We start from the raw sequence: 115,343 nt of genomic DNA, 5'->3' as shown, positions 1-115,343 counted from the left end.
ATACGGCTAAGAACCAAAGGGCAGCCCATGAGCCCAGGGCAACTCGGTTGTTTTGCGAGTCATTACAAATTATGGGCGAACTGTGTCGCTGAGAACAAGAATTACATAGTGCTTGAGGATGATGCGCTGTTTGATAAAGAAAATTTTCTTGCATTTATTAGGGACCTTCCGTTATTGCCTTTACATTTTGAGTGCCTGAGGCTTTTTGAAAATAAAACTCGAAATCATCAAGAGTATGTAATCGCCAAGGTAGGAGCATTCGAGGTTATTAGATACACCAAGGGCCCAATGAGTACTATGGGGTATTATTTAACGCCTAGTGCAGCGAAAAAATTTCTTATGTCCACGGATCCAATATTTCTTCCTGTGGATATATTTATGGACCGGTATTGGGTCAATGATGTCGTTTGCTTAGGGATCAATCCTGCTTTTGTATTCATTGATTCCGAATTCGAGTCCACTATTGGTTATGGGAAAAAATCCGGACGTCGCCCCTTGTTTGTACGTTTTAATAGAGAGTTATTTACATTGACTGAAAGGGTGCGCCGCTTTTTTTACAACCTTTGTTTGAAGAGGAAGTACAAAACAGAAGGATTTTCGAATGATGGTTGATTTGATCCATGCTATTTGGCTCGGTGACAGGATGCCGCCGCTGTCGCATGCGTGCTTGGATGACTGGAGTAAAATGGGATTTGAGTTTCAACTCTGGACGGACTCCGATGATCAGATTCAAGGTTGGATCAATTCTTGTGAGTTTGCCAAAAAGTGCTATAAACGAGGCCTTTACGCGTTCGTTTCCGACTATTTGAGGTTAAAAATTCTGCAGGAAGTGGGTGGGCTTTACCTGGATACTGACGTCACTATTCGTCGGAACCCATTCCCCCTCTTTACGAATTCGAAGTTCGTTATCGGCCATGAGACAGACGAGTACTTAGGTACGGCAGCTATATACGCAGAATCCGACTCGAAAATCTTGTCCGAATTGATCAATTTTTACGAGAATGACATATGGGGCTCCCCTCTTTATATCGGACCTCAGATTGCAACGCATGTGATAAAAGCGCGAGGGCTTTATGAATCTGAACCCTGCAAGATTTTGCCTGCTGTATATTTTTATCCGTATCAACAGGAGCCATTAAGGTTTGAATGTCCAAAAGATAGCTATTTAGTGCATTGGTTCCAGCACAGTTGGAAGCGGTCTCCGGGCATGGCTTTCTTGAAGGCGAAGCATCTTGGTTTGATGGGTAGAATTTACGTTTGGCAAAAGTATTTTTTTCGTGGATACTCCTGAAGTTGAACATTATTCGCAGGTATTGGAGCGAATTTAAAGCTGTATATGATCCCAAAGAAGACTGAAAATATAAATATACCGTCTGCTGAATAGAAGTAGGACTCGAAGAAATTTACTACCAGCCAGAAAACGATGACGATGACCGAGAATGCTGACCAGGTCTTTCCGGCGGGAAATGAGGAAAGCATGGTTGTATATAAAGGGGGCCAGATAATTAAAAAATAGATGAGAAGAGCTCCTAATAAGCCAAAGCTAACGAACGTCTCCAAGTGAGAATTGTGCAAATGAGTAAAGCTTGCCCGTACGTTTGGTGGTAGTGTTTCCGACTCGCTGATAACTAACTCTCTCGCCTCTTCCCCGCTACCAAGTATTGGTCGCTTTTTGATCCACTCCCATGCTTCGGACCAGAGGTGAATTCTCAATCCAATGCTTCCGGATTTGGAAACCGATTCCAGATCCAGGTTCACGATCTGCATTAACGTGGATTCTTCTGCTTTTACCCTTTTTTTAACAATGTCGAGGTTGGCGGCAGCGCCAATAACAAGTGCAAGCACCAAATAGGTAAGAATTATAGCGCGCGCTGGTATGCGTGAGGAAAACATCAGTTTGTGTGCCAGAGGGGCTATCAAGATACACGCAAGCAGTGCGAGCCAAACCTGCCTCGATTGGGTTATTAGAGTAACGAGTATAAAGAATACAAGAAGTGCCAGCGCTCCCAGTTTTTTGGGGACTTCAAATTTAAAAGGTAGATCGAGTTTGGCAATATAAAGAAATGCCGCAGAAATCAGTCCAAATCCTGCAAAAAGCGATGTGTACTGGGCGTTCACAATGTTGAAGTCGACGCGAGAGCCTTGTAGACCACGGGAAAAATCACTGATGAAATCAGTCGAGTGGGTCAAATAAATACCGATAACGCCAAGGCAGTATGCAGCAAGAATTGCCGCGATTCGTTTGGTTTTCCCCTGAGTCCAATATGAAATAAACCAGAAGAAAAAAAAGTCGTAAAATAAAAAAGGGGAGGGTAAGTCTTTTGCGAGCTCGGGGATCTGTATTTTGCTATTGGCCCAGCTTATTACTGGTATAATTATTGATATAAAAAATGCTATAAAGATGGGATCTTTTCGAATCGACCTGAAATTGTAGTAAACAGAAAAAAGGGTCCCGAGAACAACTAAAAAGATAAAAACGTCACCAAGGTCCCGGTAAAAACGTTTAAAAAATACGAACCCCACAACACAGACAATCATTGCTAGCGAGAAGGTTCTTCCATTTATGGTTGCTTCGATTCTGCTTGTCAAGAAAATATCCTAAATGCTGGTTATTAAAATATTATAATCGGACACTGTAATCAGATGGCCGAAAAAATCTTATTCTAGTTGCGGCTATCATCCGCAGTAGTGCGATCAAGCGTCCATAACCCGGCGTATTTGTTAAAAGTTACCTGGGCATAGGTTACTGCTGTTAAATATCCCACAGCACCGTCCAGAAAACCAAACCGGATAAAATAAACCTGCACAAACGTCATCAGCCCACGCAGCGTCGGGTAGATCATTGTTCTGGTTTTTTTACCCTTCCGGTGCTTCTCCATAGCGCCTAGCCATGCGTATTTGGCACTCTTCTCAAGGGAGTGCCCAAAATCCCGGTGGGTATAATGGGTCAGGCGGCCGCGAAGTGTTCTGATTTTGCGGCCTTCTGGAATAATTATTCGTTCGTGCACCAGGGCATCGGAAAATCTGACACCCTCTCTGCGGAACAGCCTGAGTGGCGCCCGCCCGCTACGTCCGAAGTCCAGCCGCTTGCCGTAGATTGTCACTGCCCATGGCAGCTTGTAAGCATCTGCATCCGGAGCTGCAAGATGATGATTGATTTCCCGCGCCAGCTCCGGCGTAATCCGCTCGTCGGCATCCAGGGAAAGCACCCATTCGCCAGTCGCTTTCTCCAGGGCTCTCTGTTTCTGAATCCCGAATCCAGGCCAGTCTGTTACTTCAACCACGTCCGCATACTCTTTGGCGATTTCAGCAGTCCTGTCACTGCTGCCACTATCAAGAACGATGACTTCATCCGCCACGAGTCGGGCAGACTTGAGACAATCCGCAATATGGTGCTCCTCGTTTTTAGCGATAATCGTGGCAGAGACTTTCACCTTGCGCTGCCGAAAATAGGAGGAACTGAGCTCGGCAAATAGCGCTGAAGCCGGGCCTGCAATTGCCAGCAGGTAAAATGTAAGAAAGAGGCTCCGATTAAACGTGGCCTCGGTGAGCCCGAAGACCAGGTAACCGGCGCTTACCATCGTGCCCGCCACGGCAATGTGAGCACTGGGTTGATGACTGTTGAAAATGTTTTTGGCGAATATGACCATGGGTACGAAGATCAGAAATCCCCAGCTTAGAATGCCGGGAATGCCACTGGTTGCTGCATTGTTGAGAAGATCGTTGTGAGCGTGGCCGGTACAGCAATTCCTCAGGTCAGCGTGTTCGGGTTGCGAATCTGCCAAATCTTCAATGGACGAGCTGTAACCGCCAAGGCCGACACCAGTCCATGGGTGCTCCATAAAAATGTTGGCGGTTTCCTGCCAGAGCTCAAGACGTATCTCGATTCCCGGTCCAAGCCCCTTCCCCTCGAGAGCGTCCTCAATGGGCTGGGGCATGCGATCACTGCTGAACAGGAGGGCCAATAAGATAACTGTGACAGCTGCTAGACCTGGTAGGCGCAGTTTTGGGCCGACCAGTGGCAGTAAAAGAATTAGGAGAACAGGAAGAGCAATGAGGTTACTTCTGGTCCCCGAAAGTATGGAAATAACAATCGCTGTCGCTCCGAGACCGAAAACAGCAATCGCTACAGGGGCTTTCCCAGCTCTGGCAAAATAGGAGCCACCAACAAGAGCAAGGACACCGCCGAGCAGGGCAAGATTGCCAAAAATGATCAGGTTTCCAGCACCGAATCGGGTGTTAAGAAGCTGTCCGATGTTTTCATATTCAGCCGCATGTGCAATCAGCAGTGCCGCCAGCGAGGATAGGGCCACGAGTGCCGTGGCCAGGAACAAGTGGCGAGCGCGAAAGCCCGCGACGGTCAGGGCAATCACGAGTGGCCAGAACAGGATAAGCCGAGCGTGCGTGCCGAAGGTCTTTCCACCTTCATAATCAAAGCCTTCCAGGGCCCACGACAAGGCGCTAACGAGCACAAAGAACCAGAACGCAAAATGCAGTAATCGAAGCTCTTTGGGCGTTTCCCAGCCTGTTTTCAGCAAGGTTTTGTTGTAGATGAATGCCAGTCCGGAAATTGCCAAAAACAGGGTGGCAATTGCCAGGACGCTGGAAGACAACAATGCGCCCCCGAGGCCTACCATGATCAGGATAATGGGAAACATGCGAATTGGCTGGTTCATGTTGATTCGGTTCATTTAAACCACACCTGCGAACAAGCTCAAAGTGGTGCAAGTTGTTGGTCGGTCGAGGTTCAACATACCTTTCCTGGCTTGTAGGGGTTGAGTTCGCCGGGAGGCCTGTGGCGCATGCGCTTATACTCCCACTGGTATTGCTCCGGGGCTTCCCTGACACAGTTTTCAACTGACCGGTTCAGAGCGCTCGTTGCGACGACAGGATCATCATCATCTATGCCGGCTTCACATTCACGAATCACCAGCCGGAAGCCTTGGCCGTCTTTCAGTCGCTCGGAATAGGTCATCAGCGGCTTTGCACCGGATTTTTGCAGCAGTTTCGAGACCAGGGTCATGGTGCGCACGTCCATCCCGAAGAATGGCGCGTACGCATTGCCTTTTCCTCGCGGGCTTTGATCCGGCAGGATGCCGGCAACCTCGCCTTCCCGTAGCAGAGAAATCAGTCGGGCCAGCCCACGGCGGTCGCCACGAACCAGCTCCGAGCCCATGCGACCACGGACCTTAACCATGTAGTCTTCAAATTCCTTGATGTGCGGCGGGCTGTACAGGGCGGCCATGCGGTAACGGGAGGAAAAATACAAGCCTGTGAGTTCCCAGTTCCCCAAGTGCGGCGCCAGTAGCAGCAGGCCGCGGCCGTCTTTCTTGGCCTCGGCCAGAAGCTCCTCACCCTCAATTTCCCGGATTAAATCCAGGCAACGCTCTACTGGCCATTCCCATATTAGGGGGATTTCCATCATGGTCTGGCCGGTGTGGCGAAGGCTGGAGCGTGCCATGCGTTCGCGTTGTTCGTCGGCAAGCTCTGGGAAACAGATTTTCAGATTGATTTCAGTGATCTTGCGAAGCTGTGATTTGGACACCCAACTGACCATGCCCAGGAAGCGGCCAAGGAGTTGGGCGCCTCTTAGGGGGAGTTTGCCGGCAAGCCGGAGGGCAGTGATCAGGAACGTTGCTTTGGAAAGGGCCATAATCCGGAGGACAATCAACAGGAAACAGGATGAGCGGAAGCTACCACCATCCGGCTTGTGCGGCAAGGCCGGTGGGTACAATCGGCGTTGGTCACAGCTTCTGCGACACTTCCCAGCTTTGGTTCTTGGCGCCGGATTCCCAATCGATCCGGAGGTAAAACCGCCTTATCCGGCGGGTGATGTAGCGCTTGCGCCAAGCAGGGATAGCAGCCAGCCTGTCAGGTATCGCGGGTGCGCCAAGACCGTCCACCAGGAACAGCTCCGGCTGCCCGTTCCTGATGGCAATCACCAGGTTATGGGGCAACAGGTTGCGGGTCAGGATGCCGGTTTCAATAAGCCATTGGCAGAACCGATCCACGGCACCCTGCATGGGCTGGTCAAATCCCAGGCGCTGCAAATAATGTTCGAGTGTTTCGGCCGGCAAGCCATCGCTTCCGCTAATGAATTCGCTGACGTTCGCGGGGCCCAGGGAGGTGGCAGCGTTGCCGTGGAATCGGGGCAGGTGAGTCCAGACCAACGAGCTTTGATCCTCAGCGAGCAGCTTCCTGATGGCCTGCTGCTGGTGAGCCCTGAGCTCCTGTCGGTTGTCATCGATTCGGGCCTTGCCGAGGACCTTTTTGGGCCAGGCCTGGCGTTGATAACGGGCCTCAATGTTTTCAGGGCGGAGGACTTTGAGACACAATGTGGGGTCATCCGGGTGCTGATAGCAATGCCGGTTGTAGCCAGAGGCGAAGGGTTCGAGGCCTGACAGGTCAATCATTGATGGGGCGCCACAGATTATGAACGGTTGTATTGCCTACGGTGATTGCAATACCGAAGGGGTAAAAGGTTACCACGAACAGGTCTGGCCAGAGATGGTAGCAGAACATCTGGGCCTGGCCCTCACCAACTGTGGCCACACCATGAGCACAACCCGTGAGCTGCTGCACTACGCGGAAGCCTTTCCGCCCCGGGGCTATCAACTGGCCTTCATCCAGTATGGGCTGGTGGACTCCTGGCTCACCTTCCGCGGCGCACCCTATGTTCTGTATTACCCGGACAACCCTCGCAGGAAGCTTGCCAGGAAACTGGTGAAGAAGCTCAAGAAATGGGCCCGCCACTTTCAACTTCAGGAACGCTGGGGGGCGGTGGAGCAGGTGCCGCTGGACGAATACCTGGGCAATATTGAAAAGGTGGTACGTTCTGCGCCTGACACGCTTTTTGTGCTGGTGGCCACGCCGCCCAATCTTGATGAGCCAAGAAACCCGCGTATCGAACGTTACAATCAAGGTTTGCATCAATTGGCCGGGCAAGAGCCCAATGCGTTACTGGCGGATGCCTATGAGCGGCTATGGCAGCAAAAGGCGAATACCCTGATGGATGACGGCACACACCTTACTGTTGAAGGGCATCGGGTTGTGGCGGGCGCGGTAATCAGCGCCTTGCCGGCAGGCTGGCAAGCAGGTCCCGATAAAAAGCCTCAGTCTTTGACACCATTGTCTCAAGGCTGAGTTGCTCACGGGCCTGTTCGAAGCATTTGCTCTGGATTTCCGTCAGCAGGCCAGGCTCAGCCAGGTTGGTGCTGATCAGTGTGGTGATATCCTCAAGGCTATCCGAGGCCGCGATGCAGCTTTGGGGCAGGAAGTCCCCGACCCCACTGACCGGTGTGGACAGAACCGGACAGCCAGCCATCAGCGCCTCCACCATGATATAGGGAAAACCTTCCCGGCTGGAGCTGATGATGCAGGCCGTGGCCGCCTGCAACCATTGCTGAATCCGGGGTTCATGACCCGGAAGCAGGATGTTGTCTTCGGCGCCGAGTTCCCGGATTAATGTGTTGAGGCGCGCCCGCTGGCTGCCATCGCCCAGAATCACCAGCTTGCCGTCACAGTTGGCCTGAGCCCACGCCCGGATCAACGTGTTGAACTGTTTGACCGGTTCCAGCCGACCTGCCGCCAGCAGCAGCGGGCGCTTACCGGGAATGGGTATCTCCGGCCCATAACGGTCATCAGGATCGGTGTTCTCCATCGGCCGCAGGCCGTTGAAAATCAGCCGGGCATGGGAATGTGCGACGGAACGCGTTATTTCACGGCTGACGCCGATCACGCCATCCAGCTTTTCGAACGCTTTGTGGGAGCTTTTGGTGCCGTGCAGCGTACCGACAGTCACCTGCCCATCATGACGAATGCTACTGACGAGGCTGGCAGCCTTGTTGCCCTGAGCGTGGACAATGTCCGGCTGGATGGAGCGAAGTGTTCGTTGCAGGCGGTGTCGTAGCCAAAGATTGCGTCGGCCGAGCTGGAATGGCAGCGGGTGGAAAAGGACAGGCTTGGGAAAGCGTTCGCTATAGGCGGAATGGGCCAACACGAGAATGGCATGGCCCCGTGCTGCAAGTGCCTCCGCCAGGTCTGCTGTGTGTTTTTCCATCCCGCCCCATCCGGTGCCGGGTGTGGCAATCACCAATGCAATGGTTAGCGGGCCCCGGGTATTCATTGTTGCGCCTGTTTCCTGGCCAGCAGGGTTTCATAGACCTTAAGGGTTGATTCGGTCTGTGCCTCCAGCCGGAACCGCCAGGGGATTTCAATCTCAGGTCTGGTTTTGTCGATCAGGGACAGGGCTGTTTTTGCAAATGCCTTGATGTCATCTGGCTTTACCAATCCCTCGGGGAAGCAGGCGCGCAGGGTCTCGGCGGCACCACCGCGGTCGAAGGCGGCGACAGGTGTGCCTGATGCCAGCGCTTCGGTAACGGTACGCCCGAAAGGCTCTGGTTTGGTGGACATGTGGCATACCACATTCGCCAGCAGGTACAGGGTGGTCATGTCATTGCGCTGGCCGAGAAAGCTCACCTTGTCGGTAAGGTTCAGACGGGTGCGTTCCTTTTCCAGTTCTTCCAGGAATTGCTCCTTGCCGGGTTCGGCGCCGCCGACGATGATGCCGTGACAATCCGGCCGTTCTTGAACCAGCTGCGCCATCATGGCCAGGAAATCCAGCTGGCCTTTCCAGCGTGAAATGCGCCCGGGCATCATAATGATTTTCTGGTTGGCCAGCTGCGGGTACTGGCGGAACCAGCGGTCCAGCCATTGTGAGCTGAGCTCCCGCTGACGGAAGGCATCCACATCCACACCACGCTGGATGACCGTCAGTTTTTCTTCCGGTACCGGGTAGTTGGTGAGCACGTAATCCCTGACACACCCGGATACGGCGATTATATGATCAGCCCTGGTCATGATGGCGCTGTAGGGAGTGACGGAATACATGCCATGAAAAGTGGAGACAATAGCCGGCCGCTGATTTGCCGGAATGCTTTTCAGGGCCAGGAAAATGATCCAGGCGGGCATGCGGGAGCGGACATGCACGATATCCGGTTTCAGCTCCAGCAGCAGTTTCCGCATTGGCAGGATCTGCCCGAAAGACGCCGGAGTCTTCCGGTGTATGGGCATGAATATGTGTTCCGAGCCTTGCCCACGCAGTTGCTCGGCCATGGGCCCGCCTTTTGATACCACAAAGGATTCGTGACCGCGCTTGACCAGGTCGGCGGCGAATTCCACGGTGCCCCGTTCAACACCGCCGCTGTATAGCGCGGGTAACGCCTGGAGAATCCTCAATGCTCGCCTTCCTTCAGAAAATGGTTGATCAGCCACCGTGCGGCCCGGTCAGCCTCCCACAGGCTGGGTGATCCTGGCAGTTTGCCTGTCATCACCGAGGCATGGTCACTCCAGCGCGCAACGTATCCTTTTTCCACCAGGCTGGCCATGCCTCGGGCGACTCGGCTGTGGTGTCTGGGAGCCATTTCAAACAGGCCGGTTGGAACGCCGGAGGTAGCAGCTTCGCAGACCATGGACGTGCTGTCCGGTGTTACCCAGACCGCCCGTGAGGCGGACAGTTGATGGGGGAGCCAGCCTGCGTGGGTTCGCTCATGATCCACAACCGTGACCTTGGGGCCTGCCAGTTCCTGCAGCTTTTGCAGCAGGGGTTCCGGTGTACGACGGGAGCCACTGATGGTCCAGCGCCATTCGGGGTAGCGCCCCATAAGCTGTGACACTTGCCCCAGCACCACATCGTCGTCCCAGTCGAAATGGGGAGATGGGCCACCGATGAGGATCAGGCCTTCGGGTTTGTCAGTAATGCGTGCCAGCGGCGTGATGGCGTTGATCACGCCTTCGGTGATCAGGATGTGTCTGGCCGGGTCAATGTCGTCATGCTCGGGAATAATGGCCGCATCGACCCAGCCAATGGGAAACCCCGGTTTCATCAGGACCACGGTTTTTGCTTTTCGGCGCCGCCGGAGTGACAGCAGCAGACGGTGGGTGCCGCTGCCGGCTGCGATAATCAGGTCTGGCGCGCGCAGGGTTTCATTCATAGCGGGAGCCATGCCCAGCAGAGCACGCCACAGGGGAACCGGAACTTCCGTAGCGTCAATCTCGGCCACACTGGCGCCGGACAGCACTCGTAAACGGTTGCCGAGCCCTTTCAACTGGTTTCGGTGGCCAGGTTTGTTGTCGGTGAGTAGCCAGACAACGGGTGCTGATAATCCCATTCAGTTCGCTTCCTTGCGGTAAAGGTCCGGGTCCTTCCGGGACGGGCGGGTCTTGAACCGCCGGTGCATCCAAAGGTATTGATCCGGATGTTTGCGGATCTCGTTTTCAATGGTTTTGTTTACCAGGGTTGCATCCGCCATGTCGTCTCCGGAGGGGAAATTGTCCAGCGGAGGGTGGAAGTAAACGTCGTACCCTGGCTCGTGCTCGCGGCGGAAATGGCTGAACGGTACCACCGCACACCCGCTGCGATCCGCAATTCGCGAGGTGGCGGTGATGGATCCCGCCGGCACCCCGAAGAACGGCGCAAATACGATGCCCTTGCGCCCGTAATCCTGATCCGTCGCGTACCAGACGATGCGGTTGCTTTTAAGCTGTTTGAGCAGGCCTCTCAGGTTCCTGCTGTCAAGCACCATGCCATAGCGGCGCTCTCTGGCGCGGGTCATCACTGCGTTCATCAGCGGGTTGTTGTGGTCACGCTGCATAACGTCGGCTTCAATGAATTCTGTCACCAGGCTGCCCCCCAGATCCAGGGTGCTGTAGTGGCCTCCCAGTAGCAGAATGCCTTTGCCCTGGGCCAGGGCGCTATCAACGTGCTCGAGCCCGTGCACTCTGGTGATGGGAATAAACGAGGTGGGGTTGCGAAACCACGCCAGCCCGATTTCCATCACCCCGATACCATTGGCCTGGAAGGATTTTTTAACCAGGGCCTGTTGTTCCCGCCCGGACAGCTCGGGAAAGCACAGACGAATATTCACTTCAGTAATATGACGCCGACGAGCTGCAAGATGATAGACCAGATCACCAATGCGCCTGCCCAGCCACCACTGGATTTTCAGGGGCAGCCGGGCTGCCAGCCACATCAAACCGATGCCCATCCAGGTGGGCCACCAGCGAGGGTGAAGGTAACTGGAGTAGCGAGTATCGCGGGTTGTCTGTTTGCCTTTCTTCACTCGTTTCACAGCCTGATCTGATGGGGTTCCGGTATCAAGAACCGGAGTTTAGCAGGACGGCTCTCATCTGCTAAAGCAGCAATGTCCGCAACTTGTGGAAAAGGATGATTTCTGTGCCGAAGACTCCGGCATCGGCTTTATGTAGAATGACCGCCGCACCGACCCGGCCCGGAGTTAGTATGCTTCACTTTTTTTACTCCCTGTTCTTTCGCATCGCGCTGCCATTTGTGTTGCTGCGCCTGTGGTGGATCGGGCGTACCAACCCGGATGCGTTTGTGCGCTGGCAGGAGCGCCTGGGTTACGTGGAGGCGTCTGATGAGCCGGTGATCTGGGTTCATGCGGTGTCCGTGGGTGAAACGATTGCTGCTGCGCCTCTTGTAAAGGCCCTGTTGCGTCGCAATCCGGACGTTCCGGTGTTGATGACCGCTATGACGCCTACTGGCTCCGCCCGGGCAAAGGCGTTGTTTGGTGATCAGGTACGCTATGCCTTTTCACCCTATGATACGCCTGGGGCGGTGCGTCGCTTTGTGGATCGGGTCCGCCCCCGTGCGTTAGTGATCATGGAAACGGAACTCTGGCCCAACATGATTGCTTTGAGCGAACAGCGCGATGTTCCCATTTTTCTGATCAATGCACGGCTTTCAGCCCGGTCCGCCCGGGGTTATGAGCGGGTAGCTTCGCTGGTGAGGCCATTGCTTCGCAACATCACCTGGATAGCCGCGCAGGCGGATGAGGATGCTGGGCGCTTCCTACGCATTGGTGCGCGGCCGGAATCTGTCTCCGTTACCGGTAGCATCAAGTTCGACGTGGAGATATCGGATGAGATCCGCTCCGCATCATCCGGGTTGCGCCAGCAACTCGGAGCAGGCCGCCCCGTCTGGATCGCGGCCAGTACCCACGAAGGCGAAGACCGCCAGATTCTGGAAGCCCACCAGCAAATAATGCTTAAGCATCCCGGCGCGTTACTGGTGATTGTGCCCCGGCATCCGGAGCGGTTCGATGATGTGGCAGAAATGGCCCGCTCAATGGGGCTGGTTGTGCAGCGTCGTTCAGTCGCCGGTGAGAACAACGAAAGCCGTTGTCAGGTGTACCTCGGAGACACCATGGGTGAACTGCTGATGCTTTACGGGGCATGCGACATTGCGTTCGTTGGCGGTTCATTGATCGAGCGGGGTGGACACAACCCGCTGGAACCCGCGGCCTGGGGAATGCCGGTGCTCTCCGGCCCTCATATCTTCAACTTTGAAACCATCTATAGCCGGCTTGATGCGGGGGAGGGGCTTTACATAACCTCGTCCTCCGAAGCATTGGCCGCGTGCGTGACGCAGCTGATTGCGGACAAGGGTGCGGCCGAGAAGGCCGGGCGCAATGCGTTGGCTGTGGTAAACGCTAACCGGGGTGCGCTGGAGAAGGTGGTCGACGGGATTGTTGAGCGGGTCTAGGGCGGGCCCGGGAGCCCGCCCATCTTGCCTGTCACTTATTGCATGGGGTCTTCAATGGTTTCATCCTCTTCCGCCAGGGCTTCGATGCCAGGTGCCGAGGCGCTGAGCCAGTTGTTCAGGGCTACCAGGTCCTGAGGGCTCAGGGTTCCGGCCGCCTGCTTCAGGCTCAGGGTGTTGATCACATAATCGTAGCGGGCATTGGCGAAGTCGCGCAGCGCTACGTAATAGTTACGTTCCGCATCCAGCACTTCCACGATATTACGGGTGCCAACCTCATACCCTGCGCGCGTTGCATCCAGTGCGCTGCGGCGGGAGATAATGGTCTGCTCCAGGGCAGAGGCGGATTCGATGTTGGTGTTTACCGTGCGGAACAGGCTGCGGGTATTCACCCTCACGTCGCGGCGAACGGTTTCCAGTGATTGCTCCGCTACCTCCACCAGTGACCGTCGTTGGCGAACGCCAGCCTGGGTGCCACCACCCATGTAGAGCGGAACATTCAATCTGAGCCCAATCCGGCCTTCTGTCGTCGTGCCGTCGCGCTGGCTCTGCGCAAACGTGGGATCTTCCAAGCCTTCGATATTAGTCTTGCCATAGGAGGCGTTCAAGTCCAGTGTCGGCAGGTGCCCGGATTTGGCGCTTTTCAGATTGGCTTCACTGGTATTCAGATCGTACATCGCAGACTGAATCTGCCAGTTCTGGTCCAGGGCGGTGTTCTCCCAGGCCGACGGATCCAAAGGTTCCGGACGGCCGAGAGGGAAGTTTCTGCGCAGGTTGTCAAGCTCTTCCGTGTATTCACCAGTCAGGCGCGCCAGCTGCTCACGGGCTATGTCCAGCTCGCTTTCTGCCGCAATCCGCTGGCTCTTGCTGTCGTCGTAACTGGCGCGAGCCTCGTAGACTTCCGTGATGGCAATCAGGCCCACATCGAAGCGCTCCTGGGCCTGTTCATACTGCCGCTGGATAGCCGCCTCGGTTGCCCTGGCAGTGGTGAGGGAGTCTGCGGCACGCAAAACATTGAAGTACGCCGTGGCCACATCAAGAATCAGCTGCTGCTGGGCCAGGTTGTATTCGGCCCGGGCGGATTCTGTCTGAAACTTGCTGGCGTCGTAGTTGAACCAGGCGTCAGCCCGGAACAGCGGTTGGGTCAGCTCTACACCGAAGGCGTAGGTTTCATACGCCCCATCCTGGTTGGGGCCATCAACATCGGTATGGCTGACATCACCAAACGCGCCAACCTGAGGCAGCAGGTTGCTGCGGCTGACGTCACTGGCGGCCTGTTGTGCCTCAAAGCTGGCGCGGGCGGAAGCAATGCCGGAATCATAGGAGATTGCTTTCTCGTACGTCTCGACCAGATCCATGGAAAGTGCAGGCTGGGCAGCGAGCAGCCCGATCAGCCCGGAAAGCAGTCGTTTGTTCATGTTGTCTCCTGTTAATGAATCACCCGGCGTGGTGGCATTATGGACAATAAACCGCCTGAGCTCTACACTTGCAATTGGCACACGTTTTAAGTGCCAATTACATTGAATTCGCGTCTTGACGGGGTGCTGGCGTCAGATCATCTGACCGCCGGCTGAGATTGCCATGCAGAACCCGCAACCTGATCCGGATAATACCGGCGTAGGGATTTAAGACAATATGCAGCAAAGACACAGGCACATTTCTGTAGTCACTGCTCCGTCATACGCGACCCGTTTACCTAATGAACCCGGGGACGCAAATGACAACATTACCTTCCTATCTCAGCGATTCAGCCAAAGTCGATTCTGCAGCCATCAAGCCGCTGCCCCAGTCCCGAAAAATTTACGTACAGGGTAGCCGACCCGATCTGCGGGTGCCCATGCGGGAAATTACGGTGGGAGACACACCAACGGACATGGGGGGCGAAAAAAACGCACCTGTTGCCGTCTATGACACCTCCGGCCCCTACAGTGATCCGGAAGCGACCATCGACCTCCGGAAGGGCCTCAAGCCTATTCGCCTGGCCTGGATCGAGGAGCGTGGAGACGTGGAGCAGCTGGCGGACTACACCTCCGAATTTACCCGCCGCCGCATGAAAGATCCGTTGCTGGACCCACTCCGGTTTATGGACGAGCGTAAACCGCTGCGGGCCAAACCCGGCAAGAACGTCAGCCAGATGCACTACGCCCGCCAGGGCATCATTACTCCGGAGATGGAGTTCATTGCCATCCGCGAGAACATGAAGCTGCAGGAGGCTCGGGAACAAGGGCTTCTGAAGGATCAGCATCCTGGCCAGTCCTTCGGTGCGTCCCTACCGCAGGAAATTACGCCGGAATTTGTCCGGGACGAAGTCGCCCGCGGCCGGGCGATTATTCCCAACAACATCAACCACCCGGAAACCGAACCGATGATCATCGGCCGAAACTTCCTGGTGAAGATCAACGGTAATATCGGTAACTCGGCGGTCAGCTCTTCGATCGAAGAAGAAGTGGAAAAGCTGACCTGGGGTACCCGCTGGGGCTCCGATACCATCATGGATTTGTCCACCGGCAAGAACATCCACGAAACCCGCGAATGGATCATCCGTAACTCACCGGTTCCTATCGGCACCGTCCCCATCTACCAGGCCCTGGAAAAAGTCGGCGGTGTGGCCGAAGACCTGACCTGGGAAATCTTCCGCGACACACTGATTGAGCAGGCAGAGCAGGGCGTGGACTACTTCACCATCCACGCCGGAGTGCGCCTGCACCATGTGCCCATGACCGCCAAGCGCACAACCGGCATTGTCTCCCGCGGCGGCTCCATCATGGCCAAGTGGTGCCTGGCTCACCATCAGGAGAGTTTCCTGTACGAGCACTTCGAAGATATCTGCGAAATCATGAAAGCCTACGACGTCGCCTTCAGCCTCGGCGACGGCCTGCGCCCGGGTTCCATTGCCGATGCCAACGACGAAGCCCAGTTCGGCGAGCTGGAAACCCTGGGTGAGCTCACCAAGATCGCCTGGAAGCATGATGTGCAAGTAATGATCGAAGGCCCGGGCCACGTGCCGATGCAGCTGATCAAGGAAAATATGGACAAGCAGCTGGAATGCTGTGACGAAGCACCGTTCTACACCCTTGGGCCACTGACCACCGACATTGCCCCAGGCTATGATCACATCACTTCGGGCATCGGTGCGGCGATGATTGGCTGGTTTGGCTGTGCCATGCTCTGCTACGTCACCCCGAAAGAGCATCTGGGCCTGCCCAACAAGGACGACGTGAAAACTGGCATCATCACCTACAAGATTGCCGCCCACGCGGCCGATTTGGCCAAGGGCCATCCTGGTGCCCAGATTCGCGACAATGCCCTGTCCAAGGCCCGCTTCGAGTTCCGCTGGGAAGACCAGTTCAACCTTGGCCTGGACCCGGACACTGCTCGGGCCTTCCACGACGAAACCCTGCCGAAGGACTCGGCCAAAGTGGCGCACTTCTGCTCCATGTGCGGCCCCAAGTTCTGCTCCATGCAGATTTCACAGGAGGTGCGGGAGTATGCCAAGGAGCACGGACTTGACGAAGTTTCGGCGGTTGACGCCGGCATGAAGGAGAAATCCCGGGAGTTTGTCGAGGCTGGGTCCAAGCTTTATGACAAGGTTTAGTTCGGGCTCCTAGCCTTATTGGATTGGTGTTTGGGCCGGGCAGGTAGCCCTGTTCAGGATACGCTCAAGCACGTCCTTGTGACGCTTGAGCTCCGCCATCCATGGCTCCGCACAATCCTGAACAGGCCTACCTGCCCGGCCATGCTCACTCCGAGATATCTCCGGTTCGTAGGTCGGGTTAGGCGAAGCCGTAATCCGACAAATGGCATCGCTCGCTCACACAGTGTCGGATTACGCTTTGCTAATCCGACCTACCATGTGGCGGCCTGCATTTATTTTCGGGGCAGTCATTGGGGCCTTCCTCCCAAAACTGTGCGGAGCCATGGATGGCGGAGCCCAAGCGCCCCAGGGACGGGCTTGAGCGTGTTTTGGGAGGGAGGCCCCAATGACTGTCTTGCACCAAAGCCTGATTGCCGAGAAGTAGAAAGACAAGGCTTGCACCCAAACTGAAACACCGGCTATCGTTCAGAATCGTTCCCAAAAACGGATCTGAAATCTGATATGACTGAGCCGTTCCAGTTCAAAGACAGCGACGTAAAAGTCGAAAAACGCGAAACCGTCTTCCAGGGCTTCTTCCGTATGGACAAACTCTGGCTGACCCACCCGCGCTTTGACGGCAGGGAAATGCCCACCTTCACCCGCGAACTCTTCATCCGCGGCGATGCCACCTGCGTATTACCCTACGATCCTGATCGGGACGAGGTCGTCCTTCTGGAACAATTCCGCCTCGGCGCCCTTGGCCGTGACCAGTCCCCCTGGTTGCTGGAGCTTGTGGCAGGCATGAACGAGGACGGCGAGTCGCCGGAAGAGGTGGCCCAGCGGGAAGGTCAGGAAGAAGCCGGCCTGACCTTTGAACCACTCGAAAAAATCTGTGACTACCTGGTTTCTCCTGGCGGAAGCACGGAACTGATCCACCTTTTCTGTGGTCGTATCAGCACCGAATCCGCGGGCGGCCTGTTTGGCATGGAGCATGAACACGAAGATATCCGTGCCCACGTATTCAGCGCCGACGAAGCCATCGCAATGATTTATGATGGACGTATCAATAACGCCGCAGCAATTATCGCGCTGCAGTGGTTGCAGTTGAATCGCCCGCGACTGCGGGAAGGTTGGAGCTGATATGACAGAATGGGTGATGAAACCCCGGCGCTATGTACCGGATTTACGACGTTTCGGCGCGCTGTGTGATGGTAACTATATGCGGCTTCACCGATTGCGGAAGCTGGAGGCCAAAGGCCAGCCGATTTGCGAATTCGAGCTTCACCGTGAGGACCAGTACCTGGGCAGGGTGCGCATCGAAGTGCTGCAAACCACAAAGTTTACCGAAACCCTGTTGCTGGAGCAGGTGCACAACTCCGGGCGCTGGCTGAACAATCCCCAGCTGACCGTGCGGGTTTATCACGATGCCAACATGGCAGAGGTGATCAGCTGTTACCGCGACCGGCACATCGCCCCGGTGAACGACTACCCGAACCGGTTTATGCACCACCCGGACGAGAAGGTTCAGGTCAACAGCTTCCTGGCCGACTGGCTGGACTACTGCCTGCGATTTGGTCACCTGCCCATGGAACACGCCGCCTGGTCCGCCGGGGAAGGCGTGGACTAAGGTTGTATGTTTGCCCCCAAGTTATTGGCATAGAGTGCGCTGTAGAGTGTGCGAGAGTTGTCAAAACAGGCAATTAGGTTCAAAAGCCTGAACAGAATGTGATGAATATTCCGGATGCAGTCGTAGAAACTGAATAGTCTGCCAATATGCCTGCATCACCAGTGAGTGTTGCGAAAACGCAAGAAACACGAGCGCCATGACCGAGAATGACAACCAGCGTGCCCTTCGGGTGCTACAACTGACCGACCCGCACCTGATGTCCGATCCGGGCGGCGAACTGCTGGGCGTCAATACCAGAGACAGTCTGGATGCTGTCATCGAGCAGGCACTTCACGATCATGGCCAGCCGGATCTTATTCTTGCCACCGGAGACATCGCCCAGGACGCTACCGAAGAAGCCTACCGGCTTTTTGGTGACAAGCTGAAGGCGTTTCGTTGCCCCTCTGCCTGGATGGCAGGTAACCATGATGACTCTCCATTGCTGGCCCGAATTGCCTCCGAAAGTCAGGCAGACCGGCGCCACATTGTTCAGGGTGGTTGGCAGTTTATCTTGCTGGATACCTCGGTCCCCGGAAAGGTGTTTGGCGAGCTGGCGGAATCGGAACTCGCCTTCCTCGCAGAGGCTCTCAGCCAGAACCCCGACACCCCGGCGCTGGTTGCCCTTCATCATCATCCCATAGACATTGATACCGAATGGATGTCGCCGATCGGACTGCGCAATCGCGATGCCTTCTGGCAGGTTGTTGACCGCTTTTCGCAAGTAAAAATCGTACTCTGGGGGCACATTCACCAGGAGCTGGAGCAAACCCGCAAAGGGGTCCGTCTGCTGGCCACACCGTCCACCTGCATACAGTTCACGGCCGGTTCGGTGGAGTTTTCAGTGGAAGACAAAGCGCCGGGTTACCGCTGGTTTGAGTTGCTGCCTTCAGGCGAGTTTTCGACCGAAGTGAGCAGGGCGACGGATTTCGTATTCGATCTGGACAGCAACAGTACCGGCTATTAACGGTTTCGTTGGCGCACTGGTCGGCCTGTTAATGCCAGTCAGTTTACGTATATAATTCCGTCTCCGCTCAGGACGAGCGAAAGACATTAACTTCTTCAGGGATCGAAGACATGCCCCAGGCAACCGGACTGCAGTTCACGGCCACCCTTGGCCAACTCCCCAAAGACCTGTTCGCGGTCGTCCGCTTTGAACTGACCGAAACCCTTTCCAAGCTGTGCCACTGCAAGCTGGAACTGGCCAGTACCTCGCCGACTATTGCCGCTGAGGAGGTGCTGGAACAGCCCGTGGAACTGGTGGTGTGGCAGGACGGCATCCCCCTGCGGCGCTTCCACGGCGTGGTCAACGAATTCGCCCGGGGCGACTCCGGCCATCGCCGCACCCGCTACGAAGTCATCGTCCAGCCCCCGCTGTGGCGCCTGGGCCTGATGCACAACAGCCGCATTTTCCAGACCCAGAGCACCGACGCCATCGTGCGCACCCTGCTGGAAGAGCGGGGCATCTTCGATACCGTGTTTGACCTGAAACGCACCCCCGAAGAGCGGGAATACTGCGTCCAGCACCGGGAAAGCGATCTGGACTTTATTGAACGACTGTCGGCCGAAGAAGGCTGGCACTACCGCTACAGCCACGGAGATGTAGAAGGCAACGACCAGCCCGCCCTGATCATCGCCGACCACCACGGCGACGCCCCCCGGCTCGACCCCGTCGAATACAACGGCAAGGCCGGTGGCAGCAGCCGCCAGAGTGCCGTCTTCCAGTTCAGCTACCGGGAACGCGTCAGGGCCGCCTCCGTGGCCATGAAGGACTACACCTTCAAGAACCCGGTTTACGCGTTAATGCATGAACAACAGGCCGACAAGCTGGACGCCCGGCGCGAAGACTACCAGTACTACGACTACCCCGGCCGCTTCAAGGCCGACGCCAGTGGCCAGCCATTCACCGAAAGCCGCCTGGATGCCCTGAGAAACGACGCTACTACCGCCAACGGCCAGAGCAACCGTCCGGACTTCACCGTGGGCGCCAAAGTCGAGCTCACCGACCACGACAACCCGACCCTGAACCGGGAATGGCTGTTCACCAGCATCACCCACACCGGCATCCAGCCCCAGGCCCTGGAAGAGGAGAGCGGCGGTGGTGCCACCACCTACCACAACGCCTTCAACGCTATTCCCGCGGACCGCACCTGGCGGCCACAGATCAACCACCGCCCACTGATGGACGGCCCCCAGATCGCCATTGTCACCGGCCCGGAGGGGGAAGAGATCCATTGCGATGAACACGGCAGGGTAAAAGTAAGGTTTCCGTGGGACCGCTACTCAAAGAATGATGAACACTCCAGCGCCTGGCTACGAGTCAGTCAGGGCTGGGCCGGCGGCCAGTACGGATTCATGGCACTCCCGAGAATCGGCAACGAAGTCATCGTCTCCTTCCTGGATGGCGACCCGGATCAGCCGATCATTACCGGCCGCACCTACCACGCCACCAACACACCGCCGTATGCGCTGCCGGAGCACAAAACCCGCACCACGCTCAAAACCCAGACCCACAAGGGTGAGGGCAGTAATGAACTGCGATTCGAAGACGAAGCCGACAAAGAGCAGATCTACCTCCACGCCCAGAAAGACCTGGACCTGCTGACGGAAAATAACCGCACGGAAGTTATCAGGAACGACAGCCACCTCACCGTCGATAACCACCGCAAGGCCCACATCAAGGGCAATGACCACGCCACGGTGGACGGCGAGAAACGGGAATCCATCGGCGGTGATTCCAGCCTCACCGTCAACGGCAGCCACCACAGCAAGCAGGGCAAGAATCAACTCATCGAAGCTGGCAGCGAAATCCACCACAAGGCCGGCATGAAAATCGTGATTGAGGCAGGGGCGGAAGTAACCCTGAAAGCCGGTGGTAGCTTTGTGAAGGTGGACCCGAGTGGTGTGACGGTTTCAGGGCCAATGGTGAAGATGAATTCCGGGGGTGGGCCTGGTAGTGGAAGTGGGGCCTCGGCGCAGGTGCCGGAGTTGCCAGAAGTTGTGTTGACGGATTCAAAGACGTCGGCTAGTCCCGACACTCTTGCTAAGGACTTGAGGCGACCGGTCTCGGATTTTCGTCCGAGTCCGATTTCGAAGTTAGTCAGCGTGGCACGCAAAGATGCAACTTTGAGTCGACAATGTGGTCGCCAACCCGACGGTTCTTGTGCTGCCTCGAGGTGCGCATGCGAGGAGAGTGTCTGAAATGGAAGCTTCGGGTATTAAAATGCTTGATTCCGAGCAATCCTACTTGTTGTTGGACGGCGCGCTGCTGGATGCCCTGAAGATCGCCTACAAGTATGATGATAGCCCCTCAGTGGACATGCTTTACCGGGGCACTCGTCACCAATCGGCTCTAGAAGTAAGTCCTTGCTTGATAAAGCCGTCTGAATACACGCGCCTTTGGGATAACCAGGAGTTTTGGCGATCAAATGGAATCGTTGTGGATGCTGATTGCGGGCCGGAAAAACTAGCCGATCATTTCCGAAGCCTTCTGAGTGTGCGCATACCTGATGGAACCGTCGCGTACCTTCGATTTTACGTGCCTGGTCAGGTCCGGATGCTACTTTCAGTTTTTACCCCTCAAGAAATAGCCGCGTTTAGTGGGCCGGTTAGAAGCTGGCGTTACTTTGATCAGGAAAAAGGATGGATGTCAGTCAATCTATCTGAGGTGAGTGATGCAAGAGTGGCTGAAGACGAAGGGTGGTTTCATTTACAGCAGAATCATCTAGATGCGTTGGGCCACGAGAAGCATCGAGCGTTCCTGAGGCGTCTATCAAGATCGATTGGTCTTTCAGATAATGAGGGGCAGTCTGAACAGCTCGCCGGCCTCATTGAACAAGCACAAGAGTTCGGTTTCGCGTCAGAAGCCAATATAGCAGGCTATGTAGAGCTCTTTGTACGATTCAAAGATTGCATGGAGCTCCCGGTAGTGAAAGAAATACTTGGTGATGCCCATCGCTCTGCCACCAAACGGTTGGCTGAGTTAGACAGAATGCTGACACAGGGAGGTGTCTGATGCCTGAGGCCTATGAAGTCCGCTCCGGCGATACATTGAGTGCTATCGCCCAACGCCACCGCGCCAGCCTGGCGCGTGTGCTGAATTTGAACCCGGAAATTCAGGATCCGAATCGAATTTTTCCTGGCCAGACTATAACTGTGCCCGCCGCCAATGAATTGATTACTTCCAGTTGTGAACCTGCCCAAGTGATGGAAGATGCTCCATGCGGTGACAAAATTGCAGAAGTTGTTCACGTCACTGGCAGCGATGAACTTATCCTTTTGACTGAAGACGAATTGGCAGAACTGGAGGCCGAGGAAGAGTTTGTCTGCGGCCCGCTAAACGAGTATTACCGGGATCTGGACACTCTTGCTGAAGACAATCAGGGTAGTGAGGAACGGCCTTCTGGTGCGGAGGGAAAAGTGCTTTCCCCTGTTCAAGAGCGCAAGGATATCCTGGTTCGAGAGCTTGTCAGTCGAGAGGTCATTCCACAAGGGATGCAGAGCACCCCACCGCTTACAGAAATCAAAAGGCTTGCGGGAGGGAATCACTATACATACGTCAGGTCCGAAAAAATCGCGAATCATTTTCGACGCTACCCCATGGGAGCCCGCGACAGGAAGCGGAGTAAAGGTTGGCTGAGTCGTGAGGGCGTGGATCCAGAAAAACTCCGTGAGGCTATTGAGAGCGAACTGAACATCAAGTTCAACATGTCCTGGCGTCCGGATGACGATAACCCAGTCGTTCTCGCTTTGAATCAATATTATGATGAGGTTAGCTGGTCGATTTGGGGTGATGAGCAGGCGCAGCAGGAAAACCTCGACCGTACCGGTTTCGATGCATCTGCTGAAGCCCAATTCATGCGCTTTGCCGCAGGCTCAAGCGCTTCAGGTGAATTTAACCCCCGCAGCGGCAAGGTCCATTTTCAGGGTAAAGCAGAAGCCCAGTTTAGCCTGCTGGAAGGTAAAGCCTCGATTGAACAGGCGTTCCCGACTAACAACCGCTCTGAAATTCGCATCTATTACAGAGTTGGTGGTTGGGACGGGGAGCGGACGTATACCTCCTTGGGCCATTTCCAGGCTCGACTGGCTATCAGTGCTACCGGATTCGCCGGTGCCTCAGCGTTACTCGCCGCGAATGTTCATGTTGATAGCACGCAGGGGCTTCCGACGCTAAAAGGGATTGCTGCCCGCGAGCACGGCCAGGGTGCAAACCTGGAAGCTAATGTATTCGCGGGAGTGAGAGGGGGATGCGAGGTCGCTGGATCCTTATTGTGGGTTGATACCCTGGCTACCCATTCGGACTGGAAACCCTTGTGTCAGATCGGAAAAAAGGTAGAGGCCGCCGCAGGTGTCGGGGTTGAGGGCGAACTAAGGCTTGAATATAACGAAGCAACCGGGAAATTTTACTTCAATCTCCACGCCGGGCTTGTACTTGGAGTTGGTCCGTCGGGCAATTTTTTGTTGGAAGTGGATGTCCAGAATACTCTGGAGATGATTCACTTTGTCTACAAAGCACTTGGAGATTCAGATTTTAGATATCTTGAGCTTTTCGATCAGGACACTGACGCGTTTGGTTGGTACAAAAAAGTGTCAGTGTTTGCGTTGGCGCAGGGGATAAGCCATGCAGTGGCTATTGGCCAGGCTGTGGAAACTGCATCTGTAGCTATTAATCAATTTTGGCAAGACTTCATCGACTCCGAAAACGGTTTTTTCGGGAATCACGTAGAGGCTTTTCGGAAGGAGCGCCGAGGGCTGGCGCTTGCAAATAACGTTCTTGCAGACATGGAAAAGCGAAGCGAAAGCGTGTTCTATCACTCTCCTCCTGAGGTGAAAGGCGCCATCCTGCATGCACTGATGGCCGACTTCTGGTTGACGCCGCAGTTGGGTGACGGGACGAGAACGAAGGTCAGGGCGGTGGCAGAAATACTGGCGTCGTTTCAGGCCTGGCGGGACTTTGAAGAGAGCATGACGCGAATAAATGCGGAGGGACGCGCAGAGCCACAAACTTTTGACCGCAATGTGGAACGTGTCTTTCGATTTATCGGTTTTAATCAGCACCGGTATCAATTATACAAGCGCGCACTGGAGTTCAAGACGGCAGATTTGGAGCAGGTTGTCAGGCGTGATCCTCACGGTGCGTGCAGAATTTCGGGAATCGTCTGATGACTCGGGAGTTAGAAATGCCAGGTTGTAAACGAGTGTTGTATGGATTCGGGATAGTTGCTTTGTTTGTCAGTGGCTGTTCATCCTCAGAACTCCCGAAACCAACCCCTGAAGAATTAGAGCAGGTTGTACGGACGGCTCAGAATAATCTGGTTCATGTAGAGGGCGGCTCCTTCCTTTTGGGGGACGTCGGTACGCCGGACGGGCGTTATTATACCGTGTTGAAAGACGATAATAAGCCGGCCATTGAGGTGACACTCGACAGTTACTCGATTGGTCGCTACGAAACAACCTGGCATGAATTCCTTGTCTACCTAAGGGACGTGCAACGCGCAGACCAATATGTCCAGCTCCGAGAAGAGCCGAGTCCTTCAATACGGGACGTTCGTAGTGACGATGACCCGTTGTCGCCAAATTACCGACTCAAGCCAGCGAAGGCACCAAATTATGGCGAAGCTGAAGGTTACTGTCAGTGGCTTGGGGAGAAATTGGAGCTACCTATTTCACTCCCCACAGAGGCACAGTGGGAATATGCAGCTCGTAGTCGAGGGAAAAATGTTGCTTACGCAACCAATACGGGAGAGATAGAAAAAGACCCCTACCTCCGAAGGCCGATTGAATACATTGATCCATCTATTCCCCCGACCGGAAATGCCTTATCTCATTCTTCAAACAGGACGGAGCGGAGACCCGTCGGTAGTTACCCTCCGAACCCTTTAGGTTTATATGATATGACCGGCAATGTCGCCGAATGGACACGTGACTGGTATCAATCAGACTTCTATCAGCATGCCCCCAAACACAATCCTGAAGGACCATCGGCCCCTCGAGATCCCGATGACCCGCGAAAGGTTGTCCGGGATTGGGCCGGTCGTGGAGATCACACAGGAGGAACCGGGACAGTGTTTAATCGAGGGGGTGTTCCCCTCGACTCCTCAGCGAACGGTTTCCGGTGTGTAGTGAACCACGTCGATCCAGTGACTCGGGACTTTAACTGAAAACATTCAAGGAGGAATGCAAATGAACCAACCTGAAAAACGCAAAAACCGACTTCTGGCCCTGTTTCTCGGCGGATTCTTTGGGCTTTTAGGTGCAGATCGCTTTTACCTCGGAAAATGGAAAACGGGCCTGCTCAAGGCAGTGACTCTGGGTGGGGTAGGTATCTGGTGGTTCCTGGATAGCGTCCTGTTGGGTACGGATGCCTTCCTTCATACATTTTGCCGGGACACCGGCTTTGTGAACGATTCCCAGGGGCGCGACCTTAATTATGGTCTTTCATTCTGGCGGTTCAAGAACGGGCAGATCGTCAGAGACTGGCTCTGAGTTAACGGGCCGGGCAATAGAAATGGATTTTTTATTCTGGATTGATCAAGGGAACTGATATGCGTGTTTATGATTTTCTGAAGTACCTGTTTTCTGTGGTGGGCGGTGCTTTGCTCGTTGGAGCTTTTCTCTGGTATCAGAGCACAGTCACTTTTCTGGATGAGGCGTTGGAGGTGCCGGGCGTAGTGACCGACCTGGTCTATTCCCGCTCCGGAGATACCAGTAGTTATTATCCGGTTGTGCAATTTGAAGACGTCAGCGGTCAGTTGACTGAGTTCCAGTCATCATCCGGTAGTAACCCTGCTTCCTACAGCCGTGGTGAACATGTGTCCGTTTTCTATCTGCCTGGAGAGCCGGAGAGCGCCCGCATTAATGGCTTCTTTTCGTTGTGGGGCGGTGCGTTAATTATGGGAATTCTGGGAGGCGCCTTTTTCCTGGTTGGTAGTTTGATGGTGATAGTGCCTTTGATCAGAGAAGGCAGAGGCGCGAAACTGCGAGAGAGTGGTCAGCTCGTGACTGCCCGCATCCAGGGGGTGGAGCAGAATACCAGTCTGGTGATGAACGGCCAGAGCCCGTTCAGGATCGTCACTCAATGGCAGCATCCTGCAACGGCCAAACTCCATGTTTTTCGTAGCGATAATCTGTGGTTCGACCCGACCGATCATATCCCGGGAGAGTCGATCAGCGTTTATATTCGTCCGGACAATCCCAAACGATACTGGGTCGATACCTCCTTCCTGCCCAAAGTGGCATCCTGAACGTCGCTAGGGAGGGGCGTTTTACGCCTCTCCCTTGACGACTCACGCTTCCCGCAGCTCCCGAGCCGCAGCCACCATCCCCCGCAGCGCCGGAATCACCTCATCCCACGAACGGGTTTTCAGCCCGCAGTCCGGGTTAATCCAGAGTCGTTCAGCTGGGATTCGTTCCGCAGCTTTGTTCATCAGCGCGATGATGTGGTCCGTGCCTGGCACATTCGGCGAGTGGATATCGTACACTCCCGGACCAATGTCGTTGGGATACTGGAAGCCCTTGAACGCATCCAGCAACTCCATGTCGGATCTGGAGGTTTCAATGGTGATGACATCCGCGTCCATGCGCGCGATGGCTTCGATGATGTCGTTGAATTCCGAATAGCACATGTGGGTGTGAATCTGGGTTTCGTCTTTCACGCCGTTGGCGGTGATTCGGAAGGCGTCAATGGCCCAGTCCAAGTAGCTCTGCCAGTCGCTCTGGCGCAGGGGCAGACCTTCCCGAAGTGCGGCTTCGTCGATCTGGATGATGTTCACCCCTGCCAGTTCCAGGTCCAGCACTTCCTCCCGGATGGCCAGTGCCAGTTGCAGGCAGGTGTCTTTCCTGGGCTGGTCGTCGCGGACGAAGGACCAGTTCAGGATGGTGACCGGGCCGGTGAGCATGCCTTTCAGGGGCTTGGCGGTCAGGGACTGGGCGTAGCGGATCCATTCCACGGTCATGGCTTCGGGTCGGGAGATGTCGCCGAACAGGATGGGCGGTTTCACGCAGCGTGAACCGTAGGACTGCACCCAGCCGAAGCGGCTGAATACGTAACCTTCCAGTTGCTCGCCGAAATACTCCACCATGTCGTTGCGTTCCGCTTCGCCGTGGACCAGTACGTCCAGGCCAAGTTTTTCCTGTTCGTGGATGCAGTGACGGATTTCGTCGCGGATTCTTGCCTGGTATTCCTCCGGCCCGAGTTCGCCTTTGCGGTATTTGAGCCGCGTCTGGCGGATATCCTTGGTCTGGGGGAAGGAGCCAATCGTGGTTGTGGGGTACTGCGGCAGTTTCAGGTGGCTCGCCTGAATCGCTGAGCGATGCTTATAGTCGCTTTTACGCTGCCCCAGTTCTGGAGTGATCGCCGCAACCGCATTGCGGACCTGTGGGTCGATTACACGTGTGGAGCTCCTACGGCTGAGAATCGCATCCGCATTGCTCTTCAGCCCATCGGCAACGGAATTCCGGCCTTCAGCAAGGGCCGTCGCCAATACCTGCAATTCCTCCAGTTTCTGCCGTGCGAAGGCGAGCCAGGAGCGGATTTCAGGATCCATGGTGGTTTCGCTATCCAGGTCAACCGGCACATGCAGGAGCGAGCAGGACGGTGCCAGCCAGAGCCGCTCCCGCAGTTTTTGGTGCACCGGTTCAAGCCAGTCCAGGGTTGCCTGCAGGTCAGTTTTCCAGATATTGCGACCGTCAATCACGCCCAGGGAGAGTACTTTGTGCCCGGGCAGCCAGTCGGTCACTCGGGCAACTTCGTCTCTTGCATTGATGGCATCCAGGTGCAGGCCGGCAACCGGCAGTTCGCAGGCCAGTTGCAGGTTTTCCCGTAGTTGTCCGAAATAGGTGGTCAATAACAGTTTTACGGGACTGGCCTTGAGGTTGTGGTAGACCAGGTTGAGGGCGTGCCGCCAATCGCCTCCCAGTTCTGTGACCAGGATGGGCTCGTCAATTTGCACCCACTCTGCGCCATTGTCGGCAAGAAGCTGCAGCAGCTCCGCATAGACCGGCAGCAAGTCCTCCAGCAGGCTGAGCCGGTCTGTGTCGTCTTTGGATTTGCCAAGCCAGAGATAGGTGACAGGGCCGATGATTACCGGCTTGGCGTTGACGCCTTCGGCCCTGGCTTCGGCCAGTTGTTCCAGCAAACGCTCAGGATTGAGGCTGAACCGTGTGTTCGCCTCGAATTCAGGGACAATGTAGTGGTAGTTGGTGTCGAACCACTTGGTCATTTCGCCGGCATGGACGCCGCAGCAATCGTCATCAGCCGGGGACCGGCCACGGGCAATGCGGAAGTAGCGGTCAAGGGCGTTCTCGCCGGCCTTGCCGGCACGATCTGGCAGGTTGCCAAGAGTGGCGCTCATGTCGAGTACCTGGTCATAGAGAGAAAAGTCTCCCACCGGTGCCAGCGTCAGTGGTTGCTGGTCCTGCCAGTTGCCGGCGCGGAGCTTCGCTCCGGTTTCCCGCAGGGCTGCTTCGTCCAGCTCGCTTTTCCAGAAACCCTCAAGGGCAAATTTCAGTTCCCGGCGCTCGCCGATCCGGGGAAAACCCAGGTTGTGGGTGGTCACCATGGTGAATCTCCTGTTCGTTGCAATCTCTCAGGCACCAAGGTTAGCGATGATGAGTCATGAAAAATAATGGTATTATCTCATCGAACCATGAATTTAATTCAATATAGAGCTAGCGATGATTGAACGTAACCATCTTGAAATCGTTCGGGAAGTGGATCGGTGTGGTTCCCTGACGGCCGCAGCGAATGCCTTGTGCCTGACGCAGTCTGCACTCAGCCACGCAATAAAAAAGCTGGAGCAGCAGCTTGGCACTGCGGTCTGGGTCCGGGAAGGCCGTAAACTGCGGCCGACACAGTCTGGGCTATATCTGTTGTCGCTGGCGAACCGGCTGTTGCCGCAGTTTGAGCACGCCGAGGAGTTGGTGGGCCAGATCGCCCGGGGCCAGCGGGGTAGCTTGCGGATAGGGATGGAGTGCCATCCCTGTTACCAGTGGTTACTGAAGGTGGTGGGGCCTTACCTGGAGCAGTGGCCGGGTGTGGATGTGGATGTGAAGCAGCGCTTCCAGTTCGGAGGTATCGGGGCACTGTTTGGCTATGACATCGACGTGCTGGTAACGCCGGACCCGTTGCACCGGAAAGGTCTGGTTTATGAGCCCGTCTTTGATTACGAGCAGGTTCTGGTAGTGCCCCGCAGCCACCCGCTGGCCTCGAAACCCTGGGTGGAGCCGGCCGATCTGGAAAGCGAGACCCTGATTACCTATCCGGTAGATGCGGAGCGGCTGGATATCTTTACCCGTTTCCTGGTGCCGGCCCACAGCAGCCCGGCGCGGCACAAAACCATCGAAACCACGGACATCATGCTGCAGATGGTGGCAACCGGGCGCGGCGTCTCGGCGCTGCCCCGGTGGCTGGTGGAGGAGTACGCGCACCAGATGCCGATCACCCCGGTCAGGCTGGGGCAAGAGGGGATCGACAAGCAGATTTTTCTGGGGCTTCGCGAGCGGGATGCGGGTGTGGAGTACTTGCAGTCGTTTATGGCGATGGCCCGTGAGACCACCTGGGGTCTGGCCTGAAACCGGTTTCTCGCGCTACATTGCCCGAGATGTTCGCCGGGGCCTTCTTCTTCGGTTAAAATGCGCGAAATTATTCATCGGGGAATCTGACCATGAGCGAAACACCCTCAGACCTGAAGTACATTGAAACTCACCAGTGGGTGCGTGTGGCCGATGATGGCACCGCAACCGTTGGCATCACGGACTTTGCCCAGGACCAGCTTGGGGATATCGTTTTTATCGGTGTTCCGGATGTGGGGGCGACGGTTACGGGGGCAGAGGAAGCTGGAGTGGCTGAGTCTGTGAAGTCGGCTTCTGATGTGTTCAGTCCGGTGACCGGTGAGGTGATTGAGGTCAATGAGAGCCTAGAGGATGAGCCGGAGAAGGTGAATGAGGATCCTTATGGTGACGGCTGGTTGTTCCGGGTGCGGTTAGCAGATCCCGGCGAGCTGGATGGTCTGATGGATGCCACGGCTTATGCGGAGCATGTTGCTGCCGAGGAGTGATACTGTTTTGCTTTGGAGCATGGCTTAAGCTGGGTGGGCTTTCCAAAACACGCCTCGAGACGTCCCTGTGCGGCTTGAGCTCCGCCATCCATGGCTCCGCACAGTTTTGGAGACCCCGCCCAGCTTAATCCCCCGACTTTGGTGCTGGTTTCGGCTCGACAAGCCTTCCTTTTTTCATTTCTTTAGGCGGTTACTTATGAATTTCCCGGTTTTATACCTTCGCAAAGGCGCCGAGCGCAGGCTCAGGGCTGGCCATCTGTGGGTTTACAGTAATGAGGTGGATACCCGTCGATCGCCGCTGACGGAATTTGAAGCTGGCACGCAGGCTGAGTTGCGTGCTTCCAATGACAAGCCGATGGGGACGGTGTTTGTGAATCCCCATGCGCTGATCTGCGGTCGTCTGATCAGCCGGAATGCTGCCCATGGCATGACGCCTCAGCGTCTGACCGAGCGGATAGAGACGGCGCTGGCGTTGCGGGAGCGGCTGTTTGATAAGCCGTTCTATCGCTGGGTATTTGGTGACAGCGACGGGTTGTCCGGGCTGGTGATTGACCGGTTTGATGATGTGGTGGTGGTCCAGATTTCTACCGCTGGCATGGAGCAGATGAAGGAGTCTATTGTCCGGGCGGTTCAGCGCCTGGCGCATCCACGGGCGATTATCCTCAAGAATGACGGCAAGATGCGTAAGGTGGAGGGGCTGGATGTCTACGTTGAGCAGGCTCACGGCCCGGAAATTGATGTCCTTGCGGTTGAAGAGAACGGGGTACGCTTCGAGGTTCCCATGGAAGGTGGGCAGAAGACGGGTTGGTTCTATGATCACCGCATGAACCGGCAGCGTTTGCAGGCGTATGCACCGGGCAAGCGGGTACTCGATGTATTCAGTTATGTCGGCGGCTGGGGAATCCAGGCGGCCTGTGCAGGGGCAACTCAGGTGACCTGCGTGGACAGCTCCACCAGTGCCATCGATTCGGTTCACCACAATGCGAAGATCAATGGGCTCGACAACATTGAAACCATCGAGGGCGATGCCTTTGACGCCCTGAAGGCGCTGTGTGAGGAGAAGGAAAAGTTTGACATTGTCGTGCTGGACCCGCCGGCGTTGATTCCACGGCGGCGTGACCAGAAGGCCGGGGAAGAGGCTTATGCGCGGTTGAACCAGTTGGGATTGAGGCTGTTGGATCGGGATGGGTTGCTGGTTTCTGCTTCGTGTTCCATGCATCTTTCCCAGGAAAAGCTGACGGATATTATCCGTAGCAGTGGCCGCAAGATTGACCGGTTTGTGCAGTTGTTGGAGCAGGGTCATCAGGCGCCGGATCATCCGGTGGTGCCGGGGATTCCGGAGACGGATTATATCAAGAGTTGTTTTGTTCGGTCTTTGACTGGGTTTCTTTGAGCTTGGGTTGTCAGATTTCGCTGCGCTCTATCCGACCTACGGGGGAGGTCTCAGAACTGGCGGGTTTGCACACAGCTAGGGAAGGACGCAGGGAGGGGGCCCGGGATCGTCAAAAACATGGATGTTTTTGTCGAGCGTACATGGACGTATTCACAGCGTATCCCGGGGCCCCTCCCTGGGGTCTTCCCGGGCAGAATGGCAAGCAGTTAGCCTCTAAGACTCATAATTTTCCAGCCATTTTCTTTTGCAATGCTTTCAAGTGTTGGATCCGGATCGACCGCTACCGGATTATCGACTTTACGAAGCAGGGGAGCATCATTGTGGGAGTCGCTGTAAAACCAGGCGCCTTCAAGGCTTTCTCCTGTTGATTCAAGCCAGTCGTGCAAACGGGTCACTTTGCCATCCTGAAAGCTGGGAACACCTGCAACCTCTCCCGTATAACGCCCATTGACCAGTTCCGGCTCCGTTGCAATCAGATGTTCAATACCAAGTAGTTCCGCCACTGGCTCCGTTACAAACCGGTTGGTGGCAGTGATAATAAGCAATGTGTGGCCCTGCGCCCGGTGGCTGTCCAGTAACTCTGCGGCGCTGGTCTGCATCATCGGCCGGATTTTCTTCTCGACGAATTCCTTCCGCCAGGTCAGTAACTGCTTCATGTCGTGGCGTGCCAGCGGCTGCAGGGCGAAGCTCAGGTAGTGCAGGATATCCAGCTCGCCGTTCAGGTATTCCTGGTAGAACTTATCATTGGCTTTTTGATATTCATCCGCGTCCACAATGGATTCTTCCACCAGGAATTCACCCCAGGCATGGTCGCTGTCCCCGGCGAGCAGGGTGTTATCAAGGTCAAAAATCGCAAGGGTCAACGTCAGTACCTCCGGCTGGAAGGGGGAATGTCACAGAGGCGACAGTCTACCATGACATGCCGCCGCCGACTCCGTTTGCCGAAGCCTTGGGATTCTGTAAGAATGAGAGCAACTTGGATAAATCCGGCCGGTGAATTTTTAATCCGGCCTACCGACTTTTAAAAGGACTGTGCCGTGATAGATTCAGACGGTTTCAGACCCAATGTCGGAATCATTCTGGCCAATCACAGGGGGGAAGTCCTCTGGGCAAGGCGAATAGGGCAGGACTCCTGGCAGTTCCCTCAAGGTGGTATCAAGCACAACGAATCACCGGAGGAGGCTCTCTACAGGGAGCTGGCAGAGGAAATTGGTCTCGGGACAGACGATGTGGAAGTCATCAGCTGCACCCGTGGCTGGCTGAGATACCGCCTCCCTCGCAGGATGGTGCGGCACAATTCGCACCCGATCTGCGTGGGACAAAAACAGAAATGGTTCCTGCTGAGGATGCTTTCGCCGGATGCGCAGGTACGCGTAGACGGCACAGACTCACCGGAATTCGACGGCTGGCAGTGGGTCAGTTACTGGTACCCGCTAGGGCAGGTCGTCTCGTTCAAACGTGAAGTCTATCGACGTGCGCTGCGAGAACTCGCGCCGCGGCTGTTCTATAACATGGAGCAGTGGCACCGGAGCGAGCAGGCCCGGCGTACGAAGGATCAACAGAAATGACGGATTGAAGCCGCCATGCTGAGCATACTGCGAAGTCTTGTACAAGAGGTAAACAGCGCCCGCGATTTGCAGGAGGCGCTGGATATCATCGTTTCGCGGGTGCAGAAAGCCATGGACACCGAAGTATGTTCGGTTTACCTGCTTGATCCGGCCACTAACCGCTACATACTGATGGCCACAGAGGGCCTGTACCAACAAGCTGTCGGGCAGGTCAGCCTGGGCTATTCCGAGGGCCTGATCGGCCTGGTGGGCTCCCGCGAAGAGCCCATCAACCTTGAGGATGCCCCTTCGCACCCCCGTTACCGCTATTTTCCGGAGACCGGTGAAGAGCGTTTCCGCTCGTTCCTCGGTGTGCCCATCATTCACCATCGCCGTGTTCTCGGTGTTCTGGTCGTCCAGCAACGGGAAAGTTCACGCTGTTTTGATGAAGGCGAAGAGGCCTTCCTGGTAACCGTGTCGGCGCAGTTGGCCGGAGTGATCGCCCACAGCGAGGCAACAGGCGCTATCAGCGGCCTTTCCCTGACGGGTGAAGAGGCAACGGATGTCAGTTTCAGTGGTGTGCCCGGCGCGCCCGGTGTTGCCATCGGCAAGGGCGTAGTGGTCTACCCGGCGGCGGATCTGGACGTTGTACCGGAAAAACCCACCGATGATGTCGAGCTGGAATTGTCGTTGTTCAATGGCGCGGTCACCGCGGTTCGCGAAGACATTGAGCGGGTTGCGGCCCGGCTGGCTTCGCAGCTGCGCCCCGAAGAGCAGGCCCTGTTTGACGTCTATCTTCGCATGCTTGGTGACGATGCCATGCCGGGCGAGGTGTCCAACCGCATCAAGGAAGGTTTCTGGGCCCAGGGCGCCCTGAAGCAGGTGGTGCAGCAGTATGTGCGCCACTTTGAAATGATGGAAGACCATTACCTGCAGGAGCGGGCGGTGGATATCCGTGACCTGGGCCGCCGTTTGCTGTCCCACCTGCAGGAAGGGGAGCAGAAAGACACGGTTTATCCCGATAACACGGTACTGGTCAGCGAAGAGCTGACCCCGGCCATGCTTGGAGAGGTCCCCAAGGGGAAACTGGTCGGTCTGGTGTCGGTGAAGGGGTCGAGCAACTCCCACGTCGCCATTCTTGCCCGCGCCATGGGTGTGCCAACGGTCATGGGGCTGGTGGATATTCCGGTGAACCAGCTGGATGGCAAGGATCTGATTGTCGATGGCTTTGAAGGGCAGATCTTTGCGTCGCCCTCTGCGGATTTGCGGAATTTCTACCAGGAGATCTGTGAAGAGGAAGATGAGCTGGTCAAAGGGTTGGAGGCGCTGCGGGACTTGCCGTGCGAAACCACGGATAACCATCGCGTATCGTTGCTGGTGAACACCGGGCTGATGACCGATGTGGTGCGCTCGCTCAGCCACGGTGCCGAGGGTATCGGCCTGTACCGCACGGAAGTGCCTTTCATGATCAAGGACCGCTTCCCCTCTGAACATGAGCAAAGGGAGTACTATCGCGAGCAACTGGAAGCGTTTGCTCCGAACCCGGTCACCATGCGCACGCTGGACATCGGCGGCGACAAGGCCCTGACCTACTTCCCGATTCAGGAAGAGAATCCCTTTCTGGGCTGGCGTGGTATCCGCGTAACCCTGGACCATCCGGAGATTTTTCTGGTCCAGGTGCGGGCGATGCTCAAGGCGAGCGAGGGTTTGAACAACCTTCAGATCATGTTGCCGATGATCAGCAATATTTCCGAAGTGGAAGAGTCGCTGCACCTGATCTACAGGGTGTACCACGAGGTCAGGGAAGAGGGCTTCAACATTCACATGCCCAAGGTAGGGGTGATGGTTGAAATACCGGCTGCGGTATACCAGATTCGGGAGCTGGCGGATCGTGTCGATTTCCTGTCCGTTGGGTCCAACGACCTGACCCAGTACCTGCTGGCGGTGGATCGCAATAACCCGCGTGTGGCCCAGCTTTATCATTCCTATCATCCAGCCGTGTTGCAGGCACTTGTTCGGGTTGCCCAGGATGCTCATGCGGTGGGCAAACCGGTGGGCATCTGTGGCGAACTGGCGGGGGACCCGGGTGGTGCCCTGCTGCTGATGGCCATGGGGTACGACTCCCTGTCCATGAATGCGGCCAGCCTGCCCAAGGTCAAGTCGGTCATCCGCAGTGTCAGCCGCGAATGGGCAGCCCAGTTACTTGAGGATGTGCTCTTGCTGGACTCACCCCATGTTATCAAGAGCTGTGTGGACTTGGCGCTTCGCAATGCCGGCTTTGGTCGTTATCTGCGGCCGGGCAAGTCAAGCTCTGTAGCCCATGCCGAAAAGGCCCTTTCCTGATGGCTTGCGACCACCGGCACCCATATAGGGTGTGCACTCTAAAATGGCCTGTTACGGTAGCCGGTATTAGCCAACAGTACCCGCAAGGGGATAACGAATAATGGCAACGACCACAGCAATCAAGCCCCGCCCCCGCATCGGTCTCGCACTGGGAGGCGGTGGTCCTCTGGGCGGTATCTACGAAATCGGGGCATTGCGTGCGCTTGATGAGGCACTGGACGGGCTCGATTTTAACGACATTGATGTGTATGTCGGCGTGAATGCCGGGTCTTTTGTGGCTGCCAACCTGGCCAATCAGATGACGACGGCCCAGTTGTGCCGTATTTTTGTGCGCAACGAGGCAGAAGTTCACCCATTTCATCCGGAAGTATTCTACCGGCCGGCGTTCCGGGAACTGGGCGGCCGATTTCTGGCGGTGCCCGGTCTGGTCACCACTGCGGTTCGCCGGTTTATAAATAACCCCTATGACCAGAGCTTGCTGGAAGCGATGACGATCCTTGCGCAGGCTGCGCCAGCCGGGTTGTTCGACAACGAGGGCCTGCATGAATACCTGCAGCGGGCCTTTACCATGCTGGGCCGTACCAATGATTTCCGGCAGCTTCGTCGCAGCTTGTACATTGTGGCGGCGGACGTGGAAAGTACCGAGGCCGTCTGTTTCGGTGCCCCGGGCTTTGACCATGTGCCTATTTCCAGGGCGATCCAGGCCAGCATGTCTTCCCCTGGCATCTATGTTCCGGTCACCATCGACGGGCGTTACTATGTAGACGGCACCCTGAGAAAAGGCCTGCATGCCTCTGTCGCTTTCGAAGATGGAGCGGATCTGGTTTTTGCAGTGAATCCCCAGGTGCCGATCGATGCCAGTGCGGCGGTTCGTGCCGGCACCATGGCGCCAGGGGAACTGACCCGCTCCGGCATGCCCCGTCTCTTGTCCCAGATGTTCCGCACCATGGTTTATTCCCGCATGCAGTCCGGTATTGCCCAGTATGCGCGGGATTATCCTGACAAGGATATCCTGCTGTTTGAACCGACCCGGGACGATGCCAAGCTGTTTTTCTCGAACGTGTTCAGTTTCCAGTCCCGCCGCATGGTGTGTGAGCACGCCTACCAGATGACCCGGCGTGACCTGTTGAATCGTGCGGATGAACTGGAGCCCAAGCTGGCGAAGTATGGTATCCGCCTGCGCAGAGACCGCCTGGAAGATGAACAGCGCACCATCAGCACCAGTCTGTATGGTGAGATGTTGCCGCTCTATGTGGCAAAGGGGCGCAAAAAGAAAGCCCAGAAAGGTCGTTTGGCGACCGGGCTGGATAATGTTACCGAGCTTTTCAACAAGGCACTTTGAAGGGTACTGAAGTATGAGCAGGGGCGGCCGGAAGGCACGCCCCGCTTGAACGAAGCCCGGCTCAGAGAATATAGCGGCTGAGGTCTTCGTCCTCCGCCAGTTCGCCCAGCTTCTCATCCACAAACGCCGCGGTTACTTCGAAGGTTTCGGTAACCTGGTCACCGGCTTCAAACGACAGACTTTCCAGCAGCCGCTCCAGCACCGTATGCAGGCGTCGGGCACCGATATTCTCGGTGGTTTCGTTGACCTTGTAGGCAACTTCCGCGATACGGGCGATGGCGTCTTCCGTGAACGTCAGCGTGACGCCTTCAGTGGCCATCAGTGCCTCGTATTGCTGCACCAGCGAAGCATCCGGCTCGGTCAGGATGCGCTTGAAGTCGTCCGGGGTCAGCGCCTGCAGTTCAACCCGGATTGGCAGACGGCCCTGTAGCTCCGGGATCAGGTCTGACGGCTTGGATAGATGGAAGGCACCGGATGCGATGAACAGAATGTGATCGGTGCGCACCGCGCCATACTTGGTGCTGACGGTACTGCCTTCAATCAGCGGCAGAAGGTCTCGTTGCACGCCTTCACGGGAAACGTCTGACGAGGTATTTTCTGAGCGCTTGGCCACCTTGTCGATTTCATCGAGAAAGACAATGCCGTTCTGTTCAACACTCAGTATGGCCTTTTGCTTGATCTCTTCTTCGTTAACCAGTTTTGCCGCTTCCTCATCGCGAACCTGCTTCATGGCATCCGCCACTTTCATCTTGCGGGTCTTGCGCTTTTCCGAGGACATGCTTGAGAACATGTTCTGCAGCTGGCTGGTCATCTCCTCCATACCGGGAGGCGCCATGATTTCAACGCCGGCACCGCTATTGCGCAGGTCAACTTCGATCTCCTTGTCGTCCAGTTCACCCTCACGCAGTTTCTTGCGGAACAACTGGCGAGTTGAGGAGTCGTCAGTTCTCTGGCTGTCTTCCTTGAGATCCCGGGGTGGCGGTAGAAGGGCATCCAGGATGCGTTCCTCGGCAGCGTCCATGGCGCGATGCTCGTGGCGTTTCATTTCCTTCTCGCGCAGCATCTTGATGGCCATATCCGCCAGGTCGCGGATAATGGACTCCACGTCCCGGCCTACGTAGCCCACTTCAGTAAACTTGGTGGCTTCCACTTTCAGAAAGGGGGCGTCCGCCAGTTTGGCAAGCCTGCGCGCTATCTCGGTTTTACCGACACCGGTGGGGCCAATCATCAGAATATTCTTCGGTGTGATTTCCTCGCGCAGCCCGCTTTCCAGCTGCATCCGACGCCAGCGGTTGCGCAGGGCAATGGCAACGGAGCGTTTGGCCTCTTCCTGGCCCACGATGTGTTTGTTGAGCTCGTGAACAATTTCACGGGGGGTCATTGCAGACATGCTAGCTCCGGATCAGTCGTTGGCTGACAGCACTTCAAGGGTGCGATTGTGGTTGGTGTAGATGCAGATGTCGGCCGCGATATCCAGGCCCTTCTCCACAATCTCGCTGGCTTTCAGGTCGGTGTTCTCCAGCAGGGCCCTCGCTGACGCCTGGGCAAACGGGCCACCGGAGCCAATGGCGATCAGCCCCTGCTCCGGTTCGATCACGTCACCGTTGCCAGTGATGATCAGAGACGCCGTCTTGTCGGCAACTGCCAGCAGGGCTTCCAGCCGGCGCAGGGCACGATCCGTGCGCCAGTCCTTCGCCAGCTCCACTGCCGCACGGGTGAGGTTGCCCTGGTGTTTTTCCAGCTGGGCCTCGAAGCGTTCAAACAGTGTAAAGGCATCGGCTGTGCCGCCTGCGAAGCCGGCCAGCACCTGGTCGTTATAGAGTCGGCGAACCTTGCGGGCATTGCCCTTCATTACGGTATTGCCGAGGGAGACCTGGCCGTCGCCACCCATGGCAACTTCGTCGTCACGCCTGACAGAAAGTATGGTAGTCATTCTGGCTCCACTTGCCTGATAGAAAACAGTATTCAGCAGTTATGGAGGCGGGTGCCCGGTTTTCAAGGGCTGGAAGCAAGAGAGAGTCCGGAGGGCCGTTCAGCCCTCCTTGGGGATTTTCCGGACCAGCGGCTGGATGTTCAGCTTGACCAGTTTGTCGATGGCGGCGTTCATCTGGCTGCGGGAGCTGAACGGACCCACATTGACTCGATACCAGGTGCTGCCGCTGTCAAGGTCAATGCGTTTGACCTTGGCTCGCAAGCCCTGGAAGGCAATCTCTGCGCGCTGTCTTTCCGCATCTTCCTGTTTACGAAAGGAGCCGGTTTGCACGAGGTAATCAAACGTTTGCTGACTGGGCCCCGGGGTATATTCTTCCACGTCTGGCGGAATAACTTCGGAGTCGGGCAGCATATCGTAGAAGCGAAACCCCGGTTTTTCATCACTGGCGGTAGTGTCCGGTGCCTGTTCCTCGGTCGCAGGTGGCTGAGCCGGCGCCCTTTTTGATGGCTGCTGGTCGGGTGTTGGCAGGGAATTCAGATAGGCAATAAAGCCGATAAATCCACCAACGGCTGCCAGTGACAGTATCCAACGTAAGGACAGGCCGCCATGTTGGGCCTTCGCCGCTGCCGGGCGTTTGGCCGGCGGTTTTTGCCTCCGCGCCGGTCTCGCAGCTTTGGTCGGTGTTGCCGACTTGCTGGCCGGTCTGTGTTTGCGGGCGTAATCTCGGGACATGCCGGGTGATTTCCTGTTGCTTGCCTGGGTGTTCAGATCTGTGGCGAAGAGCCGTAACCGCTACATTTCTTCCGGTGCACTCACCCCTAGCAGGTCAAGGCCATTGGCAATCACCTGTCTGATAGCAAGATACAACGTTACCCGCGCATCCCGCACTGCCGTATCCTCGATCAACACCTTGTGGGCGTTGTAATAGGTGTGGAACTGCCCGGCCAGGTCCCGCAGGTAATGGGTAAGATGATGTGGCTCCCGCAGCTTCGCGGAACTCTCGATCAGCTCAGGGTATTTTGCCAACTGATTTGCCAGATCCTTCTCTTCATCAAGCGTCAGCAGGGACAGGTCGCCCACACACTCGTTCAATCCGCGCTCAACCCCTTCCTCTTTCAGCTTTCTCAGTACACTGCAGATCCGCGCATGGGCATACTGGATGTAATAGACCGGATTTTCATTGGTCTGGGAGCGCGCCAGGTCGATATCGAAGGTCAACTGGGAATCCACCCGGCGTGCCGCCAGGAAAAAGCGGGTAGCGTCACGGCCCACTTCGTCGATCAGGTCTCGAACGGTGACGTAGCTGCCAGCCCGCTTGGAAATCTTCACTTCCTGGCCGGAACGGGTCACCATCACCATCTGGTGCAGTACGTAGTCTGGCCAGCCCTGAGGGATGCCGGCGTTCAGCGCCTGCAGGCCGGCACGAACCCGGGTGACGGTGGAGTGATGGTCTGCGCCCTGTTCATTGATGACGGTGGTAAACCCCCGCTGCCACTTGTCCAGGTGATAGGCCACATCGGGCAGGAAGTAGGTGTAGCCCCCGTCCTTCTTGCGCATCACGCGGTCTTTATCGTCACCGAACTCGGTGGTTTTCAGCCACATGGCGCCTTCGTGTTCGTAGGTATAACCGTTTTCCTGCAGTCGCTCGACAGTCTGCTCCACCTTGCCATCCTCATACAGGGATGACTCCAGGAAGTAGACGTCGAACTCCACCCCAAAGGCTTTCAGGTCCAGGTCCTGTTCACGGCGCAGGTAAGCAACGGCGAATTCCCGGATGGCTTGCTGATCGTCCGGGTCAGCCTTGCCGGTGACTTCCCGGTCGTCCGCGGTAACGGTTTCCCCGGCCATGTATGCATTGGCCACGTCTGTGATGTAAGCACCACGGTAGCCGTCGGCGGGCCAATTATCGTCTTCTGGTGTCAGCCCTTTTACCCGCGACTGAACGGACAGCGCCAGGTTGTTGATCTGGGCACCGGCGTCGTTGTAGTAAAACTCACGGGTAACGTCGTAACCGTTGGCTTCCAGCAGGCGGCTCAGGCAGTCACCGATAGCGGCACCGCGGCCGTGACCCACATGAAGGGGGCCGGTGGGGTTGGCAGACACAAACTCCACCTGAACCTTTTCATTCTTCCCACTGTTATTGCGGCCGTATTGTCCGGCCTGGGCAAGAGTCGTGTTTACCACCTCAAAAGCGCTGGCGGTGCTCATGAAAAAGTTGATAAACCCCGGACCGGCAATCTCCACCTTCTCCACCGCTGCACTTTCCGGCAGTCTTTCCACCAGTGCCTCTGCCAGCTTTCGCGGCGGACAGCCGGCCGCCTTTGACGCTACCAGGGCAATGTTGCAGGCGTAGTCACCATGGGATTTGTCCTTGGTGTTGCCTACCTGCGGTGTGAAAGTCTGGTCTGCGGGCAGTGTGCCTTCGGATTGAAGGGTCGCCAGTGCAGACTGGAGCAGTTCGGATACGGTCTCTTTCATGCTGTCGGATGACTCGGGTTACAGGAGAATTGGAGAACGGCGGCAAGCAGCCCGCCGGGGAATCGAAGGGCGCTATTATCGCGGAAAGTGTCGCTGCAAGCAAAAGCCGCGAGTCTGACTTTTATAGAATTACCCAGTCTCCTGGGGGTCTACATCAATCATCCATTTCAGGCCCGAAGGCTGTTTGCTTTGGTCCAGTGTTTCGCAAATGCGGGCTAGCTGGCGGTTCAGGTGTTTGCGATTGTTGCAGAGCAGAACCAGTTGCGCTCGGTGTCGATCAGCCCGGCGGGCTATCAGAGCGGGGAGGGGGCCCCAGATTTCAATCCTGCTGGAGAGCGCCTGTGGCTTGATGCTGTCGAGTAGCTGAAGGCTCTTTTCCATGGTTTCCGCCTCTGCCCTGAAAATGGCCATGGCGCGGTAGGGCGGCAGCTGTCCGGTTTCCCGCTCGGCGAGCATCTGGTCAGCAACGGGGAGGTAGTAACCTTCGGCCAGAGACCGCAGCAGTGGGTGGTCGCTGTGGCAGGTCTGTATCAGTACTTCACCGGATTTTTCTCCGCGGCCTGCTCGTCCACTGACCTGAAGCAATGTCTGGATCAACTGTTCAGGCGCGCGGAAGTCCACGCTGAATAGGCCGCCGTCTGCATTGACCACAACCACTAAGGTGACGTTCGGAAAGTCATGCCCCTTGGCCAGCATTTGTGTGCCTACCAGAATGCAGGGGCGCCCGCTGTTCACTTTTTCGAGAATGCCCTGAATGCTGCCTTTACGCTGGGTGCTGTCCCGGTCTACCCGTACCACAGGCGTATCAGGGAACTGCGTGGTCAGAATGTCTTCGGTGCGCTCGGTACCCTGGCCGACCGGTTTGAAGGCGTCGCTGTTGCACTTCGGGCAGTGGTCCGTGGCTGCGGCCTGGAAATCGCAATGGTGACAGCGCATGGCGCGATCGCGGCGGTGATAGGTAAGGCGTGTGTCGCACCGGGGGCATTCAACCATGTGGCCGCAGTCAAAACACATCATGATGGGGGCGAACCCCCTGCGGTTTACGAACACCAGTGCCTGCTGGCCATCCTGGAGGCATTTTTCTATAGCTTGCAGGGCAGGCCGGGACAGTCCGCCTTCTAGCGGGCGGCTGCGGATATCCAAAAGCTTGATGTGTGGGGGTCGGGCGTTGCCTGCCCGTTCTTCCAGTTTGATCAGCGAGTACTTGCCGGTAAGGGCGTTATGATATGACTCCATGGAAGGTGTGGCTGAGCCAAGAATGACGGGGCAGTTGTTGAGATGAGCACGATAGACTGCGGTATCTCGCCCAGAGTAACGAAACCCCTCTCCCTGCTTGTAGGAGCTGTCGTGCTCTTCATCCACGATGATGGTTTTCAGGTTGGTAAAGGGCAGTAATACGGCGGAACGGGTCCCGATCATGATAACCGGTTCTCCGCTGCGGACCTTGAGCCAGGTGGATACCCGCTCCCCATCATTCAGGGCCGAATGCCACACCACGATACGTGACCCGAAGTAATGCTGAAAACGCGCGACGGTTTGGGGAGTCAGGTTGATTTCCGGCACTAACACCAATGCCTGCCCCCTGTCACCGAGGAAGTGCTTCAGATAATAAAGGTAAAGCTCGGTTTTGCCGCTTCCGGTGATGCCGTATAACAGGGACGCAGCAAAGCCATTTTCAGGCAGGGGAAGCTGGTCTGCAGCATCAAGCTGTGCCTCGGAAAGCTTGGGGATCCGGTTGCGGATCTCGGCGGGCACGCCGGCAGACTCAGGCTGCGAGGCTTCAACTATAAGCTCCTTGCCCTGAAGGCTCTTGATCTGAGGCTGGGTGAAACCTGCCTGCACGATCTGTCTGGCGCTGACGCTTCCCGGCTGGCGTTGAAGCCAGGCGAGAAGTTCTCTTTGTCTTGTTGCATTGCCAGGCAGAACAGCAGGGTCACCGCAGGCTTGCCAGTAGGCCTCTTTTTTCTCAACTGCCGGCCGTCCGCGTCTAAGAGCCGGTGGTAGTGCGGTAAAAAGGCATTCACCCAGGGGGTGCTGGTAGTAATCCGCCGCCCAGCTCAGCAGCTGTAACGTTTCTTTTGGCAGTGCGGGCCATTCTTCGCAGGCCGACGTTACCGGTTTCAGGGTAATACCCTCTGGCGGTTGGGCCTCCGTGTCGGCGACCAGTCCGGTGGCGGACTGCCGCCCAAAGGGCACCGTCACGCGCTGGCCCTTTTGCAGAACCATGTGGTCCGGCACCAGGTAATCAAACAGCCGCCGGAGAGGACGGTTCAGTGCTATGCGCGCGGTTCGGGGCACATGGGGCTCCATGGGGGTTAAGGTGTCACGGTATCTGCCTATCCTGTTCTATGCCTTCAAAGCAGCGCATCCCTAAGGGGCGGGACGATTAAGGCGGTCCGGGGCTTGCCTGATACCATAATTGCAAGTAAGATTCGCGGTCTGTTTCCGGCAGGGCATGATTGTGCCCCGTCTTGTCAATTGATTCAAACGTGCGGTGCCTGACACCCGGAGCGATTCGGGCTCCCGTGATCAGGTAGCGGCATGACCCGACAGAGGTTCGCCATGAAAGAAGGTATTCACCCCAAGTACGAAGACATCAACGTTACCTGCTCCTGCGGTAACGTCTTCAAGACCCGCTCTACCTACACTCAGGATCTGCAGCTGGATGTGTGTTCCCAGTGCCACCCATTCTACACTGGCAAGCAGAAAGTGATGGATACCGGCGGCCGCATCGATCGCTTCCAGAAGCGCTTCGGTGGTCGTATCGGCGGCAAGAAAGACTGATCCGGGTACTGATGTCGAAAAAAGCGCCTTTCGGGGCGCTTTTTTTGTGTCTGTCGGTTGTTCCTACGGGCGCCATTTTATGGGCGTGTACGCAAAATGGCTTATTGACTGGTCACGAAATGGCCAGTTGGGCCTTGTCTGATACAGACCTTCGCGCCATAATGTCGCGCTCCGCTGGGCAAGGCCCGGTGGCTTTTACCTCTTAAACGTGACAAACGGAACAGTGGCAATGTCTCAAGATCTGAAAGAAGCAGCCCTTGAATATCACGCCAAGCCGCGGCCTGGTAAGCTGAGTGTTGAAATCACCAAGCCCACCAAGACCTCCCGCGACCTTTCCCTGGCGTACAGCCCCGGGGTTGCAGAGCCGGTCCGCGAGATCGCGAAGGACCCAGAGAACGCATACAAATATACTGCCAAGGGTAACCTGGTCGCCGTTATTTCTGACGGCTCCGCTATTCTTGGTCTGGGTAACCTCGGCCCCCTGGCGAGCAAGCCGGTAATGGAAGGCAAGGGCGTACTGTTCAAGCGCTTTGCCGGCATTGACGTCTTCGATATCGAAGTCAATTCCGAAAGTCCCCAGGCATTTATCGAAACTGTTGAGCGTATTGCTGACACCTTCGGCGGCATTAACCTGGAAGATATCAAGGCTCCCGAGTGTTTTGAAATTGAGCGGGCCCTGATTGAGAAGTGCAATGTGCCCGTCTTCCACGATGATCAGCACGGTACCGCCATCGTAACGGCAGCCGGCATGATTAACGCACTTGAGCTTCAGGGCAAGAAGATTGAAGAAGCGAAGGTCGTGTGTCTTGGTGCTGGTGCGGCCGCCATCGCCTGCATGAAGCTGCTGATCAGCTGCGGTGTGCGCTCCGAGAATATCTTCATGCTGGATCGTAAGGGTGTAATTCACTCTGGCCGTGAAGACCTGAACCAGTACAAGGCGATGTTCGCCAATGACACCGACAAGCGCACGCTTGATGATGCGATGGATGGTGCCGATGTATTCCTTGGTCTTTCTGGTCCCGATCTGGTAACTGCTGAACAGCTCAAGCTGATGGCGCCGAATCCGATCGTGTTTGCCTGCTCTAACCCGGATCCGGAAATCAGCCCGGAAGTGGCTCTGGCCACCCGTGATGACCTGATCATGGCAACAGGTCGTTCCGATTACCCGAATCAGGTAAACAATGTGCTGGGCTTCCCGTTTATCTTCCGGGGTGCTCTGGACGTGCGGGCGACTGCGATCAATGAAGAAATGAAAGTGGCGGCGGTTCACGCGATTCGCGAACTGGCCAAGGAGCCGGTTCCTCAGGAAATCTGTGAAGCCTATGACGTTGCAAGCTTTGAGTTTGGTCGGGAATACATCATTCCCAAGCCGATGGATGTGCGCCTGCTGGAAGTTGTTCCAGCTGCGGTTGCGCGTGCAGCAGTTGACTCAGGCGTGGCTCGCAATGGCTATCCCGCCCATTACCCGCTGAAGTCGATGGACGATATCATCTGATATAGCTATAGCGTCCCCGGGCTTTCCGGCAATAAAAAAAACCGGCGGAGACAATTCCGCCGGTTTTTTTATGTTCGTGATTTTTATCTTCGAAAAAACGGGCTTGCCAGACAGATCAGAAAATCTGCCTGGACAGGCCGCCATCGTCGCCGTTTTCACTGCCACCAGATGACTCGTCCTGCGGATCGAGTGCCGGTGGTGCATCTTCTTCTTTGAACAGTTCGAACATCGCACCTTCCTGTCCGGGGCGTGCGCGCTTGCCGGTTTCCGGGTCGATGCGGATGTTCACAATGCCGTTGGGTCTGGGCATCAGTGAGGGTGGCTCACCTTCAAGAGCCACCTTCATATAATCGAGCCAGACCGGCAGGGCTGTACTGGCGCCGAATTCACGGCGGCCGAGCGGTTGTGGCTGGTCAAAACCGACCCAGACCGTGGTGGCTATGTCGTGGTTGAAACCGCCAAACCAGGTATCGCGCTGTTCGTTGGTGGTGCCAGTCTTGCCGCTGATGTCGTCCCTTCCCAGAGCCAGGGCGCGTCTGCCGGTTCCAAGCCTGATAACGTCCCGCATCATTGAGTGCAGGATGTACACCGAGCGCTCATCCGCAAGCCTTCTTGAAATGCGCGCATTGCGATCGTCTGCTTCAATCTCTGCCTGTGCCTGCTCGCAGTTGTCTTCACAAAGGATGACCTCGGGCGCTTCAAACACGTCTTCGCCATTGACATCGGAAATGCTGCTGACGAGGTAGGGTTCGACGTCATAACCACCGTTGGCGATGACTGCGAAGCCGCGGGCCAGATCCATTGGGGTCAGCAGCCCGCTTCCCAGTGACAGGGACAGGTCTTTTTGCATGTCTTCGGTGGGTATCCGCAGTTGGTCCAGGTAGTCAATGGTGTTCTGTATTCCGAGGTCCCTCAGAAGGCGCACGGAGACCAGGTTTCGTGAACGATACAGAGCTTCTCTCAGCCGGGTAGGGCCGTAAAATTGCCCTGAGGAGTTTTGTGGTCGCCACGCTGTTTCCAGTTCGGAGTCGTCGAAGACGATGGGTGCATCGTTATAGATCGTTGCCGGAGTCATACCCTGTTCCAGGGCGCTGAGATAAAGAAACGGCTTGAACGTTGAGCCTGGCTGTCTCTTTGCCTGGGTTGCCCGATTATACTTGTTCTGGCTGAAGCTGTAGCCGCCGGCAAGAGCCTCAATGGCGCCTGTTTCCGCATCAAGTGATATCAGCGCACCCTGAACCCTGGGAACCTGTGACAGGGCAACCCGCCTGACGTCGGGTATCTCTCCGACTGGCTGGTTGATGTCTTCTCCGGAATCATCCTCATTATTCCCGGTTGGCTGCTCGGGCGTCATGATCACCATGGGTTTTACATAGACGACATCACCCGCTGAGACCACATCAGAGGGTTTCTCGGGTTCCGGGCCGGTGAGGTTTTCGGTCTTGTACCGTTTGGCCCATGTCATGGTATTGAATGCCATCACCGACTCGCCCAGTCCGCGGGCGTGAAGGTCAACCTCATTGTCTTCGTCTCTCACATTGGTGACAACGGCAGGAACGAGCTCCGCTACGCGGGGGTAATTGGCCATCAGGTTATCGAGGTTGTCCGGGGCCAGCTCGTCTTCGCCAACCTGACCAATCGGGCCGCGGAAGCCGTGGCGCTGATCGTACTCTTCCAGGCCTTTTCGTAGTGCCAGGGTGGCTTCACGCTGTTTCTCGCTGTCCACGGTAAGTTGTACCGTATAGCCATCGGTGTAGGCCGCATCCCCGAATCGTCTGACCATGTCTGCGCGCGCCATCTCCGCCACGTAGTCGGCGTCCACCTCTGTGGAAGCGGCATTGAAGCTCGCGGTCAGCGGGGCAGTGGAGGCCAGTTCGTAGGCGTCTGGCGTAATGTACTTCAGGTCCCGCATGCGGCCCAGGATCCAGTTTCTGCGAGCTTCAGCGCGACTTGGATTGGCAAGCGGGTTGTAAGCCGAAGGTGCCTTGGGTAGGCCGGCCAGCATGGCCATCTCCGCCAGTGAAAGTTCAGTCACGGACTTGTCATAGTAAACCTGGGCGGCGGCGGCAATCCCGTAGGCACGATTGCCCAGGTAAATCTTGTTGAGATAGAGCTCGAGAATGCGGTTTTTATCCAGTTCACGCTCGATCTGAAGAGCCAGAAGTATCTCGTTGAACTTGCGAATAAACGTCCGGTCGCGTGACAAAAAGTAATTTTTTGCAACCTGCATTGTGATGGTACTGCCCCCTGACTGGATCTCTCCGGTGGAGACCAGTTCGATGGCAGCCCGCATCAGGCCTTTGAAGTCGACCCCGAAGTGCTCGTAAAAACGGGCGTCTTCAGCCGCCAGAAAGGCATGTAACTGAATTGTAGGGATCTGTTCGATTGTGATAGGTGCCCTTCTCTTTTCACCGAATTCTGCTATTAATCTCTCGTCTGCGCTGTACACCCGCAATGGGGTCTGCAGCTTGATGTCCAGGAGCTGATCGACAGGAGGTAGCCCCGGACGGAGATAAAGGTAAAATCCTGACGCCACGATTGTGGCGAGACTGAAACCAGTGAGAAAAAGCCATGCAAACAGGCGAGATGTACGTAACAAATGAGACATTTTTTTCTGACAACTGTTGGATATAGGTCTATCATTTGAGAAATTGCTTTAGGAAGGGCGAGCCACTTCCCGGGTGCAATGTTTCCCAATTTAAAGAAGAACGGGCATTGTAGACGGAAAACTGAAGAAATTCTCTTAAATAAAAAACACATATGAAAGAGCTCCGTCGGGAGTTTTCATAACCCGGTGCATGTAACCAGGTATAGGGTGAGCGCGTGTTCGGATTGTTCGGAAAAAAATCCAGTGCAGTACTCGGCGTGGATGTAAGTTCCAGCTCGGTCAAGTTACTGGAATTATCAAAGCAGGGTGACCGCTACAAGGTCGAGAGCTACGCAGTTGAGCCTTTGCCGGCAAACGCTGTCGTAGAAAAAAACATCACGGATGTCGAGGCGGTGGGCGAAGTGCTCAAGCGCGTCGCGTCCAAATCCCGCACAAGCGTCAAGCAGGTAGCTGTGGCTGTCTCCGGTTCCGCCGTTATTACCAAGCTGATCCAGATGGACGGCGGTCTTAACGAGTTCGAGATGGAAGACCAGATCACACTCGAAGCTGACCAGTACATTCCGTATCCACTGGATGAAGTGGCTATCGACTTCGAGGTACAGGGGCCGTCGGAAACCAATCCCGATCAGGTTGATGTGCTTCTTGCCGCATGCAGGAAGGAAAACGTCGATATCCGCGAGGACGCGCTCGAGATTGCCTCGTTGACCACCAAGATAGTGGATGTTGAGGCCTACGCCCTTGAGCGCGCCTATTCACTTATCGAGCCCCAGCTTGATTCCCAGGGTGAAGAGCTTGTGGTTGCGATCGTGGATGTGGGTGCAACCATGACGACGCTCAGTGTGCTGGCTGAAGGCAAAACCGTATACACCCGCGAACAGATCTTCGGCGGCAAGCAGCTTACCGAAGAAATCCAGCGTCGTTACGGGCTGTCTCTGGAAGAGGCGGGCCTTGCAAAGAAGCAGGGCGGCCTGCCGGACGACTATGACTCCGAGGTGCTGACACCGTTCCGTGAAGCAGTCGTTCAGCAGGTTGCCCGGGCACTCCAGTTCTTCTTTGGCGCAAGTCAGTACAATGCGGTTGACTACGTGGTCCTGGCAGGCGGTACGGCATCGATCCAGGGGCTGACAGAGATGGTTGAGGAAAAAACAGGCACGCCAACGCTGGTCGCAAATCCGTTTGCAGACATGGCGGTTGGTTCCCGAGTGAACGCATCCTCGCTGAGCAATGATGCGCCGTCACTCATGATTGCCTGCGGGCTGGCAATGAGGAGCTTTGACTGATGGCAAAGATTAACCTCAGACCCTGGCGCGAAGAACTCCGGGCAGAAAAACAGAAACAGTTCGTGGTCATGATTCTGGGCGCGGCCATTATTGCCGGTGGCCTGGTGTTCCTGTGGAAGACGGATATGGATAACCGTATCGCCTACCAGGAGTCCAGGAACGCCTACATCGAAACCGCGACCAAACAGCTCGACAAACAGATCAAGGAAATCGAGGATCTCAAGCGCAAGCGTGACGAGCTGCTTTCGCGAATGCAGGTGATCCAGGATCTCCAGGGCAAGCGGCCGGTCATTGTGCGGGTATTCGATGAGCTGGTTCGTACATTACCGGATGGTCTGTACTACACCAGCCTGAAGAAAACCGGCGAACGTGTGGACATTGTCGGTATGTCGGAGTCCAACAGCCGCATATCGGCTCTGATGAGGCGTTTTGAAGGGTCCGACTGGTTCAACGACCCGAACCTTTCGAATGTCGCCGCTGCCGATAGCGCCCGTGCCGGGTACAGCCAGTTCAACCTGTCGGTTCAACAACAAACACCAGAGCCCGAAGGGGAGGACAAGTAATGAGCCTCGCGGACTCACTTAAAAGCCTCAATGAATTTGATATTAACGATCTGGATGTCAATAACGCTGGCATCTGGCCGGCACCCATCAAGGCAATCGTTGCGCTGATTATTTTCGGCCTGATTCTCGGTGGTGGCTACTGGTTCTTCATCAAGGATCAGTATGCCCAGCTCGAGCGGGTCGAAAACACCGAGCAGGAGCTTCGTAAAACCTACGAGGACAAAGCCTATCAGGTCGCGAACCTCGAAGTCTTCAAGGCCCAGATGGAAGAAATGGAAGAAACGTTCGGCGCACTGGTGAGACAGCTTCCCAGTGAAACCGAGGTGCCGGGTCTGCTTGAAGACATCACCAATACGGCATTGGGTAGCGGCCTTGACCTGCAAGAGGTCAAACTGCAGGGAGAGCAGCAGCGGGATTTCTACGCAGAGCTTCCGATCAATATCCGGGTAACAGGCACCTATCACGAGCTGGCAAGTTTCGTCAGCAGTGTGGCGAGCCTGCCTCGTATTGTGACGTTGCACGATCTAACCATAGCACCAACTGGCGGTGACGGAGAGCAGCTGAATATGCAGGTTCTTGCACGTACCTACCGCTACCGGGCTGGAGAATGAGCATGGCGAGACAGCATGCGGCAAAGGCCTGGTTGGGTATTTGTCTGGTATCGTTCCTGACGGCGTGTTCCCAGGGTAATGGCTTTTCCGATCTGGACAAGTTTATGGCCGATACCCGGGCCAAGCCCCGTGGACACGTGGAGCCTTTGCCTGAGTTCAAGGCGTACGAGGCCTTCAGTTATTCGGCCGCGGATCGGAGGGCACCCTTTGAGCCGCCGATTGATGTTCAGCTCACCATGGTTGATCAGGAGCCGGAGAGCGATATTGAGCCGGATCTGGATCGGCCTAGAGAAGTTCTCGAAAACTTCGATCTGAAGGCGCTCAGCATGGTGGGAACCCTGAGTGATACCTCCGGAAGTCTGTTTGCACTGATCAGGGATAACGAAGGTGGTATCCACAGGGTGCGTACTGGCAACTACATGGGGCAGAACTATGGACGGATTATCGGTGTTAATGAAACCCGGGTTGAACTGATCGAGATCGTTCCCAACGGCCGGGGCGGATGGGTCGAGCGTCCACGCTCGCTGTCGCTGGATGAAAATGAAGGCTAAGGGAGCGGCAATATGACTATTGAAAAAAACATGCATGAACAAAAAGGTTTGGGGTCGAGGCTAGCGATGTTCAGAAAACTCAATGTATACGTCAGCGTGATTGCTTTTGGGTTGTTGTCCGGCCTGGCCAATGCGGTCACGCTGGAAGACGTGTCGTTTTCGTCGCTGTCCGGAGACCGGATTGAGGTGACGCTGAGATTTGACGGCCAGCCGCCGGAACCGAGCGGTTACACCATCGAGCGACCGGCAAGGATAGCAGTGGATCTTCGGGACACCAGCAGTGGGCTTGCCAGTCGCAATATTTCACTTGGCTCTGGCAATGCCCAGAGCATGACGGTGGTCGAAACCAAGGATCGCACACGCCTGATTTTCAACCTTGCGGAACTGGTGCCTTATCAAACGGTCCGTAACCAGAACAGCCTGGTTGTGACTATCGGTAGTGAAGGTGGTGGAATTGGCTCCACTGCAGCGGTTTCTTCGCCATCGTCCGGGGAATCGGGTGTGTCGTCCTCTTCGTCCGGCAACGGGCTTGCGGGCGTGGATTTTCGCAGAGGCAAGGACGGCGAAGGCCAGGTGATTGTTGATCTGGGCAGCGCCAGTACGCCGGTTGACCTTTCCGAGCTGGGCGGTCGAATCCGTTTGACGATGGATGGCACCAATGTGCCTGACAATCTTCGCCGCCGGCTTGATGTAACCGATTTCGCAACGCCGGTCACCCGTATCGACACCTTCACTGAAGATGGCAACGCAGTTGTAGAAATTCGCCCCGAGGGTAACTACGACTATATCGCTTACCAGTCCGGTTCCCGGTTTACGGTCAGCGTGGAAAAGCTGACGGAAGAAGAGGCCGAATCCCGCCGTGAAGAGAAATTCCCGTATACCGGCGATAAGCTCTCTTTGAACTTCCAGGATATCGAGGTGCGTTCGGTGCTGCAGCTGATTGCTGATTTTACCGGCCTGAATCTTGTGGCCAGTGATACGGTCAGTGGCAGCATTACCCTGCGTCTGCAGAATGTGCCCTGGGACCAGGCGCTGGATCTGATTCTGAAAACCAAGGGCCTGGACAAGCGCCAGATCGGCAATGTGCTTCTGGTGGCGCCCGCTGACGAGATTGCGGCCCGTGAAAAACTGGAGCTTGAAACGACCAAACAGATCGCTGAGCTGGCGCCGGTTCGTCTGGACATCATTCAGGTCAACTACGCCAAGGCCGCAGACGTTGTTTCCCTCATTGAAGCGGACGAGGAGTTGATCTCCTCCCGTGGCTTTGTTTCCTCGGATGCACGTACTAACACCATCAGCGTTCGCGAAACTTCGGAAAAGCTGGACGAAATCCGCCGTCTTGTTTCGACTTGGGATGTGCCGGTTCGTCAGGTTTCAATTGAAGCGCGAATTGTGCGGGCTCAGACGAATGTCGCTGAAAATCTGGGTGTTCGCTGGGGCGGCGCCGCCTATGATGTCAGAGGGGACGGTAGTGTGATTTCCGTGGGTGGCTCCCAGGGTGCGGTTGGTGAGGCACGTGATGCTGCCAATGGTGGAAGCAACACAATTACCTTCCCGGGTGCGCTGGCTGTGGACCTTGGTGTGAGTGGCCAAGGGGCATCCTCCTTTGCCCTTGGCTGGGGCAGTGACGACTTCCTTGTGGATCTGGAACTCTCTGCGCTGGAAAGTGACGGCCAGGCCGAAGTGGTTTCCCAGCCGCGCGTGGTAACCGCTGACCGCCAGACAGCCAAGATCAAGTCCGGTGAAGAAATCCCCTATCAGGAAGCCTCTTCCAGCGGTGCGACCTCGGTATCTTTCAAGGAAGCAGCACTGTCCCTTGAAGTAACTCCGCAGATAACGCCGGATGACAAGATTATCATGGACCTGGTGGTCAATCAGGATTCTCGGGGTGAGGTGACAGGCGGTATTCCATCAATAAACACCAACGAAGTGACTACTCAGGTTCTCGTAGGCAACGGCGAGACAGTGGTTCTGGGCGGTATCTTCCAGTCAGAGGTAGCCACCACTACCACGAAAACACCGTTCCTGGGTGATATTCCCTACCTGGGTCGCCTGTTCAAGCGTACCGAGCATATCGATGAGCGGAGCGAACTGCTGATCTTCATCACACCGAAGATCATCAAGAGTGACCTGATTCAATAATTCGGTCGCACCTGAGAAAAACCGCCGTCCACGTACGGCGGTTTTTTTTGCCTGTCCGTTTTTCGAATCTTATGGAAAGCGTTACCCTGTGCTATTCTCACCCGCCGGAATATAGATGAGCGGAAGTTATGTCCTTGCCAAAACGAGTAGTCCTTGTAGGCCCGATGGGGGCTGGCAAAAGCACGATTGGTCGCATGCTGGCCAAAGAGCTGGGCTATCGTTTTCTGGATTCCGATCGCATCATTGAGGAACGCTGCGGGGCGAATATTCCCTGGATTTTTGACGTAGAAGGTGAGGACGGTTTTCGCCAGCGTGAAACCGCGATGCTGGCGGAGTTGTCGGGGTATTCACAAACGGTACTGGCGACCGGCGGCGGAGCCGTAATGCGCGAGGAAAACCATGCTCATTTGAAGCGTGACGCGGTTGTCGTTTACCTGAAAACCTCGATAGAACAGCAGGTTGAAAGAACGCGGCGGGACAGAAACCGTCCTCTGCTGCAGAACGATGACCCCGAAGCTGTTCTGAGAAGCCTGTTCACTATCCGGGATCCGATATATACGGAACTCGCCGATGTTGTCATGTATACGGATCGGAAAAGTCCGAGGCTGGTGGTACGGCAATTGGTGAATCGCCTCAATCCTCGTACGCCGAGGCACAAAAGACAGATACGCAAGGAAGGCAGAAATCATGCGTGATTCAGTCCGGGAGTTGACAGTAGATCTGGGAGAGAGAGCATATCCGATCATAATCGGGCAGGATCTGCTGGGTAACTATGACCTGACCCCGTTTGTTCAGGGAAGCCAGGTCATGATCGTAACCAATGAAACGGTTGCCCCCCTGTATCTTGAATCTGCGCTCGCCTGTTTCCCCGGGAAACAGGTGGACACGGTGGTATTGCCGGATGGTGAAAAATTCAAGGACTGGCAAACCCTGAATCAGATATTTGATCGTTTGCTGGAAATGCGTCATTCACGAAAGACCACTCTGGTTGCACTTGGCGGTGGCGTAGTGGGAGATATGACCGGGTTTGCTGCAGCGTCGTACCAGCGAGGTGTGCCGTTTATCCAGGTCCCTACCACGCTGCTTTCACAGGTGGATTCATCTGTTGGTGGGAAAACAGGCATCAATCACCCGCTCGGCAAGAACATGATCGGCGCCTTTCATCAGCCTGAGGTGGTGCTGATTGATACTGACAGTCTCAGAACACTTCCGCCCCGGGAGGTCTCGGCTGGGCTGGCAGAGGTGATCAAGTATGGGTTGATTCGGGATGCCGATTTTCTCGGATGGCTTGAGCAGGAAATCGCGGCCCTCGTTGATCTCGATACGGTCGCGCTGGTTGAGGCCATCTATCGGTCCTGTGCCTGCAAGGCGGACGTCGTGGCCCTTGATGAGAGAGAAGGCGGGTTGCGGGCAATCCTGAATCTCGGGCATACCTTTGGTCATGCCATTGAGACATTTGCCGGATACGGCAACTGGCTGCATGGTGAGGCAGTGGGGACCGGCATGATGATGGCAGCGGATCTCTCCCTTCGCCAGGGCATGATCAGTGAGCAAGACCGTGCCAGGGCAATACGTCTTATTGAGCGGGCGCAACTTCCGGATCTGGCGCCAGCCGGTATGACACCGGATGACTTCCATCGCCTCATGGCTGTCGATAAGAAAAATGTCGATGGTTCGCTGCGACTGGTTCTACTGCGGGCGCTGGGTGATGCGGTGGTGACGGATGAGGTGGATGCACTGGAGCTGGATGCGACGCTCCGGGCTTTCTGCGTGACGGCTGATGGTGTAACCGCCTGAATCATGACTGATCAGCGGCTTTGATAGAGGCACTACAAGGAATGACAGTGACAGACCAGGGACTTAACAGTCTTGATGGAGGTGGCCTTTTCCCGCGGTTGCAAGAAAGGTACGGTTTGAGGGCGAACCCCCTGGATATGGAAACTCCTTTCTTTCCCGACGCATCCCGCCATCATGCCCTGGAAACACTCCGCCATCTGTGTGGATTTGGCGACCTTGCACTTCTGCTGACGGGCGACCCGGGTGCGGGTAAAAGCCGGTTATTGGCGGAATTGGTCCGGAGTGAGTCCTCCCGCCTCGATTTCCATCGTCTTCCCGCAGCCGCATTGACCAGCACCCAGGCGCTTGCCCGTGCTTTGCTTGGTGTGGCACACAAAGGGCTGAAGCCGGGTGAGGGCGCTCGGGATTCGGTATACGGATTCTTTCGCTGGTCCGAGAGCAGGGCACGGAAAGGGCAGCGCATGGTTCTGTTGATTGATGATGCGGATCGCGCGCCTGCAGAGGTTGTCAGACTGTTGTTGGCGGCTTTCCTGGGTGCTGACCGCGCTGCCGCCGCCGTGCCGGTATTCAGTGGCAGCGGTCAGCTGATTGACGCTTTACGGCTCTCGGGAGATGGTGATGGTGTGCACCAGATTCATCTTCGTCCCCTCACCAGGGAGGAGATTTCCTCGTATTTGGAGCCCAGAGTCCATCGCGCAGGTGGTGATGCAAAGGCATTATTAACACCGGCCAGGCTCTCGCAAATCCACAGCCTGAGCCAGGGAAGCTTTTCCCGGCTGAAGCGCGTAACGCCGGCGGTGTGGCTGGATATGACGTCATCCGGAAGTGGGAATAAACGCCGGCGGTCATTCTCCGTGCCTTTCAACCTGCGCTGGCCAGCACTGGCGCTGGTGCTTCTGGCGGGTTCCTGGTGGCTGGTTTCGCAACAGTATGATGACTCTGTGGCCCGGGAGCAGGTGGTGACCGAGCCGGAAACCGTGCGCAGAAGTATTACCATTGGCCCCGAGAATCCCGAGCAGGAATCTGTGGAGCCCGTCGTGGAGTCTTTAAAGGCTTCATCCGACTTGAGTGAGCAAGACCCTCCCGTGCAGCCTGTTCCAGAGCCAGAGCCAGAGCCAGAGCCAGAGCCAGAGCCAGAGCCAGAGCCAGAGCCAGAGCCAGAGCCAGAGCCAGAGCCAGAGCCAGAGCCAGAATTTTCACCGGCGAGGCCATCTCACTTCATGCCTCTTGGTGACGTGAGAGCCCGTCAGGGCTGGACGCTGCAGCTGATTGCCGGCAATCGCGAGCAAACCGTTCTTGGCCTGATTGATCAGTACAGCTCCCTTTCCGGTATTCTTTATACCCATACCGAAAGACAGGGGCAGGACTGGTTTGTCGGCTTTTATGGAGATTTTGCATCCCGTGAAGAGGCCCGGGAGGCAGTGGAGGGCCTACCCCAGGCTCTTCGCGACCAGACTCCCTGGATCAGGCGCATGCGGAATTTCTGATCGTATTGAGTCTCTCGATTTCACTTTAATTGTAACAAAAACAAATACCTGAATTGGCTCCGTGGTGCCCGGGTTGTCGGTGGTAACACTCGCAACCGGCCGTTTCGCGCCCTAAAATAAAAGCTCTTTGGTTTGAGTACGTATTTCTACGCGTGTAAAATAGCCAGCCCCCATTTTCAGTGTCAAAGGGCTATATTATCGTGCATTCAGTGATAACCCTTTGATTGAAAAGCATTTCTACGCGAGAGAACGCTTATGATGACAGGTTTGTATCATCCCGATGAATTCAGGGACAACTGTGGCTTCGGCCTGATCGCCCACATGAAGGGCGAGGCAAGCCACAAGTTGTTGCAAACTGCCATCGAGTCGCTGACCTGCATGACCCACCGCGGTGGTATCGCAGCAGACGGAAAGACCGGCGATGGTTGTGGCCTCCTGATCCAGAGCCCCGATGCTTTTTTGCGCAAGGCTGCGAAGGCAGAGTTTGGCAAGGAGCCTGAAGGGCAGTTCGCTGTGGGTCAGGTGTTCCTTAGCCCGGACGAGGGCAAGGCGGCGGCAGGACGTGCAGCTGTTGAGAAGCGCCTGACAGAGCAGGGTCTGGACATCATGGGCTGGCGTAAGGTGCCTACTGACGACAGCTGTCTCGGCCCCATGGCGCTGGACTGCATGCCCTGGATCGAGCAGGTGTTCGTGGAGCCTGCCAATCAGACAGAGCAGGAATTTGCCATTGCGCTGTTTGTGGGCCGCCGCCACGCCGAGCGGGATATGGTCGACGACTCCGAGTTCTATATCTGCAGCCTGTCCCATCGCACCCTGGCCTATAAGGGCCTGATGATGCCGGCGGACCTGGCGAACTTCTACAAGGACCTGGGTGATCCGGACCTGCAGACCGCCATCTGCGTCTTCCATCAGCGCTTCTCCACCAATACCATGCCGCGCTGGCCCCTGGCGCAGCCGTTCCGTTATCTTGCCCACAATGGTGAGATCAACACTGTTGACGGTAACCGTAACTGGGCCATTGCCCGCGCTGCCAAATTCAGCGCACCGCAGCTGCCGGACCTGCAAACCCTGCAGCCACTGGTAAATCTGACCGGTTCCGACTCTTCCAGTATGGACAACATGCTGGAAGTGCTGCTGGCTGGTGGTGTTGACCTGTTCCGCGCCGTGCGGATGATGATTCCGCCGGCCTGGCAGAACGTGGACACCATGGATTCCGAGCTGCGCGCATTCTACGAATACAACTCCATGCACATGGAACCCTGGGATGGCCCGGCTGGCCTGGTGCTTTCAGATGGCCGCTATGCTGTCTGTATGCTTGACCGCAATGGCCTGCGCCCGGCTCGCTGGGTAATCACGAAGGACGATTTCATCACCCTGGCATCCGAGATCGGCACCTACGGGTACAAGCCCGAAGATGTGGTCGCAAAGGGCCGTGTGGGGCCCGGCCAGATGCTGGCCATCGATACCGAATCCGGTGAGCTTCTGCATACCAAGGACGTGGATAGCCGCCTGAAGTCGGCTCAGCCGTACAAGCGCTGGTTGAGGGAAAACTCCCTTCGGGTCGAAACCACGCTGAACCAGGACACCCCTGATTTCAAGCTGATGCAGTCAGACGACCTTCACATACACCAGAAGATGTTCATGGTGTCCTACGAGGAGCGCGATCAGGTGCTGCGCCCGCTGGCTGAGAATGGCCAGGAGGCGGTGGGCTCTATGGGTGATGACACCCCCATGGCCGTGCTCTCGAGCCGTGTCCGGCATGTGGCGGACTACTTCCGGCAGAAGTTTGCTCAGGTTACCAATCCGGCTATCGATCCGCTGCGGGAATCCATTGTGATGTCTCTGGAGACCTGCATTGGCGCAGAGCGCAACGTATTTGAGGAAACCGCAGAGCACGCTAACCGTATTATCCTGACAACACCTGTGCTGTCGCCGGCCAAGTTCCTGAAGATCGCCAATAATGATCGGTCCGGTTTTGAGGTTGCCCGCATCAGCATGAGCTACAGCCCGGAAATGGGTCTTGAGCAGGCTGTCCGGAAAGTATGCGATGAAGCCGAGCAGGCGGTCCGCAACGGCAAGGTGATCCTGATCCTGACCGACAAGGACCTGAAAGAAGGAGAGCTGCCGGTTAATGCCATGATGGCAACCGGTGCAGTGCATCACCACCTGGTCAAGAAAGGCTTGCGTTGTGACTCCAACATCCTGGTAGAAACTGGCTGGGCCCGCGATCCACACCACTTTGCCGTGCTGTTCGGTTTTGGTGCCACCGCTGTGTACCCGTATCTGGCCTATCAGGTACTCAACGACCTGATTCGTACCGGCGAATTGATGATGGACCCCATTGATGCGAAGAACAATTATCGCAAGGGCATCAACAAGGGCCTGCTGAAGATCCTGTCGAAGATGGGTATATCTACCATTACCTCCTACCGCGGAGCCCAATTGTTTGAGGCGATCGGTCTGGCAGATGATGTCGTGGATCTGTGTTTCAAAGGCGTTCCCAGCCGTATCCAGGGTGCCGGATTCTTTGATTTCCAGCAGGATCAGGAGCAACTGGCGGCCGTTGCCTGGAAGCATCGCAAACCGATTTCCCAGGGTGGCCTGTTGAAGTATGTCCACGGCCAGGAATACCACGCCTTTAATCCGGATGTGATTGCCAAGCTGCAGGAGGCCGTCACCAGCGGGGATTACGGGAACTATATGGAATACGCCGGGCTGGTCAACGAGCGACCCGTCTCCACGCTGCGGGATCTGCTGGGCTTCCGGAAGGACATCAAGGCGATCGACCTGTCGGAAGTGGAGCCAGTGGAAAATATCTTCCCGCGCTTTGATTCTGCGGCCATGTCCCTGGGTGCGCTGTCTCCGGAGGCCCATGAAGCCCTTGCGGTAGCTATGAATACTCTGGGTGGTCGTTCAAACTCTGGCGAGGGAGGGGAAGATCCGGCCCGCTATGGCACCGAGAAGCGCTCCAAGATCAAGCAGGTGGCGTCCGGTCGCTTCGGTGTGACGGCAGAATACCTGCGTAGCGCGGATGTCATGCAGATCAAGGTGGCCCAGGGTGCCAAGCCCGGTGAGGGCGGTCAGCTTCCAGGTGGCAAGGTCAACGACCTGATCGCCCGGCTGCGCTATTCGGTGCCCGGTGTGACGCTGATTTCGCCGCCACCGCACCACGATATCTACTCCATCGAGGACCTTGCGCAGCTGATTTTCGATCTTAAACAGGTCAACCCGAACGCCCTGGTGTCCGTGAAACTGGTTTCCGAGCCCGGAGTCGGCACCATCGCCGCCGGTGTGGCCAAAGCCTATGCCGACCTGATTACCGTTTCCGGGTATGACGGTGGCACCGCGGCCAGCCCGCTGACCTCCATCCGTTACGCCGGTTCCCCCTGGGAACTGGGCCTGAGCGAAACCCAGCAGGCGCTGCGGGCCAACGACCTGCGAGGCAAGATCCGCCTGCAAACCGATGGTGGCATCAAAACCGGTCTGGATGTGGTCAAGGGCGCCATTCTGGGCGCCGAAAGCTTTGGCTTCGGTACCACGCCGATGGTGGCTCTGGGCTGCAAATATCTGCGGATCTGTCACCTGAACAACTGTGCCACCGGTGTTGCCACCCAGAACGAGCACCTGCGGGAGGAGCACTTCAAGGGCACCGTGGAAATGGCGATGAATTTCTTCCGCTTTGTGGCGGAAGAAACCCGTGAATGGTTGGCGAAGCTGGGTGTGCGCAGCCTGGAGGAACTGGTGGGCCGTGTTGACCTGCTTGAGCGCCTTCCGGGAGATACCCCGCGCCAGAAGAAGCTGGATCTGACGCGCCTGCTATCCAACGACCATATTCCGGCGGACAAGCCCAACACCTGTCAGGTGGAGCGTAACCATCCGTTTGACGAGGGTAAGCTGGCTGAGCAAATGGTGAAAGATACAGCCGATGCGATAGCCGCCAAAGCCGGTGGCACCTGGTCTTACAGGGTCACCAACTGCGACCGCTCCATAGGTGCCCGCCTTTCGGGTGAAATTGCCCAGGCGCACGGAAACCAGGGCATGGTCTCTGCCCCCGTCACTCTCGAACTGACCGGCACCGCTGGCCAGAGCTTCGGGGTCTGGAACGTCGGTGGTCTCAATCTGCTTCTCGAAGGAGATGCCAACGATTATGTAGGCAAAGGCATGACCGGCGGAAAGCTGGTGGTCCGGCCACCATCCGGCAGTGCCTTCAAGTCCCAGGAAACCTCGATTGTAGGCAACACCTGCCTGTATGGTGCCACGGGCGGAAAGCTGTTTGCAGCCGGTACTGCCGGTGAGCGCTTCGGTGTGCGCAACTCCGGTGCCCATGCGGTTGTGGAAGGCACCGGTGATCACTGCTGTGAGTACATGACCGGCGGCCTGATAACCGTCCTGGGTAGCACCGGCCACAACTTCGGTGCTGGTATGACCGGTGGTTTTGCCTACGTGCTGGACCTGAACAATACGTTTGTGGACAAGTACAACCACGAACTGGTGGAAATCCAGAGGATCTCCAGCGAAGATATGGAATCCTACCGGAACCACCTGCGTGGCGTTGTCCGGGAGCATATTTCCGAAACCGCCAGTGAATGGGCAGAGCATATTCTTGACAATTTCGACGACTATATTGGCCGCTTCTGGCTGGTCAAACCCAAGGCTGCAAACCTTCGTAGCCTGCTGGCCAGCACCCGGGCGCGCCCCGAGTAACGGCAGATGGAACAGGGTTGGGGCGTTACCTGTGTGGTAACGCCTGTGTCGAAATTGAGTCTGATGAGAGCTTCATAATGAAAGAACGACTGAGTAACGACTTCCAGTTTGTCGAGGTAGGGCGTGTTGACCCTAAAAAGGTACCGGCAAAGAAGCGCAAGAAAGAGTTTGGTGAGATCTATCACCCATTCACCCAGGATCATGCTGCGTCGCAGTCGCATCGCTGCCTGGAATGCGGAAACCCGTATTGCGAGTGGAAGTGCCCGGTCCACAACTATATTCCCAACTGGCTGAAGCTGGTGTCCGAAGGCAATATCATGAAGGCCGTGGAGTTGTGTCATCAGACCAACTCATTGCCGGAAGTCTGCGGGCGTGTATGCCCCCAGGATCGACTGTGTGAGGGCGCCTGTACCCTGAATGATGGCTATGGCGCAGTAACGATCGGGTCTGTGGAAAAATACATTACTGACACCGCTTTCGCTTTAGGCTGGAAGCCTGACATGTCTGCCGTGAAGTGGACAGACAAGAAGGTTGCGGTAATTGGTGCCGGCCCGGCCGGGCTCGGCTGTGCCGATGTGCTTGTCCGCAACGGCGTCAAGCCGGTGGTTTTCGACATATACCCGGAAATCGGCGGCCTGCTGACCTTTGGTATCCCTGAATTCAAGCTGGAAAAGTCGGTGATGAGCCGTCGCCGTAAGATATTCGAGGAAATGGGTGTGGAATTCCGCCTGTCCACGGAAGTGGGCAAGGATGTGGCGATGGCGGACATTCTGGAGGAATACGATGCCGTGTTTATGGGCATGGGAACCTACACCTACATGAAAGGTGGTTTTCCGGGTGAGGATCTGCCAGGCGTTCATGATGCCTTGCCGTTCCTGGTATCCAACGTCAACCGCCGCCTCGGATTCGAACAAGACGCCGACGATTTCATCGACATGAAAGGCAAGCGTGTGGTGGTGCTCGGCGGTGGTGATACCGCCATGGACTGCAACCGCACGTCGATTCGCCAGCAAGCGGCGAGCGTTACCTGTGCTTACCGCCGGGACGAGCAGAACATGCCCGGGTCCCGCCGCGAAGTGTCGAACGCCAAGGAGGAAGGCGTCAAATTCATGTTCAACCGTCAACCTATCGCCATTATTGGCGAAGATCGGGTCGAGGGTGTGAAAGTGGTTCAGACCCGTCTTGGCGAGCCCGACGAGAACGGTCGCCGCCGTCCGGAAGTTGTTGCCGGCAGTGAGGAAGTTATTCCCGCAGATGCCGTGCTGGTGGCCTTCGGCTTCCGCCCGAGTCCTGCTGATTGGTTTGATGAACAAAAGGTGGATACCGATGACTCCGGTCGGGTCAGCGCGCCGGAGGAGACGGAATTCGCTTTCCAGACCAGCAATTCAAAGATTTTTGCCGGCGGAGACATGGTCCGCGGCTCGGATCTGGTCGTAACCGCTATCTGGGAGGGCCGTCAGGCGGCGGAAGGCATCATGGATTACCTGGATATCTGATCGCCTCCGGTTTTGACCCGGATCAGAAAGGGTGGCTTGCTGATGGCAAACCACCCTTTTTTATTGCCACAAACCGGGTATCATTGCCCTCCAAACCTTTTACCGACAGCAGACTGGGAATGTTATGACCGAGCTGAAAAATGACCGTTTCCTGCGCGCGCTGATGCGTCAGCCCGTTGATCGCACACCGGTGTGGATGATGCGTCAGGCCGGCCGATATCTGCCGGAATACCGTGCTACCCGCGCCAAGGCCGGTGATTTTCTCAGTCTCTGCAAGAACACACCGCTGGCCTGCGAGGTCACGCTGCAACCACTGGAGCGCTTCCCGCTGGATGCGGCGATTCTGTTTTCAGACATCCTTACCATCCCGGATGCCCTGGGGCTTGGCCTGTATTTCGAGACCGGGGAAGGCCCGAAATTCCGCAATACCATCCGGTCCGCTGCGGATGTGGCTGCGCTGCCGAAGATCAATGCGGAAGTGGATCTGGACTATGTGATGAATGCGGTGTCCACGATCCGTGGCGCGCTCAATGGCAGCGTTCCGCTGATCGGCTTCTCCGGCAGCCCCTGGACCCTGGCCACCTACATGATTGAGGGCAGCTCCTCCAAGGACTTCCGCGAAGCCAAGAAACTGATGTACGGCCAGCCTGAGGTCATGCACCAGCTGCTGGATCATCTGGCGGACTCGGTCATTGATTATCTCAACGGCCAGATCCGTGCCGGCGCCCAGGCGGTTCAGATATTTGATACCTGGGGCGGTGTGCTGAGCAGCTGGGCCTATCAGGAATTTTCCCTCGATTACATGAAAAAAATCGTCGCTGGCCTGATTCGCGAGAACGACGGCCGCCACGTTCCGGTGATCCTGTTCACCAAGAATGGCGGCCAGTGGCTGGAGTCCATTGCGGATTCCGGTGCAGACGCCGTAGGGCTGGACTGGACAACAGACATTGGCAACGCACGTGCCCGTATTGGCGATAAGGTTGCCTTGCAGGGCAATATGGACCCGGCCATGCTGTACGCGCCGCCAGAGCGGATTCGCCAGGAAGTGGCGGATATCCTGTCCCGTTATGGTTCCGGTCCGGGTCACATTTTCAACCTTGGCCATGGGATCACCCCGGATGTAGATCCGGAGCATGCCGGGGCGTTTATTCGCGCTGTGACTGAGCTTAGTCCTTCGTATCATAATTAAGACTGGTATTTGGGTGTAGCGGCTGGTTGCTAACGGTAGATAGATGTCCCTGTGCGGTCTATAGTCATATCAGACAAGACCGGTAAACAGGAGTAACCCTTGCCAGCCAAAACCCCCGAAAAACGTCGTTTCCACAGAATCTCCTTCGATGCCGATTGTGAGCTGCATTGCCAGGATGAAGTGTGGCCAACCGAAGTGTTGGATATTTCACTGAAGGGCGTTCTGGTAAAACGGCCTGAGGGTTGGAACGTTCCGCTGAAACAGCCGTGCGAGGTGATTATCCACCTGGACGATCATGAAACCGCGATCGTGATGGCGGTGGAGTTACGGCATGTTGAAGAGCATAGGCTGGGGTTCAAGTGTCAGTATATTGATCTTGAGAGCGCGACTCATCTTAAGAGGCTGGTGGAGTTGAATCTGGGGGATCAGGCGTTGCTGGAGAGGGAGTTTGCGCATTTGATTGAGTGAGGGTTTTGGGGTGGTTTTTGAGCTGGTTGTCGGATTACGGCCTGGTGGCCTAATCCGACCTACGGTCAGAAAGTTCGTGAGATAACTGTGAAGTTTGCAGGCGGGATTGGAAGGGCCTTTCCAAAAATGTGCGGAGCCAGGGATGGCGGAGCCCAAGCGCACATGGATGTGCTTGAAGCGTTTTTTGGAAAGGCCCTTTCAATCCCGTCCAGCACAAAGCAGGCAGGCTACAAACCAAGCTTTAAAGCTCCTCCAAAGCCGTCAGGGCATCACTAAGCTTGGTCACGGGAATAACCTTCATGCCCTCAATAGCCTTGCGAGGCGCGTTGGACTTTGGCACCAGGGCGCGAGTAAAGCCGTGCTTGGCGGCTTCGTAGATGCGCTCCTGGCCACTGGGTACCGGGCGGATTTCGCCGGAGAGGCCGACCTCGCCGAAGATCACCAGATCCTGGGGCAGGGCGCGGTCGCGGAAGGACGACACGATGGCCGCAAGTAACGCCAGGTCCGCACTGGTTTCATTGACCTTCACGCCACCGACCACATTCACAAACACATCCTGATCAGACACATGCATGCCCCCGTGGCGATGCAGCACAGCCAGAAGCATCGCCAGCCGGTTCTGATCCAGTCCCACCGCCACGCGCCGCGGGTAGCCTCCCTGGGCCATATCCACCAACGCCTGGATCTCCACCAACATCGGCCGCGTGCCCTCCCAGACAACCATCACCACACTGCCAGGGGCCGCTTCCTCGCCCCGGTTCAGGAAGATCGCACTGGGGTTTTTCACTTCCTTCAGACCCTGCTCCAGCATTGCAAACACGCCCAGCTCATTGACCGCGCCAAAGCGGTTCTTGATGCCCCGCAGAGTGCGGTAACGACTGTCACTGGAGCCTTCCAGCAGGATGGAACAGTCAATCATATGCTCCAGCACCTTCGGCCCCGCCAGGCTGCCGTCCTTGGTGACGTGGCCTACCAGGAACAGGATGGTGCCGGTCTGCTTGGCAAAGCGGGTCAGGTAGGCGGCGCTTTCGCGGACCTGGGAGACACTGCCAGGCGCGGATTCCGTTTCAGCCACGTGCATCACCTGGATACTGTCCACCACCAGGATGCGGGGTTTTTCAATTTCCGCTACCTGCATGACCCGCTCAACACTGGTTTCCGACAGCATCTTCAGGTCTTTGGTGGGCAGCCCGAGGCGCTTGGCCCGCATGGCCACCTGTTGCAGGGATTCCTCGCCAGTGACGTAGAGTGCGGGAACACTGGATGCCAGGTGGCAAACCGCCTGCAGTAGCAGGGTACTCTTGCCGGCGCCAGGGTGGCCGCCCATGAGGACGGCAGAACCTTCCACGAGGCCGCCGCCAAGCACCCGATCAAATTCCTGCATGCCGGAGCTGATGCGAGGCTGCTCGGCAAGGCTGACGTCGTCCAGGCTCTTCACTTCCGACAGGCTGCCTGCAAAGCCCTCAAAGCGGGCGCCGCGGGCACCCCTGGCATTGCCGCCACTGACGCCACGAACCTCGCTGATGGTGTTCCAGGCCTGGCACGCAGTGCATTGGCCCTGCCATTTGGAGTAGTCGGCGCCGCACTCGGTGCAGACGTAGGCGGTTTTGGCTTTTGCCATGGGTGTATTGCGACCTTCTGGGTTGGTTGTCGGATTACGGCTTCGCCTAATCCAACCTACGATTAGCACTGAATTTTGATGTATCCCGCGTAGGTCGGATTAGGCGAAGCCGTAATCCGACAACACACGTCAAGCCAACTTCTTATACTTCATCCGCTGAGGCACCATCGCAGAATCGCCCTTGCGCTTCTTGTGGTCCTCGTCGTACTCACTGAAGTTGCCTTCAAAGTAAACCACTTCACCATCGTCCTCAAACGCCAGGATATGGGTAGCTACGCGGTCGAGGAACCAGCGGTCGTGCGAAATCACCAGCGCGGAGCCGGGGAAGTTCAGCAGAGCCTCTTCCAGGGCGCGAAGGGTTTCCACGTCCAGGTCGTTGGTGGGTTCGTCCAGCAGCAGTACGTTACCGCCTTCCTTGAGCAGCTTCGCCAGATGCAGCCGGTTGCGCTCACCACCGGACAGGTCGGCCACCCGCTTTTGCTGGTCCGCGCCTTTAAAGTTGAAACGGCCCACGTAGGCCCGTGACGGGGTCTCGTAGTTGCCAATCTTGATAATGTCATTGCCGTCGCTGAGCTCTTCCCACACGGTGTTGTCGCCGTTGAGGTCCCGCATCTGGTCCACATAGGCCAGTTTTACGGTTTCGCCCACGGTAATGGTGCCGGAATCCGGCTTGTCGTGCCCGGCGATCATCCGGAACAGGGTGGATTTACCCGCACCGTTACCGCCGATAATGCCTACGATCGCGCCAGGAGGCACACTGAACGAAACGTTCTCGTACAGCAGGTGGTCGCCGAAGGACTTGCTGATGCCGTCCACTTCGATCACCTTACTCCCGAGGCGGGGGCCGGGTGGAATGTACAGCTCGTTGGTTTCGTTGCGCTTCTGGAACTCCTGGGAGCTCATTTCCTCGAAGCGGGCCAGGCGGGCCTTGCTCTTGGACTGGCGGCCCTTGGCATTGCTGCGCACCCACTCCAGCTCCTGTTTGATGGTCTTTTGACGGGAATCTTCCTGTTTGGCTTCAATCTCGAGGCGTTTTTCCTTGTTTTCCAGCCACTGACTGTAGTTACCCTCAAAAGGAATGCCCTGGCCACGGTCCAGCTCGAGGATCCAGCCGGCCACGTTATCGAGGAAGTAACGATCGTGGGTAATAGCAACCACGGTGCCGGTGTAATCGTGGAGGAAGCGCTCCAGCCAGGCCACGGATTCCGCATCCAGGTGGTTGGTTGGCTCGTCCAGCAGCAGCATGTCGGGACTTGAGAGCAGTAGCCGGCACAGAGCCACACGCCGACGCTCACCGCCGGAGAGATTCTTTACCATCGCGTCCCAGGCTGGTAGCCGGAGGGCGTCGGCGGCCACTTCCATCTTCCGCTCGATATCGTGGCCGTCGCTGGCCTGGATAAAGGCCTCCAACTCGCCCTGCTTCTTGGCAAGAGCGTCAAAATCAGCATCTGGTTCGGCATAGTCAGCGTAAACCTGATCCAGCTCGGCCAGGGCATTGTGAATGCCGGAAACCGACTCTTCGACAATTTCCTTGACGGTTTTGCTATCGTCCAGCTCCGGCTCCTGGGGCAGGTAGCCCACGTTAATGCCTGGCTGGGGACGGGCTTCACCAATGTAATCCTGATCTATACCGGCCATAATACGTAGCAATGTGGATTTACCGGCGCCGTTCAGGCCCAGTACGCCGATCTTGGCGCCCGGGAAGAAGCTCAGGGAGATGTCCTTGAGAATTTCACGCTTGGGCGGAACCACCTTGCCCACGCGGTTCATGGTATATACGTACTGGGCCATGTCGTCAGAATCCTTCTTGCGAAGTGTGTTTCGGAAATACTGAAGGTGTCTGGCTGAGGCCATCGGGTAGGGCGATTCGGGATCGTCAAAATCAGGGATGATTTTGTCGAGCGTACAGGGATGTATTTACAGCGTATCCCGGATCGCCCTACCCGATGGCCGATACTCCACAGTAGCCGCAACCAATGAATATTGACCGAGTAAGGTATCGAAACCGATCAGGGATAGCAATTGAGCAAAACTGTCTTTGGCCGCGTGTCGGTATCTGCGGACAGTATAAAGGGTGATTTTTCACCCGTTTCTACGATAGAATAGCGGCCCATTTTTTCGGGTAGCTACGCACACAGGGGCAGCGCATCAATGTTTAATCGTGATATGAAAATCGCCGGATTTGACGACGAGCTCTGGAACGCCATGCAGGCGGAAGAAAAGCGTCAGGAAGCTCACATCGAGCTGATCGCGTCTGAAAACTATACCAGCCCGCGGGTGATGGAAGCCCAGGGTAGCGTGCTGACCAACAAGTACGCCGAAGGCTACCCCGGCAAGCGTTATTACGGTGGCTGCGAATTTGTCGACATCGCCGAAGACCTGGCCATCAGTCGTGCTAAAGAGCTTTTCGGTGCGGCCTATGCCAATGTGCAGCCCCACTCCGGTTCCCAGGCCAACTCCGCCGTATTCATGGCACTTCTGAAGCCCGGCGATACGGTTCTTGGCATGAGTCTGGCCCATGGCGGTCACCTGACCCATGGTGCCAGCGTGAATTTCTCCGGCAAGATCTATAATGCCGTGCAGTATGGCCTGAATCCGGAAACCGGCCTGATCGATTACGATGAAGTGGAAAGCCTTGCCCTTGAGCACAAGCCGAAGATGATCATTGCGGGTTTCTCGGCCTACTCCCAGGAGTTGGACTTTGCCCGCTTCCGTGAGATTGCCGACAAGATCGGCGCCTGGCTGTTTGTGGACATGGCGCATGTGGCAGGCCTGGTCGCGGCCGGTGTCTATCCGGACCCGATACCTCACGCACACGTGGTTGCGACCACCACCCACAAGACCCTGCGTGGCCCCCGTGGCGGCCTGATCCTGGCCTGTGACGACGCCGACCTGCAGAAGAAACTGAACTCTGCAGTGTTCCCCGGTGGCCAGGGCGGCCCGCTGATGCATGTTATCGCCGCCAAGGCAGTCTGCTTCAAGGAAGCCATGAGCGATGAGTTCAAGGCTTACCAGAAGCAGGTCATCAAGAATGCCAAGGCGATGGCGGAAGTGTTCGTTTCCCGCGGCTTTGACGTGATTTCCGGAGGTACCGAGAACCACCTGTTCCTGGTCAGCCTGATCAAGCAGGATATTACCGGAAAGGACGCGGATGCCGCCCTTGGCCGCGCCCACATCACTGTAAACAAGAATGCGGTTCCGAATGACCCGCGCTCACCGTTCGTGACCTCTGGCCTGCGCATCGGTACCCCTGCGGTCACCACCCGCGGCTTTGGTGAGTCCGAGTGTCGCGATCTGGCGGGCTGGATGTGTGACATTCTGGATAACCTGGAAGACGAAGCGGTCAATGACCGGGTTCGTGAGCAGGTCGCAGGCCTGTGTGATCGTTTCCCGGTCTACGCCGGCTAATCAGCCCGAACGCACCGTCAGGCGCCCTGCAGCGCAGCGTCTGACGGATTGCAGGAGCTTCAGTTTATGCATTGTCCTTTCTGTGGTGAAGCGGATACCAAGGTAATCGACTCCCGGCTGGTGGCCGAGGGTGATCAGGTGCGTCGCCGCAGGGAGTGTCTGTCCTGTCGTGAGCGTTTCACCACGTTTGAGTCAGCCGAACTGGTGATGCCCCGTGTCGTTAAACAGGATGGCACCCGCCAGCCGTTTGATGAGGAAAAGCTCAGGGCAGGGCTGATGAAAGCCCTGGAAAAACGCCCCGTCAGCATTGAGGAGATCGAGGCGGCACTCAATCGCATCAGGTTCCGCTTGCGGGCCACCGGCGAGCGGGAAGTGAAATCCATGCAGCTCGGTGAAGAAGTGATGACGGAACTGCGACAGCTGGACAAGGTCGCCTACGTTCGGTTTGCCTCGGTTTATCGAAGTTTTCAGGATGTTAACGAGTTCAAGGAAGAGATTGAGCGGCTTTCTGCGACCTCGGGCGACGACCCTGTGGATGTGGCCAAGGTTCTGGCAGATAACCATTCCTCCAAAGGAAAGGCATGATCGACGCCCAGGACACGGCATTCATGGCCAGGGCGGTGCAGCTCGCCTGGCGTGGCCGCTATTCCACCCATCCCAATCCACGTGTGGGTTGCGTCATTGCCAGTGGCAGCAGGATTCTTGGAGAGGGCTGGCACGAGCGGGCCGGTGAGGCCCATGCCGAGATTCGCGCACTGAGTCAGGCCGGGCCGGATGCGCGCGGCGCAACGGCCTATGTCACACTGGAGCCTTGCAGTCATTTCGGGCGCACCCCGCCTTGTGCCAAGGCCCTGGTTGAAGCCGGCATTGCTCATGTGTTTGCCGCCACCAAGGACCCTAACCCGTCGGTTTCAGGTCGTGGCCTGGATATGCTCCGGGAAGCAGGCGTTCGGGTGACAGAGGGGTTACTGGCTGAAGAAGCAGTGCGGCTCAACCCCGGGTTCATGAAGCGGATGAACGTGGGCCGGCCTTACGTTCGGCTTAAAATGGCCGCCAGTCTGGATGGCAGAACCGCCATGGCATCAGGGGAGAGCCAGTGGATTACCGGCGCAGAGGCTCGCCGTGACGTACAGCGGCTCAGAGCCATCAGTGACGCCATCCTGACTGGTGTTGGAACCGTGTTGGCCGATAACCCCTCTCTGACGGTGCGCCGGGGCGAGTTGGGTGATATTGGAGATGCCACGGAACCCTCACGCCAGCCCTTACGCGTAATAGCGGATCGGGATGCACGCACGCCTCCCGGTGCCACCATACTCCAGGGGGGTAACGTCCAGGTCTATTGCGCTTCTCCGGCATTGGCAACCGCGCAGGCTCAGGATCTTGCTGCGCTGGGAGTCGGGCTTACTGGCGTCGCCTGGAAAGACAACGGAATTGATGTCCGCGAACTCCTGGACTCGCTGGGTGAGCTGGGCATCAACGAACTCCTGGTGGAAGCCGGCCCGACACTGGCCGGAACCTTTATCAATGAGCGCCTGGTGGATGAGCTCTGGCTCTATCAGGCACCGGTGTTCCTGGGCAGTACCGGCCGGCCAACGGCCAATCTGCCACTGGAATCCATGGCAGACAAGGTACAATGGAAAGTGCTCGATCGCCGTCAACTGGGTGAGGATCAACGACTGATCCTGGCACCAGCCTGACGGATATTAAATTCATGGTGGGCCGGTGCCGATTACAGGGCGGTCAGACCAAAAGGGTGCAAAAACGGTATGGCACTGAACAGCATTGAAGACATTATTGCAGACATTCGTCAGGGCAAAATGGTCATCCTGATGGACGATGAAGACCGGGAAAACGAAGGCGACCTGGTGATGGCTGCTGAACACTGCACGCCAGAGGCTATCAACTTCATGGCACGGTTCGGCCGTGGCCTGATCTGTATGCCTATGACCCGCCAACGGTGCGAGCAGCTTGGCCTGCCATTAATGGTGCAGCAGAATGCCTCCGGCTTTGGCACCAAGTTCACGCTGTCTATTGAGGCAACCGAAGGTGTAACCACCGGCATATCCGCCGCCGACCGTGCCCGCACTGTTCAGGCAGCGGTCGCCCGCAATGCCAAAGCGTCGGATCTGGTCCAGCCGGGGCATATTTTCCCGCTGATGTCCGACCCGGGTGGTGTTCTCAGCCGTGCTGGCCATACCGAGGCCTCCTGTGACCTGGCGGCCCTGGCCGGGTGTGAGCCTGCCGGTGTGATCTGTGAAATCATGAATGACGATGGTTCCATGGCCCGGCGTGAGGATCTCGAGAAATTCGCCGAGACCCACGACCTGAAGATAGGCACCATTGCAGACCTGATCCACTATCGCACGTTGAACGAACGCACAATCGAGTGCGTGGAACAGTACGATCTGGACACCGAATACGGCGTATTCAATCTTCGCACCTATCGCGACAACATCCAGGGCTCCACCCATCTGGCCATGGTGATGGGGGAGATATCCGCGGATGATCCGGTGCTGGTTCGTGTGCACATCACCGATACCCTGCGAGACCTGCTCGGTGCCCGCCGTGTGGATTCCCGCAGCTGGCCGCTCCACCATGCCCTGGAAAAGGTTGCCAGTGAAGGTCGTGGCGTGGTGGTTCTGCTCAACAGCGCGGAAGACAGCTACAATCTTGAAGACCGCATCCACGAATTTTTCGAGCAGGACAAGAAGTCTGCGGGCAAGGGCAGTTCTGGTGTCTATTTTACCGTCGGCACCGGTTCACAGATCCTGCGGGATCTCGGCGTTGGCAAAATGCGGCTGCTGAGCCCGCCGATCAAATTTTCCGCGATTTCCGGGTTTGAGCTGGAAGTGGTGGAATACGTGCCCTATACCCCTGAATGATGAACCCCGGCAGCGCCGCACCGAAAGGGCGGGGTTGCCACTGAAGGAGCCATGCATGGCCGATATCAAAGTAATTGAAGGTGACTTTACCCACTGCAGCGGTAAATACGCGCTGGTCGTTGGTCGTTTTAACGGATTTGTGGTGGAAAGCCTGGTGCACGGTGCCGTAGATACTCTGCGTCGACACGGCATTTCGGACGCTGACATAACCATCGTGCGAGTGCCGGGTGCCTATGAAATGCCACTGGCCGTCAAGCGCGTGGCCGAGACTGGCAACCATGATGCCATTATCGCACTCGGTGCCGTTATTCGCGGCGGCACGCCCCATTTCGAATACGTTGCCGGCGAAGCCTCCAGCGGTTTGGGCGCTGTAAGCCTTGAGACCGACGTACCGGTGACTTTTGGCGTGCTGACTGTTGATTCCATAGAGCAGGCCATTGAGCGTGCTGGTACCAAGGCTGGTAACAAAGGCGCCGAAGCGGCGATAACGGCCCTGGAAATGGTCAGCCTCTTCAAGAAGCTGGGTGAATGATGACCACACCGGAAGACAGTACCGTGCAACCGGCCCCGTCGGGTCAGCCCAAGGCTGGCGACAGGCGAAGGGCCCGGGCCCTGGCCATGCAGGGCCTGTATCAGCGCCACTTCAGCAAGAGCTCGATTACAGACATCGAGTCAGAGTTTATCGTCGACAATGATATGTCGAAGGTAGACACCGCCTATTTCCGCGATCTCCTTCGGGGCGTTCACCGGGAGCAGGCAGAGCTGGACCGTTTGCTTGAGCCCTTTCTGGACCGACCGATTCATGAAGTGGATGCCATTGAGCTGGCCATCGTGCGGCTTGGCACTTATGAACTGAAATACCGGCTGGACGTTCCCTACAAGGTAGTGATCAATGAAGGGATCGAGATGGCCAAAAAGTTTGGTGGCACCGAAGGCCACAAGTTCGTTAACAGCCTGCTGGACAAACTGAGTCATCGTCTGCGCCTGGCCGAGACCCGTCCTCGCTGAGTGATGGGCGAATTCGAGCTGATCCGCCGTTACTTCTTCCCTATCGCCGAGGCGGGGAACACCTCTGCGGTTCTGCTTGGGCCCGGTGATGACTGCGCAATTCAGCGGGTCGAACCGGGCAGGGATCTGGTTTTCTCTGTAGACACGCTGGTTGAAGGCGTCCACTTTCCCCGTGATTACGATCCCGAAAAACTGGGTTGGCGAAGCCTGGCAGTTGCGGCGAGCGACCTCGCGGCAATGGGCGCCGATCCGGTTTGCTTCACACTGGCCCTGACCCTCCCCGATGCTAATCCTGACTGGCTGCATGCCTATGCAGCTGGCCTGGCAAGTGCAGCCGCGCAGTTTGGCCTGTCACTTGCCGGCGGAGACACCACCCGCGGACCACTGACCTTGAGCCTGCAGGTTCATGGTACGGTGCCCCAGGGCCAGGCGCTCCGGCGCTCCGGTGCACAGGCGGGGGATTATGTCTGTGTTTCCGGCACCCTGGGTGAGGCTGGAGCCGCGCTGAAATTCCTGGGCAGTCAAAACCCCGGGCCCGATGAGCAGTCGGTTCTGGACAGGTACCATTACCCGGCGTCAAGGCTGAGCCTCGGAGTCGCACTGCGTGGATGTGCTTCCGCTGCCGTAGATATATCCGATGGCCTGGTGGCAGATCTGGGCCATATTCTTGAGGCATCCGGGGTAGCCGCGAGCATTGATATTGCGAAGCTTCCGTTATCGGCGACACTGAAACGTCTTGTCGGTGAGGAGGCGGTCAACCTGGCATTGAACGCCGGTGATGATTATGAGTTGTGCATCACTATCAGCCCGAAAGCCTGGGAAGGGTTTCCGGAGGAGATTCGCAGCCAGTTGACCATCATTGGTGAGGTAACATCGGGCGAAGGCCTTGCCATCACACACGAAGGTCAGCCATTGGCCCCTGCAGCTGGCGGCTATGATCATTTCAGAGCCTGAGTCATGCCCGGCGACTATGACGTTCAGAAGCAGGTGAACGCCTGATTGATGGCGCCCTCAGTGTATCTGTTGTTCTTCCGGCAGAAGGCGCACAACGTGCAAGAAACGTCTCAAACCGGTTTCTGCGCGTTGTCGTGAAGCGAAGGGGCCACTGTCAAAACCCTCCCGGGTGGTAAAATACCACTTGCTTCCGACGCAGAAAAATCGACTGCTTCGGAACGGTGCGGGACCGTTTTCTCCGGACCGACGTTGGGTATCCATGTTTTCTCCTGAGCCCTTTATGGTTTTTATCGTGCCGGGCAGTGGGATGTTTTGTTAGCCGATTGTCTAAAATTAAATCAATTCCAGCCGAATTCAACATTTTTTTACATTTATCAGTCCGGCATGAGCGTGTCGACGTAACCGAAGTGTCATCAGGTTACTGTAAACAGGCGGTATGTCTTGCTCTTGGCCCTGCCGCTCTTCAAAATGCCATTCAATGACAAGTGATCACCTACCGGGCATCACCGGTGTAAAGCACAAGGATATAGCATGAGTATCTGTCACGTTTCGGTCTTTTTCAAGAATACACGCTGCCTGATGGCCGCGCTGTCTTTGTTGGTCGTTCTTTCCGGGTGCAGTTCTGCCATGAGCAATGTCAAAACCTGGGAAGGCGATGCTGACGACTCCCGGACTGCCGTGCTCAAGGCTCCCGCCGAGATCAAGGTGAAGCAGGTTAATGGCCGCAGGCTGACCAATTTCCTGATGGACGACCTGGCGCTGGACTTCGAACTGCTTCCGGGCGAAAACCAGGTAGTATTCACCTACAAAACCATCTGGGCGAAAAGCGGGGTTGTCCGTAATGGCGAGTCCAAGGTGCATGTTGTTGAAACGGCTCCGCAGGCGGTAACCATCGATGTCAGGCCTGGTGAAACCTATCGTTTCGACTTTGAGCCCCCGGCAAACCGGCGCGACGCAGAGGCGTTTGCCAGTGATTTTTCCGCTGATATTGTGAATGCCTCCAGTGAGGTCGTTGCCAGCGCGAGCGCCTGGGATGGTCGCCCTGCAAAACAAACCACAGCCGCCCGGGCGCCTGTAGGTTCCGGCGTTGACAATTCCAGTGGTGTTGGCTGTGAAGTTGCTGAGGGTGAGGGCACCCTGGAAGAGCTGAAAGCGCTCTGGAGTGAAGCCAGTGAGGAAGAACGGCGCACCTTCCTGCGCTGGGCTTTCGAGTAATCCACCTCTGGGGTGGTTCTGACGCTGCCCCTGCTTCTCCCGCCGGCCGTTATCGTCGAAAGCTTTTGAACACCTTTCTCAAAGCGCCTTCCATCAAGGTGAGCGCCTCGTCGGTCAAGGTTTTATGATTGTCCTGGTGGTAGTCTGGCTCTTCGATTTCTGGGCCGAGGGTTGCTGCTGCAGATTCTATTGCGAGCAGGCTCTCCTCGAGCAAGCCTGTCAGTGAATCGCCGTCAGCTACCACATCCGGGCAAAGGGTGAAATTCACCGTGAGGCTGCCCTGGTAACTGACCGCCACGATAACCAGCCCAAGACTGTCAAACAGCGGTGCCGAGTTGAACTGCCGGATCAGTCGGGCGCCCTGAAGATAAAGTGGAACCTGCGGCCCCGGCACGTTGGTGATCGGCAGATTGAATACCGGCTGGTATCTCTGGGCAATCTGAAGCTCTGAATAAAGCCGCGCCGAGAGTGCCAGCATGGTGGAAGGCAGCAGTTCCGTCAGGCGGTCTGCCGCAATAGCTTCCCGGTAGGGTTCGGATTCCACCGCATTCCAGTGGATTCGGTGAATTCGCTTCGCGGGATCCGGCTCGTTAGTGGCCAGGTTCAGGAGCATGGCAGACATCTGGTTTCCGGTTGCCTTGCGCAGGCTGCTGGAACGAACCGAGATGGGTGTCATGGCGACCAGGGAGCGATCCGTTTCCACATCATGGTTAGCCAGATACCGGCGCAGGGTCTCCGCACAAAGGCCGAGAACCACATCGTTCAATGTGACATTTCCCAGCGTGGCCTTGATGGCCTTGAGTCGCGACAGGTCCAGACTGGTGGAAACAATCTGGCGGTTCGCTGTGATCTGGCGGTTAAACGGGCTGTGGGGGGCGGAAAACAACGGAAAGGGTAATGGCAGTTTCCGCATCTGTTTCTGGATCAGCCCGCGGGCTGTCGCCTCGGCCGCATTGACAGCCAGAGAGGTCACCTGCAAGGGCTTGCGCAGCAGGTTGGCGCCGGCCTGGAGCACAACCCGCTCTTCCGATGGTTCCGGCCGTGGGTTCCATGGCCGGGGTGCTTCTATGGAGCGGGCTTTCGGAGTGTACTCCAGCAACTTGCCAATGATTTCCTCGCCGCTGAATGCATCAATGGCGGCATGGTGCAGTTTGACAATCAGCGCGAAACTCCTGCTGTCGGGGTCGTTTTCATCGAGCTGGAAGCCGTCGACGAAGGTGATGTGCCAGAGTGGGCGATCTCTTTTCAGCGGTTCTTCAAGAATTCGGGAAGCGAGCCCCATCAGGCTTCCCAGTTGGCCATGATCACCAAGGTTTACATAGGCAAGGTGCCGTTCAATGCTGAAATCCGGATCATCAATCCAGTAGGGGCGCCCAAGCCTCAGGGGAATTTCCTTGAGGCGCTGACGGAACAGGGGCACCACATGGAGACGGCTGCGCAGGTAAGCGACGAAGGTGCTGAAGGCCAGTGGTTTGTCGCGTTCACGGGCATCAAAAAGGTAGATACCGCCAATATGCATGGGGGCGGTTTCTGATTCCAGGTAGAGGAATGAGGCATCCAGCTCCGACAACTGCCGCATGGTTTGAGCTCCGTTCACAGGTTCTTGCGTCGGGGCAGTATAAACGAATGAGCCGCTTTTCCGTTGGCTCTTTTGCCTGAAAAAGGTCAGTTCCGGGGCCAGAGGGGAGGTGAGCCCGGGTTCAGGCGTCCAGCCAGGCGGAAATGGCTTTTGACTGGCCCAGCTGTTCCCAGAACCACATCAGTGCCTTGCCTTGATCCTCAGAGTGCCTGGCAAGGTGGAGCATAATGGGTTGCCGGGGCTCCTGGACATCCAGCGCAAGCAGAGTGCCTTTAGCCAGTTGGTCGCGTACGCGAGCCTCTGGCAGCCAGCCGACAGCCAACCCGGCCTGTTGGATAGCGATTTTCTGATCGATGTTGGCGACCGTGAGGGTTCTCTGGCGCCGGAATATGCCGGCATGGCCCGGCGGCAGTGAGCGCGAGGTGTCGGCAGCCACGGCGGCGGGGAAGGGGGCAATATCTTCTTCGGTCAGCGGTTGCGTTGCTGCCGCCAGGGGGTGATTCGGCGCTATGGCATAGACAAACCGCATTTCGCCGAGCGGAGTGGTGGTGAATGAACCGGCGGGTTTGCTGATCTGGTCGGCGCCGACAATCAGGTCCACCCGTCGACTTTGCAGGGCATCCCAGGAGCCGGCAAAGACTTCTTCCACCAGTTGCACTTCCACCGGCACGCCGAGCTCGTAGAACTCTCCTACTGCTGGAAACAGGCACTCGGCCGGCAACAGGGAATTAAATCCGATTCGCAGGCGGGTTTCCCAGCCCTGGGCTACCTGGCGTGTGGTGTGAGCCAGGTTTTCGGCGGCTTCCAGCAGAGTTCGGCCTTCTTGCAGCAAGTAGCGGCCCGCGGGTGTGAGGGCGGCGCGATGTCCGGTGCGGTCGAAGATGGCAACGTTGAGGTCTTCTTCGAGTTTCTGGACGGTGTAGCTGATGGCGGACGGTACGCGGAAGAGTTCATTGGCGGCGCCAGCGAAGCTGCCTTTGCGGTCGATGGCATCAAGGACTTTGAGGGCATCTATGGTGATGGCTGTGTGCATGTTCGAATTATCTGATTGTGTTGGCCAGAATTGATTGTTTGAGAGCGTAGCAGGGTGGCCGGTATTCTTCCTGTTAAAGATTGCAGACTTATTCAGATATTTGAAGGCTCGGAGTCAGATCACGCCAGAGATGGGTAGTAAAAACACGCCGTAAACCCATCCCTGGGGGCTCGGCATTGCCATCCATGGCAATGCACGGTTTTTACTACCCATCCCTGGCGCGATCATCGTACGGCGCAGTTGCCTTCTTAATGAAATGAATTCAGGAGGAAAAGCTATGGGACTTCTTGTCGACGGTAAATGGCACGATCAGTGGTACGACACCTCGAAAACCGGCGGTAAGTTTGAACGCGAGGCTGCCCGGTTTCGGAACTGGGTGACAGCCGATGGTTCCCCGGGGCCGGACGGGGAGGGTGGCTTTCCGGCGGAGTCGGGGCGGTATCATCTTTATGTGTCAATGGCCTGTCCCTGGGCGCATCGGACATTGATTTTTCAGGCCCTGAAGGGGCTGAAGGGGCATATTTCGGTGTCGGTGGTGCATCCGGATATGGTGGAGAACGGTTGGGAGTTTCGGTCGGATGACGCTGCGCATCGGGATGACGTTAATGGCATGCGGTATATGTACGAGGTCTATCTCAAGGCAGCGCCGGATTATTCCGGACGTGTGACCGTGCCGACCCTGTGGGACAAAGAGAAGCAGACGATTGTCAGCAATGAGTCTGCAGATATTATCCGGATGTTCAACTCGGCGTTTAATGGGCTTGAAGGTGTTCGGAGTGATCTTGATTTTTATCCGGAAGAGTTACATGGCGAGATTGCCGAGGTGAATGAGCGGGTTTATCACACGGTTAACAACGGTGTGTACAAGGCGGGGTTCGCGACAGCCCAGGATAAGTATGAAGAGGCCTATGAGGCCTTGTTTGATTCCCTGGACTGGCTGGAGGAGCGACTTTCAGGGCAGCGTTACCTGGCGGGCAACCGGCTGACCGAGGCGGACTGGCGGTTGTTTACCACGCTGATTCGTTTCGACGCGGTGTATTACAGCCATTTCAAGTGCAATCGTCAGAGGATTGCCGATTTCCCGGCGCTTTCCGGGTATGTGCGGGATCTTTATCAGGTGCCGGGCGTGGCAGAGACGGTGGATATCGGGCAGATCAAGCGCCATTACTATGTGAGTCAGCGGACCATCAATCCGACACAGATTGTGCCGGTGGGGCCGGCGCTGGATTTTGATGCGCCCCATGGTAGGAAGGACTTGTGTTGAGTTTGGTGGCTGGGTTGGGGTTTGTCGGATTACGGCCCGTTGGGCCTAATCCGACCTACGCGGGAGCTATCAGAGTTCCGTGCAAACCGTAGGTCGGATTAGGCGAAGCCGTAATCCGACAATCAAGAAGCACCCACCTAACTAACCCGCGCAACCGAAATCTCGGTCAGCAATACCAGAGCTTCCTTATGGCCAGACTCGGGGAGGGTGTTGAGGCACTCAGCCGCCAGGGCGGCCTGTTCCCTGGCTTTTGCCATGGTGTACTCCAGGGCCCCGGAGTGGTTGACGATTTCGAGAATCCGGGGCAGGTCATCCAGCCCCCCCTTACGGATCGCCTGGCGAATCAGCTGCTTCTCGTCATCAGTGCCTTCGGCCATGGCGTAAATCAGTGGCAGGGTGGTTTTGCCTTCGGCCAGGTCGTCGCCCACGTTCTTACCCATGGTGTCAGCGTCGCCGCGGTAATCCAGGACATCATCCACAAGCTGGAAGGCCAGACCCAGGTGCTTGCCGTAGGCACTCAGTGCCAGCTCCTGGTCTTCGTTAGCTCCGGCCAGCAGTGCGCCAGTATGGGAGGCTGCTTCGAACAGCATGGCGGTTTTGTTGTGGATGACCTCCATGTATTTGTCTTCACTGACATCCGGGTTCTTCACGTTCATCAGTTGCAGTACTTCGCCCTCGGCAATAACGGCCGTGGCGTGGGAAAGTACGTCCATGATGCGGAGGTTCTGAAGCTCCACCATCATCTCGAAGGCGCGGGCGTAGAGGAAATCACCTACCAGTACGCTTGGGGCATTGCCCCAGCGGGCGTTGGCGGTGCTGCGGCCCCGGCGCATGTCTGAAGTGTCCACCACATCGTCGTGGAGGAGGGTGGCGGTATGCAGGAACTCGATCACCGCAGCCAGTTTCAGGTGGTCATCCTTGCCATAGCCCAGAGCGCGGCTTGAGAGTAAAACCAGTAACGGTCTCAGGCGCTTACCGCCGCTTTCAATAATGTATTGGGCGATTTTTTCCACCAGGGGAACGTCTGAGGAGAGCCGCTTGATGATCAGATCATTGACGCGGCTGAAGTCGTCCGCGACGGTGTCGTAAATGCGCTGGGCTGTCATGCGGCTGGTCCGGTCCCTTGTCTGGTGTTTTCGTTGGAAAAATAGGTGGGTCGGGCAATGCTAGGTATTGCGGTGATCAGTGTCAACTTGGCTTGTAAAGCGCTGGCGGTTTTCGTACAATCACGCGCCCAACTCATCCCAACCTGCGCTCCCTGCTATAGGGTTGCCGAAGCGCTTCCCTTAGAACCAGGTGGATAAGAGCAGGGATGGGTCAATCGCGGAGAACGTTAATGTACGCAGTTATTGTTAGCGGTGGTAAACAGCACCGAGTAAAAGAAGGCGAAACTCTGAAGCTGGAAAAGCTGGAAGTGGAAACCGGCGGCAACGTCGATTTTGACCGCGTTCTGCTGATCGCCGATGGTGACAAGGTTCAGGTTGGTGCGCCGGTTGTTGATGGTGCCAAAGTGACAGCAGAAGTGGTTAGCCACGGTCGTCATGACAAGATCCAGATCATCAAGTTCCGTCGTCGGAAGCATTCCATGAAACGTCAGGGCCACCGTCAGTGGTTTACTGAAGTCAAGATCACGGGTATCCAGGGCTAAGACCCTCGAGTAACCCCTTAGATAAGGAGGCTGGTAATGGCTCATAAAAAGGCAGCAGGTAGTACCCGTAACGGTCGCGATTCCGAGTCGAAACGACTTGGTGTGAAGCGCTTCGGCGGCGAGACTGTATCTGCAGGCAGCATCATTGTTCGTCAGCGCGGCACCCGTTTCCACCCGGGCAATAACGTTGGCCTCGGCAAGGACCACACCCTGTTTGCAACCGCAAACGGTCAGGTCAAGTTCGAAGTGAAAGGTCCTGAGAACCGCAAGTTCGTGAGCATCGTTCCGGCTGCGTAAGCAGCGGCGATCTCGGGTTCTGTTGAACCTTGGGCGGCCCTGATATGATTTGATATCAGAGTCCCCTGGAGCCCCGCATAGCTTCCATGAGGCTGCGGGGCTTTTTAGTTTATGCGCAGTGCGCAAAGGGTTGATTGATGAAGTTCGTAGACGAAGCCACCATCATTGTTGAGGCGGGCAAGGGCGGCCACGGTTGCCTGAGTTTCCGCCGTGAAAAATACGTGCCCAAAGGTGGCCCCGATGGTGGTGACGGCGGCGACGGTGGGTCTGTGTACCTGGAAGCCGACAGCGCGCTCAATACGCTGATCGATTACCGGTTCCAGCGGAAACACAAGGCTGAGAACGGCCAGCCGGGCTCCGGCCGTAACTGTACTGGCATCAAAGGCGAAGACCTGGTGTTGCCGGTACCGGTAGGAACGACTGTTGTGGATATGGACACCCACGAAGTTTTGGGCGATCTGACCCGCGCCGGTGAGCGACTGAAAGTGGCTCAGGCAGGCTTCCACGGTCTGGGCAATACCCGCTTCAAGTCCTCGGTGAACCGGGCTCCGCGCCAGACCACCAAAGGCTCCGAAGGCGAACTTCGCAACCTGCGACTGGAGCTGAAAGTACTGGCGGATGTCGGTTTGCTGGGCATGCCCAACGCGGGCAAGTCCACCTTTATCCGTTCGGTGTCGGCGGCCCGGCCAAAAGTGGCGGACTACCCGTTCACCACCCTGGTGCCGAATCTGGGGGTTGTCAGCGTACAGGCCCACCAGAGCTTTGTGATTGCCGACATTCCGGGCCTGATTGAAGGTGCAGCAGAGGGCGCAGGCCTTGGTATTCGCTTCCTGAAGCACCTGGTTCGGACACGATTGTTGCTGCATCTGGTTGACGTGGCACCTTATGACGGTTCTTCGCCGGTAGAAAGCGTCCGCGCCATCGAGCACGAACTGGAAAAGTTCAGTGAAACCCTGGCTAACCGAGAGCGTTGGCTGGTACTGAACAAAGTGGATATGGTCTCGGAAGAAGACCGGGAGGCCCATTGCCAGGCCATTGTCGACGAGCTTGGCTGGAAAGGCCCGGTGTTCAGCATCTCTGCCCTTAGCGGCGAAGGCACCAAGCCGCTTACCCAGGCAGTGATGCGCTGGATCGAAGATCAGGCCCGGGAAGAGGCAGAAAATCCCGAATTCGCCGAGAGAGAAGCTGCCCGCCGTCGCCAGATGGACGAAGAGGCGCGCGCGAGGATCGAAGCGGAGCGCCAGATCCGCCGCGAAGCCCGTCAGGGTGACGATGATGACGACGACTTCGATGACGACGATTACGATGTCGAGGTAGTTTACGCTCCAGAATAGGACTTTTTGCCTGATCTAACGCCAAAGTATCGCCGGGCAGGCAGGTGCCATGTCGGTGGATCGTCAAAAACAGGGATGTTTTTGTCGAGCGTACATGGACGTATTCACAGCGTATCCACCGACATGGTACCTGCCTGCCCGCCCCCGTGGACTGGAATACAATGAGCAAACGCATCCAGCTGCGCCAGGCTCGCCGCCTGGTCGTAAAAATAGGAAGTGCACTTCTCACCAATGATGGCAGGGGCCTGGACGTAGCCGCCCTTGGATTATGGGTGGACCAGATTGCAGAATTGGTCAGTGATGGGGTTGAAGTGGTTATTGTGTCTTCAGGATCTGTGGCTGAGGGCATGAGCCGCCTGGGCTGGACAGTCCGGCCGGAACAGCTGCACGAGCTGCAGGCCGCAGCCGCCGTTGGCCAGATGGGGCTGGTGCAGACCTGGGAAGCCCAGTTCAAGCGGCACGACCTCCACACTGCACAAATTCTGCTAACTCACGACGACCTGTCCGATCGCAAGCGCTACCTCAACGCCCGAAGCACCTTAAGGGCGTTACTTGATTTTGGTGTGGTGCCCATCGTCAACGAAAACGACACCGTGGTCACCGACGAAATCCGCTTCGGCGACAACGACACCCTGGGGGCTTTGGTCGCCAACCTGATCGAAGCTGATGGTCTGATCATACTCACCGACCAGCTCGGCCTGTTCGACAAGGATCCCCGTAAAAACCCGGACGCCAGAATGGTCGACGAGCGCCGCGCCAGCGACTCCGAACTTGACGCCATGGCTGCTGGCGGAGCGGGCACCCTCGGCCGCGGAGGCATGCAAACCAAAGTCCGCGCCGCCCGCCTGGCCGCCCGCTCCGGCGCCTTCACTGTCATCGTCGGCGGCCGGATCGAAAAAGCCATCGCCCGACTGCGCGACGGCGAAAGCATCGGTACCCTCCTGCTCCCCGAGCAGGGCCGCATCGCCGCCCGCAAACAGTGGCTCGCCAGCCACCTCCAGACCCGCGGCAAACTCACCCTCGACCAGGGCGCCGTCAACGTCCTCTGCCGGGGCGGCCGCAGCCTGCTGCCGGTGGGCGTAAAAAGCGTCTCCGGCCAGTTCCGCCGCGGCGAAATGGTCTCCTGTGTCGACGAAACCGGCAAAGAAATCGCCCGCGGCCTCGTCAACTACGACGCCGACGAAGCCAGAGCCATCGCCGGCCGCTCAAGCGATCGGATAACAGAAGTTTTGGGCTACATCTCCGACGAAGAAATGGTCCACAGAGACAACATGGTGATTGTCTAGAAGTTCTCCCCAACTCTGGAGGCAGGGCTGATCACCTACTCCGAAAACCGTGCATTGCCATGGATGGCAATGCCGAGCCCCCATGGATGGGTTTACGGCGTGTTTGGGGAGAGGGTTGCCGGTCTTTACTGTGCACCCAAGCAAACAGTCAGGCACAAAAAAACCGGCCAATCAGGCCGGTTTCTTCATTCAAAGTTCCGAAAGAGCGATTTACGCGCTCTTCAGAGCCTTGATGCGGGCGCTCAGACGGCTCTTCTGGCGAGCAATCTTGTTCTTGGCGAACACGCCCTTGTTAACCATGCTGTCCATAATCGGCTGAGCCTGCTGGAAAGCTGCTTGCGCTTCCTCAGGCTTGTTAGCTTCAATGTTGGCCTGGACTTTCTTGATATAAGTACGCGCCATGGAACGCAGGCTGGCATTGTGCTTGCGGTTCTTCTCGTTCTGACGTGCGCGCTTCTTGGCTTGCGGGGAATTTGCCACCGTATAACTCCTGAGATCTGTGAAATCCGAAATTCGTGTGAAACGATTCGTAAAAATCGCGGGCGCGCCAAAACCAGCGCGTCGAAATAAATGACGCGGAACTATGCCGCCAACGTCCCAAAATGTCAAGACTCAACGGGATTTCATCCCGGTATCCACAAGGCCTGTGGTAAACTCGCCGCTCGTTACCGGAGAGCCCCTGGCAGCCTTAAGTAAATACCGAAACCAGGGTTATTACGCGTCGGAAAACTCCAGATTCTATCAAACCATTGTCCAGGCCACGAATGTCGTCCGAACCTGAGCAGAAAGAAGAGCAGAAGGCATTGCCCAAGCCGCCGGGACTGCTGAGGTCATCCGGCGTCGTTGGCATAATGACCATGTTGTCACGGGTCCTCGGCCTGGTGCGGGACATGGTGATTGCCCGCTATTTCGGTGCCGGCGCAAGTGCAGATGCTTTTTTTGTTGCCTTCAAAATCCCTAATTTTCTGCGCCGCCTGTTCGCCGAAGGTGCCTTTTCCCAGGCCTTTGTGCCGGTGCTTTCCTCCTATCGGCAGCAGGAATCGGTCACCGAAGTCCGGCGTCTGGTCAATGCTGTCGCCGGCTCCCTCGGGCTGGTGCTGCTGGGCGTGACCGTTGTCGCCATGCTGGGAGCGCCGCTACTGACGGCCGTTTTCGCGCCGGGCTTCCTGGATGACGACCTCAAGTTCGGCCTGGCCAGCGACATGCTGCGCATCACCTTCCCGTATCTGTTGCTGATATCGCTGACAGCCTTTGCCGGCGGCATCCTTAACAGCTACGACCGTTTTGCCATACCCGCGTTTACGCCGGTATTGCTGAACCTGGCGATGATCGGGGCTGCCATCTTCCTGTCGCCGCTGATGGAAACCCCCATCATTGCCCTGGCCTGGGGCGTATTCATTGCCGGGGCGTTGCAGTTGTTCTTCCAGATTCCCTTCCTGATGCAGCTGGGGCTGATGCCGCGGCCCAAGGTGGACTACAAGCACGAAGGTGTCAGCCGGATCCTGAAGCTGATGGTGCCAGCGCTGTTCGGTGTGTCCGTGAGCCAGATCAACCTGCTGCTGGATACCGTGCTGGCTTCGTTTCTGCAGACCGGCAGTGTTTCCTGGCTCTATTATTCTGACCGGTTGTCTGAATTGCCCCTGGGGGTTTTCGGCATAGCCATCGCCACGGTGATCCTTCCAAGCCTGTCCCGTAAGCACGCAGCCGCGTCTGCCGACCAGTTTGCGGCCACGCTGGACTGGGCGGTACGGGCTGTACTTCTGATTGGTCTGCCGGCCGCACTGGCCCTGGCCCTGCTGGCGGAACCATTGATCGCAACCCTGTTCCATTATGGGGAAGTCACCGATCGGGATGTCGCCATGGCAGCCCAAAGCCTGCGCGCCTATTCCGCAGGCCTGCTTGCCTTCATGCTGATCAAGGTGCTGGCGCCCGGGTATTTTGCCCGCGAAGACACCAAGACCCCGGTCAAGATCGGCATTATTGCGATGGTGGCCAATATGGTATTCAACCTGGCGCTGATCTTCCCGTTGGCACACGCAGGACTGGCGCTGGCCACGTCTCTGTCAGCTTGGCTGAACACTGGCCTGTTGTGGCGGGGTCTGATAAAGGAAGGTGCATGGAAGTGGCAGCCCGGCTGGCCCCGATTCCTGATTCAGATCGGACTTGCAAACGGGGCGCTGGCCGTGGCGATCCTGTGGCTGCAACCACCGGTTGACCGCTGGCTGGGGGTAGGTGGCCTTCAGCGCGCCACGGATATGGGTATTCTCGTAGTCTCCGGCGTTGCCGTGTATTTTATCGTGTTGGCACTGGCCGGGGTTCGGGTAAGACATTTCCGCCACAGGTAGGTTATAATCGCGCGTTTTCTCACCAGTGAAACCATACACCGCTGGCAAACAAGGGTTCGTTTTACATGCGTCTGATCCGGGGCCTGACCAACCTGAAACACTTTGCGCAGCAGGCCGATGGGCCGCTGGCCAACGGGTGTGTCGCCACCATCGGGAATTTTGACGGTGTTCACCTGGGACATCAGACCATTATCGACCAGGTGCATGAGAAGGCCCTGGAGCTGGGCGTACCCTCCATTGTGATGGTATTCGAGCCCCAGCCACGAGAGTTTTTCCAGGGCCGGGAAGCACCACCACGACTGATGGCATTCCGGCAGAAATTCGAATCACTGCTGGCATCCGGCATTGATATTGTGCTCTGCCTGCGTTTCAACGAGCGGTTCCGGAGTTACTCCGGCATGGGGTTTATTGAAGACGTACTGATTGATGGCCTCGGAGTCCGCCATCTGGTGGTGGGAGATGATTTCCGTTTCGGCTGCGACCGTGCCGGTGACTTTGCGTTGCTACGGGAAGTGGGCGACCAGCGGGGGTTCACGGTTGAGAACACCCGCACAGTCACTGTCAACGGTGAGCGGGTCAGCAGCACCCGGATCCGCAATGTGTTGGCCGAGAACCGGATCGAGGAAGCTGAAGCTCTGCTTGGCCACCCGTACCGCATCCGCGGGAGAGTGGTATACGGACGTCAGCTCGGACGCCAGATTGGCGCGCCGACAGCCAACTTGCTGCTGCCCCACATGCCTGCCCTGGAAGGTGTCTATGTGGTAAGCGCGACCCTGAAGGGGGGAAGGGTACTGGACGGCGTTGCCAACATCGGGCTACGCCCCACCGTGGATGGCAAACAGCCCTCGCTGGAAGTGCACCTGTTTGACTTTGCTGGCACACTTTACGGCCAGCGACTTGATGTGGTTTTCCGCCATGCACTGCGGGACGAAGTGAAATTCGACTCGGTGGATGCCCTGAAGCAGCAGATTGCCCGTGATTTAGACCACGCCCGGGCATGGATTGCAGATTATGGCTCCTCAGCCACCGGACACTGACCGACATTTAACAACCTGAGCTACGCACTTTTACCATGAGCGACTACAAGCACACTCTGAATCTGCCTGAAACCGCCTTCCCCATGCGCGGTAACCTCGCCAAGCGTGAGCCGGACATGCTCAAACGCTGGCAGGACCTGGATGTTTACGGCACCCTGCGTAAACAGCGCGAAGGCCGGGAAAAGTTCATCCTTCACGATGGGCCTCCCTACGCCAACGGCAGCATTCATATCGGTCATGCGGTCAACAAGATCCTCAAGGACATGATCGTCAAGTCCCGTAGCTTTATGGGCTACGACGCGCCTTATGTGCCGGGCTGGGACTGCCATGGACTGCCTATCGAGCACAAGGTGGAGCAGGAAATCGGCAAGGCCGGAGTAAAGGTGGACTACAAGACCTTCCGCCAGGCCTGTCGCGACTATGCTACCAAGCAGATTGCGGGTCAGAAAGAAGACTTTATCCGCCTGGGTGTGATGGGTGAGTGGGAAAAGCCCTACCTGACCATGGACCCGAAAGTAGAGGCGGGCATTGTGCGTGCCCTGGGTAAAATTGTCGCCAAGGGGCATCTGGTTCGCGGTTTCAAGCCGGTTTACTGGAGTGTGGTGGGTCAGTCTGCGCTGGCCGAAGCCGAGGTGGAATATCAGGACAAGACCTCGGTACAGATCGATGTTCGCTTCACCGTGGTGGATCAGGCACGGGTTCTCGACCTGTTCGGAACGGACAAGGGTGAGGGCGATGTGTCGGTTGTTATCTGGACAACTACCCCCTGGACCATCCCTGCTAACCAGGCGGTTTCCATTCACGCCGAGCTCGATTATGCACTGGTGCAGGTTGATACCGGCCAGGGCCAGGAGCGAATGATCGTCGCCGCAGAAATGGTCGATGGCATCATGGCGCGCTGGGGTGTGGAGAACTTTGAAGTGCTGGCCACGGTCCCTGGCGCTACTCTTGAAAAGCTGGCCCTGCAGCATCCGGTGTATGACAAGCAGGTACCGCTGATCCTGGGCGACCATGTATCTATCGACGCGGGTACTGGTGTCGTTCACACGGCCCCGGATCACGGCGTGGAAGACTTTGAAGTGGGTAAGGCGTACGGCATTGGCACCATCAGCCTGGTCAAGGCCGATGGCACCTACACCCAGGCCGCCGGAGAGTTTGCCGGAGTGCACGTCTATAAGGCCGACGACCCGGTGTGCTCCGCCCTGGAGCGTGAAGGCAAGCTGGTGCGGGCCGAGAAGTTCAGCCACAGCTACCCCCACTGCTGGCGCACCAAGACTCCGCTGATCTATCGCGCCACGCCCCAGTGGTTCATCAGCATGGAAAAGGAAAACCTTCGGAACGACGCCCTGGAAGCCATCAAGGGTGTGCGCTGGGTACCTGCCTGGGGGCAGAACCGTATCGAGGCCATGTTCAAGCAGTCCCCGGACTGGTGCATTTCGCGCCAGCGTACCTGGGGCGTGCCGATCACCCTGTTTATCCAGAAGGAAACACAGGAGCTGCATCCGGACACCCAGAACCTGATCGAAGCGGTAGCGAAGGAAATCGAGAAGGGCGGCATCGACGCCTGGTACGACATCGACACTGCAGATTTCCTGGGCAGCGACGCGGACCAGTATGAAAAGGTCATGGACACCCTCGATGTGTGGTTTGATTCGGGTGTCACACACGAGTCCGTACTGCGTCCCCGCAAAGAGCTGGGTCAGTTTCCGGCGGACCTTTACCTTGAAGGCTCTGACCAGCACCGGGGCTGGTTCCAGTCGTCACTGAAAACCTCCATCGCGATGAACGGCGTGGCACCTTACAAGCAGGTGCTGACCCACGGCTTTACCGTTGATGGCAAGGGCCGCAAGATGTCCAAGTCCCTGGGTAACGTGATTGCGCCCCAGGAAGTGATGAATGAGCTGGGCGCCGATATCCTGCGCCTGTGGGTGTCTGCCACCGACTACAGCGGTGAGATGACGGTGTCCAAGGACATCCTCAAGCAGACAGCGGACGGCTATCGCCGCATCCGTAACACAGCCCGCTTCCTGCTCAGCAACCTTACCGGTTTCGATCCGGAGCAGCACGCTGTCGCACCGGAAGACATGATAGCCCTGGACCGCTGGATGGTGGACAAGGCCCTGCGGCTACAGGAAGAACTGCAGGAGGACTACGAGAACTACGCCTTCCTGCGTATTTACCAGAAGGTGTATAACTTCTGCGAGGCCACCCTGGGCGGTTTCTATCTGGACATCATCAAGGACCGCCAGTACACCACCCAGGCCGATAGCCGCGAGCGCCGCTCCTGCCAGACGGCCCTGTATCATGTGGCGGAAGCCCTGGTGCGTTGGATAGCACCTATCCTGAGTTTCACTGCTGATGAAATCTGGCAGCACCTGCCTGGCAAGCGTGGCGATACCGTGTTCTATGAAACCTGGTATGTAGGCCTGACAGCGCTGCCCGATAACGTAGAGCTTGGCCGCGATTACTGGAGCCGGATCTACAGCGTCAAAGAAGCTGTGAACAAATGCCTCGAAGAGTCCCGTGGGCGTGGTGAAATCAAGGGTTCCCTGAGCGCGGAAGTGACGCTTTACTGCGAAGGCGATCTGGCACAGGACCTGAACTATCTGGGTGAGGAGCTTCGCTTTGTGCTCATCACCTCTGAGGCTTCGGTGAAGCCGGTGTCCGAGGCTGGTGATGCCGAACAGACTTCCCATGAAGGGCTGTTGGTGAAAGTTGCCCCTGCCAGCCATGCCAAGTGCGAACGTTGCTGGCACCATCGAGCGGATGTTGGCCAGAGCGAGCAGTACAGCGATCTTTGTGGTCGTTGCGTCACGAACGTGGAAGGGCAGGGCGAGTCCCGGTCCTTTGCCTGATGGAAGCCAGACTGTGGAAAGCGTAATGAGCGACACGGAAATAACCGGGTCCAAGCTGCGCTGGCTCTGGTTGGCCGTGTTGGTCATCGTGCTGGACCTTGGCACCAAGGCCATGGCAACCGCGATGCTGACCTATGGCAACCCGGTGCCGGTTATGCCGATGTTCAACCTGACGCTGTTGCACAATACCGGCGCGGCGTTCAGCTTCCTGGCCGGCGCCGCTGGCTGGCAACGCTGGTTCTTTGTCACCCTGGCACTGGTGGTCAGCGTGGTACTGGTGGTCTGGCTCAAGTCGCTGCGCCGCCATGAAACCTGGTCTGCCATTGCCATCGTGTTAATCCTTGGCGGTGCCCTGGGCAACGTGTATGACCGGGTTGTTCATGGTTATGTGGTGGATTTCCTGCATTTTTACTGGAACGACTACCATTTCCCCGCCTTTAATATTGCCGACACCGCCATCACCATTGGTGCCGGCATGATGATTCTCGACATATTCCGAAAGCCCCGGGAGTCCGATGGCGATCCGGAGTGAAGGAAGACAGGAGCGATAGCTGCCAATGAAAGAACTTCCCATAGACCAGGGCACCCGAGTCACTCTTCATTTTGCGCTGAAATTCAGTGATGGTGAAATCATCGACTCTACCTTCGAGAAAGAGCCGGCGACCCTGGAAATCGGTGACGACAACCTGCCGGAGAATTTCGAGGCCTATCTGATGGGCATGATGGCGGGAGAGCGGAATAGCTACGAAGTGCCGCCAGAGAAGGCCTTTGGGCAGCATAACCCCAACAACGTGCAGACCTTCAAGCGCAGCGAGTTCAGTGCCGATATGGTGCTGGAGAAAGGCGTTATGATTTCGTTCGCGGATGCGCGCCAGAGCGAGCTTCCGGGTGTGGTAAGTCGCGTGGAGGGAGATCAGGTTGAGGTGGACTTTAATCACCCTCTGGCGGGGCGTACACTGACGTTTGAAGTGGAAATAATTGATGTGGAGCCTGTTGGGGCCGCTCACTGACATCGCAGCCTCTTATTAAGGTGCATGTCAGTCGGTGGGCAGGCCACTTCGGGATACGCGGTGAATACGTCCATGTACGCTCGACAAAAACATCCATGTTTTTGACGATCCCGAAGTGGCCTGCCCACCGACTTCCGCAGACTTTTTTGATATCGCAGGGCCATTATTCCTATGCAAATCCGACTCGCTAATCCTCGTGGTTTCTGTGCCGGTGTAGACCGTGCCATTGAGATCGTGAACCGTGCCCTCGATGTTTTCGGTGCGCCTATCTATGTGCGCCATGAGGTTGTGCATAACAAGTTTGTGGTGGATAACCTGCGCAATCGTGGCGCTATTTTTGTGGATGAGCTGGAAGAGGTGCCGGACGACAAGCTGGTGATATTCAGTGCTCACGGCGTGTCCCAGGCGGTGCAGAAGGAAGCAGCACGCCGAGGCCTGAAGGTATTCGATGCCACCTGCCCGCTGGTCACCAAGGTGCACCTTGAGGTGATGAAGTACAGCCGTGACGGGCGTGAATGCATTTTGATCGGACACCATGGACACCCCGAGGTGGAAGGCACCATGGGGCAGTACGATCACAGCAATGGCGGCGAGATTTACCTCGTGGAAGACGAGAAAGACGTTGCCGGACTGGTAGTAAAGGATCCATCGAAGCTGTCGTATGTCACCCAGACCACACTCTCCATGGATGACACTGCCCGGGTTATTGATGCCCTCAGAGAGAAATTCCCTGAAATCCAGGGTCCTCGCAAGGACGACATCTGCTACGCCACCCAGAACCGCCAGGACGCGGTGAAACAGCTCGCCGGCGACTGCGACCTGATGCTGGTAGTAGGCTCCCCGAACAGTTCCAACTCCAACCGTCTGCGGGAACTGGCCGAGCGCATGGGTACCCCTGCGTATCTTATCGACGAAGCCTCGCAGATTGACCCGCAATGGCTGGCGGGTAAAACCTCTGTCGGTGTGACCGCTGGTGCCTCAGCGCCGGAAGTGCTGGTGAATGATGTGATTGCCAGGCTGAGGGACCTCGGCGGTGATATGCCGGAGGAAGTGTCTGGCCGTGAGGAGAATATTGTGTTCTCCATGCCCCGGGAGTTGCGGATTGATGTCGTGGAAGTATCCTGAGTTTCTGGAAATTTGGTTGATGCGTTTGAATGTTGGTAATTGTGACGTCTGATCAAATGCCTTTACGTGAGTTGTGACCGAATTCACGAAATCCCCATTTCGCCTCCGCTTATCTCCCTGGACCTACCACTTGTCGGTTCCTACTAGAGTCGATCCTTCCGATGCTTTAGCTTGCATACAGAGTAAATTGGAAGGTCCTTATGGTTACAAGAAAAAAAACTTCGGGTTTTACCCTTATTGAGCTCATGATCACCGTTGCCCTCGTAGGTGTGATTGCCGCTTTTGCTGTCCCATCGTTTGCTAACCTTATCGCCAATAGTCGCCTGGCTAGTGCGTCGAACGACGTCGTTGGCGTATTGAATTACGCGCGGAGCCAAGCTGTAAAGGAAGGGCGCAGGGTCATCGTGAGTGCGACGGATGGCGCGAACTGGGCTAACGGTATAAGTGTATGGATAGATCGTAATGGCAATGGCTCGATGCAGGACGCGGAAGAGCTGCGCAGAACGTCTGCAGCGGGCGGAGCGGTCACCATAAGTTCGTCATCCAATTTCATGTTTACGGGGGGAGGGCTCTTACCCAATGGCTCAGGGGCCGTGACGATGCAGATTTGTGATGATCGTAACGGTGAGTCCGGTAGCTCGATTACGGTAACCCTTGGCGGACGTATTCGCTCGGAGGACCTCACATGCGGTTAACCAGCTCAGCTTGCCAGCGATTTCATCGTGAAAGAGGTTTTACGATGATTGAGGTTCTGGTTGCAATGATCATCCTGGCCATCGGCTTGCTAGGTGTGGCTGGGATCCAGGCATTATCGTTAAAGCAGACCAGCAACTCAGCTGTTCGCTCCTTGGTGACAATGCATGCCTACGACTTATCGGAACGTATGCGTTCGGAGTTTGATGACGTAACCGCCTTTGAGAAAACGCTGTCTTCAACCTGTAGCGGATGCGATACCAAGTTGAGTGCCTGGCAGTCTCGCTTGCTTGAAGATGTGCCGACGGCCTCCAGCGCAGTGGATGTTACGAACAATGCCAACCTCACCTTTGCGGAAATAACTGTGAATTGGACAGAAAGGGGTTTAGGTAATGATGCGCTGGCACAAAGTTATACCTTGTATGTGAGGCTTAGATAATGACAACGGTTACCAAACAAAAAGGCTTGTCTATAGTCGAGTTGATGGTGGCTCTGACTCTGGGTCTGATACTGACTGCTGGGCTGGTACAGATTTTTAGCGGCAATCAGCGCTCATTTATTGTCGGTGATGCAAGCAACCGCGTCCAGGAGACCGGACGCATGACCACAGAGTTTATCAGCCGCGCGGTGCGTAATGCTGATTATTGGGGATGCATCCCCAGAGAGAATGTTGCCAACAAGCTCGACAATACTCATCCCGCCTATCAGGCCTCTACAGATTTATTCAGCTTTTCCGATGGTTTTATGGCTTATCAGAGTGACGGCTCAACACTGGGTCTGTCTGGTACAGACGCTCTGATATTGCGAGGTGTCGGAGGCTCTGGAGACGTCCAGATAACTGAGGTGATGCCCAATTCTTCGGCAAACCTTAAGGTCAACACAGTTAGTGGCATCTCCGAATCAGATATTCTTCTAATCAGCGATTGCATTGCGGGGGACATCTTTCAGGTAACCGGTACTCAGACTGGTGCGAATGAGGGTATAAATCACAATACAGGCAGCTCAGTCGTGCCGGGTAACGGCAAGCCACGGGATGGCGTCGATGTGACTGTCGACAACAACTGCCCTGGCAACGCGTCAAATTGCCTGTCGAAGCAATACGACGAATCCGCTCAGATTTACAACCCTTACTACTACCAGTTTTTTCTAAGTGCAGATGCCAATGGCCGTCGCGCCTTGTTCCGTAAGAACGGGGCAGCAGCAGCCCAGGAAATCATGGACGGTATCTGGGATCTTCAGATGCGAGTTGGCATAGACTCTGGTTTGTCCAATGGTGAGATAACCCAATGGATTGAAATCGATGGGCCTACCGCTTTATCCGCGGCAGCCGCAGGTGATGTGGTTGCTGTACAGTTGTCGCTGCTTGCCCGCTCGCCGGAAAACAACATCGTCGATGCACCACCGAAACTGTGTTATCCCTCATGGACGGACTGCTCAGGAGGCCCGAACTATGACGTCTCAACGGAAGTCGCAGCGGACTCAAGACATCTTTATCGCGTGTTTACAACCACAGCAACCATCCGCAACCGGATTTTGAGGGTTGAGCAACAATGATGGGACAACAATTTCACTTGGCAATATTTCAGAAAGGGGCCGCGTTGCTCACCAGTTTGCTTATTCTATTGGTTTTAAGCCTTCTGGCGATCTCAAGCATGCAGAATAGCAGTATGCAGGAAAGGATGGTCTCAGCCCAAAGGGAAGGTTTTATGGCGATGGAGGGCGCCGAGTTGGCGCTCAGGGAGGCTGAGCTGGCCATTGAGGCGTTGGCCAGTCCTTCTGGATTTAACACCATAGATGGATTTTATGAAAAGGGAACAGCGCCAAGGGGCGGGAGTGTTTTCAATGCCAGTGTCTGGGCTGGTGGCAATTCGGTCTCAGTGACGGTCCCTACGGTCAACGGATCAGCCTTGTTTCCAGAGTCACCCCGATATTTTGTTGAATATGTTGGGGAGGCCCAACTCGAGGTGGGTAACGAGTCAGCTGATGTGAACATGACCAACTATAACCATGAAACCGGTGCGTCGGTCGCTAAGGCATTTCGAATCGTAGCCCGCGGGACTGGGGCGACGGCAGAAGGTCAGCGAATTTTAGAAGAATATTACCGGCGCGAGTTTTAGGTGCTGGCAGGAGGCGTTTAGATGAAAGCATTATATGGTCGAGTATGTCATGGTCTGGCTAGCTTGTGCATTTGCTTGCCGGCCGCGAGCTATGGGGATGTGCCTTTTGCTGACACTCCGTTGTTTTTGTCGGGATCAGTCAAACCGAACGTCGTCTATGCTGTCGATGACTCCGGTAGTATGGATTATGAGATAGTTAGTAACAATTATTCTGGCTCCGCTAATTATTTGTTCGATAGCGGTTCCAATAGCACCAATGATGGGGGGTGGCTAACGAACACTGGTGGATCCGGCCAGGTTCCGTTTACCAGGCGATATCATTATCTGAGATCTTCTGATTACAACGCAGCCTATTACAATCCTGATTCGGTATACCAGCCTTGGCCGGATTCTACCACTCTTAGCTTTACCAATGTGGACGCCACCAATGCATCCTTTGAGCCCACTTCATCTACCAGCAAGAAATTGAATCTAACGGAGAACACAACGGATACCAACGGTAACAGTTTCTACCCTGCCACTTACTTTACAAAAGTAGAGGACGGTACACTCTCGTTTAGCTACAACGGCACTACGTACAATTGTGGTGCTGGTAATGCTTATGATATCTGGCGTAGCGATGCAAGTGATTTTGTTTTTAACAATGGCGTCACGGGGTTTGGGCCAGACGATTCATGTCTCAAAGAGGTCAAAATTTCTGCAGGCACGGATGAGATGCAGAACTTCGCCAATTGGTTCAGCTATTATCGTCGCTTGCACCACGCAACGAGGGGGGCAATAGCTGAGTCGCTTGAAGGATTATCCGGTATCCGGGTTGGTACTTTCTGGATCCACAATCGGCGTGACATCCCAATGGAAGATCTTGATACCGAGAAAAAGGACTTTCTCGAAGACACCTACAAACGTTTCGGCTCAGGCTACAATGGTGGTGGTACACCTTTGAGACGCACGCTTGATCATGCTGGGGATCAGTTTAATACTAACTCGGATCTGATTCAGGCCGAGTGCCAGAAAAACTTCACTTTGCTGTTTACCGATGGTTTCAATAGCTCCGGTATCTCTGGGGTTGGCAATGCGGATGGAGATAAGGGTTCTCCTTACCAGGATAAGGTCTCAAACACTCTCGCCGACGTTGCTATGAAGTATTACGATACTCAGCTTCGTAGTGGTGATTATTCTGCAGGCAAGGTTCGACTCCCGGAAGGTTGTTACAAGCAGGAAAATGACCCTGGGTACAGTAACCTGGTGCAAAAGCGAGTTGAGACAACTGATCCTTCCTATGATGCTTCTGTAGACTGCAACAGTAATCTTCACATGAATACCTATACGGTCGGGTTTGGCGCGATAGGTGAGGAGTTTGTTGGAAAAGGCTATTCCAGCGTCCAGGACGTTTACGACACGCCGCCTGATTGGAGCCAGCTGGAAGATGTTAATGATTGGGATGAAGATCAGGTTGACGACCTTCTTCATGCTGCAGTCAATGGTCGTGGAGAGTTTTACAATGCGACGAGCGTGGAACAGTTGCGATCGGCCATCTCTGCAGCCATTCGTGACATTGTCCGTTCAACTGGAAGTGCGACGAACGTAACATTTAATACTGCTACTCTCGAGCAAGGCAGTGAAGTCTATACGGCATCCTTTAACAGTGGCGACTGGAGTGGGTCCGTTGCGGCGAGATCACTGAATCCGGTTACGGGTGGAATTGGCAGCACTGTATGGGATGCCGCTGATGAACTGGAGAATCAGACACCTGCAAATCGGTTTATTGTGACCAACAATAATGGTGGTGTTCTCTTTGAATGGAACCAGTTATCAGGATCGCAGCAGGATGATCTTGACGGGCCTGGTGATGATAGCCTCGGGCCCGATCGGCTAGCCTATATCCGAGGCGATAGGTCCAAAGAAAACGGTGCCTTTCGTAAGCGCTCTACGCCATTGGGTGACGTCGTGAACTCTTCGCCGGTCTATGTCGGGGCACCTGCCAGCGGTTGGCCGGATCGTGATCCGTTTGGCGCCTCTGCTACTGGACGCTATTCAACGTTTAAGCAGGATAATGTGGGTCGTACCCCCATTGTCTATGCAGGCGCAAACGATGGAATGCTTCATGGCTTCAATGCAGAAACAGGGGAGGAGCTGGTCTCCTACATTCCGAGCTTTGTGTATTCAGCTGCTGGCGACGAGGGACTGAGTTATCTCAGCGATCCGAACTATGACCATCGCTTTTACGTTGATTTGTCTCCGGCGGTTTCGGATATCTATATCGGTGATGCGACTGGAAGCAACGCGGGTTGGCGCACGGTTCTGATTGGTGGTTTGCGCTCTGGTGGTCGCGGTCTCTTTGCACTAAACGTCACCGACCCGTCAGATTTTGATGGCACATCAACCGCGGCTCAAGATCTCGTAATGTGGGAGTTTTCCCATCCAGACCTTGGCTACATCACAGAGCCGCCGCTAATATCGCTGGTAAAATGGGGCAACAACGATTACCGCTGGAGTGCGTTGGTACCCAATGGATATAACAGTGATAACGGGAAAACCGGCCTGTTCATCCTTGACATTCAGGGTGGCCAGAACGGATGGACAGAAGGTTCGGATTACGAGTTCGTAGAGCTCGAGGCGACTGGTACCGGACTTTCTCCGTTACGGGCGGTCGATTATGTGGACGAGTCTGGTGCAGTTGTCCGCGACGGTGTAGTTGACCGAGTGTATGCGGGTGATCTGGATGGCAATATGTGGGCTGTGGACCTCTCTGGAGGTTCGGCTTCCTGGGCAAGCGTTTATTCTTCCGGAAATGGTGCAAGCGCTGCAGCGGCTCCGCTTTTCGTAGCTGAAGATTCTTCGGGTAATGGTCAGCCTATCACTTCAGCTCCAGTCATGGGGCGTAACATCTACAACACCAATGGGAGTCAACCAAACCTGTTTGTCTTCTTTGGTACGGGCCGTTACCTGACTATCACTGACCCGACGAGTACTGCTGTCCAAAGTTTTTATGGAGTATGGGACGAAGGGGAAACTGTCACTAGGTCCCAGCTCGCAGGTCGAGCCATTACCGAATCGACATCCTCCGGTCGCGAAGTCCGGACCGTAGGTGGGGCTTCGATTGACTGGACAGACACTTCTGCAAACGCACGAAAGGGTTGGGTCGTAGACTTCACCACGGAGGCTGGTGAAAGGGTGATTGAGAGTCCGCTAGTGAGGGGTGAATACATCCTTTTCAATACTGTGACACCAAGCCAGAGTCCTTGCCAGAGCGGTGGCACAAGCTGGACCATGGCGCTGAGGTTTGACGGAACAACGCCTGAGAGAGCCGTATTTGATGTCAACAATGACGGAAAGGTCGATTCGAACGATGACATAGTTGGTGGGGTTCGATACGGAGATGCAATGATTCTCAATTCAAACATTCTGGGCGATAACCTTTATCGTCAGGCTTCCGACGGTGAGGTGGATCAGACCAAGGTGGACCTCGGTGGTGGTAAGACGCTTGGCCGTTCAGGCTGGCGGGAGATCTACGAAGAATGAACAGCATAGGTCCAGTTATGATGACTCAGAGGAAACACCGAATTGCGCGACAGGCAGGTTTTACGCTAATCGAGCTGATGATCGTGGTTGCGATCATCGGCATTATTGCGGCCATTGCCTATCCTAGTTATTTGGAGCAGGTTCAAAGTACCCGTCGTACCGATGCCCAGGGCGCATTGGTTTCCTTCGCCAACGCCATGGAGCGGTTCTACACCCAGAACAACTCATACATCGGCGCCGATGGTGGCACATCTGATATCACTGACACGCTGACGGTGCCAGATGCCTCAGTCTTTGCCAGCGTCTCGCCAACCGATGGCAATGCTGTCTACAATCTCCGCATATACAACTTGACGGCTAACAGTTATGAATTGAGGGCCGTGCCCATTGCTGGAAGCCCTCAGGCTGGCGATGGGTTTCTTCAGCTGAGATCAAATGGCGTGCGTGGTTGGGATGCTGATAATTCAGGTGGGCTCGCTGGAACAGAGCAAACCTGGTCCAAATAGCCAAGTAGTTATTGAGTGCATTCAAGATTTTGACCATAGGTGTCTTCTGGTACGCCGTCGCCATCAGTATCTTTTGAAACGAAAGGGCGTCCGCCCATATTGATTCTTATTTGGGAGGCGTACCGGTTGTCATTATCCTCTGGACACCAAACGATGTTCCCGATGGCCTCCTCGGCGAGTCCTGATGGGCGAAATCTAAAATAGTTTCTAATACCTGTTTTACCGATCAAGTGGCCATAGCTATTGAATTGTACGACCCGCAAAATCTGGCCTTGATTTGACGTTTGTTTTTTGAAACCCGGATCTCGGAAAGCGGTTAAGGGTCTGCTCCAGTCTGAGCCACACTTATGGCTGGTGGTCAGTGGGCATAGGGTTACTGGAACCTGTTCCTGGATCGCAGTGTTCCTCGCCAGGTTTATTAGGGATATGAGCTCGCTGAGAGCTGATCTTTGGCGCGATTTTTTCAAGAGCATGTCAAAAGAAGGTGCGGCGTAGGTCGCGATTATGGCGACAATGCTCAGTACGATTATTAATTCCAGGAGCGAGAATCCTCTCGCCATGTAAGAGTTTTTCATCCTTGAAGATCCATCCGATTAGGTTCAATTGGATTGCGCTTCCTGCGCAGCTTCTAATTCTACCTTAACTCAAGTAGGCGTTTGTCATTTTAGCTAGAAACGTGACCGGTTTCTCTTACGTTTCACTCCATCCCCAACTTCTTCAACCGATACCTCAACGCCCGGAAACTGATCCCCAGCCGCTTGGCTGCCGCCGTCTTGTTCCAGCGGGTCGCCTCAAGGGCTTTCTCGATGGCCTGGCGCTCAATGGATTCCAGGTAGTTCTCCAGATCAATTTCGCCTTCGGGTAAGGTCAGTGCTCCCGGCTCTGTAGAGGGCATTCCTGTGCTGCCTGCACCCGAAAGCCCTGCTGGCGCCGGGCCATTGCCGATGTGAAGATCCTCCGGGCCGATCAGGTCGGCATCGCAGAGGGTAAAGGCGCGCTCCAGAATGTTTTCCAGTTCCCTGACATTGCCGGGGAAATCATGGCCTTTGAGACGGTCGATGGCGTCTGGAGTCAGCGACGCGGGCTCGCATTCGTACTCGCGGGCAATGCGTTCAAGAATATGGTTCGCCAGCAGGCTGATGTCGTCGGGTCTCTCTCTCAGGGCCGGTACCGGAAGCTCAATCACGTTGATGCGGTAGAACAGGTCCTGGCGAAAATTCCCGTCCTGAACAAGCCCTGGTAAATCCTTGTGGGTGGCGCTGAGCAGGCGAATATCCACGGGCACTTCTTTGGTGTCACCCACGGGCCGGACAGCTTTCTCCTGAATGGCCCGTAGCAGCTTTACCTGCATGGCCAGTGGCAGGTCGGCGACTTCATCGAGAAACAGCGTACCACCGTCAGCCGACCGGAACAGGCCGTCCTTGTTGTCCACGGCTCCGGTAAAGCTGCCTTTCTTGTGGCCGAAGAATTCACTCTCCATCAGCTCCGAAGGGATGGCGCCGCAGTTTACCGCGATGAAAGGGTGATCGCGCCGGGGCCCCTGCAGGTGAATCATGCGGGCCACCAGTTCCTTGCCGCTGCCGGACTCGCCGCTGATAAACACTGGCGCCTGGCTGCGGGCCAGCTTGCGAACCTGGTTTCTCAGGCGCTTTATTTCGGCGGAGTTGCCCAGCAGTAAGCCCGGCTCATCGGGGGAGGTGTCGACATCAGGTTCCTGTTCGGAAAGTTTCAGGGCACTGTTGACGAGTTCCCGCAGGCGCGGCAGCTCAACGGGCTTGGATACGAAATCGAAAGCGCCAGCCTTGAGGGATTCGATCGCTGTGTCCATGTTGCCGTAGGCGGTGATGACAGCCACCGGGGTGCAGGGCGAGTGCTGCTGGATCCACTGCACCAGTTCGATGCCATTGCCGTCCGGCAGGTTCATGTCGGTCAGGCAGAGTTGCGGCCGATGCTCACCCAGAAGCTTCTTTGCGCTGGTGATATCTGGCGCGGTCAGCGTGTGAATGCCCATGCGGGTGAGTGTGATTTCCAGAAGGTCCCGGATGTCGGGTTCGTCGTCTACGATCAGCGCTGTGTGAGTGGTCATTGGATTGTTGTCGGGTCCATGTCGTTGTTCAGACCACCGGTATACCGGGTTGGTCATATCATTCGCCCGTGATGGGCAAATGTAATGCGGAAACAACAGCCGGGCTGTTTGTCATCCACCAGGGACAGGTGAGCCTGGTTAGCCTCGCACAGTTCTCGTGCCAGATAAAGGCCAAGGCCTGTCCCGCTTTTATCAGTTGTGAAAAAGGGCTCAAAAACAGAAACCCGATGCTCCGAGGCTATACCGGGACCGAAGTCACGAACATCCACATAGGTTCTCTCGCCGTCAGCCGTGGCGCCCGCGTAGAGTTCGACCCGGCGTTCGCCGGTGGCCTGCTCGCTGTAGCGTAGCCCGTTATCGCACAGGTTCACCATAACCTGCTCGATCTGGCTCACATCAAAGCGGGCCTGGGGCAGGTCGGCTTCTGCTCGCAACTCGATATGAGCTGGTTTCTGGTGGTCATTATCCTGGGTCTGGAGGTAATCGTCACGAAATGCTGAAAGCCAATGGCTGACGTCGATCAGATCGGAACTGGCAGCGCGGCGCCGGGACAGGTCCAGGACATTTTCAATAATGCCATTGACCCGGCGGGAGTGGCGCTCAATGATATCCAGCATTTTTCGATCGCCTTCATCCAGATTGGGGGATTCCCCCATGAGCTGGGACGCGTGGCTGATGGCGCCGAGCGGGTTGCGGATTTCGTGGGCGATGCCGGCTGTCAGCCGTCCCAGTGAGGCCAGCTTCATCTGCTGGGCCTGCTGAGTCACCTTGCTCATGTCATCAATGAAGACCAGAATCTGGTCGCCCCGCTGTTGGTCAAGCTGGGTAAAATTCACTTGTACCATTGGCGAGGTTGGTGTCGACTGAAACGGGTCGGTTCTGCGGGTTGGGTCTTTCAGCCAGGCTTCAAGGCCCAGACGCAGCTGTTGTGGCAGGCTGCGCCCCCGACTGGGTTGCTGGCCGGGTTCTTCACTGGGTATGCCAAAAAGCAGTTCTTCGGCCGCCGCGTTGGCAAGGCGGATATGCCCAAACCGGTCCAGAACAAGAATCCCCGTGCGCATGCGCTGGATTATCTGGCGATTGATCTGTTGCAATTCGGCAATGCTCTGGGCTCGAGAGCTGGCCAGCGCCTCGCTCCGTAGCATGCGCCGGGAAACGTACTGGAGGATAAAGGCCACCGCAAAGTAGAGGATGCCCAGCGATCCAGCCCGGACAATTTCATCGGCCGAGTTGCCAAATGCCATAACTGACCAGGTTGAAATGCCAAGGGAACAGATCGCGCCCAGTGCTGCGTAGAAAGTGCCAATTCTGGTAGGCGTCAGGATATTTCCGGCCGCCACTGAGACAATAACCAGGTTAGCCAGGCCATTGGTGATGCCGGTACTCGTTAGCAAGAGCGCATGGAGAATCAGGATGTCCATCAGGATCGAGATGGTGATGTGGCGATTTCGCGGTTGAAAGCCGGCCAGCATTATCAGCGCGATGAAACCGTTGATGGCCAGGTAGCTGACGACGCCAGCCTGGTAATAATCTATAGCCCGGAAGCGGGAATCGAAATTGATCGGATCAACGAACAGCAGCGCCACCAGGATAATGCTGACAACCACCCTGTAATGATTGTAAATGCGGAACAGCCTGCCCATCTGGCTGGTGGGTGGGGCGTCTGTGTAGGGTTGAAGCTCAGTAATCGATGTTTTTGCCATAATCCGATGGGTATCCCGGGAGAATTCTTTTGCCCTGCGGGGTTATAATAGCCTTTTAATGGCAATGAGTTACAGGAGCTGCGTTATGTCCGTGCAAAAGGATCAGTCACCCGGCGGCCAGGGGCCCGGAAAGCTAAGGGTGGTTATGGCCCAGCTTGATTTTCTGGTGGGCGATATTCCCGGCAACACTGGCAAGGTGATTGAAGCCACCCGGCGCGCGGAGGAGGAGCATCAGGCAGATCTGGTTGTGTTTCCGGAACTGTGCCTGACCGGTTATCCTCCGGAAGATCTCCTACTGCGTTCGAGTATGGAAGTGCGCATTGCGGAGGCTCTGGAATTCCTGTGTGAAAGACAGCTCGGCCCCGCGATTATCGTGGGGGCCCCCATCAGGGAAGGCGCCCTGTTATACAACGCCGCAGTGATCATTGAAGGCGGCGAAATAACCGGCCGTTACTTCAAGCAGTTTCCCCCCAACTACCAGGTCTTCGACGAGAAGCGCTACTTTGCTGATGGAACAGACACTCTGGTGGTCGACATTCACGGAGTACCTGTCGGTGTGACCGTGTGCGAGGACATCTGGAGCGATGGTCCGGTGGAGGATGCAGCCGCAGCAGGTGCAAAACTGATTATCAACCTGAATGCGTCCCCCTACGATATTGACAAGCAGGCCCGCCGCAAGGCGTTGATCGAGCGTAAGGCTTTTGAAAATCGGGTCAGTATTGCCTATGTGAACCTGGTGGGCGGGCAGGATGAACTCGTTTTTGACGGTGGCTCAATGGTCTACGATCATTCCGGGGTGCTTGCGGTTGAAGCGCCCCAGTTCAGTGAAGGGCTTTACCCCGTGGATTTCATATTCGAGCACCACTGCCAGCCAGTTTCACAGCCTGCCATCGCCGAGCCCTCCCTGGAGGAGAATGTCTACAAGGCATTGGTTCTGGGGGTGCGGGACTACGTCAACAAGAATGGCTTCAGATCGGTTGTCCTGGGTCTGTCCGGGGGGATTGATTCCGCCGTGACCCTCGCGGTAGCGGTCGATGCCCTGGGTGCCGACCGTGTGCGCGCAGTGATGATGCCTTTCCGTTATACAGCCAGCATGAGCCTTGAGGATGCGGAGGCGGAAGCAGCCACCCTGGGCGTGCAGTACGACGTGTTCTCCATCGAGCCCATGTACGATGCGTTCATGGAAACCCTGGCCGCCCCGTTTGAGGGGACACAACCGGACACCACCGAGGAGAATTTGCAGGCGAGATTGCGGGGGGTGCTGCTGATGTCCCTGTCCAACAAATTTGGCTCAATGGTGCTGACAACCGGCAATAAAAGCGAGATGGCGGTGGGGTACTCGACGTTGTACGGCGATATGGCCGGGGGTTTTGATGTACTCAAGGATGTTCCGAAAACCCTCGTGTTCCGCCTTGCCTGGTACCGCAATAGCGTTTCGCAGGTTATCCCCGAGCGAGTCATCACGCGCCCACCGTCAGCGGAACTGGCGCCGGATCAGAAAGACGAGGACAGCCTGCCGGGCTACGACGTGCTCGACCAGATACTCAACCTGTATGTAGAGCGTGATCTGAGCGCGGATGCTATCGTTGCCCAGGGCTTTGACCGGGCAGACGTGGACAGGGTTGTGCGCCTGGTGGATATCAATGAGTACAAGCGCAGGCAGGCGCCCATTGGTGTGCGGATTACCGAGCGAGGGTTTGGCAAGGACCGCCGCTACCCCATCACCAACGGGTGGAAGAGCGGCAACTGATTATTCGTCGCCCATCAGGCCGAAGGTGACGACGCTGGACAATGAACGGTCCTTGCGCTTGAGGACATCGGGCTGAAACTCCCCGTCCTCATTAAAAGCGGTGCTGTCCGGGAAGTTTTCTTCGAGCATGGCGACCGCATCAGCTGAGGCCTTTTTGAGATCCATGAAGCGGAAGGTCTCAGCCAAAATGATCAGCGCCTCTTCTACAAAGGGTGTGGTGGAGTAGTTCTCCACAATAAAACGCGCGCGGTTATTGGCGGCAATATAGGCTTCGCGGCTGATGTAGTAGCGGGCTGCAAAGAGCTCGAGCTCGGCCAGACGGTTGCGGATGGCAATCATGCGCTGGCGGGCATCAGGGGCGTATTCGCTGGATGGGTAACGGTTCAGCAGCTCGGAAAAGTCACGGAATGCCTGGCGCTGTTCGCCGGGGTCCCTTGCGGCAACGTCAACCGGAAAGTATCTTGCCGCGAGGCCAATATCCAGATTATAGGAGGCCAGGCCGCGCATGTAGAGCGCGTAATCGGCGTGGTCACTTTGCGGATTCAGGCGCAGGAATCGGTCAGCTGCTGCACGGGCCCCTTCCAGATCAAGATTCTGGTAGCGGGCATAAATCAGGTCCAGCTGGGCCTGTTCCGCATAGCGACCGAACGGGTAGTAAGTTTCCAGGTAGTCGAGGTTCAGTTCCGCTTCGTTGAAGTTGCCCGAGTTCATTGCGTCCCGGGCGTTCTCGTAATAGGTTTCTTCCGGCAATACTTCTTCCTGCTCGTTGGAGGCGCACGCACTGATCATAAGCGCTGCGGTAGTCACTAGCAGTAATCGAACAACTGATCTCATGCCGGAATCCCGTATAATGGCGAAAATTCGAATGGTGGGCCATTGTAACGGGGATCTGCTCCCTTGTGCAGTGGCACTCACTGTCGATTGGAAAATTCTGACTCAAACGTAACACTTATCACCGGCCCCGGGGGCTCAATGTCATCTGAAAACCGTATTATCGCCAGCTTCTCTGTTCCGCCGGAACACAGCGACCGCCGTCTCGACCAGGCCGCGGCGGAGCTGATGCCCGAGCATTCCCGCTCACGATTGCAGGGCTGGATCAAGAGCGGGGCGCTGACGGTGAACGGGAAAGCCTGCAAGCCCCGCGATAAGGTCATGCTGGGAGACAAGCTGGAACTGGACGCCGAGCCAGAGGCGCAAGTCAGCTGGCAGGCGGAATCGATTTCCCTGGATATTGTCTATGAAGACGAGCACCTGCTGGTGATCAACAAGCCGGCAGGCCTGGTTGTTCATCCCGCTGCAGGGCACGCCGACGGCACCCTGGTTAACGCGTTGCTCAACCATGCCCCGGAAGTGGAAAACTTGCCGAGGGCGGGCATTGTTCATCGTCTCGACAAGGACACTTCCGGAATCATGGTGGTGGCGCGCAGCCTGATCGCTCACACATCACTGGTTGACCAGCTGCAAACCCGTACCATGGGGCGGGAGTACGAGGCCATCGTGGTAGGTACTCTGACCGGCGGCGCCACGGTGGATGCGCCGATTGGTCGCCACCCCCGCGAGCGCAAGAAAATGGCGGTGGTGCCTACCGGCAAACCCGCGATTACCCATTATCGCCTGATCGAGCGCTTCGCCGCCCATACCCACGTGCGTTGCAGGCTTGAAAGTGGCCGCACACACCAGATTCGGGTCCACATGGCCCACGTCAAACACCCGCTGGTTGGCGACCCACAGTACGGTGGCAGGCTTCGCCTCCCCAAAGGAACAACGGATGAACTGCGGGACGTGCTGGCGGGCTTTCAGCGCCAGGCGCTCCATGCCCGGCAGTTGACACTGCAGCACCCCCAAACCGGGGAAGTGATGACCTGGGAGGTACCTTTGCCCGAAGATATGGAAACGCTGCTCGCAGCGCTTCGCAAGCACGTCAAGGATCTGGAGAGCAATGACTTTTGAGTTGCCACTTATTGTCCCCGACTGGCCGGCACCGTCCTGGGTAAATGCTGCATCCACTACAAGGGTTGGCGGGGTTAGCAAGCCACCCTGGGATTCCCTGAACCTTGGCACGCATGTGGGTGATGACCTCGAGGATGTGACGAAGAATCGTGCCCTGCTTGGACGATGGGCCGAACCTGGCGCCCAGTCTTTCGGTTGGTTGAACCAGGTCCATGGCACCCATGTGGCAGAACTGCCGCAGCCAGGCCAGGTCACTGCTGATGCCTGTGTCACCTCGCAACCCGGAGCCGTTTGTGCCGTATTGACGGCGGATTGTCTGCCGGTATTGTTCTGTGACCCCTCCAGTGGCCGGGTGGCCGCCGCTCACGCTGGCTGGCGTGGGTTGTGTGACGGTGTTCTGGAGCGGACCCTGGAGCACCTGGGTAATCCCGCCGGTGTCCTTGCCTGGCTGGGGCCGGCCATTGGCCCCGAGCAGTTCGAGGTTGGCGCCGAGGTACGGGACGCCTTTCTCCTGAATGATCCGCATGCGGGCAGGGCTTTTGCGACCAGTCCCCTGCATCCCGGGCGCTACCTGGCTGACATCTACGAACTGGCCCGACAACGACTGGCTGCTGCCGGAGTGCTCCAGGTCTACGGCGGCGGGTTTTGTACGGTAACCGACAGTGATCGCTTCTTCTCCTACCGCCGCGACGGACAAACAGGGAGGATGGCGAGCCTGATCTTCATTTCATGATTCCCGTCAATTTTCTGACACTTCTTGCCCGTGTGCGCTTGAAGTCCCGCCGATCGCCCCTACATTAACTGTCAAAGCAGAGAAATTGCCGCCGGCGGGAACGTCCTCCCGGCCGCACGACAGATATTGGGGAATACCAGACTATGAGAATCGACAAACTGACCAGCAAACTGCAGACCGCACTGGCGGATGCCCAGTCCCTTGCGGTAGGCAAGGACCATAATTTCATCGAACCCGTGCACCTGATGCAGGCACTGATGGATCAACAAGGCGGCTCCATCAAGCCGTTGCTGAAACAGGCGGGTGCCGAACCGGGCCGTATCCGTCAGGCTGTCGCCCAGGAAATCGAGAACCTGCCGGAAGTGAAGGGCTCGGCCGGGGACGTGTCGATGTCCAATGACATGGGGCGTCTGTTCAATATCGCTGACAAACTGGCCCAGAAGCGGGGGGACCAGTTCATATCCAGCGAATTGATGCTGCTGGCAGCCCTTGAAGACCGGGGCACCCTCGGACGGGTTCTGCGTGAGCAGGGTGTCGACAAATCCGCCCTGGAAAGCGCTATCGATGAAGTTCGCGGTGGTGAGTCGGTTGATGACCCTGCTGCGGAAGAGAATCGCCAGGCCTTGTCCAAATATACCATTGACCTTACCGAGCGAGCCGAGGCCGGTAAACTGGACCCGGTGATCGGCCGTGATGATGAAATCCGCCGGACCATCCAGGTGCTTCAGCGTCGCCGGAAGAACAACCCGGTCCTTATTGGCGAGCCCGGTGTCGGCAAGACCGCCATCGTCGAGGGGCTTGCCCAGCGCATCGTCAATGGCGAAGTGCCGGAAGGTCTCAAGAACAAGCGTGTGTTGTCGCTGGATATGGGCTCCCTGATTGCGGGCGCCAAGTTCCGGGGTGATTTCGAAGAGCGCCTGAAAGCCGTGCTCAATGAGCTGGCCAAGCAGGAAGGGCAGATCATACTGTTTATCGACGAAATTCACACCGTGGTAGGTGCTGGTAAGGCCGAAGGGTCCATGGACGCGGGCAATATGCTAAAACCCGCACTGGCCCGGGGTGAACTGCATTGTGTGGGTGCGACTACCCTGGACGAATACCGCGAAAATATTGAAAAGGATGCCGCTCTGGAGCGCCGTTTCCAGAAAGTACTGGTTTCCGAGCCCAATGAAGAAGATACCATCGCCATCCTTCGCGGCCTCAAGGAGCGTTACGAAGTTCACCACGGTGTGGAAGTGACGGACGGCGCCATTATCGCGGCAGCCAAACTGTCTCATCGATACATCGCGGACCGACAGTTGCCGGACAAGGCGATCGATCTGGTGGATGAAGCGGCCAGCCAGATCCGCATGGAGATGGACTCCAAACCGGAAGCACTGGATCGCCTTGAGCGGCGGCTGATCCAGTTGAAGATCGAGCGAGAGGCTTTGAAGAAAGAAACCGATGCGGCGTCCAAAAAGCGGCTTTCAGAGCTTTCGGATGTGATCACCGGTGTCGAACGTGAATACGCAGACCTGGAAGAGGTCTGGAACACTGAGAAAGCCGCTTTGCACGGCTCCCAGAAGATCAAGAGTCAGCTGGAGCAGGCCCGGATCGACCTGGAGAATGCCCGCCGTGCCGGCGATCTTGGCCGCATGTCTGAGTTGCAGTATGGCCAGATTCCGGAGCTGGAGCGCCAGCTGGATATGGCGAGCCAGGCTGAAATGATGGAAATGACGCTGCTCCGCAACCGCGTGACGGATGAGGAAATCGCCGAAGTGGTGTCCAAATGGACCGGGATTCCGGTATCAAAGATGCTGGAAGGCGAACGCGACAAACTCATGCGCATGGAAGACGCGCTGCATGACCGTGTCATTGGTCAGGACGAGGCTCTGGAAGCTGTTTCCAACGCGGTAAGGCGTTCACGTGCGGGTCTGTCAGATCCTCATCGTCCGAACGGCTCCTTCCTGTTCCTCGGGCCAACGGGCGTGGGTAAGACAGAGCTCTGCAAGGCGCTGGCTGCCTTCCTGTTTGATACCGAAGAAGCCATGGTGCGTATTGATATGTCCGAGTTCATGGAGAAACACTCCGTGGCCCGGCTGATTGGGGCACCTCCCGGCTACGTGGGGTATGAAGAGGGTGGCTATCTGACTGAAGCAGTGCGTCGCCGCCCCTATTCGGTGTTGTTGCTGGATGAGGTTGAAAAGGCGCATCCGGACGTGTTCAACATACTGCTACAGGTACTTGAAGATGGCCGCCTGACGGATGGCCAGGGCAGAACCGTGGATTTCCGCAACACGGTCATCGTGATGACTTCTAACCTGGGTTCGGACATCATCCAGCAGAAAGCCGGGGAGGAGAACTACGAGGCGATGAAGTCGGCGGTTATGGAGGAAGTGGGTACTCACTTCCGGCCTGAGTTCATCAACCGGGTGGATGAAGTGGTTGTGTTCCATCCGCTGGCCAAGGGCCAGATTCAGGGCATTGCCAGGGTCCAGATCGAGATCCTCAACAAGCGCCTGAAAGAACAGGACATGAAGCTGGAGCTGGACGACGGCGCCATGGAGTTGCTGGCGGAAGTGGGCTATGACCCGGTCTACGGCGCCCGCCCGCTGAAGCGTGCGATCCAGCGGATGATCGAAAACCCGCTGTCGCAGCGGCTGCTTCAGGGCGACTTCCAGTCCGGGGATACCATTCGCGGGACGGTGAAAGATCACGCTCTGGAGTTTTCCAGAGCTTGATGTGTTGAGCAAAAAGGCGGAGCAGATTGCTCCGCCTTTTTTTATGGGGCTGACTTGCCCTGAATACGGTTTACTCTTCGGAAGGCGCGCCGCAGTTCTCTTCTGCTATTTCCTCAAACTTCGTGCGCTGCTCTGCAATTTCTTCCTCCGATAGGTAACGCTGCTCGCCATCCTCTTCCACCCGTATCCGGCTGTTACGCTGCAGGATGCTCAGGTTGCTGCGTGCGGTTTCGCAATTGGCTTCCCGTTGCTTGCGTCGGGCCTCTTCCACAGCGCTCTCTTCTTGCCGCTCGGCTTGTTCGGCTTCCTGTTCTTCCAGAGCTTTAACCTGTTCCTGGGGGCTCTGGCGGTTGCTCGCTGAGGGTTTCCCGGTGCGTATGCTGACAGACTCCGACTGTTGCCCGGTCGGTTGCCGGTCGCCGAAGTGTGTTACCCCGTTCTCATCGGTCCATTTGTAGACGGAGGCAGCCGAAGTCATTGTCGGCGCTGCAACCAGAAGTACTGCCAGGGTAAGAATTTTTCTGTTCATGCCTCTACTCATTCCGCGTTAGCCTTTTCGGAGTACTGCCTTAAACAGCACCATCTCTGTCTAGCCTATGTTTATCATGCCATTTGTAAAGGTAACTTTCTTGAGTCTGGTTCAAATACTTGCACAAAATATGGCAGACCTTTGTCGGGTAAGAACACAGAATACTGCCGCCGCTATTGACAGGGAGTTCATCGCTGTCAAAATTGCAGATTGCCTGAAGACTGGGGTCAATACGGCAGGCAATCCCGTGCGAGTATCCCCCGTTTAATTACCACACTGAATGCCCCGCGCGAGTCGCGGACTGGTTGTTGCTTACGTGCAACCCGTTGATTGGCCGTTCTCCGCAACCCTCAGGAGTGCGGCTGGCCAGGAGACAACCTCTTACAGCTGGTGTGGCGGAATATCCGGTTAAGCTTTCACAAGAAGCTTGATGCCCGGACATCCAGGCAACCGGGACGCGTCCCGGCTCATTCACTCGTAGAAGAGGGTAGAACATCGTGGAGTTATTGTCTGGCGCCGATATGCTGATCCGGTCCCTGCAAGATGAGGGGATCGAATACATATATGGCTATCCGGGTGGTGCAGCGCTGCATATTTATGATGCGTTGTTCAGGCAGGACAAGGTCAAGCACATTCTGGTGCGTCACGAGCAGGCGGCGGTCCACATGGCCGACGGCTACGCCCGTGCTACCGGATTGCCGGGCACCGTACTGGTTACCTCGGGTCCTGGGGCCACCAACACCATTACCGGCATTGCCACCGCATTTATGGATTCCATTCCCCTGGTGGTGCTGTGTGGTCAGGTCGCATCAACCCTGATCGGTGAAGATGCGTTCCAGGAGACCGATATGATCGGCGTCTCCCGTCCTGTTGTGAAGCACAACCTGAGCGTGCGTCATCCGGAGGAAATTCCGGAAATTATTCGCAAGGCCTATTACATCGCCGCAACCGGTCGACCCGGCCCGGTGGTCGTTGACATCCCCAAGGATATGACCACGCCGAACGAGCGCTACGAGTACGTGTTCCCGAAAAAGGTGAAGTTACGCTCGTACAACCCGGCGATTCGTGGCCACGCCGGTCAGATCAAGAAAGCCGTGGACATGCTGATGGCAGCCAAGCGCCCGATCATCTATGCCGGTGGTGGCGTGATTCTCGGCAAAGCCTCAGGCCAGCTCACAGAACTGGTCAGGATGCTCGGCTACCCGATCACCAATACCATTATGGGTATCGGTTGTTATCCCGCATCGGATAAGCAGCACCTCGGTTGGCTTGGAATGCATGGCACCTACGAATCGAATATGGCCATGCACCATTCAGACCTGATTCTTTGTGTGGGGGCGCGGTTCGATGACCGTGTCACTAACGCTACCGAGAAGTTCTGCCCGGGTGCGCGGATTGTTCATATCGATATTGATCCTGCTTCAATCTCCAAAACCATTGACGCCGATGTTCCCATCGTGGGTCCGGTCGATGCCGTGCTCAATGAAATGATTACACTGGTCAAGGAGAGCAAGGAAAAGCCGGACGACGATGCGATCGCTGCCTGGTGGAAGCAGATTGAAGAATGGCGTGCGTTCCACGGCATGCGCTATGAAACCAGCCCGGATGTGATCAAGCCGCAGGAAGTGGTGGAAATGCTCTGCAGGCTCACCAATGGCGAGGCGTATGTGACTTCGGACGTGGGGCAGCACCAGATGTTCGCGGCCCAGTACTACAAGTTCGATAAGCCCAATCGCTGGATCAATTCCGGTGGCCTCGGCACCATGGGCTTTGGCCTGCCGGCTGCAATGGGCGTCAAACTGACGCACCCGGATGATGATGTGCTCTGCATTACCGGTGAGGGCAGTATCCAGATGAATATCCAGGAGCTGTCTACCTGTAAGCAGTACAACCTGCCGGTGAAGATCATCAACCTGAACAACCAGTCGCTTGGCATGGTCAAGCAGTGGCAGGACATGAACTATGAATCCCGCCATTCCGAGTCTTACATGGGGTCCCTGCCGGACTTCGTCAAGCTTGCGGAAGCCTATGGCCATGTTGGTGTCCGCATTGACCGCAAGGAAGATCTGGAGTCGAAGCTGAAAGAAGTGCTGGCGATGAAAGACCAGCTGGTATTCGTTGATATCTACGTCGACCGGTTTGAGCACGTCTACCCGATGCAGGTGGCGCGCGGCTCAATGAAGGACATGTGGCTCAGCAAGACGGAGAGGGTCTGATCATGCGTCGAATCATTTCTGTTTTGCTTGAGAACGAACCAGGGGCGTTGTCCCGTGTGGTGGGACTGTTTTCGCAGCGCAATTACAACATCGAAACCCTGACGGTGGCGCCGACCGAGGACGAGACCCTGTCGCGCCTGACGGTAACCACCTCCGGTTCCGACAAGGTCATCGAGCAGATTACCAAGCAGCTCAACAAGTTGATCGAGGTGGTCAAGCTGGTGGATCTTACCGAAGGGGCGCACATCGAGCGCGAGCTGATGCTGGTCAAGCTCAAGGCCACAGGCTCCCAGCGGGCCGAGATCAAACGCACTGTCGATATTTTCCGTGGCCAGATCGTGGATGTAACCAGTTCCGTCTATACCGTCCAACTGGCCGGGAACAGCGAAAAGCTGGACGGCTTTATTCAGGCGGTAGGAACGTCCGGCGTACTAGAGGTCGTTCGCAGCGGTGTTTCCGGCATTGCCCGTGGCGAGAAGGTATTAAGCCTGTAACAGGCGCTGACATCATTCTGTACAATGACGGCCACTAAAAGGCCAATTAACAATATATAGAGGTTATACATGCAGGTTTACTACGATAAGGATTGCGATCTTTCCATCATCCAGGGCAAGAAAGTTGCCATCATCGGTTTTGGTTCACAGGGCCACGCTCATGCGTGCAACCTGAACGAGTCCGGTGTTGATGTGACTGTTGGTCTGCGCCCGGGTTCTTCTTCCATTGCCAAGGCAGAAGCCTATGGCCTGAAAACCAGCGATGTCCCGTCTGCCGTTGCCGCAGCTGACGTGGTTATGGTCCTGACGCCGGACGAGTTCCAGGCGCAGCTGTACAATGCCGAGATCGAGCCGAACCTGAAGCAGGGCGCTACACTGGCCTTTGCCCACGGCTTTTCGATTCACTACAACCAGATCGTACCGCGTAAGGATCTGGATGTGATCATGATCGCCCCGAAAGCACCGGGCCACACCGTACGCACCGAATTCACCCGTGGCGGCGGCATCCCTGACCTGATTGCCATCTTCCAGGATGCGTCCGGCAACGCCAAGAATCTGGCCCTTTCCTATGCCAGCGGCATTGGCGGCGGCCGTACCGGCATCATCGAAACCACCTTCAAGGACGAGACCGAAACCGATCTGTTCGGTGAGCAGGCTGTTCTGTGTGGTGGCACTGTTGAACTGGTCAAGGCGGCTTTCGAAACGCTGGTAGACGGCGGATACGAGCCCGAAATGGCGTATTTCGAATGCCTGCACGAGCTCAAGCTGATTGTTGACCTGATGTACGAGGGCGGCATCGCCAACATGAACTACTCCATTTCCAATAATGCGGAGTATGGTGAGTATGTGACTGGCCCCGAGATCATCAATGAGCAGTCCCGTGAAGCCATGCGCAATGCACTTAAGCGCATCCAGACTGGTGAGTATGCCAAGATGTTCATTCAGGAAGGCAGCAGCAACTATCCGTCCATGACAGCTCGTCGCCGCATCAATGCCGAGCATCAGATCGAGACCGTTGGTGAAAAACTGCGTTCCATGATGCCCTGGATCTCTGCCAACAAGATCGTGGATAAAGAGAAGAACTGAGCCGGTACCTCGGTCTGGTTTGAAAAACGCGGCCCGGGTGGCCGCGTTTTTCGTATATACTCCGCCTAAATGCTTTCCGGAGTGAGTGAAATGACTGACGAGAAAAAGCAGACCAAAAAGAACGATCCTCAGGAGACGAATGAATTCAAGGGGCACGAATACGATATCGAAGCTGGTGAAGTCGTCGAGGAAGAGCTGGTTGAGGGTGCTCCGGTTCGTCGCAAAGGGATTTATCTTCTGCCCAATGCGCTGACTACGGCATCACTGTTCTCCGGTTTCTATGCCATCGTCTCTGCCGCTAACGGGATGTTTGATAACGCCGCCATCGCAATCTTTGTCTCCATGATCCTGGACGGTCTTGATGGTCGGGTCGCCAGGCTCACCAATACCCAGAGCAAGTTTGGTGAGGAGTACGACAGCCTTGCCGATATGGTAGCCTTTGGTGTGGCGCCCGGACTGGTGGCTTTTTTCTGGTCGCTGAATAATCTTGGTCAGGTTGGTTGGGCCATTACTTTTATTTACGTGGCTGGCGCGGCTTTACGTCTCGCACGCTTCAATACCCAGATTGGTTCTGTGGACAAGAACTACTTTGTCGGGCTGGCCAGTCCTGCCGCCGCTGCCTGTGTCGCCGGGTTGGTATGGTGCTTCCATCTTGTGGAGCCGGCCAGCTGGCTGACACTGATGACGATTATTGTTGTGGGTGGCTGTGGCGTTCTGATGGTCAGCAATATCCTCTATAAAAGCTTCAAGGATCTGGATATGCGGGGGCGGGTGCCTTTTGCGGCCATTCTCCTGGTGGTTCTTATCTTTGTGGTGGTTGCACTAGACCCGGCGACGGTTCTGTTTACCGTGTTTCTTGCTTATGCATTGTCGGGCCCGGTTTTGGCTTTGTTCAGAAAGTCACGCCGGTCTGAGGATCAGTCTGCGTGATGGCAGGGTGAAAACTGAGCATTTTGTATAGGGTTTGCACAGTCCCGTACGTGCTAACCGAAACAGGGTAAAAATAGTTGATTAACCTCGTTGACACATTCTCAGGGCTCTGTAGAATGCGCATCTCTTTCGAGGGACACGCCGCTGAGGCGGGTCAGAATTTGAAAGACAACCGTTTGATTTTACTGGCAGTTTTTCGACCCTGGGTCGGAGCCAAAATAAACGGTTGACAAGGCAGCGATTCGATGTAGAATACGCCACCTTGATCGGGCAAGCCCCGAACGCTCTTTAAAAAGTTGACCAAGTAATTCGTGTGGGCGCTGGCCGAGGTATTTCGGATACGA

The 115,343-nt window shown here is 56.4% G+C and carries 97 protein-coding genes and 1 riboswitch (1 of these 98 running past the window's edge); of the genes, 67 read left to right on the top strand and 30 right to left on the bottom strand.

Annotated elements, in window-relative coordinates; translation table 11 throughout:
• Both QPL94_RS20850 and QPL94_RS20845 read left to right on the top strand, forming a co-directional pair.
• Nucleotides 1-612 carry the 3' portion of a glycosyltransferase family 25 protein gene (locus QPL94_RS20850; RefSeq protein WP_285359812.1) on the top strand. Its footprint begins 180 nt before the window's first position, so the window shows 612 of its 792 coding nt (coding positions 181-792); its start codon lies off the left edge, out of view; the stop codon is at nucleotides 610-612.
• Nucleotides 602-1,291 (top strand): glycosyltransferase family 32 protein, encoded by a 690-nt coding sequence (locus tag QPL94_RS20845; RefSeq protein ID WP_285359811.1) that lies wholly within the window; start codon nucleotides 602-604, stop codon nucleotides 1,289-1,291. Before QPL94_RS20850 ends, QPL94_RS20845 begins: the two co-directional genes overlap by 11 nt.
• Here QPL94_RS20845 and QPL94_RS20840 read toward each other — a convergent pair.
• From QPL94_RS20840 to QPL94_RS20825, 4 genes are all read right to left on the bottom strand, one after another.
• Nucleotides 1,252-2,589 carry an O-antigen ligase family protein gene (locus tag QPL94_RS20840; protein ID WP_285359809.1) on the bottom strand — a complete coding sequence of 446 codons (1,338 nt, stop codon included), beginning with the start codon at nucleotides 2,587-2,589 and terminating at the stop codon, nucleotides 1,252-1,254. The two genes, QPL94_RS20845 and QPL94_RS20840, sit on opposite strands and share 40 nt — an antisense overlap.
• A gap of 74 nt (nucleotides 2,590-2,663) precedes the next feature.
• Complete coding sequence (locus tag QPL94_RS20835) at nucleotides 2,664-4,691, bottom strand: O-antigen ligase family protein (protein WP_285359808.1); 2,028 nt, start codon at nucleotides 4,689-4,691, stop codon at nucleotides 2,664-2,666.
• Nucleotides 4,692-4,747: 56 nt separating this feature from the next.
• Nucleotides 4,748-5,653 (bottom strand): lysophospholipid acyltransferase family protein, encoded by a 906-nt coding sequence (locus tag QPL94_RS20830; protein ID WP_285359807.1) that lies wholly within the window; start codon nucleotides 5,651-5,653, stop codon nucleotides 4,748-4,750.
• A gap of 91 nt (nucleotides 5,654-5,744) precedes the next feature.
• The gene (locus QPL94_RS20825; protein WP_285359806.1) at nucleotides 5,745-6,413 is read right to left on the bottom strand and encodes a YrbL family protein; all 669 of its coding nucleotides are present in this window, start codon (nucleotides 6,411-6,413) and stop codon (nucleotides 5,745-5,747) included.
• Between the two features lie 19 nt (nucleotides 6,414-6,432).
• On the opposite strand from QPL94_RS20825, the gene QPL94_RS20820 reads away from it, so the two are divergent.
• Complete coding sequence (locus QPL94_RS20820) at nucleotides 6,433-7,143, top strand: SGNH/GDSL hydrolase family protein (RefSeq protein ID WP_285359805.1); 711 nt, start codon at nucleotides 6,433-6,435, stop codon at nucleotides 7,141-7,143.
• Here the strand turns inward: QPL94_RS20820 and QPL94_RS20815 are convergent.
• The 4 genes from QPL94_RS20815 to lpxL are packed head-to-tail and all read right to left on the bottom strand — an operon-like array spanning nucleotide 7,067 to nucleotide 11,129.
• A complete protein-coding gene (locus QPL94_RS20815; protein WP_285359804.1) occupies nucleotides 7,067-8,125 on the bottom strand; it encodes a glycosyltransferase in 1,059 nt (352 codons plus the stop codon). The genes QPL94_RS20820 and QPL94_RS20815 overlap by 77 nt on opposite strands.
• The gene (locus tag QPL94_RS20810) at nucleotides 8,122-9,237 is read right to left on the bottom strand and encodes a glycosyltransferase family 4 protein (RefSeq protein ID WP_285359803.1); all 1,116 of its coding nucleotides are present in this window, start codon (nucleotides 9,235-9,237) and stop codon (nucleotides 8,122-8,124) included. Before QPL94_RS20810 ends, QPL94_RS20815 begins: the two co-directional genes overlap by 4 nt.
• Nucleotides 9,234-10,169: a mitochondrial fission ELM1 family protein gene (locus tag QPL94_RS20805; RefSeq protein ID WP_285359801.1), complete on the bottom strand. Its 936-nt coding sequence runs from the start codon at nucleotides 10,167-10,169 to the stop codon at nucleotides 9,234-9,236. Before QPL94_RS20805 ends, QPL94_RS20810 begins: the two co-directional genes overlap by 4 nt.
• Nucleotides 10,170-11,129: an LpxL/LpxP family Kdo(2)-lipid IV(A) lauroyl/palmitoleoyl acyltransferase gene (gene lpxL / locus QPL94_RS20800; protein WP_285359800.1), complete on the bottom strand. Its 960-nt coding sequence runs from the start codon at nucleotides 11,127-11,129 to the stop codon at nucleotides 10,170-10,172.
• 170 nt (nucleotides 11,130-11,299) lie between these two features.
• On the opposite strand from lpxL, the gene waaA reads away from it, so the two are divergent.
• Nucleotides 11,300-12,562 (top strand): lipid IV(A) 3-deoxy-D-manno-octulosonic acid transferase, encoded by a 1,263-nt coding sequence (gene waaA, locus QPL94_RS20795; protein ID WP_285359799.1) that lies wholly within the window; start codon nucleotides 11,300-11,302, stop codon nucleotides 12,560-12,562.
• 35 nt (nucleotides 12,563-12,597) lie between these two features.
• Here waaA and QPL94_RS20790 read toward each other — a convergent pair whose 3' ends face one another.
• A complete protein-coding gene (locus QPL94_RS20790; RefSeq protein ID WP_285359798.1) occupies nucleotides 12,598-13,977 on the bottom strand; it encodes a TolC family outer membrane protein in 1,380 nt (459 codons plus the stop codon).
• Between the two features lie 109 nt (nucleotides 13,978-14,086).
• Nucleotides 14,087-14,201, top strand: a riboswitch (TPP riboswitch).
• A 75-nt stretch (nucleotides 14,202-14,276) separates the two neighbouring features.
• On the opposite strand from QPL94_RS20790, the gene thiC reads away from it, so the two are divergent.
• The 10 genes from thiC to QPL94_RS20740 all read left to right on the top strand — a co-directional run bounded on the left by thiC (nucleotide 14,277) and on the right by QPL94_RS20740 (nucleotide 26,039).
• Nucleotides 14,277-16,154: a phosphomethylpyrimidine synthase ThiC gene (gene thiC, locus QPL94_RS20785; protein WP_285359797.1), complete on the top strand. Its 1,878-nt coding sequence runs from the start codon at nucleotides 14,277-14,279 to the stop codon at nucleotides 16,152-16,154.
• Nucleotides 16,155-16,655: 501 nt separating this feature from the next.
• Nucleotides 16,656-17,273, top strand: a complete 618-nt coding sequence (locus QPL94_RS20780) for an NUDIX domain-containing protein (RefSeq protein ID WP_285359796.1) — start codon at nucleotides 16,656-16,658, stop codon at nucleotides 17,271-17,273.
• A 1-nt stretch (nucleotide 17,274) separates the two neighbouring features.
• A complete protein-coding gene (locus QPL94_RS20775) occupies nucleotides 17,275-17,760 on the top strand; it encodes a DUF1249 domain-containing protein (RefSeq protein ID WP_285359795.1) in 486 nt (161 codons plus the stop codon).
• 196 nt (nucleotides 17,761-17,956) lie between these two features.
• The gene (gene cpdA / locus QPL94_RS20770) at nucleotides 17,957-18,763 is read left to right on the top strand and encodes a 3',5'-cyclic-AMP phosphodiesterase (RefSeq protein ID WP_285359794.1); all 807 of its coding nucleotides are present in this window, start codon (nucleotides 17,957-17,959) and stop codon (nucleotides 18,761-18,763) included.
• A gap of 110 nt (nucleotides 18,764-18,873) precedes the next feature.
• Entirely contained in the window at nucleotides 18,874-20,997 is a 2,124-nt protein-coding gene (locus QPL94_RS20765) for a type VI secretion system Vgr family protein (RefSeq protein ID WP_285359793.1), read from the top strand.
• 1 nt (nucleotide 20,998) lies between these two features.
• Complete coding sequence (locus QPL94_RS20760) at nucleotides 20,999-21,811, top strand: DUF4123 domain-containing protein (RefSeq protein WP_285359792.1); 813 nt, start codon at nucleotides 20,999-21,001, stop codon at nucleotides 21,809-21,811.
• The gene (locus QPL94_RS20755; RefSeq protein ID WP_285359791.1) at nucleotides 21,811-23,958 is read left to right on the top strand and encodes a LysM peptidoglycan-binding domain-containing protein; all 2,148 of its coding nucleotides are present in this window, start codon (nucleotides 21,811-21,813) and stop codon (nucleotides 23,956-23,958) included. Before QPL94_RS20760 ends, QPL94_RS20755 begins: the two co-directional genes overlap by 1 nt.
• The gene (locus QPL94_RS20750) at nucleotides 23,958-24,956 is read left to right on the top strand and encodes a formylglycine-generating enzyme family protein (RefSeq protein WP_350310658.1); all 999 of its coding nucleotides are present in this window, start codon (nucleotides 23,958-23,960) and stop codon (nucleotides 24,954-24,956) included. Before QPL94_RS20755 ends, QPL94_RS20750 begins: the two co-directional genes overlap by 1 nt.
• Nucleotides 24,957-24,978: 22 nt before the next feature.
• Nucleotides 24,979-25,281, top strand: a complete 303-nt coding sequence (locus tag QPL94_RS20745; protein ID WP_285359790.1) for a TM2 domain-containing protein — start codon at nucleotides 24,979-24,981, stop codon at nucleotides 25,279-25,281.
• Between the two features lie 59 nt (nucleotides 25,282-25,340).
• Nucleotides 25,341-26,039 carry a DUF3592 domain-containing protein gene (locus QPL94_RS20740; RefSeq protein ID WP_285359789.1) on the top strand — a complete coding sequence of 233 codons (699 nt, stop codon included), beginning with the start codon at nucleotides 25,341-25,343 and terminating at the stop codon, nucleotides 26,037-26,039.
• Nucleotides 26,040-26,081: 42 nt separating this feature from the next.
• Here QPL94_RS20740 and metE read toward each other — a convergent pair whose 3' ends face one another.
• Complete coding sequence (gene metE, locus QPL94_RS20735; protein WP_285359788.1) at nucleotides 26,082-28,355, bottom strand: 5-methyltetrahydropteroyltriglutamate--homocysteine S-methyltransferase; 2,274 nt, start codon at nucleotides 28,353-28,355, stop codon at nucleotides 26,082-26,084.
• A 115-nt stretch (nucleotides 28,356-28,470) separates the two neighbouring features.
• Between metE and QPL94_RS20730 the strand changes: the two genes are divergently transcribed.
• The 3 genes from QPL94_RS20730 to QPL94_RS20720 all read left to right on the top strand — a co-directional run bounded on the left by QPL94_RS20730 (nucleotide 28,471) and on the right by QPL94_RS20720 (nucleotide 31,245).
• Entirely contained in the window at nucleotides 28,471-29,367 is an 897-nt protein-coding gene (locus tag QPL94_RS20730; RefSeq protein ID WP_285359787.1) for a LysR family transcriptional regulator, read from the top strand.
• A 92-nt stretch (nucleotides 29,368-29,459) separates the two neighbouring features.
• The gene (gene gcvH, locus QPL94_RS20725; RefSeq protein WP_285359786.1) at nucleotides 29,460-29,852 is read left to right on the top strand and encodes a glycine cleavage system protein GcvH; all 393 of its coding nucleotides are present in this window, start codon (nucleotides 29,460-29,462) and stop codon (nucleotides 29,850-29,852) included.
• Between the two features lie 196 nt (nucleotides 29,853-30,048).
• Nucleotides 30,049-31,245 (top strand): class I SAM-dependent rRNA methyltransferase, encoded by a 1,197-nt coding sequence (locus tag QPL94_RS20720; RefSeq protein ID WP_285359785.1) that lies wholly within the window; start codon nucleotides 30,049-30,051, stop codon nucleotides 31,243-31,245.
• A gap of 206 nt (nucleotides 31,246-31,451) precedes the next feature.
• Here the strand turns inward: QPL94_RS20720 and QPL94_RS20715 are convergent, their stop codons facing one another.
• A complete protein-coding gene (locus tag QPL94_RS20715) occupies nucleotides 31,452-32,108 on the bottom strand; it encodes a histidinol-phosphatase (protein WP_285359784.1) in 657 nt (218 codons plus the stop codon).
• A gap of 174 nt (nucleotides 32,109-32,282) precedes the next feature.
• Between QPL94_RS20715 and QPL94_RS20710 the strand changes: the two genes are divergently transcribed.
• The 3 genes from QPL94_RS20710 to QPL94_RS20700 all read left to right on the top strand — a co-directional run bounded on the left by QPL94_RS20710 (nucleotide 32,283) and on the right by QPL94_RS20700 (nucleotide 36,477).
• On the top strand, nucleotides 32,283-32,813 hold the full coding sequence (locus QPL94_RS20710; protein WP_137437999.1) for an RNA pyrophosphohydrolase: 531 nt from the start codon (nucleotides 32,283-32,285) through the stop codon (nucleotides 32,811-32,813).
• Between the two features lie 15 nt (nucleotides 32,814-32,828).
• Nucleotides 32,829-35,135 (top strand): phosphoenolpyruvate--protein phosphotransferase, encoded by a 2,307-nt coding sequence (ptsP, locus tag QPL94_RS20705; protein ID WP_285359783.1) that lies wholly within the window; start codon nucleotides 32,829-32,831, stop codon nucleotides 35,133-35,135.
• Nucleotides 35,136-35,235: 100 nt separating this feature from the next.
• Nucleotides 35,236-36,477, top strand: coding sequence for a patatin-like phospholipase family protein (locus QPL94_RS20700; protein WP_285359782.1), 1,242 nt, complete (start codon nucleotides 35,236-35,238; stop codon nucleotides 36,475-36,477).
• 61 nt (nucleotides 36,478-36,538) lie between these two features.
• Here QPL94_RS20700 and hslU read toward each other — a convergent pair whose 3' ends face one another.
• The 5 genes from hslU to QPL94_RS20675 all read right to left on the bottom strand — a co-directional run bounded on the left by hslU (nucleotide 36,539) and on the right by QPL94_RS20675 (nucleotide 43,186).
• On the bottom strand, nucleotides 36,539-37,867 hold the full coding sequence (gene hslU / locus QPL94_RS20695) for an ATP-dependent protease ATPase subunit HslU (protein WP_285359781.1): 1,329 nt from the start codon (nucleotides 37,865-37,867) through the stop codon (nucleotides 36,539-36,541).
• Nucleotides 37,868-37,879: 12 nt separating this feature from the next.
• Entirely contained in the window at nucleotides 37,880-38,410 is a 531-nt protein-coding gene (hslV, locus tag QPL94_RS20690) for an ATP-dependent protease subunit HslV (protein WP_137437995.1), read from the bottom strand.
• Nucleotides 38,411-38,509: 99 nt separating this feature from the next.
• Nucleotides 38,510-39,142, bottom strand: coding sequence for an SPOR domain-containing protein (locus QPL94_RS20685; protein WP_285359780.1), 633 nt, complete (start codon nucleotides 39,140-39,142; stop codon nucleotides 38,510-38,512).
• Nucleotides 39,143-39,202: 60 nt separating this feature from the next.
• Nucleotides 39,203-40,888: an arginine--tRNA ligase gene (gene argS, locus QPL94_RS20680; RefSeq protein WP_285359779.1), complete on the bottom strand. Its 1,686-nt coding sequence runs from the start codon at nucleotides 40,886-40,888 to the stop codon at nucleotides 39,203-39,205.
• A gap of 129 nt (nucleotides 40,889-41,017) precedes the next feature.
• Nucleotides 41,018-43,186, bottom strand: a complete 2,169-nt coding sequence (locus QPL94_RS20675) for a primosomal protein N' (RefSeq protein WP_502881567.1) — start codon at nucleotides 43,184-43,186, stop codon at nucleotides 41,018-41,020.
• 264 nt (nucleotides 43,187-43,450) lie between these two features.
• On the opposite strand from QPL94_RS20675, the gene rpmE reads away from it, so the two are divergent.
• Entirely contained in the window at nucleotides 43,451-43,672 is a 222-nt protein-coding gene (gene rpmE, locus QPL94_RS20670; protein WP_285359858.1) for a 50S ribosomal protein L31, read from the top strand.
• Between the two features lie 229 nt (nucleotides 43,673-43,901).
• On the top strand, nucleotides 43,902-45,167 hold the full coding sequence (locus QPL94_RS20665; RefSeq protein WP_285359777.1) for a malic enzyme-like NAD(P)-binding protein: 1,266 nt from the start codon (nucleotides 43,902-43,904) through the stop codon (nucleotides 45,165-45,167).
• A 115-nt stretch (nucleotides 45,168-45,282) separates the two neighbouring features.
• Here the strand turns inward: QPL94_RS20665 and QPL94_RS20660 are convergent, their stop codons facing one another.
• Nucleotides 45,283-47,775, bottom strand: coding sequence for a penicillin-binding protein 1A (locus tag QPL94_RS20660; protein WP_502881566.1), 2,493 nt, complete (start codon nucleotides 47,773-47,775; stop codon nucleotides 45,283-45,285).
• Between the two features lie 215 nt (nucleotides 47,776-47,990).
• On the opposite strand from QPL94_RS20660, the gene QPL94_RS20655 reads away from it, so the two are divergent.
• From QPL94_RS20655 to QPL94_RS20600, 12 genes are all read left to right on the top strand, one after another.
• A complete protein-coding gene (locus QPL94_RS20655; RefSeq protein WP_285359774.1) occupies nucleotides 47,991-49,055 on the top strand; it encodes a pilus assembly protein PilM in 1,065 nt (354 codons plus the stop codon).
• On the top strand, nucleotides 49,055-49,618 hold the full coding sequence (locus tag QPL94_RS20650; RefSeq protein WP_285359773.1) for a PilN domain-containing protein: 564 nt from the start codon (nucleotides 49,055-49,057) through the stop codon (nucleotides 49,616-49,618). Before QPL94_RS20655 ends, QPL94_RS20650 begins: the two co-directional genes overlap by 1 nt.
• On the top strand, nucleotides 49,618-50,229 hold the full coding sequence (locus QPL94_RS20645) for a type IV pilus inner membrane component PilO (protein WP_285359772.1): 612 nt from the start codon (nucleotides 49,618-49,620) through the stop codon (nucleotides 50,227-50,229). The genes QPL94_RS20650 and QPL94_RS20645 overlap by 1 nt, the downstream gene beginning before the upstream one ends.
• 2 nt (nucleotides 50,230-50,231) lie before the next feature.
• Nucleotides 50,232-50,780: a pilus assembly protein PilP gene (locus tag QPL94_RS20640; RefSeq protein WP_285359771.1), complete on the top strand. Its 549-nt coding sequence runs from the start codon at nucleotides 50,232-50,234 to the stop codon at nucleotides 50,778-50,780.
• A 66-nt stretch (nucleotides 50,781-50,846) separates the two neighbouring features.
• Nucleotides 50,847-52,922, top strand: coding sequence for a type IV pilus secretin PilQ (locus QPL94_RS20635; protein ID WP_285359857.1), 2,076 nt, complete (start codon nucleotides 50,847-50,849; stop codon nucleotides 52,920-52,922).
• A gap of 128 nt (nucleotides 52,923-53,050) precedes the next feature.
• Entirely contained in the window at nucleotides 53,051-53,617 is a 567-nt protein-coding gene (gene aroK / locus QPL94_RS20630; protein WP_285359769.1) for a shikimate kinase AroK, read from the top strand.
• Nucleotides 53,610-54,719 carry a 3-dehydroquinate synthase gene (aroB, locus tag QPL94_RS20625; RefSeq protein WP_285359767.1) on the top strand — a complete coding sequence of 370 codons (1,110 nt, stop codon included), beginning with the start codon at nucleotides 53,610-53,612 and terminating at the stop codon, nucleotides 54,717-54,719. The genes aroK and aroB overlap by 8 nt, the downstream gene beginning before the upstream one ends.
• 137 nt (nucleotides 54,720-54,856) lie before the next feature.
• The gene (locus tag QPL94_RS20620) at nucleotides 54,857-56,206 is read left to right on the top strand and encodes an AAA family ATPase (protein WP_285359766.1); all 1,350 of its coding nucleotides are present in this window, start codon (nucleotides 54,857-54,859) and stop codon (nucleotides 56,204-56,206) included.
• Between the two features lie 255 nt (nucleotides 56,207-56,461).
• Nucleotides 56,462-60,910, top strand: a complete 4,449-nt coding sequence (gene gltB, locus QPL94_RS20615; RefSeq protein ID WP_285359765.1) for a glutamate synthase large subunit — start codon at nucleotides 56,462-56,464, stop codon at nucleotides 60,908-60,910.
• Between the two features lie 77 nt (nucleotides 60,911-60,987).
• Complete coding sequence (locus QPL94_RS20610) at nucleotides 60,988-62,406, top strand: glutamate synthase small subunit GltD family protein (RefSeq protein ID WP_285359764.1); 1,419 nt, start codon at nucleotides 60,988-60,990, stop codon at nucleotides 62,404-62,406.
• 124 nt (nucleotides 62,407-62,530) lie between these two features.
• Entirely contained in the window at nucleotides 62,531-63,595 is a 1,065-nt protein-coding gene (gene hemE, locus QPL94_RS20605) for a uroporphyrinogen decarboxylase (protein WP_285359763.1), read from the top strand.
• A 99-nt stretch (nucleotides 63,596-63,694) separates the two neighbouring features.
• Nucleotides 63,695-64,063, top strand: coding sequence for a PilZ domain-containing protein (locus QPL94_RS20600; RefSeq protein ID WP_285359762.1), 369 nt, complete (start codon nucleotides 63,695-63,697; stop codon nucleotides 64,061-64,063).
• A gap of 241 nt (nucleotides 64,064-64,304) precedes the next feature.
• On the opposite strand, the gene radA is transcribed toward QPL94_RS20600, so the two are convergent.
• Complete coding sequence (gene radA, locus QPL94_RS20595) at nucleotides 64,305-65,684, bottom strand: DNA repair protein RadA (protein WP_285359761.1); 1,380 nt, start codon at nucleotides 65,682-65,684, stop codon at nucleotides 64,305-64,307.
• A 129-nt stretch (nucleotides 65,685-65,813) separates the two neighbouring features.
• Complete coding sequence (gene ettA / locus QPL94_RS20590; protein WP_285359760.1) at nucleotides 65,814-67,475, bottom strand: energy-dependent translational throttle protein EttA; 1,662 nt, start codon at nucleotides 67,473-67,475, stop codon at nucleotides 65,814-65,816.
• Between the two features lie 360 nt (nucleotides 67,476-67,835).
• Between ettA and glyA the strand changes: the two genes are divergently transcribed.
• From glyA to thiL, 7 genes are all read left to right on the top strand, one after another.
• Entirely contained in the window at nucleotides 67,836-69,092 is a 1,257-nt protein-coding gene (gene glyA, locus QPL94_RS20585) for a serine hydroxymethyltransferase (protein ID WP_285359759.1), read from the top strand.
• A 66-nt stretch (nucleotides 69,093-69,158) separates the two neighbouring features.
• Nucleotides 69,159-69,677 (top strand): transcriptional regulator NrdR, encoded by a 519-nt coding sequence (gene nrdR / locus QPL94_RS20580; protein WP_137437973.1) that lies wholly within the window; start codon nucleotides 69,159-69,161, stop codon nucleotides 69,675-69,677.
• Nucleotides 69,674-70,789, top strand: coding sequence for a bifunctional diaminohydroxyphosphoribosylaminopyrimidine deaminase/5-amino-6-(5-phosphoribosylamino)uracil reductase RibD (gene ribD / locus QPL94_RS20575; protein ID WP_285359758.1), 1,116 nt, complete (start codon nucleotides 69,674-69,676; stop codon nucleotides 70,787-70,789). Before nrdR ends, ribD begins: the two co-directional genes overlap by 4 nt.
• Nucleotides 70,790-70,858: 69 nt before the next feature.
• A complete protein-coding gene (gene ribBA, locus QPL94_RS20570) occupies nucleotides 70,859-71,974 on the top strand; it encodes a bifunctional 3,4-dihydroxy-2-butanone-4-phosphate synthase/GTP cyclohydrolase II (protein WP_137437971.1) in 1,116 nt (371 codons plus the stop codon).
• A 55-nt stretch (nucleotides 71,975-72,029) separates the two neighbouring features.
• Nucleotides 72,030-72,506: a 6,7-dimethyl-8-ribityllumazine synthase gene (gene ribH / locus QPL94_RS20565; protein WP_285359757.1), complete on the top strand. Its 477-nt coding sequence runs from the start codon at nucleotides 72,030-72,032 to the stop codon at nucleotides 72,504-72,506.
• On the top strand, nucleotides 72,506-72,982 hold the full coding sequence (nusB, locus tag QPL94_RS20560; RefSeq protein ID WP_137438087.1) for a transcription antitermination factor NusB: 477 nt from the start codon (nucleotides 72,506-72,508) through the stop codon (nucleotides 72,980-72,982). Before ribH ends, nusB begins: the two co-directional genes overlap by 1 nt.
• A 3-nt stretch (nucleotides 72,983-72,985) precedes the next feature.
• Nucleotides 72,986-73,936 carry a thiamine-phosphate kinase gene (gene thiL, locus QPL94_RS20555; RefSeq protein ID WP_285359756.1) on the top strand — a complete coding sequence of 317 codons (951 nt, stop codon included), beginning with the start codon at nucleotides 72,986-72,988 and terminating at the stop codon, nucleotides 73,934-73,936.
• Between the two features lie 57 nt (nucleotides 73,937-73,993).
• Here thiL and QPL94_RS20550 read toward each other — a convergent pair whose 3' ends face one another.
• Nucleotides 73,994-74,197: a DUF6316 family protein gene (locus QPL94_RS20550; protein WP_137437968.1), complete on the bottom strand. Its 204-nt coding sequence runs from the start codon at nucleotides 74,195-74,197 to the stop codon at nucleotides 73,994-73,996.
• A gap of 270 nt (nucleotides 74,198-74,467) precedes the next feature.
• Here QPL94_RS20550 and QPL94_RS20545 point away from each other — a divergent pair, with 270 nt between their 5' ends.
• Nucleotides 74,468-75,151, top strand: coding sequence for a DUF2057 family protein (locus QPL94_RS20545; protein ID WP_285359755.1), 684 nt, complete (start codon nucleotides 74,468-74,470; stop codon nucleotides 75,149-75,151).
• Nucleotides 75,152-75,200: 49 nt separating this feature from the next.
• Here QPL94_RS20545 and QPL94_RS20540 read toward each other — a convergent pair whose 3' ends face one another.
• Both QPL94_RS20540 and QPL94_RS20535 read right to left on the bottom strand, forming a co-directional pair.
• On the bottom strand, nucleotides 75,201-76,730 hold the full coding sequence (locus QPL94_RS20540) for a WS/DGAT/MGAT family O-acyltransferase (RefSeq protein ID WP_285359754.1): 1,530 nt from the start codon (nucleotides 76,728-76,730) through the stop codon (nucleotides 75,201-75,203).
• A gap of 121 nt (nucleotides 76,731-76,851) precedes the next feature.
• On the bottom strand, nucleotides 76,852-77,763 hold the full coding sequence (locus QPL94_RS20535; protein WP_285359753.1) for a LysR substrate-binding domain-containing protein: 912 nt from the start codon (nucleotides 77,761-77,763) through the stop codon (nucleotides 76,852-76,854).
• A 277-nt stretch (nucleotides 77,764-78,040) separates the two neighbouring features.
• Between QPL94_RS20535 and QPL94_RS20530 the strand changes: the two genes are divergently transcribed.
• Complete coding sequence (locus QPL94_RS20530; protein WP_285359752.1) at nucleotides 78,041-79,027, top strand: glutathione S-transferase family protein; 987 nt, start codon at nucleotides 78,041-78,043, stop codon at nucleotides 79,025-79,027.
• Between the two features lie 137 nt (nucleotides 79,028-79,164).
• Here QPL94_RS20530 and ispB read toward each other — a convergent pair whose 3' ends face one another.
• Entirely contained in the window at nucleotides 79,165-80,133 is a 969-nt protein-coding gene (ispB, locus tag QPL94_RS20525; protein WP_285359751.1) for an octaprenyl diphosphate synthase, read from the bottom strand.
• A 230-nt stretch (nucleotides 80,134-80,363) separates the two neighbouring features.
• Here ispB and rplU point away from each other — a divergent pair, with 230 nt between their 5' ends.
• From rplU to proB, 4 genes are all read left to right on the top strand, one after another.
• Entirely contained in the window at nucleotides 80,364-80,675 is a 312-nt protein-coding gene (gene rplU, locus QPL94_RS20520) for a 50S ribosomal protein L21 (protein ID WP_137437962.1), read from the top strand.
• Between the two features lie 36 nt (nucleotides 80,676-80,711).
• Nucleotides 80,712-80,972, top strand: a complete 261-nt coding sequence (gene rpmA, locus QPL94_RS20515) for a 50S ribosomal protein L27 (protein WP_137437961.1) — start codon at nucleotides 80,712-80,714, stop codon at nucleotides 80,970-80,972.
• Between the two features lie 137 nt (nucleotides 80,973-81,109).
• Nucleotides 81,110-82,306 (top strand): Obg family GTPase CgtA, encoded by a 1,197-nt coding sequence (gene cgtA, locus QPL94_RS20510; protein WP_285359749.1) that lies wholly within the window; start codon nucleotides 81,110-81,112, stop codon nucleotides 82,304-82,306.
• Between the two features lie 161 nt (nucleotides 82,307-82,467).
• Complete coding sequence (gene proB, locus QPL94_RS20505) at nucleotides 82,468-83,592, top strand: glutamate 5-kinase (protein WP_285359748.1); 1,125 nt, start codon at nucleotides 82,468-82,470, stop codon at nucleotides 83,590-83,592.
• Nucleotides 83,593-83,802: 210 nt separating this feature from the next.
• Here proB and rpsT read toward each other — a convergent pair whose 3' ends face one another.
• Entirely contained in the window at nucleotides 83,803-84,072 is a 270-nt protein-coding gene (gene rpsT, locus QPL94_RS20500; protein WP_275707282.1) for a 30S ribosomal protein S20, read from the bottom strand.
• A gap of 284 nt (nucleotides 84,073-84,356) precedes the next feature.
• Between rpsT and murJ the strand changes: the two genes are divergently transcribed.
• The 12 genes from murJ to QPL94_RS20445 all read left to right on the top strand — a co-directional run bounded on the left by murJ (nucleotide 84,357) and on the right by QPL94_RS20445 (nucleotide 98,802).
• On the top strand, nucleotides 84,357-85,937 hold the full coding sequence (gene murJ / locus QPL94_RS20495) for a murein biosynthesis integral membrane protein MurJ (protein WP_285359747.1): 1,581 nt from the start codon (nucleotides 84,357-84,359) through the stop codon (nucleotides 85,935-85,937).
• Between the two features lie 65 nt (nucleotides 85,938-86,002).
• A complete protein-coding gene (gene ribF / locus QPL94_RS20490) occupies nucleotides 86,003-86,974 on the top strand; it encodes a bifunctional riboflavin kinase/FAD synthetase (RefSeq protein WP_285359746.1) in 972 nt (323 codons plus the stop codon).
• A 35-nt stretch (nucleotides 86,975-87,009) separates the two neighbouring features.
• Nucleotides 87,010-89,829: an isoleucine--tRNA ligase gene (gene ileS / locus QPL94_RS20485; protein ID WP_285359745.1), complete on the top strand. Its 2,820-nt coding sequence runs from the start codon at nucleotides 87,010-87,012 to the stop codon at nucleotides 89,827-89,829.
• Nucleotides 89,830-89,854: 25 nt separating this feature from the next.
• Entirely contained in the window at nucleotides 89,855-90,361 is a 507-nt protein-coding gene (gene lspA, locus QPL94_RS20480; RefSeq protein WP_285359744.1) for a signal peptidase II, read from the top strand.
• Nucleotides 90,362-90,386: 25 nt separating this feature from the next.
• Nucleotides 90,387-90,839: an FKBP-type peptidyl-prolyl cis-trans isomerase gene (fkpB, locus tag QPL94_RS20475; protein WP_285359743.1), complete on the top strand. Its 453-nt coding sequence runs from the start codon at nucleotides 90,387-90,389 to the stop codon at nucleotides 90,837-90,839.
• Between the two features lie 171 nt (nucleotides 90,840-91,010).
• Complete coding sequence (gene ispH / locus QPL94_RS20470) at nucleotides 91,011-91,964, top strand: 4-hydroxy-3-methylbut-2-enyl diphosphate reductase (RefSeq protein ID WP_285359742.1); 954 nt, start codon at nucleotides 91,011-91,013, stop codon at nucleotides 91,962-91,964.
• A 200-nt stretch (nucleotides 91,965-92,164) separates the two neighbouring features.
• On the top strand, nucleotides 92,165-92,659 hold the full coding sequence (locus QPL94_RS21455) for a GspH/FimT family pseudopilin (RefSeq protein WP_350310657.1): 495 nt from the start codon (nucleotides 92,165-92,167) through the stop codon (nucleotides 92,657-92,659).
• Entirely contained in the window at nucleotides 92,650-93,096 is a 447-nt protein-coding gene (pilV, locus tag QPL94_RS20465; protein WP_285359741.1) for a type IV pilus modification protein PilV, read from the top strand. Before QPL94_RS21455 ends, pilV begins: the two co-directional genes overlap by 10 nt.
• On the top strand, nucleotides 93,096-94,211 hold the full coding sequence (locus QPL94_RS20460; RefSeq protein WP_285359740.1) for a PilW family protein: 1,116 nt from the start codon (nucleotides 93,096-93,098) through the stop codon (nucleotides 94,209-94,211). The genes pilV and QPL94_RS20460 overlap by 1 nt, the downstream gene beginning before the upstream one ends.
• Nucleotides 94,208-94,774: a pilus assembly PilX family protein gene (locus QPL94_RS20455; protein ID WP_285359739.1), complete on the top strand. Its 567-nt coding sequence runs from the start codon at nucleotides 94,208-94,210 to the stop codon at nucleotides 94,772-94,774. The genes QPL94_RS20460 and QPL94_RS20455 overlap by 4 nt, the downstream gene beginning before the upstream one ends.
• Nucleotides 94,775-94,795: 21 nt before the next feature.
• On the top strand, nucleotides 94,796-98,296 hold the full coding sequence (locus QPL94_RS20450; protein ID WP_285359738.1) for a pilus assembly protein: 3,501 nt from the start codon (nucleotides 94,796-94,798) through the stop codon (nucleotides 98,294-98,296).
• On the top strand, nucleotides 98,293-98,802 hold the full coding sequence (locus QPL94_RS20445; protein ID WP_285359737.1) for a type IV pilin protein: 510 nt from the start codon (nucleotides 98,293-98,295) through the stop codon (nucleotides 98,800-98,802). The genes QPL94_RS20450 and QPL94_RS20445 overlap by 4 nt, the downstream gene beginning before the upstream one ends.
• Nucleotides 98,803-98,810: 8 nt before the next feature.
• On the opposite strand, the gene QPL94_RS20440 is transcribed toward QPL94_RS20445, so the two are convergent.
• The 3 genes from QPL94_RS20440 to QPL94_RS20430 form a co-directional block, all read right to left on the bottom strand.
• Complete coding sequence (locus tag QPL94_RS20440; protein ID WP_285359736.1) at nucleotides 98,811-99,377, bottom strand: GspH/FimT family pseudopilin; 567 nt, start codon at nucleotides 99,375-99,377, stop codon at nucleotides 98,811-98,813.
• A gap of 122 nt (nucleotides 99,378-99,499) precedes the next feature.
• The gene (locus QPL94_RS20435) at nucleotides 99,500-100,888 is read right to left on the bottom strand and encodes a sigma-54-dependent transcriptional regulator (protein ID WP_285359735.1); all 1,389 of its coding nucleotides are present in this window, start codon (nucleotides 100,886-100,888) and stop codon (nucleotides 99,500-99,502) included.
• Nucleotides 100,889-100,941: 53 nt separating this feature from the next.
• Complete coding sequence (locus QPL94_RS20430; protein ID WP_285359734.1) at nucleotides 100,942-102,591, bottom strand: sensor histidine kinase; 1,650 nt, start codon at nucleotides 102,589-102,591, stop codon at nucleotides 100,942-100,944.
• An 85-nt stretch (nucleotides 102,592-102,676) separates the two neighbouring features.
• Here QPL94_RS20430 and QPL94_RS20425 point away from each other — a divergent pair, with 85 nt between their 5' ends.
• Nucleotides 102,677-104,341: an NAD+ synthase gene (locus QPL94_RS20425; RefSeq protein WP_285359733.1), complete on the top strand. Its 1,665-nt coding sequence runs from the start codon at nucleotides 102,677-102,679 to the stop codon at nucleotides 104,339-104,341.
• Here QPL94_RS20425 and QPL94_RS20420 read toward each other — a convergent pair whose 3' ends face one another.
• The gene (locus tag QPL94_RS20420; protein WP_285359732.1) at nucleotides 104,342-105,175 is read right to left on the bottom strand and encodes an outer membrane protein assembly factor BamD; all 834 of its coding nucleotides are present in this window, start codon (nucleotides 105,173-105,175) and stop codon (nucleotides 104,342-104,344) included. It abuts the gene before it with no gap.
• 138 nt (nucleotides 105,176-105,313) lie between these two features.
• Between QPL94_RS20420 and rluD the strand changes: the two genes are divergently transcribed.
• The 3 genes from rluD to clpB all read left to right on the top strand — a co-directional run bounded on the left by rluD (nucleotide 105,314) and on the right by clpB (nucleotide 109,744).
• Nucleotides 105,314-106,291 (top strand): 23S rRNA pseudouridine(1911/1915/1917) synthase RluD, encoded by a 978-nt coding sequence (rluD, locus tag QPL94_RS20415; RefSeq protein ID WP_285359731.1) that lies wholly within the window; start codon nucleotides 105,314-105,316, stop codon nucleotides 106,289-106,291.
• Nucleotides 106,281-107,024 (top strand): peptidoglycan editing factor PgeF, encoded by a 744-nt coding sequence (pgeF, locus tag QPL94_RS20410; protein ID WP_285359730.1) that lies wholly within the window; start codon nucleotides 106,281-106,283, stop codon nucleotides 107,022-107,024. The genes rluD and pgeF overlap by 11 nt, the downstream gene beginning before the upstream one ends.
• A 143-nt stretch (nucleotides 107,025-107,167) precedes the next feature.
• Complete coding sequence (gene clpB / locus QPL94_RS20405) at nucleotides 107,168-109,744, top strand: ATP-dependent chaperone ClpB (protein ID WP_285359729.1); 2,577 nt, start codon at nucleotides 107,168-107,170, stop codon at nucleotides 109,742-109,744.
• Between the two features lie 70 nt (nucleotides 109,745-109,814).
• On the opposite strand, the gene QPL94_RS20400 is transcribed toward clpB, so the two are convergent.
• Nucleotides 109,815-110,273 (bottom strand): DUF4124 domain-containing protein, encoded by a 459-nt coding sequence (locus tag QPL94_RS20400; RefSeq protein ID WP_285359728.1) that lies wholly within the window; start codon nucleotides 110,271-110,273, stop codon nucleotides 109,815-109,817.
• Between the two features lie 497 nt (nucleotides 110,274-110,770).
• On the opposite strand from QPL94_RS20400, the gene QPL94_RS20395 reads away from it, so the two are divergent.
• The 4 genes from QPL94_RS20395 (at nucleotide 110,771) to pssA (ending at nucleotide 114,999) form a co-directional block, all read left to right on the top strand.
• The gene (locus QPL94_RS20395) at nucleotides 110,771-112,489 is read left to right on the top strand and encodes an acetolactate synthase 3 large subunit (RefSeq protein ID WP_285359727.1); all 1,719 of its coding nucleotides are present in this window, start codon (nucleotides 110,771-110,773) and stop codon (nucleotides 112,487-112,489) included.
• A 2-nt stretch (nucleotides 112,490-112,491) separates the two neighbouring features.
• Nucleotides 112,492-112,983 carry an acetolactate synthase small subunit gene (gene ilvN / locus QPL94_RS20390; protein ID WP_285359726.1) on the top strand — a complete coding sequence of 164 codons (492 nt, stop codon included), beginning with the start codon at nucleotides 112,492-112,494 and terminating at the stop codon, nucleotides 112,981-112,983.
• 69 nt (nucleotides 112,984-113,052) lie between these two features.
• The gene (gene ilvC, locus QPL94_RS20385) at nucleotides 113,053-114,069 is read left to right on the top strand and encodes a ketol-acid reductoisomerase (RefSeq protein WP_137437934.1); all 1,017 of its coding nucleotides are present in this window, start codon (nucleotides 113,053-113,055) and stop codon (nucleotides 114,067-114,069) included.
• A gap of 90 nt (nucleotides 114,070-114,159) precedes the next feature.
• The gene (pssA, locus tag QPL94_RS20380) at nucleotides 114,160-114,999 is read left to right on the top strand and encodes a CDP-diacylglycerol--serine O-phosphatidyltransferase (protein ID WP_285359725.1); all 840 of its coding nucleotides are present in this window, start codon (nucleotides 114,160-114,162) and stop codon (nucleotides 114,997-114,999) included.
• A 154-nt stretch (nucleotides 115,000-115,153) separates the two neighbouring features.
• Here pssA and QPL94_RS20375 read toward each other — a convergent pair.
• Nucleotides 115,154-115,343 (bottom strand): hypothetical protein (locus QPL94_RS20375; RefSeq protein WP_285359724.1); only part of this gene is annotated, 190 nt, incomplete at its 5' end.

This window comes from Marinobacter sp. SS13-12 (assembly GCF_030227115.1).
Classification (GTDB): domain Bacteria; phylum Pseudomonadota; class Gammaproteobacteria; order Pseudomonadales; family Oleiphilaceae; genus Marinobacter.
This window is presented reverse-complemented; position numbering and strand designations above follow the sequence as displayed.

Coding starts and splice junctions, on each gene's coding strand:
- ribD (WP_285359758.1), top strand. CDS start 69,674: ATGATCGACGCCCAGGACACGGCATTCATGGCCAGGGCGGTGCAGCTC.
- hslV (WP_137437995.1), bottom strand. CDS start 38,410: ATGACTACCATACTTTCTGTCAGGCGTGACGACGAAGTTGCCATGGGT.
- hslU (WP_285359781.1), bottom strand. CDS start 37,867: ATGTCTGCAATGACCCCCCGTGAAATTGTTCACGAGCTCAACAAACAC.
- ettA (WP_285359760.1), bottom strand. CDS start 67,475: ATGGCCCAGTACGTATATACCATGAACCGCGTGGGCAAGGTGGTTCCG.
- QPL94_RS20645 (WP_285359772.1), top strand. CDS start 49,618: ATGAGCCTCGCGGACTCACTTAAAAGCCTCAATGAATTTGATATTAAC.
- clpB (WP_285359729.1), top strand. CDS start 107,168: ATGAGAATCGACAAACTGACCAGCAAACTGCAGACCGCACTGGCGGAT.
- cpdA (WP_285359794.1), top strand. CDS start 17,957: ATGACCGAGAATGACAACCAGCGTGCCCTTCGGGTGCTACAACTGACC.
- QPL94_RS20650 (WP_285359773.1), top strand. CDS start 49,055: ATGGCAAAGATTAACCTCAGACCCTGGCGCGAAGAACTCCGGGCAGAA.
- QPL94_RS20640 (WP_285359771.1), top strand. CDS start 50,232: ATGGCGAGACAGCATGCGGCAAAGGCCTGGTTGGGTATTTGTCTGGTA.
- QPL94_RS20530 (WP_285359752.1), top strand. CDS start 78,041: ATGGGACTTCTTGTCGACGGTAAATGGCACGATCAGTGGTACGACACC.
- QPL94_RS20620 (WP_285359766.1), top strand. CDS start 54,857: ATGGAAACTCCTTTCTTTCCCGACGCATCCCGCCATCATGCCCTGGAA.
- ilvC (WP_137437934.1), top strand. CDS start 113,053: ATGCAGGTTTACTACGATAAGGATTGCGATCTTTCCATCATCCAGGGC.
- proB (WP_285359748.1), top strand. CDS start 82,468: ATGAGCAAACGCATCCAGCTGCGCCAGGCTCGCCGCCTGGTCGTAAAA.
- nusB (WP_137438087.1), top strand. CDS start 72,506: ATGACCACACCGGAAGACAGTACCGTGCAACCGGCCCCGTCGGGTCAG.
- QPL94_RS21455 (WP_350310657.1), top strand. CDS start 92,165: ATGGTTACAAGAAAAAAAACTTCGGGTTTTACCCTTATTGAGCTCATG.
- QPL94_RS20760 (WP_285359792.1), top strand. CDS start 20,999: ATGGAAGCTTCGGGTATTAAAATGCTTGATTCCGAGCAATCCTACTTG.
- QPL94_RS20845 (WP_285359811.1), top strand. CDS start 602: ATGATGGTTGATTTGATCCATGCTATTTGGCTCGGTGACAGGATGCCG.
- ribF (WP_285359746.1), top strand. CDS start 86,003: ATGCGTCTGATCCGGGGCCTGACCAACCTGAAACACTTTGCGCAGCAG.
- aroB (WP_285359767.1), top strand. CDS start 53,610: ATGCGTGATTCAGTCCGGGAGTTGACAGTAGATCTGGGAGAGAGAGCA.
- QPL94_RS20665 (WP_285359777.1), top strand. CDS start 43,902: ATGTCTCAAGATCTGAAAGAAGCAGCCCTTGAATATCACGCCAAGCCG.
- ilvN (WP_285359726.1), top strand. CDS start 112,492: ATGCGTCGAATCATTTCTGTTTTGCTTGAGAACGAACCAGGGGCGTTG.
- QPL94_RS20445 (WP_285359737.1), top strand. CDS start 98,293: ATGAACAGCATAGGTCCAGTTATGATGACTCAGAGGAAACACCGAATT.
- rluD (WP_285359731.1), top strand. CDS start 105,314: ATGTCATCTGAAAACCGTATTATCGCCAGCTTCTCTGTTCCGCCGGAA.
- QPL94_RS20545 (WP_285359755.1), top strand. CDS start 74,468: ATGAGTATCTGTCACGTTTCGGTCTTTTTCAAGAATACACGCTGCCTG.
- QPL94_RS20830 (WP_285359807.1), bottom strand. CDS start 5,653: ATGGCCCTTTCCAAAGCAACGTTCCTGATCACTGCCCTCCGGCTTGCC.
- QPL94_RS20820 (WP_285359805.1), top strand. CDS start 6,433: ATGAACGGTTGTATTGCCTACGGTGATTGCAATACCGAAGGGGTAAAA.
- pssA (WP_285359725.1), top strand. CDS start 114,160: ATGACTGACGAGAAAAAGCAGACCAAAAAGAACGATCCTCAGGAGACG.
- QPL94_RS20400 (WP_285359728.1), bottom strand. CDS start 110,273: ATGAACAGAAAAATTCTTACCCTGGCAGTACTTCTGGTTGCAGCGCCG.
- cgtA (WP_285359749.1), top strand. CDS start 81,110: ATGAAGTTCGTAGACGAAGCCACCATCATTGTTGAGGCGGGCAAGGGC.
- QPL94_RS20685 (WP_285359780.1), bottom strand. CDS start 39,142: ATGTCCCGAGATTACGCCCGCAAACACAGACCGGCCAGCAAGTCGGCA.
- QPL94_RS20730 (WP_285359787.1), top strand. CDS start 28,471: ATGATTGAACGTAACCATCTTGAAATCGTTCGGGAAGTGGATCGGTGT.
- QPL94_RS20660 (WP_502881566.1), bottom strand. CDS start 47,775: ATGTCTCATTTGTTACGTACATCTCGCCTGTTTGCATGGCTTTTTCTC.
- lspA (WP_285359744.1), top strand. CDS start 89,855: ATGAGCGACACGGAAATAACCGGGTCCAAGCTGCGCTGGCTCTGGTTG.
- QPL94_RS20450 (WP_285359738.1), top strand. CDS start 94,796: ATGAAAGCATTATATGGTCGAGTATGTCATGGTCTGGCTAGCTTGTGC.
- QPL94_RS20835 (WP_285359808.1), bottom strand. CDS start 4,691: ATGAACCGAATCAACATGAACCAGCCAATTCGCATGTTTCCCATTATC.
- ptsP (WP_285359783.1), top strand. CDS start 32,829: ATGCTGAGCATACTGCGAAGTCTTGTACAAGAGGTAAACAGCGCCCGC.
- QPL94_RS20535 (WP_285359753.1), bottom strand. CDS start 77,763: ATGCACACAGCCATCACCATAGATGCCCTCAAAGTCCTTGATGCCATC.
- gcvH (WP_285359786.1), top strand. CDS start 29,460: ATGAGCGAAACACCCTCAGACCTGAAGTACATTGAAACTCACCAGTGG.
- metE (WP_285359788.1), bottom strand. CDS start 28,355: ATGGTGACCACCCACAACCTGGGTTTTCCCCGGATCGGCGAGCGCCGG.
- nrdR (WP_137437973.1), top strand. CDS start 69,159: ATGCATTGTCCTTTCTGTGGTGAAGCGGATACCAAGGTAATCGACTCC.
- QPL94_RS20440 (WP_285359736.1), bottom strand. CDS start 99,377: ATGAAAAACTCTTACATGGCGAGAGGATTCTCGCTCCTGGAATTAATA.
- QPL94_RS20750 (WP_350310658.1), top strand. CDS start 23,958: ATGACTCGGGAGTTAGAAATGCCAGGTTGTAAACGAGTGTTGTATGGA.
- QPL94_RS20775 (WP_285359795.1), top strand. CDS start 17,275: ATGACAGAATGGGTGATGAAACCCCGGCGCTATGTACCGGATTTACGA.
- QPL94_RS20700 (WP_285359782.1), top strand. CDS start 35,236: ATGGCAACGACCACAGCAATCAAGCCCCGCCCCCGCATCGGTCTCGCA.
- ileS (WP_285359745.1), top strand. CDS start 87,010: ATGAGCGACTACAAGCACACTCTGAATCTGCCTGAAACCGCCTTCCCC.
- QPL94_RS20780 (WP_285359796.1), top strand. CDS start 16,656: ATGACTGAGCCGTTCCAGTTCAAAGACAGCGACGTAAAAGTCGAAAAA.
- pgeF (WP_285359730.1), top strand. CDS start 106,281: ATGACTTTTGAGTTGCCACTTATTGTCCCCGACTGGCCGGCACCGTCC.
- rplU (WP_137437962.1), top strand. CDS start 80,364: ATGTACGCAGTTATTGTTAGCGGTGGTAAACAGCACCGAGTAAAAGAA.
- fkpB (WP_285359743.1), top strand. CDS start 90,387: ATGAAAGAACTTCCCATAGACCAGGGCACCCGAGTCACTCTTCATTTT.
- QPL94_RS20455 (WP_285359739.1), top strand. CDS start 94,208: ATGATGGGACAACAATTTCACTTGGCAATATTTCAGAAAGGGGCCGCG.
- gltB (WP_285359765.1), top strand. CDS start 56,462: ATGATGACAGGTTTGTATCATCCCGATGAATTCAGGGACAACTGTGGC.
- QPL94_RS20430 (WP_285359734.1), bottom strand. CDS start 102,591: ATGGCAAAAACATCGATTACTGAGCTTCAACCCTACACAGACGCCCCA.
- rpmA (WP_137437961.1), top strand. CDS start 80,712: ATGGCTCATAAAAAGGCAGCAGGTAGTACCCGTAACGGTCGCGATTCC.
- QPL94_RS20755 (WP_285359791.1), top strand. CDS start 21,811: ATGCCTGAGGCCTATGAAGTCCGCTCCGGCGATACATTGAGTGCTATC.
- murJ (WP_285359747.1), top strand. CDS start 84,357: ATGTCGTCCGAACCTGAGCAGAAAGAAGAGCAGAAGGCATTGCCCAAG.
- argS (WP_285359779.1), bottom strand. CDS start 40,888: ATGAAAGAGACCGTATCCGAACTGCTCCAGTCTGCACTGGCGACCCTT.
- QPL94_RS20825 (WP_285359806.1), bottom strand. CDS start 6,413: ATGATTGACCTGTCAGGCCTCGAACCCTTCGCCTCTGGCTACAACCGG.
- QPL94_RS20425 (WP_285359733.1), top strand. CDS start 102,677: ATGTCCGTGCAAAAGGATCAGTCACCCGGCGGCCAGGGGCCCGGAAAG.
- waaA (WP_285359799.1), top strand. CDS start 11,300: ATGCTTCACTTTTTTTACTCCCTGTTCTTTCGCATCGCGCTGCCATTT.
- ribBA (WP_137437971.1), top strand. CDS start 70,859: ATGGCACTGAACAGCATTGAAGACATTATTGCAGACATTCGTCAGGGC.
- thiL (WP_285359756.1), top strand. CDS start 72,986: ATGGGCGAATTCGAGCTGATCCGCCGTTACTTCTTCCCTATCGCCGAG.
- ispB (WP_285359751.1), bottom strand. CDS start 80,133: ATGACAGCCCAGCGCATTTACGACACCGTCGCGGACGACTTCAGCCGC.
- QPL94_RS20740 (WP_285359789.1), top strand. CDS start 25,341: ATGCGTGTTTATGATTTTCTGAAGTACCTGTTTTCTGTGGTGGGCGGT.
- ribH (WP_285359757.1), top strand. CDS start 72,030: ATGGCCGATATCAAAGTAATTGAAGGTGACTTTACCCACTGCAGCGGT.
- glyA (WP_285359759.1), top strand. CDS start 67,836: ATGTTTAATCGTGATATGAAAATCGCCGGATTTGACGACGAGCTCTGG.
- QPL94_RS20460 (WP_285359740.1), top strand. CDS start 93,096: ATGACAACGGTTACCAAACAAAAAGGCTTGTCTATAGTCGAGTTGATG.
- radA (WP_285359761.1), bottom strand. CDS start 65,684: ATGGCAAAAGCCAAAACCGCCTACGTCTGCACCGAGTGCGGCGCCGAC.
- QPL94_RS20420 (WP_285359732.1), bottom strand. CDS start 105,175: ATGAGATCAGTTGTTCGATTACTGCTAGTGACTACCGCAGCGCTTATG.
- QPL94_RS20550 (WP_137437968.1), bottom strand. CDS start 74,197: ATGGATACCCAACGTCGGTCCGGAGAAAACGGTCCCGCACCGTTCCGA.
- ispH (WP_285359742.1), top strand. CDS start 91,011: ATGCAAATCCGACTCGCTAATCCTCGTGGTTTCTGTGCCGGTGTAGAC.
- QPL94_RS20745 (WP_285359790.1), top strand. CDS start 24,979: ATGAACCAACCTGAAAAACGCAAAAACCGACTTCTGGCCCTGTTTCTC.
- thiC (WP_285359797.1), top strand. CDS start 14,277: ATGACAACATTACCTTCCTATCTCAGCGATTCAGCCAAAGTCGATTCT.
- QPL94_RS20790 (WP_285359798.1), bottom strand. CDS start 13,977: ATGAACAAACGACTGCTTTCCGGGCTGATCGGGCTGCTCGCTGCCCAG.
- QPL94_RS20720 (WP_285359785.1), top strand. CDS start 30,049: ATGAATTTCCCGGTTTTATACCTTCGCAAAGGCGCCGAGCGCAGGCTC.
- pilV (WP_285359741.1), top strand. CDS start 92,650: ATGCGGTTAACCAGCTCAGCTTGCCAGCGATTTCATCGTGAAAGAGGT.
- QPL94_RS20435 (WP_285359735.1), bottom strand. CDS start 100,888: ATGACCACTCACACAGCGCTGATCGTAGACGACGAACCCGACATCCGG.
- QPL94_RS20610 (WP_285359764.1), top strand. CDS start 60,988: ATGAAAGAACGACTGAGTAACGACTTCCAGTTTGTCGAGGTAGGGCGT.
- rpmE (WP_285359858.1), top strand. CDS start 43,451: ATGAAAGAAGGTATTCACCCCAAGTACGAAGACATCAACGTTACCTGC.
- QPL94_RS20540 (WP_285359754.1), bottom strand. CDS start 76,730: ATGCGGCAGTTGTCGGAGCTGGATGCCTCATTCCTCTACCTGGAATCA.
- QPL94_RS20815 (WP_285359804.1), bottom strand. CDS start 8,125: ATGAATACCCGGGGCCCGCTAACCATTGCATTGGTGATTGCCACACCC.
- QPL94_RS20805 (WP_285359801.1), bottom strand. CDS start 10,169: ATGGGATTATCAGCACCCGTTGTCTGGCTACTCACCGACAACAAACCT.
- QPL94_RS20765 (WP_285359793.1), top strand. CDS start 18,874: ATGCCCCAGGCAACCGGACTGCAGTTCACGGCCACCCTTGGCCAACTC.
- aroK (WP_285359769.1), top strand. CDS start 53,051: ATGTCCTTGCCAAAACGAGTAGTCCTTGTAGGCCCGATGGGGGCTGGC.
- hemE (WP_285359763.1), top strand. CDS start 62,531: ATGACCGAGCTGAAAAATGACCGTTTCCTGCGCGCGCTGATGCGTCAG.
- QPL94_RS20635 (WP_285359857.1), top strand. CDS start 50,847: ATGTTCAGAAAACTCAATGTATACGTCAGCGTGATTGCTTTTGGGTTG.